General features: G+C 56.8%; 100 protein-coding genes, 6 tRNA genes, 1 other RNA gene and 1 riboswitch (2 of these 108 cut by a window edge). Of the genes, 81 read left to right on the top strand and 26 right to left on the bottom strand.

Annotation, left to right across the window (positions count from 1 at the left end):
• Nucleotides 1–234, top strand: partial view of a DUF4192 family protein gene (locus L6966_RS00995; RefSeq protein ID WP_237232710.1) — the 3' end only. 1,215 nt of this gene lie to the left of the window's left edge; 234 of the gene's 1,449 nt are visible here — the last part of the coding sequence; its start codon lies off the left edge, out of view; the stop codon is at nucleotides 232–234.
• 170 nt (nucleotides 235–404) lie between these two features.
• The gene (locus tag L6966_RS00990) at nucleotides 405–1,799 is read left to right on the top strand and encodes an RNA polymerase sigma factor (RefSeq protein ID WP_272878775.1); all 1,395 of its coding nucleotides are present in this window, start codon (nucleotides 405–407) and stop codon (nucleotides 1,797–1,799) included.
• Nucleotides 1,800–1,906: 107 nt separating this feature from the next.
• Here the strand turns inward: L6966_RS00990 and L6966_RS00985 are convergent, their stop codons facing one another.
• Complete coding sequence (locus tag L6966_RS00985) at nucleotides 1,907–2,407, bottom strand: Rv3235 family protein (protein WP_083091726.1); 501 nt, start codon at nucleotides 2,405–2,407, stop codon at nucleotides 1,907–1,909.
• A 16-nt stretch (nucleotides 2,408–2,423) separates the two neighbouring features.
• Entirely contained in the window at nucleotides 2,424–3,011 is a 588-nt protein-coding gene (locus L6966_RS00980) for a LysM peptidoglycan-binding domain-containing protein (protein ID WP_180377837.1), read from the bottom strand.
• Between the two features lie 423 nt (nucleotides 3,012–3,434).
• Here L6966_RS00980 and L6966_RS00975 point away from each other — a divergent pair, with 423 nt between their 5' ends.
• On the top strand, nucleotides 3,435–4,016 hold the full coding sequence (locus L6966_RS00975; RefSeq protein WP_237232708.1) for a hypothetical protein: 582 nt from the start codon (nucleotides 3,435–3,437) through the stop codon (nucleotides 4,014–4,016).
• On the opposite strand, the gene L6966_RS00970 is transcribed toward L6966_RS00975, so the two are convergent.
• Nucleotides 4,013–4,231 (bottom strand): helix-turn-helix domain-containing protein, encoded by a 219-nt coding sequence (locus tag L6966_RS00970; RefSeq protein WP_083091723.1) that lies wholly within the window; start codon nucleotides 4,229–4,231, stop codon nucleotides 4,013–4,015. The two genes, L6966_RS00975 and L6966_RS00970, sit on opposite strands and share 4 nt — an antisense overlap.
• Nucleotides 4,232–4,457: 226 nt before the next feature.
• Here L6966_RS00970 and L6966_RS00965 point away from each other — a divergent pair, with 226 nt between their 5' ends.
• Genes L6966_RS00965 through L6966_RS00955 form a run of 3 tightly spaced genes read left to right on the top strand, consistent with a single transcriptional unit; the run spans nucleotide 4,458 to nucleotide 8,113 of the window.
• A complete protein-coding gene (locus L6966_RS00965; RefSeq protein WP_237223753.1) occupies nucleotides 4,458–5,102 on the top strand; it encodes an SAF domain-containing protein in 645 nt (214 codons plus the stop codon).
• Nucleotides 5,102–6,541 (top strand): CpaE/TadZ family protein, encoded by a 1,440-nt coding sequence (locus L6966_RS00960; protein WP_237232707.1) that lies wholly within the window; start codon nucleotides 5,102–5,104, stop codon nucleotides 6,539–6,541. The genes L6966_RS00965 and L6966_RS00960 overlap by 1 nt, the downstream gene beginning before the upstream one ends.
• A gap of 30 nt (nucleotides 6,542–6,571) precedes the next feature.
• Nucleotides 6,572–8,113 (top strand): sensor histidine kinase, encoded by a 1,542-nt coding sequence (locus tag L6966_RS00955; RefSeq protein ID WP_237232706.1) that lies wholly within the window; start codon nucleotides 6,572–6,574, stop codon nucleotides 8,111–8,113.
• Between the two features lie 67 nt (nucleotides 8,114–8,180).
• On the opposite strand, the gene L6966_RS00950 is transcribed toward L6966_RS00955, so the two are convergent.
• Nucleotides 8,181–8,429 carry a WhiB family transcriptional regulator gene (locus L6966_RS00950; protein ID WP_083091719.1) on the bottom strand — a complete coding sequence of 83 codons (249 nt, stop codon included), beginning with the start codon at nucleotides 8,427–8,429 and terminating at the stop codon, nucleotides 8,181–8,183.
• 286 nt (nucleotides 8,430–8,715) lie between these two features.
• Here L6966_RS00950 and L6966_RS00945 point away from each other — a divergent pair, with 286 nt between their 5' ends.
• Nucleotides 8,716–9,084 carry a hypothetical protein gene (locus tag L6966_RS00945; protein WP_237232705.1) on the top strand — a complete coding sequence of 123 codons (369 nt, stop codon included), beginning with the start codon at nucleotides 8,716–8,718 and terminating at the stop codon, nucleotides 9,082–9,084.
• Here L6966_RS00945 and L6966_RS00940 read toward each other — a convergent pair.
• Nucleotides 9,077–12,319 carry an FtsK/SpoIIIE domain-containing protein gene (locus tag L6966_RS00940; RefSeq protein WP_237232704.1) on the bottom strand — a complete coding sequence of 1,081 codons (3,243 nt, stop codon included), beginning with the start codon at nucleotides 12,317–12,319 and terminating at the stop codon, nucleotides 9,077–9,079. The two genes, L6966_RS00945 and L6966_RS00940, sit on opposite strands and share 8 nt — an antisense overlap.
• A gap of 798 nt (nucleotides 12,320–13,117) precedes the next feature.
• Between L6966_RS00940 and glf the strand changes: the two genes are divergently transcribed.
• The 18 genes from glf (at nucleotide 13,118) to L6966_RS00850 (ending at nucleotide 27,182) form a co-directional block, all read left to right on the top strand.
• Nucleotides 13,118–14,305, top strand: a complete 1,188-nt coding sequence (gene glf, locus L6966_RS00935; protein ID WP_083091716.1) for a UDP-galactopyranose mutase — start codon at nucleotides 13,118–13,120, stop codon at nucleotides 14,303–14,305.
• Nucleotides 14,306–14,313: 8 nt separating this feature from the next.
• A complete protein-coding gene (locus L6966_RS00930; protein ID WP_083091715.1) occupies nucleotides 14,314–16,332 on the top strand; it encodes a glycosyltransferase in 2,019 nt (672 codons plus the stop codon).
• Nucleotides 16,329–17,210, top strand: coding sequence for an ABC transporter permease (locus L6966_RS00925; protein ID WP_083091714.1), 882 nt, complete (start codon nucleotides 16,329–16,331; stop codon nucleotides 17,208–17,210). The genes L6966_RS00930 and L6966_RS00925 overlap by 4 nt, the downstream gene beginning before the upstream one ends.
• A 6-nt stretch (nucleotides 17,211–17,216) precedes the next feature.
• Nucleotides 17,217–17,990, top strand: coding sequence for an ABC transporter ATP-binding protein (locus L6966_RS00920; RefSeq protein WP_083091713.1), 774 nt, complete (start codon nucleotides 17,217–17,219; stop codon nucleotides 17,988–17,990).
• A gap of 328 nt (nucleotides 17,991–18,318) precedes the next feature.
• The gene (locus L6966_RS00915) at nucleotides 18,319–19,551 is read left to right on the top strand and encodes a TadA family conjugal transfer-associated ATPase (protein WP_083091816.1); all 1,233 of its coding nucleotides are present in this window, start codon (nucleotides 18,319–18,321) and stop codon (nucleotides 19,549–19,551) included.
• Nucleotides 19,551–20,402, top strand: a complete 852-nt coding sequence (locus L6966_RS00910) for a type II secretion system F family protein (protein ID WP_237232703.1) — start codon at nucleotides 19,551–19,553, stop codon at nucleotides 20,400–20,402. The genes L6966_RS00915 and L6966_RS00910 overlap by 1 nt, the downstream gene beginning before the upstream one ends.
• The gene (locus L6966_RS00905; RefSeq protein ID WP_237223758.1) at nucleotides 20,399–21,334 is read left to right on the top strand and encodes a type II secretion system F family protein; all 936 of its coding nucleotides are present in this window, start codon (nucleotides 20,399–20,401) and stop codon (nucleotides 21,332–21,334) included. Before L6966_RS00910 ends, L6966_RS00905 begins: the two co-directional genes overlap by 4 nt.
• A gap of 55 nt (nucleotides 21,335–21,389) precedes the next feature.
• Nucleotides 21,390–21,599 (top strand): hypothetical protein, encoded by a 210-nt coding sequence (locus L6966_RS00900; RefSeq protein ID WP_237223759.1) that lies wholly within the window; start codon nucleotides 21,390–21,392, stop codon nucleotides 21,597–21,599.
• Nucleotides 21,600–21,604: 5 nt separating this feature from the next.
• On the top strand, nucleotides 21,605–22,009 hold the full coding sequence (locus tag L6966_RS00895) for a TadE/TadG family type IV pilus assembly protein (protein WP_083091710.1): 405 nt from the start codon (nucleotides 21,605–21,607) through the stop codon (nucleotides 22,007–22,009).
• Nucleotides 21,993–22,463, top strand: a complete 471-nt coding sequence (locus L6966_RS00890) for a hypothetical protein (RefSeq protein WP_237223760.1) — start codon at nucleotides 21,993–21,995, stop codon at nucleotides 22,461–22,463. The genes L6966_RS00895 and L6966_RS00890 overlap by 17 nt, the downstream gene beginning before the upstream one ends.
• Entirely contained in the window at nucleotides 22,460–23,023 is a 564-nt protein-coding gene (locus tag L6966_RS00885; protein WP_083091708.1) for a pilus assembly protein TadG-related protein, read from the top strand. Before L6966_RS00890 ends, L6966_RS00885 begins: the two co-directional genes overlap by 4 nt.
• 85 nt (nucleotides 23,024–23,108) lie before the next feature.
• The gene (prfB, locus tag L6966_RS00880) at nucleotides 23,109–24,233 is read left to right on the top strand and encodes a peptide chain release factor 2 (protein ID WP_083091707.1); all 1,125 of its coding nucleotides are present in this window, start codon (nucleotides 23,109–23,111) and stop codon (nucleotides 24,231–24,233) included.
• Nucleotides 24,234–24,235: 2 nt separating this feature from the next.
• Entirely contained in the window at nucleotides 24,236–24,724 is a 489-nt protein-coding gene (gene smpB / locus L6966_RS00875; protein ID WP_372237686.1) for an SsrA-binding protein SmpB, read from the top strand.
• Nucleotides 24,725–24,748: 24 nt separating this feature from the next.
• Nucleotides 24,749–25,450, top strand: coding sequence for a DUF4190 domain-containing protein (locus L6966_RS00870; protein WP_237223762.1), 702 nt, complete (start codon nucleotides 24,749–24,751; stop codon nucleotides 25,448–25,450).
• Between the two features lie 16 nt (nucleotides 25,451–25,466).
• A complete protein-coding gene (locus L6966_RS00865; protein ID WP_180377835.1) occupies nucleotides 25,467–25,670 on the top strand; it encodes a hypothetical protein in 204 nt (67 codons plus the stop codon).
• Nucleotides 25,640–26,015: a transfer-messenger RNA gene (ssrA, locus tag L6966_RS00860) on the top strand. The genes L6966_RS00865 and ssrA overlap by 31 nt, the downstream gene beginning before the upstream one ends.
• A 17-nt stretch (nucleotides 26,016–26,032) precedes the next feature.
• The gene (locus L6966_RS00855) at nucleotides 26,033–26,248 is read left to right on the top strand and encodes a hypothetical protein (RefSeq protein WP_237232702.1); all 216 of its coding nucleotides are present in this window, start codon (nucleotides 26,033–26,035) and stop codon (nucleotides 26,246–26,248) included.
• A gap of 154 nt (nucleotides 26,249–26,402) precedes the next feature.
• Nucleotides 26,403–27,182: a HEAT repeat domain-containing protein gene (locus L6966_RS00850; RefSeq protein ID WP_237232701.1), complete on the top strand. Its 780-nt coding sequence runs from the start codon at nucleotides 26,403–26,405 to the stop codon at nucleotides 27,180–27,182.
• Between the two features lie 104 nt (nucleotides 27,183–27,286).
• Here L6966_RS00850 and L6966_RS00845 read toward each other — a convergent pair whose 3' ends face one another.
• Nucleotides 27,287–28,681 (bottom strand): MFS transporter, encoded by a 1,395-nt coding sequence (locus L6966_RS00845; protein WP_237232700.1) that lies wholly within the window; start codon nucleotides 28,679–28,681, stop codon nucleotides 27,287–27,289.
• 146 nt (nucleotides 28,682–28,827) lie between these two features.
• On the opposite strand from L6966_RS00845, the gene L6966_RS00840 reads away from it, so the two are divergent.
• From L6966_RS00840 to L6966_RS00815, 6 genes are all read left to right on the top strand, one after another.
• Entirely contained in the window at nucleotides 28,828–30,066 is a 1,239-nt protein-coding gene (locus tag L6966_RS00840; protein WP_237232699.1) for a PucR family transcriptional regulator, read from the top strand.
• Between the two features lie 152 nt (nucleotides 30,067–30,218).
• Nucleotides 30,219–30,707: an aromatic ring-opening dioxygenase LigA gene (locus tag L6966_RS00835; RefSeq protein ID WP_180377833.1), complete on the top strand. Its 489-nt coding sequence runs from the start codon at nucleotides 30,219–30,221 to the stop codon at nucleotides 30,705–30,707.
• A 640-nt stretch (nucleotides 30,708–31,347) separates the two neighbouring features.
• Nucleotides 31,348–31,863, top strand: coding sequence for a hypothetical protein (locus L6966_RS00830; protein ID WP_237223769.1), 516 nt, complete (start codon nucleotides 31,348–31,350; stop codon nucleotides 31,861–31,863).
• A gap of 131 nt (nucleotides 31,864–31,994) precedes the next feature.
• The gene (locus tag L6966_RS00825; RefSeq protein WP_307877394.1) at nucleotides 31,995–34,808 is read left to right on the top strand and encodes a bifunctional acetate--CoA ligase family protein/GNAT family N-acetyltransferase; all 2,814 of its coding nucleotides are present in this window, start codon (nucleotides 31,995–31,997) and stop codon (nucleotides 34,806–34,808) included.
• A gap of 105 nt (nucleotides 34,809–34,913) precedes the next feature.
• Nucleotides 34,914–35,507: a DUF5998 family protein gene (locus L6966_RS00820; RefSeq protein ID WP_237232698.1), complete on the top strand. Its 594-nt coding sequence runs from the start codon at nucleotides 34,914–34,916 to the stop codon at nucleotides 35,505–35,507.
• A 2-nt stretch (nucleotides 35,508–35,509) separates the two neighbouring features.
• Entirely contained in the window at nucleotides 35,510–36,742 is a 1,233-nt protein-coding gene (locus L6966_RS00815; protein ID WP_237232697.1) for an alkaline phosphatase family protein, read from the top strand.
• A gap of 27 nt (nucleotides 36,743–36,769) precedes the next feature.
• On the opposite strand, the gene L6966_RS00810 is transcribed toward L6966_RS00815, so the two are convergent.
• Both L6966_RS00810 and sepH read right to left on the bottom strand, forming a co-directional pair.
• Nucleotides 36,770–37,537 carry a hypothetical protein gene (locus tag L6966_RS00810; RefSeq protein WP_237232696.1) on the bottom strand — a complete coding sequence of 256 codons (768 nt, stop codon included), beginning with the start codon at nucleotides 37,535–37,537 and terminating at the stop codon, nucleotides 36,770–36,772.
• Between the two features lie 267 nt (nucleotides 37,538–37,804).
• Nucleotides 37,805–39,199: a septation protein SepH gene (gene sepH, locus L6966_RS00805; protein ID WP_237232695.1), complete on the bottom strand. Its 1,395-nt coding sequence runs from the start codon at nucleotides 39,197–39,199 to the stop codon at nucleotides 37,805–37,807.
• Nucleotides 39,200–39,634: 435 nt separating this feature from the next.
• Here sepH and L6966_RS00800 point away from each other — a divergent pair, with 435 nt between their 5' ends.
• Nucleotides 39,635–39,934 (top strand): DUF4193 domain-containing protein, encoded by a 300-nt coding sequence (locus tag L6966_RS00800; protein ID WP_083091691.1) that lies wholly within the window; start codon nucleotides 39,635–39,637, stop codon nucleotides 39,932–39,934.
• A gap of 92 nt (nucleotides 39,935–40,026) precedes the next feature.
• Here the strand turns inward: L6966_RS00800 and L6966_RS00795 are convergent, their stop codons facing one another.
• A complete protein-coding gene (locus L6966_RS00795) occupies nucleotides 40,027–40,500 on the bottom strand; it encodes a DUF3093 domain-containing protein (protein WP_237232694.1) in 474 nt (157 codons plus the stop codon).
• 205 nt (nucleotides 40,501–40,705) lie between these two features.
• Between L6966_RS00795 and dut the strand changes: the two genes are divergently transcribed.
• The 3 genes from dut to L6966_RS00780 are packed head-to-tail and all read left to right on the top strand — an operon-like array spanning nucleotide 40,706 to nucleotide 42,541.
• Nucleotides 40,706–41,149, top strand: coding sequence for a dUTP diphosphatase (gene dut, locus L6966_RS00790; RefSeq protein ID WP_372237684.1), 444 nt, complete (start codon nucleotides 40,706–40,708; stop codon nucleotides 41,147–41,149).
• 46 nt (nucleotides 41,150–41,195) lie between these two features.
• A complete protein-coding gene (locus L6966_RS00785) occupies nucleotides 41,196–42,011 on the top strand; it encodes a DUF3710 domain-containing protein (RefSeq protein WP_083091685.1) in 816 nt (271 codons plus the stop codon).
• A gap of 8 nt (nucleotides 42,012–42,019) precedes the next feature.
• Nucleotides 42,020–42,541 (top strand): hypothetical protein, encoded by a 522-nt coding sequence (locus tag L6966_RS00780; protein ID WP_083091683.1) that lies wholly within the window; start codon nucleotides 42,020–42,022, stop codon nucleotides 42,539–42,541.
• 116 nt (nucleotides 42,542–42,657) lie between these two features.
• Here the strand turns inward: L6966_RS00780 and L6966_RS00775 are convergent, their stop codons facing one another.
• Both L6966_RS00775 and L6966_RS00770 read right to left on the bottom strand, forming a co-directional pair.
• Nucleotides 42,658–43,311: a potassium channel family protein gene (locus L6966_RS00775; RefSeq protein ID WP_083091682.1), complete on the bottom strand. Its 654-nt coding sequence runs from the start codon at nucleotides 43,309–43,311 to the stop codon at nucleotides 42,658–42,660.
• Complete coding sequence (locus tag L6966_RS00770; RefSeq protein WP_083091681.1) at nucleotides 43,302–43,994, bottom strand: potassium channel family protein; 693 nt, start codon at nucleotides 43,992–43,994, stop codon at nucleotides 43,302–43,304. The genes L6966_RS00775 and L6966_RS00770 overlap by 10 nt, the downstream gene beginning before the upstream one ends.
• A 188-nt stretch (nucleotides 43,995–44,182) precedes the next feature.
• On the opposite strand from L6966_RS00770, the gene L6966_RS00765 reads away from it, so the two are divergent.
• Nucleotides 44,183–46,135, top strand: a complete 1,953-nt coding sequence (locus tag L6966_RS00765) for an APC family permease (RefSeq protein ID WP_237232693.1) — start codon at nucleotides 44,183–44,185, stop codon at nucleotides 46,133–46,135.
• Nucleotides 46,136–46,168: 33 nt separating this feature from the next.
• On the top strand, nucleotides 46,169–47,629 hold the full coding sequence (locus L6966_RS00760; RefSeq protein ID WP_237232692.1) for a class I SAM-dependent RNA methyltransferase: 1,461 nt from the start codon (nucleotides 46,169–46,171) through the stop codon (nucleotides 47,627–47,629).
• Nucleotides 47,630–47,755: 126 nt separating this feature from the next.
• On the opposite strand, the gene L6966_RS00755 is transcribed toward L6966_RS00760, so the two are convergent.
• Nucleotides 47,756–47,950 carry a DUF7455 domain-containing protein gene (locus L6966_RS00755; RefSeq protein ID WP_237232691.1) on the bottom strand — a complete coding sequence of 65 codons (195 nt, stop codon included), beginning with the start codon at nucleotides 47,948–47,950 and terminating at the stop codon, nucleotides 47,756–47,758.
• Between the two features lie 198 nt (nucleotides 47,951–48,148).
• Here L6966_RS00755 and L6966_RS00750 point away from each other — a divergent pair, with 198 nt between their 5' ends.
• The 6 genes from L6966_RS00750 (at nucleotide 48,149) to L6966_RS00725 (ending at nucleotide 58,761) form a co-directional block, all read left to right on the top strand.
• Nucleotides 48,149–50,242 carry a DNA gyrase/topoisomerase IV subunit B gene (locus L6966_RS00750; protein WP_237232690.1) on the top strand — a complete coding sequence of 698 codons (2,094 nt, stop codon included), beginning with the start codon at nucleotides 48,149–48,151 and terminating at the stop codon, nucleotides 50,240–50,242.
• Nucleotides 50,243–50,278: 36 nt separating this feature from the next.
• The gene (locus tag L6966_RS00745; protein ID WP_083091666.1) at nucleotides 50,279–51,295 is read left to right on the top strand and encodes a malate dehydrogenase; all 1,017 of its coding nucleotides are present in this window, start codon (nucleotides 50,279–50,281) and stop codon (nucleotides 51,293–51,295) included.
• Between the two features lie 233 nt (nucleotides 51,296–51,528).
• Nucleotides 51,529–53,100 carry a cytochrome ubiquinol oxidase subunit I gene (locus L6966_RS00740; RefSeq protein WP_237232689.1) on the top strand — a complete coding sequence of 524 codons (1,572 nt, stop codon included), beginning with the start codon at nucleotides 51,529–51,531 and terminating at the stop codon, nucleotides 53,098–53,100.
• Nucleotides 53,101–53,117: 17 nt separating this feature from the next.
• Nucleotides 53,118–54,206 carry a cytochrome d ubiquinol oxidase subunit II gene (gene cydB, locus L6966_RS00735; RefSeq protein WP_083091662.1) on the top strand — a complete coding sequence of 363 codons (1,089 nt, stop codon included), beginning with the start codon at nucleotides 53,118–53,120 and terminating at the stop codon, nucleotides 54,204–54,206.
• A 192-nt stretch (nucleotides 54,207–54,398) separates the two neighbouring features.
• The gene (gene cydC, locus L6966_RS00730) at nucleotides 54,399–58,100 is read left to right on the top strand and encodes a thiol reductant ABC exporter subunit CydC (RefSeq protein WP_237232688.1); all 3,702 of its coding nucleotides are present in this window, start codon (nucleotides 54,399–54,401) and stop codon (nucleotides 58,098–58,100) included.
• A 172-nt stretch (nucleotides 58,101–58,272) separates the two neighbouring features.
• Entirely contained in the window at nucleotides 58,273–58,761 is a 489-nt protein-coding gene (locus L6966_RS00725) for a hypothetical protein (RefSeq protein ID WP_237232687.1), read from the top strand.
• Nucleotides 58,762–58,977: 216 nt separating this feature from the next.
• Here L6966_RS00725 and L6966_RS00720 read toward each other — a convergent pair whose 3' ends face one another.
• Nucleotides 58,978–61,569 carry a DNA gyrase/topoisomerase IV subunit A gene (locus tag L6966_RS00720; protein ID WP_237232686.1) on the bottom strand — a complete coding sequence of 864 codons (2,592 nt, stop codon included), beginning with the start codon at nucleotides 61,567–61,569 and terminating at the stop codon, nucleotides 58,978–58,980.
• A gap of 82 nt (nucleotides 61,570–61,651) precedes the next feature.
• Nucleotides 61,652–62,230: a hypothetical protein gene (locus tag L6966_RS00715; protein WP_237232685.1), complete on the bottom strand. Its 579-nt coding sequence runs from the start codon at nucleotides 62,228–62,230 to the stop codon at nucleotides 61,652–61,654.
• 476 nt (nucleotides 62,231–62,706) lie between these two features.
• Here L6966_RS00715 and acnA point away from each other — a divergent pair, with 476 nt between their 5' ends.
• Nucleotides 62,707–65,391, top strand: a complete 2,685-nt coding sequence (gene acnA / locus L6966_RS00710; RefSeq protein ID WP_237232684.1) for an aconitate hydratase AcnA — start codon at nucleotides 62,707–62,709, stop codon at nucleotides 65,389–65,391.
• 63 nt (nucleotides 65,392–65,454) lie between these two features.
• On the opposite strand, the gene L6966_RS00705 is transcribed toward acnA, so the two are convergent.
• On the bottom strand, nucleotides 65,455–66,090 hold the full coding sequence (locus tag L6966_RS00705; RefSeq protein ID WP_237223789.1) for a mismatch-specific DNA-glycosylase: 636 nt from the start codon (nucleotides 66,088–66,090) through the stop codon (nucleotides 65,455–65,457).
• 79 nt (nucleotides 66,091–66,169) lie between these two features.
• Nucleotides 66,170–67,702 (bottom strand): alanine/glycine:cation symporter family protein, encoded by a 1,533-nt coding sequence (locus L6966_RS00700; protein WP_083091656.1) that lies wholly within the window; start codon nucleotides 67,700–67,702, stop codon nucleotides 66,170–66,172.
• A 330-nt stretch (nucleotides 67,703–68,032) separates the two neighbouring features.
• Between L6966_RS00700 and dxs the strand changes: the two genes are divergently transcribed.
• Nucleotides 68,033–70,009, top strand: coding sequence for a 1-deoxy-D-xylulose-5-phosphate synthase (gene dxs, locus L6966_RS00695; protein ID WP_083091654.1), 1,977 nt, complete (start codon nucleotides 68,033–68,035; stop codon nucleotides 70,007–70,009).
• Nucleotides 70,010–70,056: 47 nt separating this feature from the next.
• Here dxs and L6966_RS00690 read toward each other — a convergent pair whose 3' ends face one another.
• The 3 genes from L6966_RS00690 to msrB form a co-directional block, all read right to left on the bottom strand.
• The gene (locus tag L6966_RS00690; protein WP_237223791.1) at nucleotides 70,057–70,482 is read right to left on the bottom strand and encodes a Rieske (2Fe-2S) protein; all 426 of its coding nucleotides are present in this window, start codon (nucleotides 70,480–70,482) and stop codon (nucleotides 70,057–70,059) included.
• Nucleotides 70,483–70,634: 152 nt separating this feature from the next.
• Nucleotides 70,635–71,912 carry an HRDC domain-containing protein gene (locus L6966_RS00685; RefSeq protein ID WP_237223792.1) on the bottom strand — a complete coding sequence of 426 codons (1,278 nt, stop codon included), beginning with the start codon at nucleotides 71,910–71,912 and terminating at the stop codon, nucleotides 70,635–70,637.
• Between the two features lie 196 nt (nucleotides 71,913–72,108).
• Nucleotides 72,109–72,531, bottom strand: a complete 423-nt coding sequence (gene msrB, locus L6966_RS00680) for a peptide-methionine (R)-S-oxide reductase MsrB (RefSeq protein WP_083091648.1) — start codon at nucleotides 72,529–72,531, stop codon at nucleotides 72,109–72,111.
• Nucleotides 72,532–72,648: 117 nt separating this feature from the next.
• Between msrB and L6966_RS00675 the strand changes: the two genes are divergently transcribed.
• On the top strand, nucleotides 72,649–73,947 hold the full coding sequence (locus L6966_RS00675) for an alpha/beta hydrolase family protein (protein WP_083091646.1): 1,299 nt from the start codon (nucleotides 72,649–72,651) through the stop codon (nucleotides 73,945–73,947).
• Nucleotides 73,948–73,976: 29 nt separating this feature from the next.
• On the opposite strand, the gene ybaK is transcribed toward L6966_RS00675, so the two are convergent.
• Nucleotides 73,977–74,474 carry a Cys-tRNA(Pro) deacylase gene (gene ybaK / locus L6966_RS00670; protein WP_237232683.1) on the bottom strand — a complete coding sequence of 166 codons (498 nt, stop codon included), beginning with the start codon at nucleotides 74,472–74,474 and terminating at the stop codon, nucleotides 73,977–73,979.
• 133 nt (nucleotides 74,475–74,607) lie between these two features.
• Between ybaK and zapE the strand changes: the two genes are divergently transcribed.
• Nucleotides 74,608–75,666: a cell division protein ZapE gene (zapE, locus tag L6966_RS00665; protein WP_237232682.1), complete on the top strand. Its 1,059-nt coding sequence runs from the start codon at nucleotides 74,608–74,610 to the stop codon at nucleotides 75,664–75,666.
• 274 nt (nucleotides 75,667–75,940) lie between these two features.
• On the opposite strand, the gene L6966_RS00660 is transcribed toward zapE, so the two are convergent.
• A complete protein-coding gene (locus L6966_RS00660; RefSeq protein ID WP_083091639.1) occupies nucleotides 75,941–76,510 on the bottom strand; it encodes a GNAT family N-acetyltransferase in 570 nt (189 codons plus the stop codon).
• A 248-nt stretch (nucleotides 76,511–76,758) separates the two neighbouring features.
• Here L6966_RS00660 and L6966_RS00655 point away from each other — a divergent pair.
• The 13 genes from L6966_RS00655 to L6966_RS00595 all read left to right on the top strand — a co-directional run bounded on the left by L6966_RS00655 (nucleotide 76,759) and on the right by L6966_RS00595 (nucleotide 86,564).
• Nucleotides 76,759–76,831, top strand: a tRNA-Gly gene (locus L6966_RS00655).
• A gap of 25 nt (nucleotides 76,832–76,856) precedes the next feature.
• Nucleotides 76,857–76,928, top strand: a tRNA-Val gene (locus L6966_RS00650).
• 269 nt (nucleotides 76,929–77,197) lie between these two features.
• A tRNA-Gly gene (locus L6966_RS00645) sits at nucleotides 77,198–77,273 on the top strand.
• A 675-nt stretch (nucleotides 77,274–77,948) separates the two neighbouring features.
• Nucleotides 77,949–78,857 (top strand): DUF559 domain-containing protein, encoded by a 909-nt coding sequence (locus L6966_RS00640; protein ID WP_083091637.1) that lies wholly within the window; start codon nucleotides 77,949–77,951, stop codon nucleotides 78,855–78,857.
• A gap of 270 nt (nucleotides 78,858–79,127) precedes the next feature.
• Nucleotides 79,128–79,200: transfer RNA gene (locus L6966_RS00635), tRNA-Gly, on the top strand.
• Nucleotides 79,201–79,248: 48 nt separating this feature from the next.
• Nucleotides 79,249–79,322, top strand: a tRNA-Cys gene (locus L6966_RS00630).
• Nucleotide 79,323: 1 nt separating this feature from the next.
• Nucleotides 79,324–79,395 (top strand) — tRNA-Val (locus L6966_RS00625).
• Nucleotides 79,396–79,791: 396 nt separating this feature from the next.
• Complete coding sequence (locus L6966_RS00620) at nucleotides 79,792–80,592, top strand: MOSC N-terminal beta barrel domain-containing protein (RefSeq protein ID WP_237232681.1); 801 nt, start codon at nucleotides 79,792–79,794, stop codon at nucleotides 80,590–80,592.
• A 244-nt stretch (nucleotides 80,593–80,836) separates the two neighbouring features.
• Nucleotides 80,837–82,057, top strand: a complete 1,221-nt coding sequence (locus L6966_RS00615; RefSeq protein ID WP_237232680.1) for a CapA family protein — start codon at nucleotides 80,837–80,839, stop codon at nucleotides 82,055–82,057.
• Nucleotides 82,058–82,183: 126 nt separating this feature from the next.
• Complete coding sequence (locus L6966_RS00610) at nucleotides 82,184–83,065, top strand: PD-(D/E)XK nuclease family protein (protein WP_083091629.1); 882 nt, start codon at nucleotides 82,184–82,186, stop codon at nucleotides 83,063–83,065.
• A gap of 23 nt (nucleotides 83,066–83,088) precedes the next feature.
• Nucleotides 83,089–83,739: a peptide deformylase gene (gene def / locus L6966_RS00605; RefSeq protein WP_237223796.1), complete on the top strand. Its 651-nt coding sequence runs from the start codon at nucleotides 83,089–83,091 to the stop codon at nucleotides 83,737–83,739.
• Nucleotides 83,740–83,787: 48 nt separating this feature from the next.
• Nucleotides 83,788–84,714 (top strand): methionyl-tRNA formyltransferase, encoded by a 927-nt coding sequence (locus tag L6966_RS00600; RefSeq protein WP_237232679.1) that lies wholly within the window; start codon nucleotides 83,788–83,790, stop codon nucleotides 84,712–84,714.
• Complete coding sequence (locus tag L6966_RS00595; RefSeq protein ID WP_237232678.1) at nucleotides 84,711–86,564, top strand: RsmB/NOP family class I SAM-dependent RNA methyltransferase; 1,854 nt, start codon at nucleotides 84,711–84,713, stop codon at nucleotides 86,562–86,564. The genes L6966_RS00600 and L6966_RS00595 overlap by 4 nt, the downstream gene beginning before the upstream one ends.
• Before the next feature lie 86 nt (nucleotides 86,565–86,650).
• Here L6966_RS00595 and L6966_RS00590 read toward each other — a convergent pair whose 3' ends face one another.
• Nucleotides 86,651–88,003 (bottom strand): Na+/H+ antiporter family protein, encoded by a 1,353-nt coding sequence (locus L6966_RS00590; protein ID WP_237232677.1) that lies wholly within the window; start codon nucleotides 88,001–88,003, stop codon nucleotides 86,651–86,653.
• Nucleotides 88,004–88,179: 176 nt separating this feature from the next.
• Here L6966_RS00590 and rpe point away from each other — a divergent pair, with 176 nt between their 5' ends.
• Nucleotides 88,180–88,845 (top strand): ribulose-phosphate 3-epimerase, encoded by a 666-nt coding sequence (rpe, locus tag L6966_RS00585; protein WP_237223799.1) that lies wholly within the window; start codon nucleotides 88,180–88,182, stop codon nucleotides 88,843–88,845.
• A gap of 307 nt (nucleotides 88,846–89,152) precedes the next feature.
• Here rpe and L6966_RS00580 read toward each other — a convergent pair whose 3' ends face one another.
• Together L6966_RS00580 and L6966_RS00575 are read right to left on the bottom strand one after the other, a co-directional pair.
• The gene (locus tag L6966_RS00580) at nucleotides 89,153–89,461 is read right to left on the bottom strand and encodes a hypothetical protein (protein ID WP_237232676.1); all 309 of its coding nucleotides are present in this window, start codon (nucleotides 89,459–89,461) and stop codon (nucleotides 89,153–89,155) included.
• Between the two features lie 66 nt (nucleotides 89,462–89,527).
• A complete protein-coding gene (locus tag L6966_RS00575; protein WP_237232675.1) occupies nucleotides 89,528–90,964 on the bottom strand; it encodes an MFS transporter in 1,437 nt (478 codons plus the stop codon).
• A gap of 153 nt (nucleotides 90,965–91,117) precedes the next feature.
• A riboswitch (FMN riboswitch) is annotated at nucleotides 91,118–91,251 on the top strand.
• A gap of 140 nt (nucleotides 91,252–91,391) precedes the next feature.
• Between L6966_RS00575 and pnuC the strand changes: the two genes are divergently transcribed.
• The 12 genes from pnuC to L6966_RS00520 all read left to right on the top strand — a co-directional run bounded on the left by pnuC (nucleotide 91,392) and on the right by L6966_RS00520 (nucleotide 101,999).
• Nucleotides 91,392–92,105 carry a nicotinamide riboside transporter PnuC gene (pnuC, locus tag L6966_RS00570; protein ID WP_083093078.1) on the top strand — a complete coding sequence of 238 codons (714 nt, stop codon included), beginning with the start codon at nucleotides 91,392–91,394 and terminating at the stop codon, nucleotides 92,103–92,105.
• A 2-nt stretch (nucleotides 92,106–92,107) separates the two neighbouring features.
• Nucleotides 92,108–93,166 carry a bifunctional diaminohydroxyphosphoribosylaminopyrimidine deaminase/5-amino-6-(5-phosphoribosylamino)uracil reductase RibD gene (gene ribD / locus L6966_RS00565; RefSeq protein WP_237232674.1) on the top strand — a complete coding sequence of 353 codons (1,059 nt, stop codon included), beginning with the start codon at nucleotides 92,108–92,110 and terminating at the stop codon, nucleotides 93,164–93,166.
• Nucleotide 93,167: 1 nt separating this feature from the next.
• The gene (ribB, locus tag L6966_RS00560; protein ID WP_237232673.1) at nucleotides 93,168–94,478 is read left to right on the top strand and encodes a 3,4-dihydroxy-2-butanone-4-phosphate synthase; all 1,311 of its coding nucleotides are present in this window, start codon (nucleotides 93,168–93,170) and stop codon (nucleotides 94,476–94,478) included.
• Complete coding sequence (gene ribA / locus L6966_RS00555; RefSeq protein ID WP_237232672.1) at nucleotides 94,471–95,097, top strand: GTP cyclohydrolase II RibA; 627 nt, start codon at nucleotides 94,471–94,473, stop codon at nucleotides 95,095–95,097. The genes ribB and ribA overlap by 8 nt, the downstream gene beginning before the upstream one ends.
• Nucleotides 95,098–95,208: 111 nt before the next feature.
• Complete coding sequence (ribH, locus tag L6966_RS00550) at nucleotides 95,209–95,679, top strand: 6,7-dimethyl-8-ribityllumazine synthase (RefSeq protein WP_237232671.1); 471 nt, start codon at nucleotides 95,209–95,211, stop codon at nucleotides 95,677–95,679.
• A 130-nt stretch (nucleotides 95,680–95,809) separates the two neighbouring features.
• On the top strand, nucleotides 95,810–96,133 hold the full coding sequence (locus tag L6966_RS12145; RefSeq protein ID WP_419721870.1) for a type II toxin-antitoxin system RelE/ParE family toxin: 324 nt from the start codon (nucleotides 95,810–95,812) through the stop codon (nucleotides 96,131–96,133).
• 9 nt (nucleotides 96,134–96,142) lie between these two features.
• Nucleotides 96,143–96,457 (top strand): helix-turn-helix domain-containing protein, encoded by a 315-nt coding sequence (locus L6966_RS00545; RefSeq protein ID WP_237232670.1) that lies wholly within the window; start codon nucleotides 96,143–96,145, stop codon nucleotides 96,455–96,457.
• Between the two features lie 272 nt (nucleotides 96,458–96,729).
• Nucleotides 96,730–97,854 (top strand): thermonuclease family protein, encoded by a 1,125-nt coding sequence (locus L6966_RS00540; protein ID WP_237232669.1) that lies wholly within the window; start codon nucleotides 96,730–96,732, stop codon nucleotides 97,852–97,854.
• 150 nt (nucleotides 97,855–98,004) lie between these two features.
• The gene (locus L6966_RS00535) at nucleotides 98,005–98,268 is read left to right on the top strand and encodes a phosphoribosyl-ATP diphosphatase (RefSeq protein WP_083093058.1); all 264 of its coding nucleotides are present in this window, start codon (nucleotides 98,005–98,007) and stop codon (nucleotides 98,266–98,268) included.
• A 26-nt stretch (nucleotides 98,269–98,294) separates the two neighbouring features.
• Nucleotides 98,295–99,140 carry an ATP phosphoribosyltransferase gene (gene hisG, locus L6966_RS00530; RefSeq protein ID WP_237232668.1) on the top strand — a complete coding sequence of 282 codons (846 nt, stop codon included), beginning with the start codon at nucleotides 98,295–98,297 and terminating at the stop codon, nucleotides 99,138–99,140.
• An 81-nt stretch (nucleotides 99,141–99,221) separates the two neighbouring features.
• Nucleotides 99,222–99,983, top strand: coding sequence for an imidazole glycerol phosphate synthase subunit HisF (gene hisF, locus L6966_RS00525; RefSeq protein WP_237232667.1), 762 nt, complete (start codon nucleotides 99,222–99,224; stop codon nucleotides 99,981–99,983).
• 228 nt (nucleotides 99,984–100,211) lie between these two features.
• Nucleotides 100,212–101,999 carry an ATP-binding protein gene (locus tag L6966_RS00520; RefSeq protein WP_237232666.1) on the top strand — a complete coding sequence of 596 codons (1,788 nt, stop codon included), beginning with the start codon at nucleotides 100,212–100,214 and terminating at the stop codon, nucleotides 101,997–101,999.
• 165 nt (nucleotides 102,000–102,164) lie between these two features.
• On the opposite strand, the gene L6966_RS00515 is transcribed toward L6966_RS00520, so the two are convergent.
• The gene (locus L6966_RS00515) at nucleotides 102,165–102,710 is read right to left on the bottom strand and encodes a GNAT family N-acetyltransferase (RefSeq protein WP_237232665.1); all 546 of its coding nucleotides are present in this window, start codon (nucleotides 102,708–102,710) and stop codon (nucleotides 102,165–102,167) included.
• A gap of 667 nt (nucleotides 102,711–103,377) precedes the next feature.
• Here L6966_RS00515 and L6966_RS00510 point away from each other — a divergent pair.
• From L6966_RS00510 to L6966_RS00490, 5 genes are all read left to right on the top strand, one after another.
• Nucleotides 103,378–108,225 carry a DEAD/DEAH box helicase gene (locus L6966_RS00510; protein ID WP_237232664.1) on the top strand — a complete coding sequence of 1,616 codons (4,848 nt, stop codon included), beginning with the start codon at nucleotides 103,378–103,380 and terminating at the stop codon, nucleotides 108,223–108,225.
• Nucleotides 108,226–108,367: 142 nt separating this feature from the next.
• Nucleotides 108,368–109,906: an SIR2 family protein gene (locus L6966_RS00505; RefSeq protein ID WP_237232663.1), complete on the top strand. Its 1,539-nt coding sequence runs from the start codon at nucleotides 108,368–108,370 to the stop codon at nucleotides 109,904–109,906.
• A 267-nt stretch (nucleotides 109,907–110,173) separates the two neighbouring features.
• Nucleotides 110,174–111,031 (top strand): PhzF family phenazine biosynthesis protein, encoded by an 858-nt coding sequence (locus L6966_RS00500; RefSeq protein WP_237232662.1) that lies wholly within the window; start codon nucleotides 110,174–110,176, stop codon nucleotides 111,029–111,031.
• Nucleotides 111,032–111,239: 208 nt separating this feature from the next.
• Entirely contained in the window at nucleotides 111,240–111,722 is a 483-nt protein-coding gene (locus L6966_RS00495) for a DUF2087 domain-containing protein (RefSeq protein WP_237232661.1), read from the top strand.
• Between the two features lie 15 nt (nucleotides 111,723–111,737).
• Nucleotides 111,738–112,931 carry an MFS transporter gene (locus tag L6966_RS00490; RefSeq protein WP_237232660.1) on the top strand — a complete coding sequence of 398 codons (1,194 nt, stop codon included), beginning with the start codon at nucleotides 111,738–111,740 and terminating at the stop codon, nucleotides 112,929–112,931.
• Between the two features lie 104 nt (nucleotides 112,932–113,035).
• Here L6966_RS00490 and L6966_RS00485 read toward each other — a convergent pair whose 3' ends face one another.
• Entirely contained in the window at nucleotides 113,036–113,674 is a 639-nt protein-coding gene (locus L6966_RS00485; protein WP_237232659.1) for a TIGR03085 family metal-binding protein, read from the bottom strand.
• Between the two features lie 151 nt (nucleotides 113,675–113,825).
• On the opposite strand from L6966_RS00485, the gene L6966_RS00480 reads away from it, so the two are divergent.
• The 3 genes in view from L6966_RS00480 to L6966_RS00470 are tightly spaced (at most 54 nt apart) and all read left to right on the top strand, a layout consistent with a single transcriptional unit that may run on beyond the window.
• Nucleotides 113,826–114,641 (top strand): lytic transglycosylase domain-containing protein, encoded by an 816-nt coding sequence (locus L6966_RS00480; protein ID WP_237232658.1) that lies wholly within the window; start codon nucleotides 113,826–113,828, stop codon nucleotides 114,639–114,641.
• A gap of 54 nt (nucleotides 114,642–114,695) precedes the next feature.
• Nucleotides 114,696–115,091, top strand: a complete 396-nt coding sequence (gene hisI / locus L6966_RS00475; RefSeq protein ID WP_237232657.1) for a phosphoribosyl-AMP cyclohydrolase — start codon at nucleotides 114,696–114,698, stop codon at nucleotides 115,089–115,091.
• Nucleotides 115,092–115,122: 31 nt separating this feature from the next.
• Nucleotides 115,123–115,343, top strand: partial view of an anthranilate synthase component I gene (locus L6966_RS00470; protein ID WP_237232656.1) — the 5' end (the start) only. Its footprint extends 1,348 nt past the window's final position; only the first 221 of its 1,569 coding nucleotides appear in the window; it begins with the start codon at nucleotides 115,123–115,125; its stop codon lies off the right edge, out of view.

Raw genomic sequence — 115,343 nt, 5'->3', positions numbered from 1 at the left:
AAACCCGCAGCTCTGCTCTTGGCCATCCTTTCCTGGGCTAAGTGGCTTCGTGGTCGTTCCACCGAAGCACACTACCTCCTGGAACAGGCAGACCCACGGGTCTTCGAACGTAGCCCTATCATGCTCCACTCCCTGCTTGATAGCGGGTCTTTCCCTGCCTGGGTCAGCCAGCCAGGGGGCGTTCCTTCTTACACCGTGACTAAGAACAGCTCACCTATTCACCGAGCCTCTTAGCCTGAACGCCTAAAACATGTCATACTTGACTACTGACCCCGCTCAAGGTTTGGTTATCATCAAGATGAACACACCGGGAATAAACCTCTTAGGTATAGTTGTTTGCTACCTGAAAGGCCCGGTGCACTATCCATGATAAGACCAGCACACTTGACAGGGTCTTAGGTGTTTTGACCGCGAACACCGCAACACACTCGCTACGGTCAACTAGCTCAGAAAGGTTTTCTGTGTCACCAGCCGCACGCAAGAAAGCAACCAGCGAAACCGCTGCCACTAAAGCATCTGCCCAAAAGACCTCCATCCGCGCCAAGGCTAAGAAAGCTGACCAAGCAGCAGAGCCCGTAGAAGTAGACGACGAAGAAACCGTAGCCCCCCAGCAGGCAGCCAAGAAAACCGCGACGAAAAAAGCTGCGCCCAAGAAAACTCGTAAGGCTAAGAGCGCCGATGAAGATTTCGAAGACGACGACATCAGCCTCGACGATGAAGTCTTAGATGACGAAGACATCGAAGATCTCGATGAGGACGGCGACGAAACCGAGTCGGTGACGCAGGAGGAAAAAAAAGAAGCGGAAGCCGTAGCGGCTAAAGGCTCCGGCTTTGTGCTAACCAACAACGACGAGGACGACGCACCAGCCGTCCGCGTTGTGACCCCCGGTGCCACAGCTGACCCGGTCAAGGACTACCTCAAGCAGATCGGTAAAGTTGCCCTGCTGAATGCTGAGCAGGAAGTTGATTTGGCTATGCGTATCGAGGCTGGCCTCTACGCTGAGCACAAGCTCAAAGAAAATCCAGACATGGATCCCCAGCTCAAGAAAGAGCTACGCTGGGTGATTCACGACGGGCGCCGCGCGAAGAACCACCTGCTCGAAGCCAACCTCCGCCTCGTTGTATCACTGGCCAAACGCTACACCGGCCGCGGTATGCTCTTTCTTGACCTGATTCAGGAAGGCAACCTAGGCCTGATTCGTGCTGTTGAAAAGTTCGACTACTCCAAGGGCTTTAAGTTCTCCACCTACGCCACCTGGTGGATTCGCCAGGCCATTACACGAGCAATGGCTGACCAGGCCCGCACCATCCGCATTCCCGTCCACATGGTTGAAGTTATTAACAAGCTAGCTCGTGTACAGCGTCAGATGCTTCAAGACCTCGGCCGCGAACCCACCCCAGAAGAGCTGGCTAAAGAACTAGACATGACCCCTGAAAAGGTCATCGAGGTCCAAAAGTATGGTCGTGAACCCATCTCATTGCACACCCCCCTGGGTGAGGACGGTGACTCTGAGTTCGGCGATTTGATTGAGGACTCTGAGGCAGTCGTTCCTGCCGACGCAGTATCTTTCACTCTGCTTCAGGAGCAGTTACACTCGGTTCTCGATACCCTCTCGGAACGTGAAGCCGGTGTAGTTGCCATGCGCTTTGGTATGACCGATGGCCAGCCCAAGACCCTTGATGAAATCGGCAAGGTCTACGGTGTTACCCGTGAGCGTATCCGCCAGATTGAGTCCAAGACCATGTCTAAACTCCGTCACCCCTCCCGCTCCCAGGTTTTGCGGGACTACCTGGACTAGGCCCTGCTCACTAGAGCAGGTACCCATTTTGATAACACGATGCTCTCGAGCTGACACCAGCTTGGGAGCGTCGTGAGTATACAAAAGAATACTGACACAACAGGTAGCTAGGCGATAGCCAAGGTAACAATCTTCCACCGCTTCCTCTTCTTCTCTGCGCGAAGAGCGATAGCCCGAGTGCGAAAACCGTCTGTGACAAGTAAACTCATCTCATAAGCAGTTGGTGCAACCCTCTGCACAATGATGCGGCGAGGTCTAATCTGCCGAGGCTTTCGATGAGGATCAACTCGTGGGTAATGATAGTGATACTCCGCGATGGCAATTTGCGCTCGCTCAAGTTTCTGGCCAACTGCCCTCAGGCACCCGGGAGTCATCCATGCTGAGAGATGGTGTAGAGGGCGCCTACCCATAAACACCTCAATTGTAGCTACGCCGATTCTAACGCCCAGCTGTTCCACCGCGCGTTCCTCATGAGTTACACGGGAATGCATATGAATAGGAGTGGGGTGGTAGCTAGTGGCCTTCTGCGCTGCGACATATTGTGCATAGTCATCTGCGTTGACGATGATAAAGCGCTTACGGTTCCACTCTGGGTAAGAGGTTTTCATAATAGGCTCCTCGTGATCAAACAGTGGGGAGAAAAACAATCTGCCCCGGGAAAATGAGGGAATCTAGGCTGGGAATATCTGTACTGTTCAGTCCCTGAATAGTCATGACTAAGGTGAGAACTTCAGCTCCGCTGGCTTCAGGCGGCAACAGGTTCTCTGCAATAGACCAGAGAGAGTCGCCGGAACTAACGGTGTAGGTGGTCAGTGACTCCGAAGATTGAGATGGTGCAGTCGGAGTGTATTCTTCCCGTTGCCCTTGAGAGGGCGTTTCCGTCTGACCGGCAGAGGGTAAAGCACCGAAAAGCGGTGACAGTGGTTGATGAGAAACCTGGGAGACCGGCACGAGAAGGCGCTGGTCAACCGGTGTGGGCTGTAAGAAAAGAGGCGAGGGCTTTCTCGTCCTCTCATCAGATGAAGCCTCAGTGCTATCCATGTGGGTCTTCGAAAAGAAACCTGAAACCGGTAACTCTTCCTGAATCTCAGCAACAGGCAACTGGATAGGTACTTCACTGGCACCAGCAGCTGTTGGTGTCAGCGCCCCAAACCCTAAGGTTGCTGTAGCAAGAACTTTGACTGCCCTAGGGGCCCAAGAGGGTATAGACAAATGTGCTGCTCCACCTTGGTGGGTGGCTGTGCGAACTGCGAGGTGATACCACAGAAGAGCCAGTCCCCACCACAGCGTGATGGCTGCGCAGACAAGAGCGGCGCAGAGACACATAAACAGGTCAGCCCAAGCTGAAGCTGCAACAGGGGTGTTTGTCTGGGTGACTGCGTTCAAGAGCGGCAGGGCAAGAGCAGTAGCGAACCCCCACCCAACAGCCGAAAGGGCTGGGATCGAGTGCACCAGAACACTTCTTCTCATCCTAAGCTTCATCGCTTCACCTCAAATCATGTCATTTGATGTAGTTTGATGATGTATGCATGATTTTACAGTCTAAAGAAGCTCTTGTGTGATGTTTGACTAAAAATATTTATATTTTTCTTAGTTCGCTCAGCACGCTATTCTCAGTACATGAAAACTTTGGACTTGCTGTTTAGAGATTACGAAGTTCAGATCGAGGCCCTGCGTCAGCGCGACTACGAGGCGAGTTCACAGGAGCAACGTCTGCTTGAGCAGTCAAGAATTGTCGTAGCTGACAGGCTCTCGGCCCAGCTGGGTGCTTATCTTGCCGTGCATAGCGTGACTGGTGGGGTGTGGAGGGGCACGCTGGCCAACCTGGGGCTAGGGTGGTTACAACTCGATACAGATTCGGGAGAGCTACTTATACCCCTGCACCAGGTTGTGTGGTGGGAAGGTGGCAGCTACCGTGCTGCCCAAGATGCAGGCTCAGTAGCCCGTAAACTTTCTTTCGGTGCTGCTTTGCGTGCTGTAGCGGCAGGGTTGAGGGACGTTCAAATTCTTCATATCGGCGCTGATGGTGTGATGAGCGAGGGGCGAATCTGCGGAGTCGGCGCTGACTACTGTGAGCTTAAAGTTGCAGGTTCAACTACACCGCAGGGGGCAGGCCGTGTGCGCTCACTACCTTTTACGGCTATTGCTGCAGTTCGGGTACTAGGGGGAGTGCGCGAGAGGGCCACACCGCATCATCCAAAGAGTCAGAGTCGTTAGGCCTTAACCTGCTCGGATTTGATCACTTCTTGAGTGATGGCATACCGCTCAGCGATGTACTCTTCGAGCATAGCTTTCTCGACACGCCACTGATTGCGCCCGCCAATCTGTATAGCCTTCAGTTCGCCTGAGCGTACTAGGGCTCGGGTTTGGCTGGGTGAAATGTTGAGAATTTCACCCACATCGGTCAGGGTGAGGAACCGTTGTTCTACCATACTGCTAGACCTTGCCTTCTTTGGGGGATTATATGGGGGATATCTGTACCCTTTGGTACAGTTTAGAGCATTTTGAGCTACTTTGGTAAAAAAATCAAGGGCTGTGGATAACTTCTGTCTTAGATACGTAACTTGATGAAAAGTCATCGCCTCAACTTTGAAAAATGCGTTTGATTAGGGAGACTACTGTCAAAGACAGTTTCTGCTGACTCACTGAGGTGTCACTATGGTTCAAGAACAGGTAGCTCCCCGCTTTAAGAAGCCAGGTCTTCGCGATCCCAAGCTTCTCGCTGGCGTCCTCATCATCATCTTTTCCCTGCTGGGTGTAATTGGCCTGATCCGAGTGACCAATCAAACCGAGCCATACTACGTAGCCAGCCGCGATATACAGCTGGGTGAAAAAGTAACCACCGACAACGTCCAGGTTGTAGAAGTTAAGCTAGGCGACTCTGCCAACCAGTACATATCGGTAGACCAAGGTCTTGCGGAAGGCAGTGTGGCAGCACGGCCTATGGTTGCCGGTGAAATTATTGCGTCCCAAGCGCTTACCACTGACACTGGTGATGGTAGACGGTTAGTGACTCTACTTCTTGATCACTATGCCGTGTCGGCTTTTGAGGCAGGAGACCGTGTCGATATATGGGTATCCCGCAAGGCTGAAGTCGCAAATACCTACCAGGACCCTGAAGTTATCGCTGAGGGCGCTGAGATTCATTCTGTGACTGCGCAAGAGTCAATTATCGGAGGAACGGGCATGTCGGCCGTTGAACTCTGGGTAGCTCCTGAGGCCATGCCGGCCGTACTAGGTGCAGCTAACAATGGTTCTGTGATGAACCTGGTTCCCTCAAGCCATTCAGAAGGAGCCAGATAATGCAGATACCCATCATCGTTGTGGGTGACTCCGGTGGCCGCTTTATCACGGCCATTGAGTCACAACGCGGGCCGGTGAGCGTTGTACGGCATGTAGACGACCTTGGTGAAATGCTTGGGGTTGCACAGAGCGGGCTGGCACGCGCCGTATTGGTGGTTACCCAGCGAGAAGACCTCACTCATTCACTGATTAATGCCTTGCATCAGCTCGATATCGCAGTTTGTGTAGTTGCAGATCAAGGAGAGGATCTTTCACTTACCGGAGTGAGCACCATTGATTCACTGGCTGATACGCGTCAGCTTGTTGAAGCTATTGAACAGGCAGTGCACAACCCGGCGCCGAGACATCCCCACTCGGCGTTAGAGAATAACTCAAGCCCTACTACACAACCACAGCAATCTGTTGAACAGGGTTCCACTGGGTCTGATTACACCAGGAAAGGTACCGATAGCGAAGAACCAGACTCTCATGCTAATCTCAACAGAACCTCTGACCACACAAGTCAGCCAGAAAGATTAGGGAGCATCGTCGCTGTCTGGGGTCCGCTCGGTTCACCCGGACGCACCACCTGTGCAGTGAATCTGGCAGGTGCATACGCGGAGTCTGGCTACCAGGTTTGTCTGCTTGATGCAGATACCTACGGCTCTTCTGTCAGTGCTGTACTGGGGCTAACCGATGACTACTCCAGCCTGGCCCAGCTCTGCCATCACGCTGACCGAGGGGAAATTACCCCACAGACACTAGCTGACCTTACCCATACAGTCCGCCATAAGAGCAACTACTTCGATGTCATCACTGGTATCAACAGACCAGATCGCTGGGCGGAAATTCGCTCACTGGCACTCACCAGTATTCTGGCAACCCTGCGTGAAAACTACGACCTCATCGTGATCGACACCTCTTTCAACCTTGAAGATGACGAGACCCTTAGCTTTGATGGAGCGGCTCCCCAACGTAACGACGCAACGCTAACCAGCCTACGCGAGGCCGACCACATTGTACTCGTCGGTCTTGCAGATGTTGTAGGGGTGCCGCGTCTCATCAAGGCCTATGACCAACTTACTCACAGCCTTCAAACAAAAGCTGACTTTTCGCCCACGATAGTACTCAATAGGGTGCGTTCCGAGGCAGTCGGGCCTTCCCCCCAGTTAGCTCTCGAGCACTCCTGGCAACGATTTGGTCCGTCGAAACCCATCAGCCACTATCTGCCTGAAGATAGTCCGAGTAGCGACAAAGCCCGACTCAACGGTAAAACTATACTGGAAACATCCCCTGAGAGTGCGCTAGCTGAAGGCCTCACTCAGCTAAGCCAAACAGTCGAAGCAGCTCTCTCACTTCAAGGCCCTGATAACCAGGGCCAGGGCAGCTCACGTCTGCCTGCCGTGGTAGAAAAGAAGAAAGCATCGAAACGTTTCTTACGCCGCCGAGCGAAAGTCTAAAGATAAATCAAGGGAAGAGAGAGCAGGCTGGTGTCACTGATCGAAAACCTCAATCGCCTGGGGGTACACGGGCCAGGAGATATTGAATGGCTCCATCTGCTCACCAACGAATGGCAAATCATTGCAGATACCGGTTACTGCGATTTGCTTCTTTGGGTACCTAACAGCGGTACCATTGAGGGATACTTCTCACTTTCTCAGGCGCTACCGCCCACTGCGGGTTTCGTCAGTATCGCTCAGATTAGGCCTTCGACTACCCATACGGTCTTCCATACAGACTGGGTGGGTAAGGAACTTAACCCACAGCTCTGCGAACGAGCAATCGCTAGCTGGAACAGCCAAACCCCTAAAAGCCTTGTTGATGAACAAAACCTGACAGACATCGTCCTAGACACTGAATTTATCCCTCTCAGCCGCAACGACCGGCCGGTTGCTCTTCTAAGTGTGCATCGCGAAAGCATCGGAACCCGCAAACGTCAAAAGGCTGAGCGCGTGTACAGGGACGTCTCTCACCATCTATTGCAGATGGCTTCTCGCGGTGCCTGGCCCGAGTTTTCAGCTCCGGTGGGCACTGCCCACGGTAACCCCCGCGTGAGCGATGGGCTCTTGATGCTCGATACTGACGGGCGTGTCACCTACGCCTCTCCCAATGCCCTATCGATTTACAAACGCATTAACTACTCGGACGATATGATTGGGCTGAGCTTGCTCGATATAACCCGAGGTTTGCTCCCGGCGGGGGAGAAGGCTGATGAGACTCTTCCGTTGGTGCTGACCGGGCGCATGCCCTGGCGCGCCGAAATTAGAGCTGCCCACAAAAACATTACTTTCCGTTCTATACCCCTCCGCCACTTCTCGCGTCTGGGTGAAGAACGCTATGGGGCTGTTTTACTGTGCCGTGACGTGACTGAACTGCGCCGTCGCGAGCAGGAGATGATGTCTAAAGACGCAACGATTCGAGAAATCCATCATCGCGTCAAAAACAATCTGCAGACTGTGTCTGCCTTGCTGCGCTTACAGGCCCGCCGCATGACCACGCCGGAGGCCAAAGAGGGTATGGAGCAGGCCATGCGTCGCGTAGCAACTATCGCCTTGGTGCACGAAGCACTCTCACAGGGGCTCACCCAGGATGTTGACTTTGATGATCTGGTGGGCCGTCAGTTTCATTTAGTGGCAGAGCTGGCCTCTCCGGGGCAGCACGTTGACACGAGGGTGGAGGGCTCCTTCGGGAGACTTCCCAGCCAAATTGCAACACCACTGGCTCTGGTCATCAATGAGGTAGTTGCCAACGCTGTTGAGCACGGGCTGGCAGGCGAAACCGGTACCGTCACACTCAGTTGCTCTCACCACTACACTGAAAAACAGGAACACAGCATGGAAGTAACCATCACTGACAGTGGTGAGGGGATAAGTGCCGACAGAATCCGTGACCTTGAAAGCGGGAGAGGCTCTACCGGTCTGGGAACACAAATCATTAGAACCCTTGTAGCCAGTGAATTAAACGGAAGAATTCACTGGTCACTTGCTGATGGTGGCGGTACCCGGGTGACCATTCAGGTGGCTATTCTCTAATGAATAGAAAGATGGGCACCTGCTTAGAGCAGGTGCCCCTGGTGCGTAGATATTCTGGAACAGAACCCTAGGACGCGCGGCGAGCTCGGGCAGCACGTCGCTTCATAGCGCGACGTTCATCTTCGCTCATACCACCCCAGACACCAGAATCCTGACCAGTTTCGATAGCCCACTGTAGACAGGTATCCATAACGGCGCAGCTACGGCACACGTTCTTTGCTTCTTCAATTTGAAGGAGTGCAGGCCCGGTGTTTCCTACTGGGAAAAAGAGTTCAGGGTCTTTCTCGAGACAAGCAGCACGGCTTCGCCAATCCATTAGCATGCTCTCCTATAGGTGTACCGGGTACAGCTGATTGAAACATCAGCAACTAACAATAGATCTGGCCCCTTGTGAAGAAGGGGCCATACTTGAACCTCAATAACTTTCCCACGATATGGAGTCTCAGACAAGAGGTTTAATGATGAAAATTCATGCTAACCCTGAGGTAATTATCACAGGTGGGTAGTAAGTGGTGTTGCGGCGTGAGCGCAGACACTCTGGGGTGCTTATTCTAGAGTGGAATCAGAGCAGTATTGAAGAGAAAGTACCGAGGTGATTGAGCGTGACCCAAGCACGTGTAACCCCTATCAGCGTCAAGGTTCTGGCGTGTATCTGCTGTGTGCAGATTGTCTACCTTGTTGCGGTTGCTGTTTGGGGGATAAGTGCTTCAGCTCAACCCGGTCAGGCCACCGTTATCGCTTCTTTTTACTTTCTCGTTGCTGCTGCCCTCGGGGTGGGTGCTGGTGCTGTATGGCGCGGTCAGCGCTTTGGGCAGCCACTGGTTCTGGTCTGGCAACTCTTTGCTGTCATCATCGGTGTTCAGACAGCATTGGGCGGCGCGATTCTTGAGGGGCTAGTCGCACTGGTGTTGAGCGCTACTGCTCTGCTCCTTCTCTTCAGCCGTTCGACACTAAGTCATGTGACTAGGTAACAGGGGTTGCTACGTGCGCTGGTTGGGCTACCATCCGGTCAATAATGAGAGCCCGCCCCTCGGGTACTCGACCCCTAGTTTTGAGATCCAACGGAATGCTGACTCCTGGAAAGAAGGAGAGGTCTGAGGTAGCCTCGGGCCTCAGAACGATGCCGGTTGAGGTTCCGTTGAGCGCCGCCAGTATAGGTGAAGAAGGCCAACGCGGCCAGGGCGTGTAGGCTACGACTATCAACGAGAAAGCATCTTTTGATGCTAGAACCCATTCTTGAACACTCACATCAAGTTGATCTAGGTCATCAAGAAGCAGTATTGGTAGCTGGCTTGAAGTACCTGGTGAGCCGGACTGTGCTTTGCTGAGTGCAGTTTCAAGATGGGGCACAGTTGTGGCCGTGGGATCAGAAGCAAAGATAAACGACCTGTGGCTATTAGCCTGAATCAGGGTTGTGAGCAGGGTCGTTTTTCCTGACTCTCGCGGCCCGTATACCCCCAAAAAACCTCCGCGCACCTGGGGCGTCAAAGCCGGGCGTCCATCTCGGAGTACCCCGAACACCAGTTGCTGGCCGTGTTGCTCACCCTCTGAGTTAAGACTCGAGATAGGAACAGAGTCCGGCAGCTGTTGCCACCTGTAGCTGGGGTGTTGGGGAACTGTGTTACCTTGATTCGCGTGGGTGTGCTGAGGCCAAGAGGTGAGGGTATGGGCAGGTATCGTGGCCCAAACCAACAAGGCTGCCTCAACCCTACCTTGGGTCAGCCGGTCTACGAGCGCACCTTCAAAGGCAGCGTGGGGTTCGGTGGGACGGTCGTAATGTTTATTATGCGACCGCACCGGGTCAGCTTCGATAGCCCGCCGTGACAGTGCTATTCCCGGGAAAATATGGTGGAATTTGCCCCTGGGCTGTTGGGCACCGGTACAAAATATCTGCAAAGAACTTGAAGGTGTAGCTAAGAGTAAATCGAGAAGATTGGCTTCTGCCTGCGGGTAGCGCGGTAGCACCTCCAAGAGCAAATCTAAACCGTCAAGCACCAGGAGAGTGGGGCAATCGACTCCCTGTGCCAGCTGCGAGAGTATCTCTTGAATGAAATCAAAATCTTTGAGGGTGTATAGGTGCAAGGTGCCCGGGAGTTGAAGCTGCTGAGTGAGTCTTTGCTCTGTCTGCTCGGATGCCATGCAACAGATAATTTCGAAGCCTGCCATTAATGCTTGGTGCAGAACCATTAGTAGTGGGTCGTAACGGTCTTTGCCTGTAGCTAGTAGCAAGACCGGGCCGTCATCTGGCCCCCATCTCAGGGGGTGCTGAATGCCGCTGTCAGGGACTTCGAGCTGGCCTAAAAGCAAGCTGCCATGGCTTGTAGGCGGGGTATCAGCTGGAACTGTGACGAGCGGTGCCTGCGGGATGGGCGGTACCGGTAAATAGGTAGACGGGTTGCTCACCTGCTCTAGAGCTTGAGAAATTGACGCGTTATAGGAGTCGAGCTGGCTATCTGACTGCGCCCGACTTTCGGGTGCAAGTGCGTCACTGTGGATCCCCAGAAATCGAACAGAGCACGCTGGCTCCGCATCAGACTCGCAGATACCTGTAATGAGAGGGGCTTGAAATTCTAGTAGCTGGATATCTGAGGTCTTGACAAACCCCCGTCCGGGCGCATGAGCGGGGAGGGAAGCCGCGCTATCGGTCCCCAAGACATTAAAGGAGTCTTGTGAGGAGCTGACCCGCAGACAGACTGACGTTGCGATATTTGTGCGGATATCCTGTGATATGGCGCCTTGCGGTCGCTGGGTTGCCAACAGTAGATGGTAACCTAAGGAACGCCCAACCGTGGCGATGCGCATTACCTCCTGCATGATGTCTGGGTAATCCTCTACCAACATACGAAACTCATCGATGCAAAGCACAAACTGAGGGTAGGCAGGCGCTTCACACCGCTGGGCGCAGAGGGCTATATAGTCGGCGTAGGAGCTGATGCCAAGACGCACAAACAACTCCTTTCTGCGGTTGAGGTCAGCTCTTAGGTATTTCATGGCGCGGGTGAGCAGCGATGCATCGAGGTCAGTTATGGCTGCAACCGTGTGAGGCAGTTGCATAAGAGGGCCAAGGCCAGCACCTCCTTTAAAATCAATAAGCATCATGGCTAACCGCTGAGGTGGATAGCGAAGGGCCAGTGACCATAAAAGAGATCTAAGTAGCTGAGATTTGCCTGAGCCTGTGGTCCCAGCGCAAAGAAAATGAGGGCCGTGAGAATTGAGGCCCAGCTTAATTTCCTTATTCCGCTCTAAATCCACCCCTAGGTGCATCGAAAGCTCCGATGACCACAGTGAAGGATGCGGAGCGCGAGCGAGATATTCTGGCGCTCGGAAAGCATCTATTAGATGAGTTGCATGGGCTTTGGGCTGCTGCCTCGAATTCGCAAGATCACTGCCGCCTCGAGAACCGAGAAGATGGATAAAGGTTTCGGCTGAAATCTGATCGAAAGCTCCTTCACAGGCTGTTCCCTGATCTGAGAGGTCGGTGTTCCGCCTGTGAGCATCTAGTACGAACAGAACCCGTTCGATGTTCTCCTGCCCCTGGGGTCGGAAAGCAACAGCTAACCCCTCAAAATCAGCGGGTAGTTGGCGGTGGAACAACTGAACACCAGGGACGGCAAGTAGCGGTTCTACCAGGCGCAGGTAGTCAGCTGAGTCATCAACAGTGAGGAGTACCGAGAGCGGAACCCAATCGAAAACCAGTTGCGCGAGTGCCAGTCTCTGTGAGCCCCTGGGCAGCAAAGGGAAAATTTCTACAAGTTGAGCAACATTTACCGCACACGGAGTCTGGCTTATGTAGGGCAGATGCTCGAGTGGACGCTGACGCCCCTGAATACGAGCCTCTTTCGTCGTAACCCCCACCACGACGCCCACCTCGGCCTTTTTAAAGCAGATGCCCCGATATTGCTGAACTAACTCTGACTCCGCTTGCGCCAAGTCTGCTATCTGTCTGCGTGTCTTACCGCCCTCCCTGCCTTGAACCAGTAGATGAATAGCCATTAGCACGGAAGACCCCACAGCCATTGCTACAACAAACCACAGCTTGGTGAACCAGGCAATCACAAGGCCAAGAAGGAGGGGCAGAATCATCATGCATAGTAGCAAAAGCTTTGAGCGAGGTGCCGGAACATCAATCGTCACCCATTCAGGTTCGGCGTAGATACTTGGCCTATAGTCCACTGAATCCAGCACAAGGACACTGGAGCCCAGCACAAGTCTCTGCCCGGGGACCAGGGGAGTTATCTGCCCCTGGCTTTCGTATAAGATACCCTCGTGCCCCACCACTATATGGCCCTCTACTGCTTCAAGAGCGGGGTCATTGATACGAAGAACGGGGGCCTGCCGCCCGATTTCCCACCTACCTCTCGTCAGCGGGAACACAGTCTGTGAATCTGGCCCGTGAAGTACTCGGAGTACAAAGAGAGCGCGTTCCTCCGAAACGGGAGAGTGAGAAGGGGCGTTCGCGGGCCTCGCCGTCAAGGTTGCACCGGCAGTGAAGGGCTCAGAGCCAGGTGTCAGCGTCCTGATATCCCTCCCCCCAATCGTCCACGAAAAGTCATGTGAACCCCATAGATTACAGAGCTGCTCCCAGCAGTGTTCACCGGTGACTGCACCAGAGAGCGCTACTGTCACCGCGTGAAAATCCCCGCTCGGGGGCTGCTGGATCCGAATGAGAATATTCATACAACAATCAAAAACCTGGAAAACAGCCATAGCAAGGGCGCAAATCGAAAAAACAACCTCAAAGAGTGGTTTTCTTGGGCTTCCGTTCATCATTTTGCCCACGGGCGCCCACCCATGCCTCACAGCTACTCAAAGAAAAGGGGATAATCACACACGCTTCTCAGCCTGTTTGAGGGCATGAAAACCTAGAATCCGGTACGTTTGTTATTGACTGTGTATACCTCGGGCTCCGAGGCCACTTGTAACAAGTTTATGCTTCTACGCTGTGGGAGCGAAGCGCGGTTCCACTGCCAAGAGGCAGTGCAGCCCCTAACAAGGAGTAAGTAAGTGAACGCTGATCTTGTAGTTGTAGGTTCAGGCCTTTTCGGCCTAACAGTCGCAGAGCGGGCTGCCACCGAACTCGGCCTCAAAGTGGCTCTTTTGGACCGCCGCCACCACATTGGTGGTAACGCATACAGTGAAAACGAAGAGAAAACCGGCATTGAGGTACACCGCTACGGCGCCCACCTTTTCCACACCTCCAACGAACGTGTCTGGGAATATGTCAATCGCTTCACTGCCTTCACCAACTACACCCACCGCGTCTACACCAACCACAACGGCATTGTATATCCTATGCCCATCAACCTGGGTACTATTAACCAGTTCTTCAATGCCGCCTACTCACCGGCTGAAGCCAAAGCACTCATCCATGAACAGGCCGGCGAATTGGCAGGCACTGACCCCAAGAACCTCAACGATAAGGGCATCTCCCTCATCGGGCGTCCGCTCTACGAAGCTTTCATCAAGCACTACACCGCCAAGCAGTGGCAAACCGACCCAGCCGACCTACCCGCATCCATCATCTCCCGCCTTCCTGTGCGCTACAACTACGACAACCGCTACTTCAACGACAAGTACGAGGGTCTGCCCGTTGACGGTTACACTGCCTGGCTTGAGCGCATGGCAGCTCACCCCAACATCGAAGTACACCTTAATACCGACTTCTTTGAAGAGGGGCACGAATATTCACGCTCCAAGGTCCTTGGTCAGGTTCCCGTAGTCTACACCGGCCCCGTAGACCGCTACTTCGACTACTCTGAAGGTGACCTCTCCTGGCGCACCATCGATCTTAAAGAAGAAGTCCTTGACATCGAGGACTTCCAGGGGTGCTCAGTCATGAACTACCCTGATGCCTCCTACCCCTTCACCCGCATCCACGAATTCCGCCACTTCCACCCCGAACGCGACTACACCAAGGATGCTACCGTCATCCACCGTGAATACTCACGCTTCGCTGAAAAAGGCGATGAACCCTACTACCCCGTCAACACCAGCGCAGACCGTGAAATGCTCCTGAAGTACCGCGAACTAGCCAGCGGTGAACAGAACGTGCTCTTCGGCGGCCGCCTAGGTACATACAAGTACCTCGACATGCACATGGCCATCGGCGCAGCACTCTCCATGTTCGACAACAAGCTTCGCCCCCACTTCGAAAAGGGCGAGAAGCTCGTATCCGGCGGTATCGAGGAATAAATATAAATATGACTGAAAAGAACACCCCAACTGTGAAGACTCTCCAACGCATCATTTTGCCCGAAGCGGTACAAACCGACGTCATCCCTCTCTATATTGACAGCGGAAGTGCATCCGGGGTTCAGCTACCCACCCGTCTTGACGGTGATGCAGCCCAGACCATTGCGCAAGCTACTGCGCAACAGGAGCTCAAAAACGAAAGCACCGTTGCGCTCGTAGGGGCCGGGCCAGATGTCCTGGGGCGACGTTCAGCTCATATCGCCTCAGGTAAAACCGTCTCATTTGGCACCTACTTCAATGCCTTCCCTGCCTCCTACTGGCGCCGCTGGACCAATCTGAAGTCAGTCACGCTACAGCTCACCACTGACGGTGAAGGCATGGTCGTGGTATACAAGTCAAACGCCCGCGGTGTCATCCAGCGCGTGGATGCTAGGGTTCTTGACGGAACCGAAACCACAACTTTTGACTTGACCCTCGACCCCTTTGGCGACGGTGGCTGGTACTGGTTTGACCTCACTGCAACCAAGAGCGACCTGACCCTGATTGAGGCTGAGTGGCTCGGAGCTAACACTCCGCGGCTGGGTGAGGCTGGTGGTAGGGCTACCGTCCAAATCACCACAATGAACAAGGTGCAGTATTGCATCGATAATATTCGCTCACTGGGCAACAACCTCGATGCTCTTGAGACAGTTAAGGAAATCTTGATTGTCGATCAAGGCACCGACAAGGTGCAGGACCACCCTGATTTCGAGGAGGTCGTTGCACCCCTGGCAGGTAAGTTCCGGATTATCAATCAGGCCAACCTGGGCGGCTCCGGTGGCTTTGCTCGCGGTATGTTTGAAGCCGTCAACAACGGTTCAGACTATGTGTTGCTTCTTGACGATGACGTAGTTGTTGAGCCCGAATCCATTTTGCGCCTCATTACCTTTGCTGACTACTGTAAAAACCCCACTATTGTGGGTGGCCATATGTTTGATATGTATGACCGTTCGGTCTTACACGCGTTTGGCGAAGTTGTTAACCCCTGGCGTACCTTCTACGATAAGCCTTATGACGACATGTCTCTTGGGCATGACTTAGGAAAATCCAACTTACGTAGCACCCACTGGATGCACCGCCGTGTGGACGTTGACTATAACGGCTGGTGGATGTGCCTCATCCCCACTGAAGTCATCAACCGCATAGGTCTTTCTCTTCCGCTCTTCCTTAAGTGGGATGACGCTGAATACGGTCTGCGGGCTAAGGAAGCTGGGGTTGCAACTGTTTCCTTCCCAGGTGCCGGTCTCTGGCATGTTTCCTGGCAAGATAAGGACGACTCTGTGGGGTGGCAGGCCTACTTTCATGAGCGTAACCGGCTTATTACTGCCTTGATTCACTCGCCTTTTAACAAGGGTGGGTCAGTCTTGCGTGAGTCACTATTCCTTGATGTCAAGCACGCCCTGTCGATGCAGTACTACACCGAAGAAGGCCGCCTGATGGCAGTCGAAGATTTGCTGTCAGGGCCCGAACATCTGCACCCGTCCCTGAGCGAACGGTTGCCAGTAATTCGTGGCAAAATCAAGGAGTTTCAGGACGCTCAGCTTAAGCCTGATGTGGACGAATACCCTCAGCCAAAGACTCACAAACCCCCCTTTAAGGGGCGTCGAAATTTCAAATCCCCCGGTTATCAAAAGCTGATTCCCTGGGCTGTATCTACTCTTGGTCGTCAGTTGTTCAAACCGGTAGATGAGCTGGCTAAGACTCACCCGCAGGTTCAGCTGAATTATTCGGAGAACCGTTGGTGGACTGTCTCCAAATTTGACTCTCTTCTCGTGACAAACGCTGAGGGTACAGGTGTATTTTGGTATCAGCGTGATCCGAAAAAACTTCGGGAGAATCTGGCACGAGCTACTAAACTACACGCCAAACTGTTTGCCGACTGGTCTGCTTTGCGGGACCAGTATCGTACTGCAGCTGCTGAGGTAGCATCTTATGATGCCTGGGCAAAAACCTTTGAAAAGCATACGGAGTCTGAGCTAATTCGATGAGTACTCAAAGAACTGTTCCCCTTGCCCCCCCAGGGCGTGGAAGGGGTCTGCGGGATGTCCTCCAAAACCGTTATCTGCTGAAGCTACTGGTCGACAAAGAGATTCAGGTGCGCTATCGCGGATCGGTTTTGGGTATTCTCTGGTCTTATATCAAGCCTGGTGTACAGTTTGGTGTCTTCTATGTTGCTATGGGCCTATTCCTGGGTCTTGAACGCGGCATGCAGAATTACGCTATCTACCTGTTCTCAGGCATGATTGTGATTAACTTTTTTTCTGAGGGGTTCAGCAATGGTGCCAAGGCCATGGTGGTGAACGGGGCCCTGATTAAAAAGATTTACTTACCGCGCGAGCTGTTTTCGGTATCGACTATCTGGGTTGCTCTCATCCACTTTGTACCCCAGATTCTGGTTCTGCTGGTTGCCTGTTTTTTTGCTGGCTGGAGCCCCGATCTTAAGCAGCTGGGTGCTGCCCTGGTCGGTATGGTGATCATCATGGTCTTTTCTGCGGGCTTGGGGCTTGTCTTTGGAGTGGCTAACGTATTTTTCAGGGACTCTGAGAATATTGTTGATATGTTGCTCATGGTGGCCACATGGTTCTCGCCCGTACTTTATTCTTGGACGATGGTACGTGACACTCTGTATCAGTGGGTCCTGACCGTCTATCTCATAAACCCGTTGACCGTGGCTGTAGAACTGTTTCACTATGCCTTCTGGATTCCGACGCTCTCTGAGGAGGCACTGCTACTGCCGACTTCTCAAATTCCGCCCCATTTGCTGACGCTGTGGGTTCCGGTGGCGTTGGGTATTTCACTGTTCACGCTATTCCTCGGTGACTTGCTCTTCCGCAAGCTCGAGGGTAACTTCGCCCAGGAGCTCTGATTAGTTGTGGATATACAGAAATTTGATGTGCCCCCGGTAGCCGCAGATGCCCCTGTAGTCATCAGGGTTGAATCTTTGGTCAAACGGTTCGTGTTGCGTCATACCCGTTCTATGAAGGAAGCCTTCATCTGGCTGATTAAGGGCCGTAAAGGGGACTTGAACGAGAAGTTCAATGCTTTGAACGGGGTATCGCTGGACGTTCGTGAGGGCGAGCGTGTGGCTCTTTTGGGCTATAACGGGTCGGGTAAATCTACTCTCCTGAAACTTATCTCTGGTGTGATGCACCCCGATGGGGGGAGCGTGTTGGCAGGTGGGCGAATCGCGGGTTTGATTGAGGTGGGGGCAGGCTTTCACCCTGATTTGACTGGCCGCGATAACGTCTACCTGAACGCTGCTATTCTTGGTATGAGTAAGGAGAAGATTGAGGCTAAATTTGACGATATCGTTGAGTTTTCTGAGATAGGTAACTTTATTGATACCGAGGTCAAGTTTTACTCATCAGGCATGTACCTGCGCCTGGCTTTTGCCGTGGCAGTGCATACTGATCCAGAAATCTTTCTGGTGGACGAGATTTTGGCGGTGGGGGATGAGCCCTTCCAGAAGAAGTGCATCGCTAAGATTCGTGATTTGAGTGCTGAGGGTAAAACCTTGGTTGTGGTGAGTCACGACCTTGATCTTGTTGCCAAGATTTGCGAACGAGGCGTTGTGTTAGATCACGGTACTAAGGAATTTGATGGCCCGATTGATGAGGCTGTTAGCTTTATGCGTGCCAAGGCTTAATAGCTTGCTCGCGTGAGCTATAGGAAGACCACAAGCTACTACAGCTTGTGGTCTTTTTTGTTGCTTAGGCCCGGAGGGTGTGTTGTGTGTCATAACATTACGCGACCTCTCATGGTGAAAACCGGACCTGTGGATAAGTGAAAATTTCAATATTTTTACTAGTCACACTGATTTAATGAGGTGTTGGGCTTGTGGGTGGGGAACCGATTGTGGATGGGTTTTCCACAGAATAGGCGCGCATGTTGAATGTTTAGGCTCATCATCTGTATCTTGATGGATGAAAGTACTAGTCAACGCGATGGAGCGAATGGGGGCTGGAATGTCTGTTATTGAAGCCGAGCGACTCATCGAATCTGATGTCCGTGATTTGATTCGCCGCTCCAATATCGACCCTCTTGCTCAGCAGAGCGAGGCGAAGGAACTCATCCAACAGGCTCTCATCGAGTATGAGCGGCAGATGCTTCGCGGGCTAGTTCCGCGCATTGAAAATACTGATGAGATGGTCACTGTACTGTTTGATAAGGTGTGCGGCTTTGGTGAGATTCAACGGTACTTAGACGATCCAACCATCGAGGAGATTTGGATTAACTCTCCCACTGAGATTTTTGTAGCTCGGTCAGGGGAGTCAGAGCTGACAGGGCTTTCTCTGACCGAGGAACAGATTCGTGCTCTGGTAGAACGTATGCTCAAGACCTCCGGGCGCCGGTTAGATTTGAGTACACCTTTCGTTGATGCATCGCTTCCTGATGGAAGTCGGCTTCATGTAGCTATTCCTGATGTGACTCGACGTCATTGGGCTATCAATATCCGTAAATTCATTGCTCGAGCAACACGTCTTAATGATTTGGTCAAGTTGGGCTCGATGTCTCAAGACGCGGCTTCTTTTCTTGATGCTGCAATTGCTAGTGGCCTCAATGTTCTGATTTCAGGGGCAACACAAGCTGGAAAGTCTACGCTGTTGAATTGCCTCTCAGCATCAATCGGTATGCGCGAGCGAGTTGTTACCTGCGAAGAAATTTTTGAGTTGAAAATTCCTCTACGTGATGTGGTGAATCTTCAATGCCGCCAGCCCAACCTGGAGGGCCAGGGAGAGATTCCGTTACGTCGCTTGGTCAAAGAAGCCTTGCGTATGAGGCCAGACCGCCTCATTATCGGCGAGGTTCGCGAGGCTGAGGCTCTTGATATGCTGATCGCTCTCAACTCAGGCCTGCCGGGAATGTGCACCATACACGCCAACTCAGCGAGAGACGCTATCACTAAAATGTGCACCCTGCCTCTGCTGGCAGGTGAAAACATTTCATCGGCTTTCGTTGTTCCCACCGTCGCCTCCTGTTTTGACCTCGTGGTGCACTGCGACCGCGATACACGAGGACGTCGCCGTGTTCAGGAAGTCGTATCTCTGGGCAATCGTGTGGAGAATGGCGTAATTGAAACAACCACCATTTTTAGACGCGAAGGGGACCGATTGGTTTGTTGCGCTTCAGAAGCACCGGCATCTGAGAAATTCCGTCAGGCAGGGTTCGCACCCGAAACCCTGTTGAGCTTTGACGAGGTGATGTGATGAGTTTCGTACTTGGTTTGACCCTGGGCTTTGGAGGGTTGCTCGTTTTCCTTTCCTGTTGGGATGTTCCTAAGAAACCGAAACACAAAGGTGAACCGGCGCTTCAACAACTACTACGCCAGGCAGAGCTCGAAAAATTTTCGGTGGGCATGTTTTATGCCCTGTCAGTTGTCTTGGGTTGTATAGCCCTTGTCTTCGTTTTTGCTCTGACGTCGCTGGTTCCTCTTGCCCTGCTATCAGCCGGTGTGGGCTTATGTCTACCCAGGCTCTACGTAAAGCGCCGAGCTGCTAAACGCCAGGCCCAGCTACGCGATGTGTGGCCTGATGCTGTTGACCACCTCCGTTCAGCTATTCGAGCAGGGATGTCTCTACCGGATGCTTTGATGCAACTTCAGTACCGAGGACCGGAAGCGCTCCGCCCTGCATTCGCTACTTTTGCTTCAGACTACCGGGCAAGCGGCGAATTCATCCCTGCCCTCAATCGACTCAAAGATCGACTCAGTAACGCAACTGCCGATAACATCATCGAAGCTCTCAAGGTTACTCGAGAGGTAGGAGGAACTGACCTCGGCCGTCTGTTGGGCACCCTCAGCAATTTCTTGCGAGAACACAGCCGAACGAGGTCAGAGCTTGAAGCAAGACAGTCATGGACCATCAATGCAGCCAGGCTTGCTTGCGTTGCTCCCTGGGTCGTCCTCGGGCTTATGGCTACTCAACCTAGCACCATCCGTATCTATAACAGCCTGGCAGGTTTTATCGTTCTAGCTGCGGGCTTGACCCTGACCATCATTGCCTACCGGCTTATGATGCGTATTGGTGCTCTCCCCGAAGAGAAGAGGGTGTTGCTATGAGATTTGCTCTTCTGCTCAGCCTAACGCTCAGTGCAGGAATTTGGCTGATCACAACCAGTCTTATGACTCAAAGAACACAAAGTTTCGCTGATCGAATCGCGCCACAGCTTCGGGCCGCTGAATTTAAAAGACAGGCAGGGGACGCGACCTACACTACCCTTCCAGAAGGTTTGTACGGCGCCTTACTAGCCGTTGTTGAACCCTGGAGTGACAAACTATTCAAAACCTGGGGTGCCTCTAGCTTTGATTCAACTGCTCTCAACCGAAGACTTGAACAGTTGGGTGGTTCCCTCTCCTCCGGTGAGTACAGAATCCAACAACTCCTGTGGTCTATCGCTGGGCTCGGTCTGGCTGTTGTGTTTGTTGCGCTGGGGGCGGCCCAAGGAAAGATAAGTATTGTTTCAGGTATTTTACTCATGAGTCTGGGTGGATTCATAGGATTTCTGGGGAGGGACTATTGGCTGACACACGAAATCAAGAAACGAGAGAAAGCGATGCTGGCAGAGTTTCCAGCACTGGCTGAGCTTATGGCTCTTTCTGTTACAGCTGGTGAATCCGCTGTCGGTGCCCTTGAACGGGTTGTGAGAAGTTCTCGGGGTGAACTCTCGAAGGAGTTTCGCTCAATACTTTCAATGACCCGTTCGGGAGAGCCCCTGGTATCCGCTCTACAGAGTTTTTCGCAACGCACATCGGTAGCGGCTCTATCCCGTTTTGTTGATGGTTTGGTTGTTGCGATTGAACGCGGTACACCTCTGGCAGACGTGCTTCGCGCCCAAGCCCAAGATGTACGCGATAACGCCAAGCGAGAACTCATGGAAACAGCTGGCAAGAAAGAAATTGGCATGATGGCCCCCGTGGTCTTTCTGATTCTTCCACTCACTGTGCTCTTTGCAATGTTCCCGGGTATCTCACTGCTTAACCTCAATTTTTAGAGCCCATTCAACACAATCTGCCTCTCAGGGCAGTACCTTTCAAAGGAGAATAAAGATGAAGAAGCTGATAACTGAGACCTACATCAAGGTTCTGCTCACACTCATTGCGCCCTCACACCTTGCCGATAATAGGGAACGCGGCGATGTTCCTGGCTGGGTTATGGTGACTATGATGACTGCTATCTTGGTAGCCGCTATTTTGGTGGTCGCCCAGGACGCCCTCATCGCCATGTTCAACAATGCTATGTCTATGCTCAACCAGTAGGCACCGTGACCAGGCCACAGGTGAAGCCTCCTGCCCGTCGCCTCCATGATGACGCTGGCAATGCCACCGCTGAATTTGTGATGGTTTCAGCGCTGGTGCTCCTGATGTTCTTGGGAGTATTGCAGATTTCTTTTGCAATGTATGCCAAGAACGTTGTTCAGGATGCCGCGTCGCAGGGGGCGCGGTACGGGGCGATGCGTGACCGCACCCCGCAGGACGGCGAAGAACGCACGCAAGAGCTACTGTATTCGGTTCTTCCGCAGAGCTATCAGACCCAAGTCTCTAGTGCTGTGGTGGACTGGCACGGCGCACAGGCGTTACAAATCACGGTGAACGCGCCTGTGCCGCTACTCGGCCCGTTCGGGCTAACTGCCGAGTGGGAGGTGACAGGTCATGCGATCAAACAGTAAATTCTTACACCGAAAAAATAACTCTCAAGTCTCCCAAGTAGATCGGGGTGAAGACCGTGAAGCCGGTAGCGCGCTCGTGGAGTTTATAGCCTTATCTGCCATGCTCATGGTGCCCACAGTGTACTTTTTGCTCTCTGTCTTTGCAATGCAGTCAGCCGCGTTCGCAGCTTCTAACTCAAGCGCCCAGGCTATCCAGGTTCTGACCTTGCTACCGGCTGAGCAACGTTCTAGTTCTGTTGCTCAGAACATCGCCGCTTTAGCTGCTAGTGACTTTGGGATACGGCCCGACCAGGTCAGTACGTCGTTGGCTTGTGAGGCCACCTGCGCCCCCGGTGAAAAAATTGTGATAGAAGTATCCGTTACAACTGACCTCCCCTTAGTGCCCTGGGCTGATGCACCCAGCATGGCCACCATGACCTCTTCGGCAACCAGTTGGGGAGGGAACTACTCATGAGATGCATAAAACTCGGTCGCCGCTTCTTCGCCCTAAACTCGTTAATTCACAGGGCGTTGGGGCAGCAAGCCCCGAAACAGGCCGACTCAAGCGTAGGCTGTAAACACCCCCACCGGTCACTAAAGGACGATGGGCGAGAAGGGGGTAGCGTCCTACTTCTCATCGTCGGCCTATGCCTGGTGCTACTCCTGGTAGCCACGGTGGTGGTTGCAGTGAGCGCCATCTATTTAGAGAGGCATAAGCTACAGTCCTTGGCAGATCAAACCGCTAGCTCAACAGCACAGAGAGTTGAGGGACTGGCTGGTTCGGCCACCAGCGACGCCCAACTAGTGCTTACCCCAGCTACCGTGACAGCTAACAGTCAGACCTTTCTGGCAGAGACAGGGGCCAGTTCTGACTTTGAAGGGCTGACCCTCAACCCAGCAACTGGTGTCGCAGAAAACAACACAGCGGAGGTGGTGCTCTCAGCTGTTGCCCGCCCACCCATCGTATCTCTCGTGCTCCCTGACGGCATCACCATCACCGCAACCGGTAAAGCTCGTGTGAACGCTGCCCAATAACTACTCAGGTTCCGCCCACCGGCCAAGGAATCGGTACCCTCCGAAACTGGTAGCCTAGCACTGCTTTCAGCTAGGGTTAATAACCATGGCTACTTTAGATTTTTCCGCCCAGATTAAGACACTCCGGTCAACGTACACCTCCATCGAAGAGGTCAGTGACGTTGAACAGTTGCGTGCGTCCATCGCGGAACTCTCCGAAGCAGCAGGTGCTCCTGACCTGTGGGACGACCCCGAGGCAGCTCAAAAAGTGACCTCCCAGCTCTCCCACAAACAGGCTGAACTCGATAAACTCCTCAAACTCAAACAAGCCATTGAAGACCTTGAAATTATGGTAGAGCTTGCCGAAGAAGAAGCAGATTCGGCGGCTCTCTCAGAGGCGGAAAACGAACTCACCGCCATCAAAAAGCGACTGGCTAATCTCGAAGTCATCACCCTTCTCTCTGGGGAGTATGATCAGCGTGATGCGGTTGTCACCATCCGCGCGGGCGCCGGTGGTGTGGACGCAGCAGACTTCGCCGAGATGTTACTGCGCATGTACCTGCGCTGGGCCGAGAAACACGATTTCGACACCACGGTCATGGATACCTCCTACGCCGAAGAGGCCGGTCTCAAATCAGCAACATTCGAGGTCAAGGCACCCTATGCTTTTGGCCGCCTCTCCATCGAAGCGGGCACCCACCGACTCGTCCGAATCTCACCCTTTAACAGTCAGGGTAAGCGCATGACTTCCTTCGCCGCTGTGGAAGTTGTTCCCCTTATCGAACAGACAGACCACATCGAGATTCCTGAGTCCGAGCTGAAAATCGATGTTTTCCGATCCTCAGGCCCTGGCGGTCAGTCAGTCAATACCACTGACTCTGCCGTGCGCATGACCCATATCCCCACCGGCATCGTCGTCTCCATGCAGAACGAGAAATCGCAGATTCAGAACCGAGCCGCAGCCCTGCGCGTCCTACAATCCCGCCTGCTACTGTTACGCAAAGAGCAAGAAGACACCAAAAAGAAGGAACTGGCAGGTGACGTCAAAGCCTCATGGGGTGATCAGATGCGCTCCTACGTGCTCAACCCCTACCAGATGGTCAAAGACCTACGAACCAATTATGAAGAGGGCAACCCCTCAGCTGTTTTTGACGGGGCCCTCGAGGGTTTCATCGACGCCGGGGTGCGCTGGCGCGCCGCTGAGCGACAGAAAAGAAAGAACGAAGAATAGACGTGGCTAAGAAAAAAGTAACCAAAGAGGACCCCAATAACCACACCATTGCATCCAACCGCAGGGCACGGCACAACTACAACATCATCGAGACGTGGGAAGCAGGGCTGGTTCTGATGGGCACCGAGGTCAAGTCACTCCGTGACGGGGGGGCCTCCATCACCGACGGTTTCTGCCAGATGTACGGTAACGAGCTTTGGCTCGAAGGTATCCATATTGCTGAGTACGGGCGCGGCTCGTGGACCAATCATGCAGCCCGCCGTCGACGTAAACTGCTTATGCACCGCACCGAAATCAACAAAATTGCCCAGAAGCTAAAAGAGAGCGGATATACTGTAGTACCTCTTAAACTCTACTTCAGTAGGGGCCGAGCCAAGGTCGAAATTGCGCTGGCCACAGGTAAACGGGATTACGACAAACGTCAGGCTTTGCGCGAACGGCAGGATAATCTTGAAGCGCAACGCGCTATGCGTTACAGGAATTTAGGCTAGCGGGCACACAACCTAAGGAGAATCATGACTTCAAGTAACAACGAAAACCACTACGGCGGCTATGCATCCGGCCAGTACGGCCAGACCCCTAATCAGCCCCAGAACGGTTCCTTTGGGCAGGGCGTTGAGAAGGAGACAACTCCTTCTTACGAATCTGTAGCGCAGGCAGGCAGCGCTAATGGCTACGGCGCGGGTGAAGCCGCTCCTTCTCAGGCAAGCACATCCCCTGCCTACAATTCGACCAACTACGGTTCGCCGGACGGTTCTCAGCAGAGCCCAGGCCAGAGCTACAGCCAGCAGGGGTACAACCAACAGGGATACAGCGCTCCGAGCTACGGTCAGCCGAACCATTATGGCGGCCAGCCCGCTACCTACCAGCAGTACGACGCACCGTATATCGGTCGGACTGAGGGGCCCAAAGGTATGGCTATTGCCTCACTCGTCCTCGGTATTTTAGCTTTTATGACAGGTTGGACCGTTGTTGGCGGTGCCCTAGGCCTAGTTGGTCTGGTTCTTGGTATTGTTGCCCTACGCAACGTCAAGCACGGCGGCGGAGGTAAAGGACTGGCAATCGCAGGAATTATCCTCAGCGTGCTCGGCTTAATTTCAGCAATTATTTTAGGCGTCTTGTTTGGCTGGATATTTGCCGCTGGCTTTGAGTGCTCTAACGAGCCTACTCAGGCAGCTATAGACCGTTGTATGAATGAACGCTTGGGAATCGAGTAGTTACGGGAGCTCTTTGATGTCTGAAGCTGTTTTGGCACCGGCCACCGGTGCCAAAACAGCTTTACATGTTTTAACCCAGCTGGTAGAGTGTTCTCTCCAGGCTATTTGGGCTGACGTCTTTCAGATTGAGTTGCGACTCGGAAGGCGTATCGGAAAACGCTTAGCTTGGCGTTCTTTGATAAAAGAAGAGGGGATGATCGGTTTCGACGATGTGAGTTGAGATGGATGAAGCGTGCCGAGGACGCAGGGTTATCTCGTTAACGCCCTCTGCAAAAAAATAAGTGCAGAATCTAAGCGCACTGACTTCGCACTCGCTGCCTAATAATCCCAGCGATGCAGTCTGGTAGCCTGAGCTTGCCTTTGGCTCAGTCCCTACCATCAGTTTAAAAGGCCACTGCTGCCCGTCCTTGTCGTAGGGCCGGGTGGGACTTTTATACGGCTAGGTTAGGCCTTGTAAGTGTTTGCGCAAGCAAGGTAGCCGAAAACACCGCTTTCACAAACTGCGCACGGAGAAGACCCGTTGACGCCACATCGGACCGGGGTTCGATTCCCCGCATCTCCACCTGAGGGGAGGCCTTGAACATGGAGTTCAAGGCCTCCCCTCATTTTATTTGCCTCAGTGGGCTTCTTGAAGGTGGCCTTCGTCCGCCGACCTGTGTGGGGCAGTTCCTAATGGAAGGGCCGCATAATCTGATGGACGGCCATATCCCTGAGGCTGCTCGTGTGCCGCAAATGCCAACTGGAAGCAATGGTGGGTTGATTTTCATTGAGCAGGGTATGGTGTGTGATTTCTGGTAGCATGGCGGCACAGGTACGATGAAAGTGAACGTGCTAGTTATCTAGTTATATTGTTAGGTGACTAGCCGTACAGTGACTCAACGAGTAGGGTGATTGTTATCAAACAAGAGTCAGAATTTTTGCCACTCAGGCTCTGTAGCGATGAGGCTCTGCAGTGAGCTGGCGCCGTGCGCGTAGCAACACCGAGATTGACGCAACTCACTTGGAAGCGCTCAATACGGGCACCGCATCAGCACGGACGCTGGCTGAAGCCCTTGCCGTAGATCATACGATTCTGTTGCAAGCTGTCTTACCAAATGCAGACAAAGAAGTGAAAACTAGGGTTTCTGAAGCGCAGAAGCTTGGCATCCTAAAACGTATGACACGCATCGGTGCGACCCTAGCCGAGAACCTTGACGTAGCCGAGATCGAGCACTTAGCAGGTCAGACCTCTGACACTGTGCGCGGCTGGGTGTGCTTTCTCCACGCCTCACAGGTCAGAACCGGCCCAGCCGCCTTGCTGGAGAAACTGCGCCGATTCGCCGACGATGAACACTTTGCCGTTCGCGAGTGGGCCTGGATGGCGGCGCGCCCGGTGCTCGTCAGTGACCTTGATACCAGTATCGACATACTCGTTGGTTGGGCAAGCGATCCGTCCGAACGAGTGCGCCGATTCGCCAGCGAAGCACTCCGTCCACGCGGCGTCTGGGCGTCGCATATCCCCGTACTGAAACAGCAGCCTGAACTCGGTGAGCCGATTCTGCATCAGCTCCGTGCTGACCCATCGCAGTATGTGCAGGACTCTGTCTCCAACTGGATCAACGATGCCGCGAAGACACGCCCTGATTGGGCTATTGGACTGTGCAACCAATGGGCTGCTGAAAGTGATAGCGCCGCCACCGCCAGAATCGTAAAACGTGGCCTGCGATCCATTGACCGGAGCTCTGCAGGCTGATAGACCTGGAAATTCAGCATCCTATCTTTTATGCCTTAATCCGCTGTAGTTACTACCCACAACGGCAACAACTACAGCGGATTTTCTATATAGAAACTAAATTTTTATCGGTCGGTTTGAACCTCCGCAGCAGAGACTACCGGCGTGCTGGCGGTGTTGTTCACTTTCTCCATGAGAGCGGCGTCAGCATCGCGTACCCGCTGGTAGTGCTTGTGGCTGGTAAAGGTGGCAGCAAGGAAAGAGAAGGCTGCACAGGCTATGAAGAAGTACATGGGGCTGGTGATATCACCCGTGAGATTAACCAGGTAGGTCGCGATAAAAGGGGCAGAACCACCAAAAACCGCTACGGGGATGTTGTAACCCATTGAGATGCCTGTAGCGCGGATGCTGGTGGGAATCAGGTCACTCATCACCGCGTATGGGGTGGAAGAGTAGAGACCAAAAAGTACGCACAGCACCATGAAGGGTAAGAAAATCTCGGACGGAGTTGACCCCGGTGCAGTCGTGAAGAACCAGTAGAGGGCTGGGATGGTAAGTGCTGACGTGAGCATAAGAAACCAGCGACGCCCCAGCACGTCGGTGATGAGGCCACCCAGCGGCATCAGCGAAGCAGCCGTCAAACCGCCGATAGTAATAAACCAGAAACGGGTATTAGCTGAGAAACCGAGATCCTTGACAAAGTAGGTGGAGGAGTAAGTCAGAATCAGATAGAACATGCAGGCCAGCAAGGCGATGGAGCCTGCGACCAGGGTGATATTGACCTTCCACTGAAAGGTGGCGCGGATAGGGCGTTTCTCTTGGTGCCCAGATTCAGAGATGGCCTCGAACTGGGCGGTATCTTCAAGGCGAGAGCGAATAAAAGCTGCAATCAGGCCAAGGGGGCCTGCGATAAGGAAGGGAATACGCCAGCCGTATTCCTGCATGGATGTATCCCCCAAGATAGACGCAAGACCGTTAGCGACCAGTGAGCCCAGAATCAAACCGGATACAGCGATAGTCATGAGAAGTGAGGTTGCAAGACCACGGCGTTCGGGGCCGCCGTATTCTGCCACGTACGAAGTGACTGTTCCGATTTCACCGCCTGCTGAAAGCCCTTGTAGGCAGCGCGCCAGAATCAGCAGAGCTGGGGCAAGGACGCCGATGGTCTCGTAGGTGGGGAGCAAACCAATCATGAAGGTGGAACCTGACATGAGGAACATGACCAGGGCCATAGTGTTCTTTCGTCCGATGCGGTCACCGAGTGGACCGAAGACGAATCCGCCGAGCGGACGCATGAAAAAAGAGAGTGCAAACGTAGCAAACGAAGCTAGCAGTGCAACTGCGGGGGTTCCTGCGGAGAAGAAGGCGGCACCCACATAGACGGCTACAAAGCCGTAGACACCGTAGTCGTACCATTCAATAAGGTGCCCTGCGACGGCCCCGATGAAGGCCTTGCGCTTTTGTTTGGTGGTGCGTACCGGTTGCATCACCTTCTCTGCCTTGAAGATTGCTTCAGTCATGGGTGTGTGCCCCTCTGTGGTTGATGGTTTCGGAGTAGGCCTCAAGGTGAGGCATGCCACTAACAGTAAGTCTGTGGTGTGAGTCATGGCAATGTAGGTTTTTCCATTACATGTGGGGTTCCTGTGTAATTTTCTACAATGGAGGTATGAGTGATGCACGTTATATCTCGTTTGATATTCTTCTAACCCAGTTGGCTGAGGAGAAAGATGGGCTGGTGTCTTCTACAGTGGCAGCTATTCTCAAGGAAATACTGGACTATTCAGTGATTCCGCAGCGGGAAGTGCACCGAAGTGTGGGGTGTATGTTCGATGCTGTGCTCGAGGTGTTGAGGCAGTCTGTAATTGATACCGCAGACTCGAACCAGGCCCTGCTGTGTGAAGCGGTGGGGCACGATCAAGCTGCCATTTCGTCTCAGCTTGTAGAGCATTGTCTGGTTCAGAGGGTTTCCATTGGAGCTGTTTTGCGGGCGTACCGTATGGTGCTGACCGGTATTCAACAGTGGTGCGCGCGGTTGGCTCGGCGGCAAGGGCTACCGATGGAGCAAAACCTGCAGTTGGTGGAGTACCTATGGGTTGCCGGGGATCAGCTCATGATTCAGATAGCCCAGCTCTATGATGATGTGGCAGTAGAGGGCTCGGCTCGGCGTGGGGCCTTAAAGCAAGAATTCCTAGGTCAGCTGGTAGAGGGGAGGGCCACTCATGCTACCGAGCTGGCCCAAAGAGCTAGCTCTCTGGGGTTACCTGAGGGGGGTGAATGTGCCGTGATTCTGGGGCGGGCTTCGCAAGCTGAAGAGTGGATTCAATGGGTTGAGCATCATGTGGCTACAGGGGCAGCTCCCGCGCTCGCGGCACAGGTAGATGGGCAGCTTGTAGGTTTAGTTCCAGAGTGTAAGGACGTTGGTGTTCTGCCCGAAGCACCCGAGGGGGTCGTATGTGCAGTCGGTTCATGTGGCGGTGCTGACTCCTGGGGGAAGTCTTTTACCGAGGCTCGGTCGGTGCTAGTAGCTCTGCCGCCTGAGGCTACCGGGTGGCACAGTATAGAGTCATTGGGGTGGAAGGTGGCTGTGGGGCAACTCCCCGGCGTGGGGGAGGCTCTCACCCGGTCTTTGTATGACCCGTTAGGTCAGTCAAGGCCAGGGGAGATGCCTCTCTTTAAATGTATTGAGGTTTTTGTGGAGGCCGGCCGCAACTACCGTCTTGCTGCTGAGCAGCTTTATATTCATGAGAACACGCTGAGAAATAAAGTTGCTCGTTTTGAACGGCTAACGGGTCAAAGCCTTTCTGATATCAATGTGTGTCTCGGCGTGCTGTGGGTGTCGTACTATCTCAAGCTGCCCCGAGGCGATGATGAGAGCAGGAGCAAAGACCGATTGGTGAATACCTAAGCTAGGGGGCACAGTGTAACTTGGGCTGGTGTAGCCTGCCATGCGTCCTAGCTGGTGAACAGGTGAAAAGACAGGCACGGAATAGTATATGGTTATATAAACTTTGCTGAAGTGATATCTAAGTTATGCACCCGCTCAGAAAGAGGTTTACTATGGCACGTTTCGCTGGATTGGTTTCTATTTTTGTTGCACTCGTTATGGTGGTGGGAGGTTCCCTAGCGTGGATTACTGTGAGCGGGCAGCTGGCAGAGGAACGCATTACTGTTCCCGCTGACTCCCAGTTCATGGGTGGAGCCTTTGCTGGGGACGAAGTCAAAGGGCCCTTGACCGCCTACGCTCAGGCAGAGACCATCCGCCAACATGCAACTGCCGGTGCCGAAGGAACCGCCTATGAGGGCAAGACTTACGCTGAGTTAGGCTCCATGATCACTGATGCTGAGGATGCCGGTGATGATGCTCTCGTTGAAGAACTGCAGGCTCGCCGCACTGTGATGATGGACGCGTCCTTTCTGCGTGCTTCACTCTTCACCTCTGTGGTCTCCTTTGGTGTTTCTGCCCTGATGGTGGGGGTTGGTGTGGTGCTGGCTTGTGTGGGAGTAGCTCTTGTGAAGCTGGCTCCCCGGCAGGCGCGCACTGACTAGGAGGCTTATTCATAAGGGTAGGTGAAGCAGACTCGCAGCGAGGCTGCTGGCTCGGATGGAGTGAGCCGATGAGCACCAGTTTCCGCCCCCAGATGACAAAAGAAACTGGTGCGAATCATCTGAGCGAAGCGAAGATGCAACGCCCTCAGGGCACGGAATCCGCCGCAAGGCGGGGCACCAATCGCCTGGATAAGCAAGGATTTTTCGTGCAGCGAAAAAGAAAAAGAAAACCTTGCGCATCTGGCGAGCGTGCCAGCCAGGAGCGAACCAGGCGAGAGGGTCAGGCTTACGCCCATTGAAGCCCGCAGATTTACTTCCTCGCACGCTCAGATGGAGTCGGCAGCTTCCGAGCGCGCGAGGAAAGAAAGGCTGACGAGAAAATAGGTGAAGCCGCTGAGCTCCCTCGAGCGTGAGCCTGCGGAAGCCCTGATGAATAAGCTTCTAGATACACGCCAACCAACGCCTGTTGCTCCCCAATAAGATAGCGCGCAAAGCGCTGACGGGCGGATTTTGTTGCGCAGGTGGGATACCCTCAGCTGACCGCCGAAGCTCGTTGTCTTCTGCCAGAAGCGGGACCCTCACCTGATAAGCTAGATTGTGCAAGACTCAAGACCCCGTGTAAAAGCCTAAGGAGCCTGCTATGACCCAGCCGCTCTCACCTCAGCCTGCGGCACCCGCTGGGGGAGCAGGCGTCCTGATGCACCCACCCTATGATTTCATCACCGTGCCCGGCCCCCCGGAATATCAGGTGCCCGCAGCCTACCGGCGCCCCTACGGTCAGCTGGTTGGAGACAAGCGCGGGCGTGGCTACTACAGTGGGGTCATGGCTCTTACCTCGGGTGTAGTGAGCGCCCTGGTTGCGCTCATGGGTGGTGTGCTGGCACTGATTGCCCTAATACCCGCATCCGGCGCGCTGATCCTTGGCATCCGGGCCCTGGTTCTACGCTCTCGCTACCCGCGAACCGTATCGAGTGGCCAAACCGCTGGCTTAGCCTGGGGCGGTATAGCTATAGGCCTGGTTTGCCTACCACTGGCCATTGGCATGTTCTGGATGAACAGCTGGCTCCTCCATGAAGCAGAGAGTCTCAACTGTCAGTACATCTACGCCGGTGACGAAGAGGCTATCCAACGTTGCGTTGACGAAAACACTCAATAGTTCTTAACCCCGTCAAGCCCCATCAACGGGCGATTTACAGATACACACCTCTGTCATCTGTGTGATGGGCGCCTCGCACAGAGGTAGGATTGGGTGCAAAAGCAAGGACGCCCGCATGACAGGAGCACCGCGTGCCCAACGATAGCCGCTTTACCCCAGCTGACCCGAATCACCCGACTACCGATGAGATCCCTTTTATCTACCCGGCCCACTGGGAGGCCGACGTGGTACTCCGTGACGGTGCCACAGCCAATCTGCGGCCGGTCGTCCCCACCGACCGTGTGGCTCTAGAGAAGATGTATGCCGGGCAGTCCGAACGCACCATCTACCTGCGCTTTTTCACCCATAAGCCTACGCTCAGCGACAAAGAACTGACACGCTTCACCACCGTTGACCACAATAATCGGGTTGCCTTTGTCATCATGCTTGATGACGAAATGATTGGCATCGGCCGTTACGACCGCACCAACAACCCCACTGAAGCTGAAGTCGCTTTCATGATTTCCGATGCCCACCAGGGCCGCGGTATCGGCTCAATCCTCTTGGAGCATCTAGCCGCTGCCGCTAATGAACGAGGCATTGACCGGTTCAGCGCAGAAGTGCTCCCACAAAACCGCAAGATGCTCAACGTATTCACTGACGCTGGCTACGAAATTTCACGCGAGTTCGAAGACGGCATGGTCATGGTCCATTTCAATATCGACCCGACCGATCGCTCACGCGGAGTCATGGAGGCCCGTGAACACCGTGCAGAGGCCAAATCTATCGCGGAACTACTCGCGCCAGAAGTGGTCGCGGTCATCGGAACCTCAGACCGTTGGGAGGCTAACGGCCAGCGGGTCATCGATACCATCGTTGCGGGTGGTTTCACGGGAAAGCTGGTGGGAATCAACGAGGCAGGTTTGCCGGCAGGGGACGTGCCCATTTTTACCTCGGTAGCTGAGGTGCCCTACCCCATTGACTTGGGTATTATTGCGGTTCCCCTCGCAGACGTAGCAGCGGCTGTGGAAGCTAGCGGTGAAGCCGGCGTGCGGGGTGTGCTCATTTATACGGCGGGGTACGCGGACGACGGCGCCCGCGGGCGGGCCCGCCAGAAAGCTCTCGTCAAGTCGGCCCGCAGGCACGGTATGCGCGTTATCGGGCCAGCGTCTTTCGGGGTGTTGAACAATAATCCGACTATCAGACTTGATGCCACCATCAGCGCCCAAGACCCCAAGCCAGGCTCACTAGGCCTCTTTAGCCAGTCCAGCGCAATCGGTGCTATGTTCTCAAATACCGCTGTTAAGCGGAACATCGGTGTTTCTTCACTGGTGTCAGCCGGTAACCGGGCCGACGTCTCGGGTAACGATATTATGCAGTATTGGGAGGACGACGAAGCAACTCGGGTTTGTGCCCTCTACCTGGAGTCTATCGGCAACCCGCGCAAGTTCTCGCGTATCGCCCGCAGACTCTCCAGGGCAAAGCCGGTTCTGGTAGCCAAGAACGCCGTCACTGGCCAGCAGCTGCCACCGGGGCACTCTGGGCGAACTTCTATTGCCCCGCCCCAGGCTCTCGACTCCATGTTCCGCCAGTCTGGTGTGATCAGTGCAGAGACCTTTGACCGGGTACTCGATGTCGCCCAGATTCTTGTCTCTCAGCCCCTACCCGCAGGCCGCCGAGTGGCTATCCTCTCGAACGCTTCAGCCCTGGGGCAGATTATCGCTGATAAAGCGGAGGGGCTGAACATCGATGTGCGCGTTACTGAATCCATGCTCCGCCTGACAGACGACGGCGTCAACGGTCTTGAAATCCTAGAAGATGTAGCTACCACCGCCTTAGAGTCATCAGACATCGACGCCATGATCGGTGTGTTCCTGACCGGTGAGTCGATTGCTCCCCAGGACGTTGCCGCAGTACTTCACCGGGCTGGTCAGCGCACCGGCAAGCCCATTGTTACATCCTTTCCCGGAACACTGGGTCTTGATGCAGCTCTCTACGGTATTTGGGAGGATCCCAATCCGACCTCCCAGCGGGCAGCTCAAGAGACAGAAGCCCCGGGTGCAGGCGATGCTGATACAGGCAAACCCAGTATGACCGTCCAGCAGGGCCTGCCCTGCTACGAATCTCCGGGCGCTTCCATTCAAGCGCTCGCAGCTGTGATGGACTATGTTGAGTGGCGCGATCAAGAGACAGGGGCGCTGGCTGTACCCGAAGGTATCAGCCCCAAGAAGGCCGCCGCCCTGATTGCTGAACATCTCACCGGTGTGACCGGTGAAAATCTGCGAGACCTCAACGCTGTGGCTACCGAAGAGATTCTGGCTCACTATGGCATCACCTTGCTCCCAGAATTTGGTTTCGACACCCCTGAGCAGGCAGTCAAAGCGGTTGCAGAAGCCGGGGGCTACCCGGTCGTACTGAAAACTACTGATGACTTCTTACGCCACCGCATTGATTTGGGTGGTGTGCGCCTGGGCATTGAAAGCGATGACGAACTGACCAGCGAAATCGCCCAGATGCACCGTGTTCTCGAACCCTACGGGCGTTTTGACCTCACCGTGCAGAAGCAGGTGCCAGCCGGGCAAACTGCCGTGCTCACCGGTATCGAAGACCCACTGATCGGCCCCGTGGTCTCCTTCGGCATGGCAGGAGATGCCACCAGCCTGCTCGATGACTGGGCACACCGCATTCCGCCGCTGACTGAACGTGACGTCCACACCATGGTGCGCTCACCTAAGGCCGCATCTAAGCTCTTTGTCTCCAGTGATTTACCGCAGGTGCGCATTGACCTGATAGAGGATCTCTGCGCACGTGTTGCCCTGCTGAAAGACAACCACCCAGAAATCGCCTACCTGGAACTTAACCCCGTGCTGCTCTCCCAAGAGACTCTCACCGTGGTTGGCGCCAAGATACGCCTGGGTAACCCGCAACAACGCACTGACTCTGCCCGGCGCACCATGAGTAGCTAGGTGCGGTTTGCGGAAATTTTGCTGAATAAAAGCCGTGCCTGCTGGTCTGAATCCTCTAAACCGGCAGGGGCGATAGCATCACAGATAAAGGATTGACATACCACCATGACCCACAGAGCTACTGAGGCTTTAACAGACGATATTCATCAGGCAGGTTTTTACCCTGAGTTGGTGCTCGACACCGTCGAAGAGGCCCTTGCTGGGCTCACCCCCACTAGCCATCTGGTTCAGGTGGAAACTCACTTTGACCAGAATGAGGTTCACCGTCACATCACCGTTTTGGTTCTCGCCGAATCGGCCCTCCTGGTAGCCCATCTCGATGACCAAAACCTTGACGAGAGCGGTCAGCAGGTACTGGCCCATGTTTCAGTTGAAACCCTGCACGTGAGTCGAATTAGTACCCTAACCGTCAGCTATACCTACCCTCAGCCTCAGCACTACCGGAGCGGTTCTGAGGTGTCTGAGGTGTCTCTACTCATTGCCTGGACCGGCTCCCAGCGGCTTGATGTGCAACCGGCGGATTGCCCTGATCCAACCTGCGACGCTGATCACGGCTACGCAGGCCTAGCACCACGAGAAGACATGCTATTGCGCGTCTCGGCTCCCGCCGATGGGCCCGTAGCAACCGCCCAAGCCCGAACCTTTGCTAGGGCCCTGCGGGCAGCGCACATGGCAGCTATGGCCGGAGCTGGTGCCTAGCGATGGAACCCCTCACTGACTTTTGCGGCAGCGCCCTGCCCGCCCCGGCGTCCTATGGGAACAACAGCCTTGCAGACCTTTTTGAAGCCTGCGGGACTTTAGCTGCCCAGAGCTCTCTCACCCCGGACCCGCACCCCCTTCACGGGCCCGGGCGCCACGATTTGCTCCACTTAGCTAATCGAATCAGCGAGGCAGGTGCCGACCCCTCACGCTACCGAAGTGTCTGCCTGGTGATGGTAGACGGCCTGGGGCAGGCCCTACTCAACCGTTACGGTTCATATGCGCCCTTCCTCAAGAAAGCCACCTCGCTGGGGCCACTAGACGCGGCCATGCCCTCCACCACGGTAGCTTCACTAACCAGCCTGGGCACGGCCACAGCACCTGGCTACCACGGCATGGCTGGGTACGAAGTGCGCAACCCCGATAGTGGAGAGGTCATGAACCAGCTCTCGGGGTGGGACAAACATGTTGATCCCCGCTCTTGGCAACCAATCCCCACCGTCTTTGAACGTTTTGAGAACCACCTCGATGTGGTGACCGTATCGCTAGGTAAGTACGCAGGTACAGGGCTAAGTGAGGCAAGCCTGCGCGGTGGCCGATTCGTTCATGCCTCCACATATGCTGCGCGCACTACTTTGGCCGCCAGTCTTCTCAACTCGCGTAAGCCTTCACTGGTCTACCTCTACTGGGGTGAATTAGACCAGGCTGGGCACAAGTACGGTGCAGGCTCGAAGCAGTGGCTGTGGCAGCTCGAAGAGCTTGACCTGGCGCTTAAATCGCTCGTTAGGCGCCTGCCACCCCATGTACTTCTTCTGGTTACAGCCGACCACGGCATGGTTAACATCGCCGCCGAGAACCGTATTGACTATTCAGGTGACCGCACGCTGTTAGAGAATGTTGAACTCACGGCCGGTGAACCGCGTATGGTGCAGCTCTACCTGAAAGATTGCGGGCAGGGCGCTAAAGAGGACGCGCTGGGCCGCTGGGGCGAGACATGGGGGGAGCAAGCCTGGGTGATTGATACTGAGTATCTCTACGAGAACGGATATTTTGGGCCGGTCATTTCTGATACTGCACGAGCCCGTATCGGCGACATAATTGTGGCAACGCGTGAACCCATAGCTCTTTACGATATGCGCCACTATAAGCCTCAAGCCCTCAACATGGTGGGTCAGCACGGATCCCTCACCAGTGAAGAAACTCAGGTGCCTCTGCTGATGTTACCCACTGGTTAGGGCCCGAACCCATAAACCGGGGGCATATCAGGGAGCTGGGGGAGCTTCGTTTGTGGGATCGGTAGCAGGTGCAGCCGCATCGTCGCCGACAGCGTCGGCGGATGGAACAACGGTCTCAGCGGGGCTGTCAGGCTCCTGAGTAGGGGAGCTGTCAGTAGGAGCGATGCTTTCTGACGGTACCGGGTCGATGGGAGCGGGCGCCGTCTCTTCTACCGTTAGCGGGCTCTCAATCACCGCACCAGTTTCGGTAGGTGCCGGTGCTTCTTCATAGGTCGTCTGGGTCTGGAAGCTCTGCTCAGTGGGAGCATACTGCACCGTTCCTGGTGGTATCACAGCGCCCTCGGTTTCTTCGCTACGCTCGGTCACGGTCGGTGATTTCGTGTTGAAACTGGGGGTGGGCGTGGACGTATCGCTCTCTGGGGAGGCTTCTGCCGGGGCCGTTGCAACTTCGGTGGGGCTAGAGCTACCGTTGACAGGCTGTTCGGCTGAATCATTCAGGGGCAGAAGGAAGGTCGCGGCAGCAACAATCACGCCTCCAGCAAGAAGTGCAGATCCGATAAAGAAAACCTTAGAACCGATACCATCTCCCTGATGGTGTTCAGTGCTTTGAGAGGCTATCTTGTCACCTTCTGAAGCGCTCGCTACAGCGGTAGGTGCCAGGATTTCGGTGGCATCGGGGTCAGGGTCAGATCCCGCTGAACCGCCTACTGGCTCGCGAAGGGGAGAGAAGGCCTCGGTAGGGTCATCAAGGTAGGTCTTCTTGGAATCTGAACCTTGGGGGGTGGGTGCGTCCACGGCGTCCTCGTCAAGTGTGATGCTGGGCTGATTCGATGTCTACCTATGGTAGCTGAGCCTGCTGCAAAGTGATACTAAACGGTGAGTAATCATATCAGTTTGCCACCCCCAAGCGTACCCAGCTATAACTCCTTTTACTGTTTGACCTACCGAAGAAGAAACCTCCCTGCCCGTTCTCAGTATTGCGAGGCAGGGAGTACAGGCGAGAGCATAGGGACGCCGAGCCCCAGGCCCGATACCTAAAGACATCGGTTGCTCAGCTAAACCTTAACGCCGTTGGCTACCGAAAATGATGTCATCCCAACTGGGTACGCTTGTTCGCTTGGCGCGCGCTGGGCGGGCGGTCTGTGGCTTAGCTGTCTCCTCAGCTTCCTCAATGACTTCGGCCTGCTCAGCGACTTGGGCCTGCTCAGCGGCTTCGGCTGGGCGCTGATGGTCACTAGACGATAGGTGTTCGCCCTGGCTAATCGGTTCGTTGTCGGTTATCTGCTGACTCTGTACTGGTTGCGTATGCACCCTGTCTGTCGCTTCAGGTTCGGCTTCAGCGGTGTTTTCGTGATTGCCTGTTGTGGTGTGCGGCTGGGAGTCAGGGGCCGTTGTAGCTTCCTCTGCATCAGCGTGAAGTGATGGGTCTGCATGCCGGGGTGCGTCGTCAACCCGGGCCAGCTGGGGAGAATCCTTAACCTGAGCGGTTTCAGGTAGGGGCTTCTCAACAGAGCCTGCATCGGCCGGTTCATGTTCGCCGGGGCGTGCTGCTGAAACCAGGGGCACAGTGCGGGAGCTGCGCCGAGCACGCTCTAGCAAATCAGCTAGCTTACGCTCACTGGCGGGGTCAAAGGAAGGCACACCGCGGCGGGCAGTGAGCTCATCGAGGAGTTCGTTCTGTTCCTTGTGCGCGGGGATACGAACACGGGTAATACTGGGCTCGCCAACCTGCACGCCCACATGCCGGGACTCAATACTTTCAGCAGGGGGAGCAGAGGAGCCTGAGGCTGCTACCTCAGTGCCCGCTGCGGGGGGTGAACCAGGAATCGGTGAATCGGGGATGGGGGAGTCCTGGGAATGGTCACGGCCCATGAGGAAGTAGGCTGCCTCGTTGGACGCGTAAATGCTCTGGTTCGCGGGGTTGAAGTTCCAACGGGCAGGAAACATGACGGTACGAGGTAGCCCACGGGTAACGTCCTCGTCCAGTTTGACTTCCAGCGAAATTGTCCACTGACCTGACTCTTGTTGCCAGGTTGTCCAGTTCATTGGAGACTGGTCGAAGCCGTAGCGGTGGGATACGGCTTCAATGTGCTCGTTGAGGCTTTGTGCAGAGCCAGATTGGCCGGGGGCTGGGGCAATGACGACGGTGCGAGCCGTATGGATAATATTGGCGCGCTCAGCCACAATGGGCCACTCGTAGCGGCGCACGCGCTCGGGCTCCCACCCTGACTCAGCGGCAATTTCTTCAACCGTGGCCCCCTGTCGGAAGCGAGCCTGAATATCGCGGGGGCCAAATGTTCCAGACGAGCCGCCACGCAGGGGGTGAATGCGGCGGGCGCGAGCGATGCTCTGGCGAAGATTCTGATCAATAGGAAGGAGGTAGGTGGTGCCGTCAGCAGCCTCAAGTATGAGGTTCTCACCGTCGTCGTGAATTCCAGCTAGGCGCAGTTCATGCACTGCTTGGTCTCCATTTCTTGGGGTTTGGGCTTCAGAAGTCTGTGAGTTCTAAAGCTTTCACTCTTTGCTCTTATCTGAAAGCCTACCGTCTCAATCTTTGCTTGAAGCCGAAAGTGGGCACAGCTTCGCTTGAAGTTTAGGAAAACCCCGATTTTCAAAGGAAAAAATTAACCTTCAAGTTTATGTTTAGATAATGTTTGTTCTTAATTAACTCTGCGCCTATCTGTTTGTGACTTGGCCAGAGGCTGAAGATGTCATCCCTACTTGCATTCTTGTAAGCAATCGTGAACAATTCTACCCGTCACCTCATCACATCGAGCGGGACCCCACCGGAGCAAACCCGGGCTGGGCGGGACCTGAACGACCGGCCCAGAGGTGCAGTTGCTCTCCGTGCTGAGAGCACCTCAACCCGTCTCAGACCTAATGGAGAAAACCATGGCAACCGATTACGATGCACCTCGCAAGCAGGATGAAGAGAGCAAGGACCAGTCCTTTGAAGAACTCCGCTCACGGCCATCTGAAATGCAGTCAGGTGCGGTAGACGAGGACGAGAACGCAGCAGCCGAAAGTTTTGAGCTCCCCGGTGCTGACCTCTCCAACGAAGAACTGAATGTAGTTGTACTACCGGCCCAAGATGACGAATTCACCTGCGCTTCCTGCTTCCTGGTGCGTCACCGTTCACAGATTGCCCGTGAAGAAGGAGATCTGAAATTCTGCATTGAGTGCGAGAGCTAGAACACCAGGTTTATATGTTTGGGGCTGGGCCGGGTCTATCATCCGGCCCAGCCCCTATTCGTGAGACCTCACTGCACAGTGGCTTTTTCTACCTACTCGTCTTCTTCATCAGGGAGGCTAACGTTGAGAATCTCCACAATTTTTTCGGGATGGCGTGATGAAGCTATCCAGTACGGTGTGGGGTCAGCTGGGTCGATAATCTGAACGCGGACGACAGCGGGGATCCAGCCGCGAAAGCACATATAGGCACGGCCGTCGAGGGCAGGACCCGCAGCAATACGGGCATTTTCACCCCGGAAAGCATGGGCACGACCCACGTACTCACGTTCAATACGAGCTCGACCGAAACGTACAGTAGTATCGGTAATTTCGAGGGTGGGCGAGGTGCCATAAAGTAGCCCGACTAGGAGTAAAAACATGAGAATACCGGCGATAACACCCGCACTAATGCTGATGGGCGCGCCCACCAAAAAGGTTGCAAGACCTGCCCCTACACACGCAATCCACAGCCCGATGCCGGGTGCAAGACGTTCTTGGTAGAGGGGCGTTGAAGAGGCAGTTGACATAACTTCCTTCATGCAGGTGAGGTCGGTTACAGAAACGGCTTCAGCGTGAATCGTACAGCTCAGCCTCCATCTAGTGTACGGGCTTTCACCGAACACAGGGAACCAATGATGATGCCTTCGAGTAGGCCTACTGAGTGCACTCAACGCGCGGCCTGCCCCGGTTGAAGGCGAGTGGAAGTATGAAGCGGGTACAGTAATGAGAGTGATGAATCAGCTAGACATTGACATCAAGTTGTTGGATGAAGGAATAGAGCCCCCCTGCTATGCGCAGGCGGGTGATGCCGGTGCAGACTTGCGCTCCCGGGTGAACCTGACTTTGGCCCCCGGTGAGCGTGCCCTGGTGCCTACAGGCGTTGCAATTGCCTTGCCACAGGGCTATGTGGGGCTGGTCCACCCTCGGTCAGGGCTTGCAGTCAAGCACGGAATTACGCTCGTGAACGCGCCGGGCACCGTTGATTCGGGTTATCGCGGAGAGCTGATGGTCTGTCTGCTCAACACCGACAGTGAGAAACCTTTCGATATTGAACGCGGTGACCGCATTGCCCAACTGGTGATTCAGCGGTTCGAGACAGCGCGTTTTCGTGTGGTTGAGGAGCTTGCTGAGACCGATCGCGGTGCGGCTGGCTTTGGTTCTACCGGTGTTCGGTAGGCTCTATTGTAGCGTTGTTGATTAGCCCCCAATCCAAGGAGAGACTGTGAAATTTGGTTTGAGTAAAAAGAAGGACGCCCGTAGGCAAACTGAGTCTGCCGAGCGTACAGAACAGGAGCCCAAGGAGGCACCTGAGCTGACCGACGAGACGTTAGAGAACGTCAAGTCCCGTAGACAAGCTCGAGAAACCCCGGCTGAGAACGTGCAGACATTCCTTGAGTTCACCCGTGACAACGGACCCTGGGACGTGACGGAACAACGGACCGGCTCACAGTACATTGACCTGGGTGGGTTGCTGGTCAAGAGTCAGCCCGGTTTGAGTTTGCGCCTTGAAGCCGACCAGAAAACCCAGCAGGTCATTGCGGTTACCTTGCAGCTGGGCGAGGGGACACTGCAGGTGCAGGGATTCGCGGCCCCTAAGAGCCAGGGTATCTGGGACGAGATTCGCAGGGAGCTTTCCGCATCTGTACGCCGCCAGGGCGGCCAGGTTGATATTAACGATGGCCCCTTTGGCCGCCAGCTAATTTCACGTGTGCCCACCCAGTTGCCCAATGGCCGTCAGGGATTCCGCGTCGCCCGTTTTGTGGGTGTGGACGGCCCCCGTTGGTTCGTGCGCGGTGTTTTCTCTGGTAAGGCTGTGCTCCCCGGTGAGGCCGCCACCGCCATGGAAGAGGTCTTCCGTAATATTGTGGTTAACCGCGGTTCTGAGCCCATGCCCCCGCGTGACTTGCTCCCAATGCGAGTTCCTCAGAATATTCAAGATGCTGCAGCTCAGGCCTCTGCAACGCCCACCGAAGCCGAGCAACAGCGTCCCTCTCTCGAAGTGCCCCGCCGCGGGCCCGAAATCACCGAAATCGGCTAGGGAATCTCATGCCCGATGCTGCTGATACGTCAGTGCACGTGACCCGGCTTGAGACCTACCCCGAGCGGTTTAGGGCCCGCCTGGCCGGTCGCGTGCAGCGGGTGAAGATGTCACACCGGGGCTCCAATCCCCGGTTCGAGGTGAGCCTACTGGTTGAGCGGTCTAAGCCGCTACCGCCAGCTAAAACCCACCCCATGACCGGTATGCCCATCGCTGAGACCGGTGAGGACCTGGACGATACCGCTGATGTGAGCACTACGGAAGACACGTCTACCGGTGAGATTTCGGTACTGGACGCTGAGACAGGATTTACTACCCGGTTTAGCGTCAACCGGCCCACTCACCGGGTGCTCTACCCCGACTTTCCGCCCTTAGCGGCCGGAAGCTACCTGACCCTCATCTGGCAGGGTCAACGGCAGGTTCCCGGAATTGAGGCAGGAGGCTACCTGCGGGTTTCGGGGATGCTGAGCACCCGAGAACAACAACCAGTGATGTATAACCCTCGCTATGAGATTGTTCCCGCCCTCTAGCGGGTGACTCTGCGCCCCTTCACAAGAAGCCAATGCGCCCCGGGCTCGCAACGAAACTGCTGTTGCGGTAGCAAGCACGAGCCGGGGCGTCAAGAACTATGTTCAGGAGGTGCGCCCTAGCTAAAGAGCGCGCGGATGTCGTCCTCACCTGCAGGTGTGGTGACGAAGAAGAGCTCGTCGCCGCCCTCAATCACATCGTCACCGCCGGGGGTAATTGGCACACCGTCGCGCAAAATCGCGGTCAAAGTGGTCTCAAAGGGCCACTGCACCTGGTTGACCGTATGACCAATCACGGGGTGATCTGCTGGTACCGTGTACTCCACCAAAGTGGCGCTACCGGCCTTGAGAGTCAGCAGCCGCACCACGTCACCGACCTCAACGGCCTCCTCAACCAGGGAGGTCATCAGCCGAGGGGTAGAGACAGCCACATCAACGCCCCAGGCATCGTCAAAAAGCCACTCATTTTTGGGGTTATTGACTCGGGCAACCGTTCTAGGAACCCCGAATTCACTACGCGCTAGCAAAGAGACAACCAGGTTGGTCTTATCGTCGCCAGAAGCTGCCACGATGACGTCCGCGTTCTCAGGCTTAGCCTGCCGCAAAACGGCAAGCTCACAGGCATCACCAATCACCCAGTGAGCATGCTGAATATCGCTGCGGGAGATAGCTTCAGGCTTGATATCGATAATGGTGACAGTGTGGCCGTGAGAGAGTAGCTCGCGCGCGCTGGAAGAGCCCACAGAACCTGCGCCGATAACGATTACTTCCACTCTAAATCTCCCTCGGTTTCTCGTGCCGGGGCGGTGCCGAGCACCCGAGCGATTTCGTTGATATCTTCGGTTCGCATCATGGCATGTACTGTATCGCCCTGCTGGTAGGAGGTGTCCTTGGTGGGCAACATACCCTCCCCAAAACGGGTCAGGTAGGCTACGCGAACACCCGCTGCCTGCTCAATCTCGGTCAGGGCATGGCCAGCCCACGCCTCGTGTAGCTGCAACTCACCGAGCATCAGGCGGCCAGAGGCCTCGCGAAAGTCACCGGCCATAGCCTGCTCCGGCAAAATACGGCGTAGCACCTGGTCGGTGGACCAGCGGACGGCCGCGACCGTGGGAATACCCAGCCGCTGGTAGAACTCGGCCCGGTTGGGGTCATAGATACGGGCCACAACATGCTGAACCCCGAAGGTCTCACGGGCCACACGAGAAGCGATGATATTGGAGTTGTCACCCGATGAGACCGCAGCGAAAGCGTAAGCATGTTCAATACCGGCCCGTTTGAGCGTCTCACGGTCAAAACCCATACCGGTCACTTTCTTACCGGCAAATTCCTTACGCAACCGCCGAAAGGAGCGGTCATCTTGATCAATGACCGCAACAGAATGACCTGCGTCCTCAAGCGTATGGGCCAGCATGACGCCCACACGACCGGCACCCATAATCACAAAATGGGGCACTTAGCACCTCACGAAACCACAGCGACAACAAACATCAACCCCGCAGGGCAGGGCTGTCTCTAGTCTACGCCCGGTAGCCCAACCACCCAACCTGCGCGCCACAGCTGCGCGGGGGCGTCCTGACCCACAGCCAAAATGTGGTGTGTGTAGCTGTGTTTTCTGTGCATCAGCGACTACGGTTAGAGCCTGTGAGAAGTATTAGGAGCGCGGTCACCCGCCTGATTTTTGGTGCCCCCGTCACCAGCAGGCATGCCAAGAAGGGCAACCTGCCCAAGCGCCGTGCCCTGCCCCTCTTTGGGGCCGACGGGTTCTCGTCGGTGGCCTACGCTCCCGATGAAATTCTGCTGACCCTGCTTCTTGCCGGCCACGGGGCCCTGGCCTACTCGCCCCTGGTGGGGCTGGGCATCGCCCTAATTCTGCTGATTGTGGTGGGTGCCTACCGCTATAACATTCATCATGTGGGCGAGCGCGGTGACTTCGCTCTGGTACACCAGAACCTGGGGATTACCGCCGCTATCGTGCTGGGTGCCGCCTTGATGGTGGACTTTATGCTCACCGTGTCGGTGTCTTTGTCGTCTGCTGCCCAGTACCTGGAGTCGATTACCCCGGTGCTGCTGGGGCATCAGAGACTCATTGCCTGTTCACTCATTGGCCTGGTGACCTTTATCTGCCTGCGCGGTCTGAAAGTGATGCTGCGGGTCTCTCACCTGCCCTCCTACGTTTTTTTGGTGCTGCTGGCCGCTACCGTGGTGTGCGGGCTGATTGCGGACGCCACCGGGCAGCTGGGGCGGGCGGTATCGGCTGACTACACGGTGCTGGTGCCGGATGGAGCAACCGAGGTGCTGACCACCCAGTTAGGCGTTGGCCTGCTCCTGGTGAGGGCTTTTGCTTCTGGCTCTGTGGCCCTGACAGGTGTTAATACCGTCAGTAACGCGGTCAAGGCTTTCGCCCCGCCGCGTCAGCGCAATGCGGCCACCAGTCTGATGGTGATTGGCGGTCTCTCTGCGCTCTCCCTGCTGGGGGTGCTTTATCTTGCCCGGCAAACCGGGGTGGTCAGCGTCCTTGACCCGGCCCAGGGGCTACTCGTCAACGGTCAGCCGGTGGGGGAGGACTTCCACCAGGTACCCGTGCTCCTACAAATTACTGATGCTATCTTTGGCCTGCCCTTAGCCAGTGTGCTGCTGGGTGCTGCCACCATCGGAGTGCTGATTGTCGCGGCCATGACGGCCTTCACCGGCTTCCCCATGCTGGCTACCACCATTGCCGCCAAACAGTACCTGCCCGTACACCTGTCGGCCCGAAGCTCAGCCTCCCTCTACGCCAACGGTGTGCTGGCCCTGGGCGTTAGCTCCATGCTGCTAGTTGCTATCGTCGGGCCCAACGTACACGCCCTGGTACAGATGTATATCGTGGGCGTCTTTACCGCCATGACCCTTACCCAGTATGCGGTGCTCCGCAACCGCTGGCGAGCCCAGCGCATCACCCTCGACACTAAAAAACGCCGCACCCTCTGGCGCGATATTGGCATCAGCGCCATCGGCACCGGGGCCTCCGTCACCGTGCTCGTTGTTGTTATCCTTACCAAATTCACCCACGGTGCCTGGTTCACCGTGCTGCTCATATTTCTTCTGACTTGGCTTATGATAAAAACCAACAAACACTACAGTGCTATCGACCGGCAGCTGGCTCTCTCTGCCGAGCCCGACCAGCTGGCTGCGGACCGGGCCCTGCCCTCCCGCGTCCACGCCCTCATCTATGTCGAGCGGGTGCGCAAACCCGTGCTCCGTGCCCTGGCCTACGCGCGAGCCTCCCGCCCTTCCTCTATCGAAGCTCTGGTGGTCAATGTGGATGAAGCCCGCACCCGTGAAAACATCGACACCTGGGAAGCCCTCGAACTGCCCGTCGACCTGACCGTGCTCGACTCGCCCTACCGCAACCCGTCCGCCAGCGTGCTGGACTATGTGCAGCAAATGCGCCAAAAATCCCCCCGTGATGTGCTGGTGGTCTACCTGCCCGAATATGTGGTCTCACGCTGGTGGCAGGGCATCTTCCACCGCCGCACCGTGCACAAGCTCAAAGCACGACTGCGCCACGAACCCGGTGTGGTCGTTGCCTCCGTGCCCTGGCAAATTGACCGCTAACGCCCACCAAGCCCTACACCAAGCGAGAATCACATGACCACTACCCCCACTTCATCCGAGCCCGCTATCGGTGACCTCCTAGAAGTCACCCCCGAACGCCCCGCCCACGGTGGTGCCATGGTCGCCCGGGCGGGGGAGCGGGTCATCTTCGTCCGCCACGGCCTCGTGGGGGAGCGGGCCACCGCCCGCATTACCGGACGCGGACCCAAAGGCCGCTTCTTCTTTGCGGATGTCGTCTCAGTGGATGCCCCCTCACCGCAGCGCCGCCCCCACCCCTGGGCACCTGCGGACGCACTGGCGTCCGCTCAACCTGTGGGCGGTATGGAATACGGCCACCTGGCTCCTACCACCCAGCGAGCCTATAAGCAGCAGATTGTGGCCGAACAGCTGGTACGCCTGGGCGGGGTGCCCGCTGACCACCCGCTACTGGTTAACCTGCCGGTCCATTCCCTGCCCGGCGACGAGCAGGGGCTGCACTGGCGCACCCGAGTGCATTTTGCGGTGGAGCGCGAGAGCCAGCAGATCGCCATGTTCCCGCACTCTAGCTCGGTGCCTGTACCCGTTGCGGGTTTCCCCCTGGCAGATAAGCGCATTGAGACTTTAGAGCTGCACCGGCTCAAGCTAGCCGGTATTACCCGGGTTGATGTGGCGGTCTCTGCCACCGATATGGTGGCTCTGGTCTTTACCGTATCTGCCCGCACCACACCTGCCGAGGTCGCCGCGGACATTGAGGCCCAGGCCCGAACCTTGTGGGGTTCTCTGGAAGAGCGCATGATTACCCTGGTCTTTACCCCCGAGAAAAAGGGCGGACGCCGCCGCGGCACCAAACCCGCTGACATCATCGCCGGGGCCGCTAACCCCAACCTGTTAGAGACAGCCACCGTCTATGCCCAGGACTTCTTTTGGAACGTGGGCGCTACCAGCTTCTGGCAGATTCACCGAGCCGCCCCCGAGGTGCTGGGTAACGCTGTGCTTGAGGCTGCCCGCTTGAAAAAGGGCATGACGGCCTATGACCTCTACGCAGGCGCGGGCTTCTTCACCGCGCTCGCGGCGGACGCCGTGGGGGATAGGGGCACGGTGCTGTCAGTTGAGGGGTCCCCGGTGACCAGCCGCAATGCCTCCGAAAACTTTGGTGACGAGGGGCCCTCCCGCACCCACAGGTCTGAGAGGACGCGCGTGCGCGTGGAACGCGGGGACGTGGGGCAGGTGCTTGAAAAGATTTCTGCAGAAGTCTCTGCGGGGCGCTTTGCCGCCCCGGACGTCGTCATCTGCGACCCCTCTCGTGAGGGCGCTGGCCGTGCCGTGATGGAGCAGGTTTCTGCCCTGGCCCCCCAGCGGATTGTATATGTGGCCTGCGACCCGGCCGCCTTGGGGCGCGATACCGGCTACCTGCGGGCAGCAGGCTGGCGACTCGATACGGTTGAAGCTTTTGATATGTACCCCAACACCCACCATGTAGAAGCGGTGGCGGTCTTCAGCCGCTACGGGGTATAGCGGTTTCCCGGAAAAGACCAGAAAACTCAGAAAAGACCATTTAAATCAGAAAAACCCACCTAGTTCGTGGGTTTTTCTGATGTAGATGGTACCTACCCGGCGGGAGGGGGTAGGGTGGAGCAGGCGCTAGCTGAGGCGGTCGGTCTGGTCGTCCCACTCGACAGCTACAGCCCGCAGGGCCTCCTCCTTAGCACGAGCGTGGTGGCCGCAGAAAAGCAGGTCCAAACCTGACTCCATTACCACACGCACATAGGCCTGGGCGCCGCAAGCATCACAGCGGTCGGCGGTGGTTAGTTCGCGGGCTTCAAGAGTTGCACTCATGGCATGAGCTCCCTTCCATACAAAAATCTTCTTACACTCCATACAATCACCCCGCAGGCTTCGGTATGCCCCCTTTCGCCCAGAGCGCTAAACCCACACGTAACACCGCCGGGCCGCGTCCTAGCCAGGTGCCCCCACCAACCGAACACCTGTACTAAACTAGTGAGGCAACCTCACCCGACTCCCAGGAGAGCTCCCGTGGCCGCCAATAACTACACTGCCCGCAACCTTTCAGTGCTTGAAGGGCTCGAAGCCGTGCGTAAACGCCCGGGCATGTACATTGGCTCCACCGATTCGCGCGGCCTCATGCACTGCCTCTGGGAAATCATCGACAACTCGGTTGACGAAGCCCTGGCAGGGTTCGGCCAGTCCATCCAGGTCATTCTCTACAAGGACGGCTCAGTTGAGGTGCAAGACGACGGCCGCGGCGTGCCCACCGACATCGAACCCCGCACCGGCCTCTCCGGCGTTGAGGTGGTCTACACCAAGCTGCACGCCGGAGGTAAGTTCGGCGGTGGCTCCTACAACGCTTCGGGCGGTCTTCACGGTGTGGGTGCCTCGGTTGTTAACGCCCTGTCTTCCCGCCTAGACGTGCAGGTCGACAGAGGCGGCAAGACCTACCAGATGAGCTTTCGCCACGGTATTCCCGGCATCTTTAAAGACGGACGAACCCCGCGCCCCGATGCCCCTTTCACCGCCTCACATGAGGCCCTCCAGGTGGTAGGTAAGGCCAAACGCGGGGTGACCGGCACCCGCGTGCGCTACTGGGCTGACCCCATGATTTTCACGCCGGACGCCCGGTTCAGCTACACGGACCTGGCAACCCGCGCCCGTCAAACGGCCTTCCTCATTCCCGGCCTGCGCATTGCCGTTCGCGATGAGCGCCGCCTAGAAGGAACCCCCGGTGAACACGAGACCGTTGAGGAGGTCTTCCAGCACGACGGTGGTATCTCTGAGTTCGTCGACTACCTGGCCCACGACCAGGCCGTGACCGACATCTGGCGCTTCACGGGCACCGACACCTTCACCGAGACCGTCCCCGTGCTTGATGCCGAGGGCCACTCCCAGCTCACAGAAGTTGAGCGCGAGTGCGAGGTGGATGTTGCCCTGCGCTGGGGTACCGGCTATGAAACCAAGCTGCGTACCTTCGTCAATATCATTTCCACCCCCAAGGGCGGCACCCATCAGACCGGCTTTGAGCAGGGCCTGCTCAAGACCTTCCGCAAGCACATTGCCGATAATGCGCGTAAGTTTAAGGCCGGTACTGACAAGATTGAAAAGGACGACGTGCTGGCGGGTCTGACCGCCGTGTTGACCGTGCGCCTGGCTGAGCCCCAGTTCGAGGGCCAAACCAAGGAGATTCTGGGTACGCCGGCGGTGCGTCAGATTGTCTCTAAGGTGGTTGCCAAGCAGCTTGCGGCCAAGCTGAAATCCACGGCCCGGGGGGAGAAGACCCAGGCGGTAGCAGTTTCTGAGAAGGTTGTGGCCGAGATGAAGTCCCGCATCTCAGCCCGCGTGCACAAGGAGACCCAGCGGCGCAAGAACGCCCTAGAAACCTCGTCTATGCCCACCAAGCTGGTGGACTGCCGCTCTACAGATGTTGAGAAGTCTGAACTCTTTATCGTGGAGGGCGATTCGGCCTTGGGCACCGCCCGCCTGGCCCGTTCATCTACATACCAGGCCCTTCTGCCCATTCGCGGCAAGATTCTGAACGTACAGAAGGCCTCTCTGACCGACATGCTGGCTAACGCCGAGTGCGCCGCCATCATTCAGGTTATCGGTGCGGGCTCTGGCCGCACTTTTGACTTAGAGAGCAAGCGCTATAACAAGATCATTATGATGACGGACGCGGACGTAGACGGCGCCCACATCCGCACCCTGCTACTGACCCTCTTCTACCGCTACATGCGCCCGCTGGTAGAAGCTGGTCACGTCTACGCAGCCGTGCCGCCCCTGCACCGGGTTGAGGTGGTCAACCGGGGTAGGGCTAATGAGATGGTCTACACCTACTCTGAGAAAGAACTGCACGAGCTACTGGATAGGCTTGAAGCTGAAGGTAAGGGCTATAAGGAACCTATCCAACGCTATAAGGGCCTGGGTGAGATGGACGCTGACCAGCTAGCCGAGACCACTATGGATCCCCGCCACCGGATGTTGCGCCGGGTGCGTGTGGAGGATGCCGAGGCAGCAGAGCGTGCTTTTACCCTCCTGATGGGGTCTGAGGTCGCACCTCGAAAGGATTTTATTATTCGAGGGGCCAGCAAACTGGATCACACCACTATCGACGCTTAGGGCTTTTTGTCTCGATGACGCGGTAAAGTGTTGTGCATGACACATGCAAAGAAGCACCCTGTTACCGTGACCGTTACTGGCGCAGCTGGCCAGATTGGTTATGCCAGCCTCTTCCGTATAGCAGCGGGAGAGATGCTGGGCCCCGATACTCCTGTGCGGCTGCGTCTGCTGGAGATTCCGGCCGCCCTAAAAGCCGCTGAGGGAACAGCCTTAGAACTGACCGACTGCGCCTTTCCTCTACTGGAATCGGTGGATATGACCGATGACCCCGCAGTGGGCTTTAGCGGCGCTAACATTGCCCTGCTCATTGGTTCGCGTCCGCGCACCAAGGGTATGGAACGCGCAGACCTACTTGAAGCTAACGGGGGTATCTTTTCAGTCCAGGGCCGTGCCATCAACGACCACGCCGACGACGATGTTAGGGTTGCGGTGGTGGGCAATCCAGCCAATACCAACGCGCTGATTGCTTCCTCGCACGCGCCGGACGTCCCACTAGAGCGCTTCACTGCACTCACCCGACTCGACCATCACCGAGCGGTTGGCCAACTGGCTGCAGCCACGGGCTGTGCTGTCTCTGACGTTGAGGGCCTGGCTATCTGGGGTAACCACTCGGCCAGCCAGTACCCCGATATTTTCCAGGCCTCGGTAGCTGGCCGCCCGGCCCTTGAAATGCTGGGAGAGAAGGGCCTGGGGCAGACGTGGATTGAGGAGACCTTTATTCCCACCGTTGCCAACCGAGGTGCTGAGATTATCGCAGTACGCGGGGGCTCTTCAGTGGCTTCAGCAGCCCACGCGGCACTGAGCCACGTGCATGACTGGGTTCTGGGAACCAGTGGAAAAATCACCTCTATGGCTGTGCCGTCAGACGGCTCCTACGGGGTTGCCAAAGGCCTCATTTCCTCTTTCCCGGTGCGCTGTTCAGAAGGCAGGTATGAGATTGTTCACGGGCTGGAGCACTCAGATTTTGCCACAGCGCGTATCGCTGCCTCGGTTGCTGAGCTGGCAGCAGAGAAGGACGCTGTGGCTCAGCTAAATCTGCTGGGGCCGCGCTAAATTGAGTGGCCCCCGCGTGACTAGACAAAGTGTCAGCAAGCTGGGTGGTGGGTGAGCAAAACACGGTAGGCCCCGGTTCATTCGCAGAAGAGAACCGGGGCCTTAGCGTTTAAATGACCTTTTCAGAGGGGTCAAGTTAGCAGGTGAATCGGTCAAAACTACCCTAACTGCCTACTCACGCGAGCCAGCTATGCTTGAGCAAACACTTTTACTTCTGACGAAGGATCTCACGCATGGACCCCCTCGAAATAGCGAGGTGGCAATTCGGTATCACCACCGTCTACCACTTCATGATGGTTCCGCTGACCCTGGGCCTGGGCGCCGTCGTATCTGGCTTCTACATCGCCTACGTGCGAACCAAGAAGCACGAATACAAGCGCATGACCAAGTTCTGGGGCAAGCTCTACCTGATTAACTTCATCATGGGCGTTGCAACCGGTCTCGTCCAAGAATTCCAGTTCGGCATGGCCTGGAGCGAATACTCCCGCTTCGTCGGCGACGTCTTCGGTGCCCCCCTGGCTATGGAAGGTCTGTTGGCCTTCTTCGTTGAGTCCACCTTCCTTGGCCTCTTCATCTTCGGCTGGGACAAGCTGGCCCCCAAGGTACACGCAGCCTGCCTGGTCATCGCCGTTGCAGCCTCCTGGCTTTCGGCCTACTTCATCATCGTGGCCAACTCCTGGATGCAGCACCCCGTAGGCGTTGAAATGATAGACGGCCGCCCCGTTATGACCGACGTTTGGGCTGTACTCACCAACAATACCGCCCTGGTCGCCTACCCCCACGCTATCTTTGGTGCCCTCCAGGTTGCTGGTGGCTTCCTCGTCGGTATTGCCTGGTACAAGCTCTGGAAACGCCGCCGCGATGGAATTGATACCATCGGCGTTCACGGCAAGGTCATTGTGGGCGAATCCCCTCAAGGCGCTCGGGATAAGACCGACTTCAAGGTCTGGTTTAAATCCCTGCGTATCGGCGCTATCGTAGGTTTTGCAGCCTTCATCGGCACCGCCTTTACTGGCCACCATCAGGCCCAGCTGATGATTGAGCAGCAGCCCATGAAGATGGCCGCAGCAGAAGCGGCCTGCCACGATGGTACCGGCTTTTCCCTCTTCTCCCTGTCTTCTCCCGGTGCCCAGAACTGTGACCAGGTGCAGGCCATTATTGAAATTCCTGGCCTGCTCTCCTTTCTGGCCTACAACAATTTCACCACCGACGTCGCCGGTATTAACACCCTGCTACCCCAGTACGAGGAAACCTATGGCAGCACCCTGCCTGATAACGAGGAACTCTATGGTGAGCGCGCAGGTAGCGATATCAACTACCTACCCCTGATGGAAGTCACCTACTACGGTTTCCGCGGCATGATTACCCTGGGCGGCATGAGTGCCCTCTCCTTCCTCTACGTCCTGTGGGTCACCCGCAAGAAGGGCCAAGGTACCGTGCCCGAAGCCAAATGGATTTCTTACCTGGCAATTGCCGGTATCCTGGCTCCCTTCGGCGCCAACGCTGCCGGCTGGATCTTCACCGAGATGGGCCGCCAGCCCTTTGTAGTTGCTCCCAACCCCGAGGGTAACCCCGCCATCATGATGTTTACCGCCGCGGCTGTCTCCCCGGGCGTCTCGGGGTATGAAGTGCTCTTTTCTCTGATTTCACTTGGCTTGATTTATGGGGTCCTCATGTTTGTTGAGGTCTACCTCCTAGCCAAATATGTCAGGGCCGGTGTGGTAGCTGCCATGCCCGAACTGGTTGAAGACCCTCACATGGCCGACGGCGCGGACGATCGCGACGTTCTGGCCTTTGCCTACTAAGAAAGGGCCCACCTGCCATGTTTGAACTTTTCTCTGACCACCCCCTTCTCCCCACCATCTGGTTTGCCTTCATCTGCGTCTTCTGGGTGGGCTATATCATCTTGGACGGTTTCGACCTGGGTGTTGGTATGCTCATGAGCCGCGTCTTCTGCAAGGACGAACGAGAGCGCCGCCTCCTTCTGAACACCATTGGCCCGGTATGGGACGGCAATGAGGTGTGGGTGGTTACCTCCATTGCAGCCACCTTTGCTGCCTTCCCTCTCTGGTACGCGTCTTTGCTCTCAGCCCTCTACCTCCCGCTTACCTTAACCCTGCTGGCCCTCATCTTCCGTGCTGTTGCTATTGAATACCGCGGCAAGAGGGACTCCGAGCGCTGGGTGACCAGCTGGACTGTGGCAATTTCACTGGGGTCTTTCTTCATCGCCTTCTGGGTGGGTGCCCTGTTGGCACTGACCTCCACCGGGTTGCCGCTGAACGCTAACGGCGACCGTGTGGGAGGGGCCTTTGCTTGGGTGACTCCGGCCGCCCTGTTGGGTGGTCTGGGCATGGTTGGCCTTTCCCTGGTCATGGGTTTAGCCTTTGTTGCTCTCAAAACCGATGGGGACGTGCGCTACCGCGCCGGGAACTACCTGGTCAAGCTCTCGCCCCTGCTTGTGTTACCCCTTGTCACCTGGGTGGTTTATATGCAGGTGACAACGGGCAACGGTATCTCATACACCCTGGCCGGTATATCGATTATTGCCCTAACGGCGGGGTGGTTCTTTGCCTCCCGCCGTCTAGAGGGCAGGGCTTTCGCTGGCTTTGCCGCCTTCACAGCCTTCGGGGTGCTAGCTATCTTTCTAGCTCTCTACCCGAACGTGCTACCTTCCACTCTCGACCGGGCCTACGACCTGACCGTCTCTAACGCCTCCAGCTCCGAGTACACGCTGAAGGTCATGACCTGGGTTGGTGCCTTTGGCGTCCCGATTCTGCTGGTCTACCAAAGCTGGACCTACTGGGTCTTCCGCAAACGCCTGACGGTGGAGCACATCCCCTCACCCCATGATGCTACGAAGCTGGCTACCCGCCCTACTCGCGCTCAAACCCACTCCGCATCATCAATATAAGGGGTAGCCGGTTAGCCTTTAGCTCACAGAGCCGCCACCTGCCAACCAGGTGGCGTCCCTGTGCTGTGAGAACATCCCGGTGTGCTCACGGCCACTAACTGTCAGAGAATAACCTAGTCTTGCGGGCCAAAACTTGCTATTAGAATAGTGAACATATCACTCGCGGCACCCTAAGGAACTCCGTCACGCACCATGTCTGATACCACCAGCAAAAGGCCCCCGTTAGGGCCCAAAGCCAAGCGAAACCTCACGGTTTTTGCCGTGCTTACCGCCCTCAAAACCCTCGCCCTCATCGTCTTTGCGGCGGTACTGGGCACAGCGATTACCCTGCTAGCTCACATGACCTACGCGGTTCTTCACGAGGGCGCCACCTACGAGAGTGCTCAGGCTGAACAGCTCGCTCTTTTTGCCGGTAATGGGCAGGCTCAGCTCACTGGTATGTTCTTTGCGACGCCGTGGATAGAGCCGGGCCTCCTTTCACTGACCGTCATCGGCGTGCTGGCGCTCCTGACGCGCGCAGTAGCCGACTGGGCGCTCAACTTTTATGCGCAGCGGGCCGCTTCTGGGGCTAAAACTGAGATTCGGCGCCGCCTGATTCGCCGCGTGCTAGCGACCGGCGGCACCGACACTCCGGACGGCACCGGCGCCACAGCCGTCCTGCTCTCACGCGGTCTGGGTGCCCTTGACGACTACTACACCAAAACTCTCACCGCCTTTGTATCAACGGCCGTTGTTCCGGTGTTCTTGCTGATCTGTATCGCTGTGTACGACTGGGTATCAGCCCTGGTGATTCTCTGCACCCTGCCGCTCATCCCGCTTTTTATGGTCTTGATTGGCCGCACCACGGCGGACGACACGGCCCGCGCCCAGCGTGACCTACTTCGTCTCTCAGACCACATTGTTGAACTGGTCAAGGGGCTACCCGTACTTGTAGGCTTGGGGCGCTCACGCGCCCAGTCGCAAGCCCTCAGCGATCTGGGGGAGCGCTACCGTAAGGCCACCATGTACACCCTGCGTTCGGCCTTCCTCTCATCACTGGCCTTGGAGCTTATTACCACCATCTCTGTTGCCCTTGTGGCCGTGCTCATCGGTCTGCGCCTGGTGGAAGGATCAATGGGGCTGGACGTTGCTCTCTTTGCCCTCTTACTGGCCCCCGAGTGCTACCAGCCACTACGTGATGTGGGCACGGCCTACCATAAATCCGAGGAGGGTATCGCTGCCCTACGCCGGGCTCAAGCTATCATCGACCACCCCATCCCGGTCCCCACGGTAGCTCCCGCAGGCGACCGCGTCTCGGTGCGGCAGCTCTCGGTTGCCTACCCCGGGCGTCCCCGTACCCTCACCAGTGTCAGTTTCACCTTGCGCCATGGAACTACCACCGCAGTTACAGGCCCCTCCGGCTGCGGCAAAACAACCTTGCTTTCCGTTCTCGGCGGTGCCCTGCGCAACAACCTAGTGCCCACCGGCACCACCGAACCCGTGCACGTGTCGGGCCTGGTTTCTGGCACCGGCTCAACTGTCTGGATCAGCCAGTCACCCACCTTTATCGCACCCACCGCACTGGCTGAGGTCGCTCTCTACGCCACCGTAACTCGCGGTGAAGGAGCCCTCGACGGCATCAACTACGCAGCCACGCTACTCGATGACTCTGTGCGTTTCGCTGACGAAGACCGTGACTACTTCAGCTCCTTCTTACATTCCGTTGGTTTACGTGATTTGGCCGATCTGCCCCCTGAGGCCCTCTCAGCCGGCCAGATGCGCCGCCTGGCTATCGCCCGAGCACTGGCCCGCGTCGCTACCCTACAGGCCTCCAATGAGCGCGTCACCGTGCTCATTGACGAGCCCACCGCCCACCTCGACTCGGTCTCTGCGGCCAAGGTCAATGTGGCTCTGGCGGCTCTGCAAGAAACCGGTGCCACCCTGATTATCGTCACCCACGACACCGCTCTGGCCGCCGCTGCGAATAACCGGCTCGATGCCGTGGTCAAGCTCCACGATGTCGTCTGGGAACTGACATCTCAAAACACCGGCGGGCTGGGCGACTATGCACTGAGCACGCTTGCGGACGCCGTTGACTCGGGTCAGCTCGAAGACTCAGCTCCCGTGGTGACACAGGGCGAAAGCGACCAGTCCGAGGATGGTAAGAAGCTCACACTCGGCATTTTCTCGACCCTACGAACTCTGGGATCCATGACCGGTATTCGTGCTCGGAACCTGGCGCTACCGATTTTTCTCTCGGTGCTGACGGTCGTCTTTGCCGTCAGCCTGACCGCCCTATCGGGCTGGTTAATCGTCAGAGCCGCCGAGCAGCCAGCCATGATGTACCTCCTTGTGGCTGTAACCGGAGTCCGCTTCTTCGGGCTGGGGCGTGCCACCGCCCGCTACGCAGAGCGCCTGCGCACCCACAATCTGGTACTTGAAGCCGCTAACACCCTGCGCGTACGTGCATGGGATGCCGCTGGTCGCACCGTACTCTCGGTGCGCTCTCTACTCCGAGGCGATAAAATCCTTGACCGTCTGGTCGGTGACGTTGACGAACTACGCGACGCTATTCCGCGTGTTCTCCTGCCCATTGCCTCGCATCTGGTGGTCATGCTCCTAGTGCTGGGCGTCACGGCCTGGGCCACTCCGCAGGCCCTACTACCGGTTCTGATTGCGGTACTGATTGCCACTGCCCTGATTCCTGCCCTTGTGCTTCGCGCGGATGCCCATGCCGATGCCGTGGCCCGCAGCGAAACCTCCGCTATGTTGCGACTTAGTGTCTCTGCCCTTGATGCCGCCAGCGACCTACACAATAACGGTCTTGACCAGACCGTCGCCCTGGCAGTTTCGCGTCAGGACGGCTCTGCCCAGGCCTCGTCAATTCGTAGCTCTCGTGCTATTGGCCTAGGGCAGGGTCTGATGGTTGCTACCTGGTGGGGTGCCGCCCTGGCCGTAGTTGCCACCGTGTGGCCCGCTGTAGAAGCTGGTGATGTGACAACACCGACTGCTGCTGTGGTGATTCTGATGATGACCGGTCTCTTTGAGACCACCGCCGCCCACCTGGAGGCCGTGCGTAGCTGGCCAGCTTTTGCAGCCCTGGTGAAGCGTACCCACGACAACCTCAAGACCGTTGATGCCGATGCGGGGCTTGATGCTGAGGACGCTGGCAGTAGCGAAATTCGCGACATTCTAGGAGACCCCGGTTTTGGTGCTAGGAATCGAGCCACCCACCAATCTGTCACCTTAGAGTTGGATTCACTGGCAACCCGCTGGCCTGACATGGATCAACCGGTCTTTACCGGGCTTTCAGCTTCGGTCTCATCGGGGCAATGGCTGGGTATTACCGGCCCCTCAGGCTCCGGTAAAACCACCGCGCTGGCTACACTGTTGGGCTTCCTCCCTGTAGAAGAGGGGCAGATTCGTGTGAATGGCCGTGCCTTTGATGCGCAGTCGCTGCGTGGCTATGCGGCCTGGTGCCCCCAGTCTGCCTATATTTTTGAGTCGACTATTGCCAACAACCTGGCGATTGCCCGTGCTGCTGATGAGCGACCGAGTGATGAGGAGATGTACGAGGTGCTTGACCGCGTGGGCTTAGGCGATTTTATACGTAGCCTGCCTGCCGGTTTGCAGACTCCGGTGGGAGCCGGCGGGTCCTATGTGTCAGGTGGCCAGCGCCAGCGCATCGCTATCGCCCGCACCCTGCTGGTGGATTCGCCCCTGCTACTCATGGACGAACCGACCGCCCACCTTGACGCACCCGCAGCTGTTGCCCTGATCAATGAGGTAGCCCGCGGTACCAAACGCGCCCCGGGCCAGAAGGTCAAGGGCAAGACCAAGCTGCCGGCGGTCGTCCTGGTCTCCCACCGCGCCGAGGATATCGCAGCCTGCGATACCGTGGTCAAGCTTCGATAGAAGGCAGAAGACCCCTCCCAACCTACCTATGAAAGGACGAGGCGGGAGGGGCTTTCTGTATCTAGAGTGGCAGTGGAAATGTATCTGCTGTCTGGAAATTTACTATGGGGGGTAAAGTGTGTTCTAGGTAATAAATTTCTAGAGCTCGAGCGACAGATAGTGAGTGAATCCCATGCCTACTCTTCAAGAGCACAGCTATGTTGCGCCCCTGACTAAGAAGTTCAAACTATTCCTCTGCGGAGTATTAGCTTTTGTGCTGGTGAGTGTCACCCTGCCGATTCTGATTTTTGGCCCCCTCGACAAGGACGGTACCAACCAGGGGATCCTCATTTCAGCGCTTGTAGGAGCTGCCGTAGCGCTGGTTATTATTCCGATGATTTTCAGCAGTACCCGCATTGACCTGCTGGATACGTCGGTCAAGATCACCACCATGAAGTTCTTCTCGAAGGAGCTGGCCTATAGCGAGATTGAGAAGGCGGAGGTGGGCCCAGTAACCGGTCTAGTACAGGGAGCTGGTCTGAGAATCTTGGGTGGCGGCAACACCGGCTACCTAACAGGCGGCCCCTCCGTCACCTTTACCCTGACGACCGGTAGTCGGGTGACGGCGTCCGCTAGCAACCCCGAGCAGGTCCTTGCTGAGATTAACTCCCGGCTGAACTAGACGCTGAGCTAAGAGGTTTAATTTGAAAAAAGGAGCTGGCGCGCCCGTAACTGATTGCTGGGGAGGGAGTGTTGGTGTGCCTGCTGGCTCGGGGCTGGCGTGAATTGGGCGAGCGCCCCAGCGCGAGCCCAAGAGGGTCGGCAGGCACACCAAGACTCCCTTTCCCGGTGCCCCCTGGTGCTATTTAGGTAAAGGCTCGCCCGCTCCTTTGGCTATTTAGAAGAGGGCATCCTCTTCGGCCTCTACCGGCCCGTCGACCGCTACCTGAGCTTTAGTCTGGTCGGTGGGTTCTTCTGACGCCGCTGATACAGGAGCGGGGGAGGTCAGCGCCCGATAGTTGGGGCCGATAGCGTCGATGCTCTGGGCAAGCAGGACGCCGGAGCCGTCGCGGGGGCCGAACTCGGTGGGTAGGGTGCGGGCAACACCAGCGGATGAGACTGCCTTGGCCGGGCCAACACCCACCCAGGCGAGAGCCAGAGCGGTTTCGCCTTTGAGGAAGCGGTGGGCGCGCATACCGCCGGTGGCTCGGCCCTTTTGGGGGAATTCGGTCAGTTCGGTGACCTTTGCGGTGGCACCGTCATCGCCGCCGTCTGTAACAGTGACGACCTGGGCGTCAGCCCCCGGTGCGGTCACACCAAAGGCGATGACCCTATCGCCATCGGCTACCTTCATGCCAGCCATGCCGCCCCCGGTGCGGCCCTGGGGGCGTACCTTTGCGGCGTCAAAGGTGAGGAGCTTTGCCTGTTCGGTGATGAAGGTCAGTATCGCATCGTTGGAGTCGCAGACCGCCACGCCCACCACGGCGTCCTTGGGCTTGAGCTTCATAATCTCAAACTCTGTGGAATTCAGCGGGTAGTCAGGGTTCACCCGCTTGACCACACCCCGTTCGGTCGCCAGCGCAACAATGGCATTGAGCGGAATTAGGCCCACCAGCTTTTCACCCCGGGCCAGGCTAATAGCTTCGGTAGCCTTTACACCCGATGCGGGCTGCGGTGCACCAGCTGCCTCTTCAAGCACGGGCAGATCAATCACGGGCACACGAATGAGACGGCCTGCGGACGTGACCGCACCGATTTCGCTGCGGGCGCTAGCGGGCACTAGCGAGAGGTAGGCATCGTGCTTGATGCGTTTGCCCGAATCATGCAGGGGAGCGCGCTGACCAGCTGAACCCGCGGTGCGGCCCAGCATGCCACTGGTAGTCAAAAGAACCCAACAGGGGTCGTCCGCAATTTCCAGTGACAACCCGGCCTCTTTCTTGGCCTTAGAAGCGGACGCCGATAGGGCGGCAACCGCATCAGCCAGCTCGTCCTTGGTCACAATCTTGGTGCGGCGATTAGTTCCATACTCATCAGCAACCTGCTGTAACTCCTCAGAAACCAGGGCGCGCAACCTGGCATCTGACTCCAGAACCTGCTCAAGGGCGGCAATCTCAGCGAGCAGCTCCTCCCGCTCAGCTTCAAGCTCGATGCGGGAGTACTTGGTCAGCTGGCGTAGGCGTAGCTCCAAAATATAGTTGGCCTGAGGCTCACTCAGATCGTAAATTTGCATGAGGCGCTCGCGGGCCTGTGAGGTTTCGTCTGAGGAACGAATAATCTGGATGACCTCGTCAATATCAACGATAGCTATCAGCAGCCCCTCGACCAGGTGCAGGCGGTCACGGTGTTTGCCCAGCCTGAAGGTGGTGCGGCGGCGCACTACATCCAGTCGGTGGTTGACGTAGACATGCAGCAGATCGAGCAGGCCCAGGGTTTGTGGCTGGCCGTCCACCAGGGCAACATTATTGATGCCGAAGGAGTCTTCAAGCGGGGTGTGCTTGTAGAGGGCAGCTAGAACAGCCTTAGGATTGAAACCGTTTTTGATTTCAATGACCATGCGCAGGCCGTTTTTGCGGTCGGTCAAATCGATGACGTCTGAGATTCCCTGTAGTTTCTTGGAATTGACGCCGTCCTTGATTTTTTCGATGACCTTTTCGGGGCCTACCAGGTAGGGGAGTTCGGTCACCACGATGCCCTGTCTGCGGGGGGAGACCTGTTCGATGGATACCTTGGCGCGGGTCTTGAAGATGCCCCGCCCCTTCTCGTAGGCGTCCTTAATGCCGGAGGTGCCCACGATGGTGCCCCCGGAGGGCAGATCGGGGCCGGGCACGAACTTCATGATGTCTTTGAGGGTGGCCTCGGGGTTTTCGAGCAGGTGGCGGGCGGCGGCAATGACCTCGCGCAGGTTGTGGGGGGCCATGTTGGTGGCCATGCCTACGGCGATACCTGCTGAGCCGTTGACCAGCAGGTGGGGGTAAGCAGAAGGCAGCACAGCGGGCTGCATGAACTGGTTGTCGTAGTTGGGTATGAAATCAACGACATCTTCGTCGAGGTTGGCGGTCATAGCGAGGGCTGCCGGGGCCATACGGACCTCGGTGTAGCGGGAGGCGGCCGGGCCGTCGTCTAGGGAGCCAAAGTTGCCGTGGCCGTCAACCACGGGTAGGCGCATGGAGAAGGGCTGGGCTAAGCGCACCATGGCGTCGTAGATAGCGCCGTCACCGTGAGGGTGTAGCTTGCCCATGACTTCGCCGATCACGCGGGCAGACTTCACATGGCCTTTATCAGGGCGTAGGCCCATCTGCTGCATCATGTAGAGGATTCGACGCTGCACGGGTTTGAGGCCGTCACGGGCATCTGGCAGGGCGCGGGAGTAGATGACCGAGTAGGAGTATTCCAGGAAGCTGGTTTCCATCTCGCTGGTCACGTCGATATCGACGATATTTTCGACGACGTCGGTGGGGTAGTCATCGTGCGCGGTGGTGCGGCGAGCCATCGAGACCTCTTCCTGGGGATTCGAACATAGGTTCGTTTATTCTACCGCGTCTAGGGGGTCTCTGGCAGATTGGGGCGAGGGGCTACCGGGCGCGAGCAGGCACAAAGAGCCCGAAGATGCCCATCGCCCCGAGAGCTAGGACGGCCACACCGAATGGAACAGCTGTGGGTGAGTGGTCAGCACCGCTGGTCATAAATGTATCAGCCAGACCCATACCCATATGCCAGCCCCAGCCCATAAAGAGTAGAAAGCAGGTGGCGGCTATTGCAAGAGAACAGAAGCCGATAGCTCGCGTGGTGCTGTAAGAGACCATGCCCCGTAACCACTCGTGCACATTCGGTAGAGCTGCTAAAAGAAGCGCAACGATAAAGCCCCACACAATCACGACAGGGAGGCTAAACTGGTTGGTCTCCTTCATCAGGCTGTACATCTCGCTGAGGGTGTAGCCTGGGGCTGTTGCTAGGGGGTTCCACCAAAAGACATGTAAACCGTAGTAGGTAGCTAACACCAGCCCCAGCCCGCAAAAGGCAAGAGGCAGGCGGACGCCCGGGGTCGGCTTTTCTGGCGACCTGCTGGTTTTCGCTTCAGCGGGTGAACTGCGAAAAATCTCGGTGATGCCCACTCCCAGTAGGGAAATGGAACCTGCGAGGAAAGAAAGCACTGCTGCCCAGTTGATTATCGACGCAAGCTGAACTGAGGTCGGGTGGGGGAGTGTTATTGCTACCGAGGTGACCAGCGCAAAAACCGCAGCACTACCGATCAGAAGCCACCGAAAGGCTACATTGAGTGTGGCGGTTACAGGCCTAGGGTGTGCCCTGTGCAGGTGTCCAGGAGAAACCATCATGCCCCTATTCTGGCACGAGAGCGCAATATATTAACGGCACATTTTCCTTGCCGAACTTGAGATTCTGCGCCTCACCGAGCCGTAGCGTCCCAGCCTCAAAGCATGACAGCGAAACATTTGCTTACGAACCGTCTTCAAAATATGTGAACAACGTGATACCGGGTACACTAGGGAACAGTGAGCTCGTGCCCGCCGTCTTACCCACAATCACACCCCGCCCGCACAGTAGCGGCGGCGAAACGGCCGAAGCGCGCGAGCCAATATGCTAAACAGTGTCGAGAGGAGTCCCACACATGAGCACTGTGGACAGTTTCGGATCAAAGGGCGTACTCAACGTCAACGGAACCGACTACGAAATTTTCCGTCTCAAGGCAGTAGAAGGCTCGCAGAAGCTGCCCTACTCACTTAAGGTCCTCCTTGAGAACCTACTGCGCACCGAAGATGGCGCCAACATCACCGAAGGCCACATCAAGGCCCTCGCCAACTGGGATCCCACCGCAGAGCCCGACACCGAAATCCAGTTCACCCCCGCCCGCGTCATCATGCAGGACTTCACCGGCGTACCCTGCGTCGTCGACCTCGCCACCATGCGCGAAGCCGTGAAAGAACTTGGCGGCGACCCCTCAAAGATTAACCCCCTGGCACCTGCCGAACTGGTCATCGACCACTCCGTACAGATTGATACCTTCGGCACCGCCGACGCTATCACCCGCAACATGGACATCGAATACCAGCGCAACGGCGAACGCTACAAGTTCCTGCGCTGGGGCCAGACCGCCTTCGACGACTTCAAGGTCGTTCCCCCCGGCATGGGCATCGTGCACCAGGTCAACATTGAATACCTGGCCCGCACCATTATGGCCCGCGAAATCGGCGGCGTACTGCGCGCCTACCCCGACACCGTCGTAGGCACCGACTCCCACACCACCATGGTCAACGGCCTGGGTGTGCTCGGCTGGGGCGTTGGCGGTATCGAAGCCGAAGCAGCCATGCTCGGCCAGCCCGTCTCCATGCTCATTCCCCGCGTGGTCGGCTTCAAGCTCACCGGCTCCATCCCCTCCGGCGCAACCGCAACCGACGTCGTCCTCACCATCACCGAAATGCTGCGCGAACACGGCGTGGTCGGCAAGTTCGTTGAATTCTACGGTGAAGGCGTAGGCCAGGTGCCCCTGGCCAACCGTGCAACCATCGGTAACATGAGCCCCGAATTCGGCTCCACCGCCGCCATGTTTCCCATCGACGAGAAGACTCTCGAATACCTGCGCCTGACCGGCCGTAGCGAAGAGCAGGTCGCTCTGGTTGAGGCCTACACCAAGGAACAGGGCCTCTGGCACGATCCCTCCGTCGACGTCGAGTACTCCGAGTACCTGGAACTGGACCTCTCCACCGTGGTCCCCTCTATTGCAGGCCCCAAGCGACCCCAGGACCGCATCCTGCTCTCAGAGTCCAAGAGCCAGTTCGAATCAGACATCAAGAACTACGCCAAGGACGGCGAGACCGACAAGTCAGCCCAGGTTTCCATGGCAGACGGCCGCGAGTTCGAACTCAAGAACGGTGCGGTGTCTATCGCCTCGATTACCTCCTGCACCAACACCTCTAACCCCTCCGTCATGATGGCCGCAGGTGTGCTTGCCCGCAACGCCGCCGCCAAGGGCCTGACTGCCAAGCCCTGGGTCAAGACCTCCATCGCCCCCGGCTCAAAGGTCGTCACCGACTACTACGAGAAGGCAGGCCTGCTGCCCGACCTGGAGAAGCTGGGCTTCTACGTTGTTGGCTACGGTTGCGCCACCTGCATCGGTAACTCCGGCCCCCTAGAGCCTGAAATTTCAGAGGCTATCCAGAGCGAAGACCTCTCCGTCACTGCGGTTCTCTCGGGTAATCGTAACTTCGAAGGCCGTATCTCCCCGGACGTTAAGATGAACTACCTGGCTTCTCCGCCGCTTGTCATCGCCTACGCCCTGGCCGGTACCATGGACTTCGACTTCGAGAAGGACGCCCTGGGCACCGACGCTGACGGCAACGAGGTCTATCTCAAGGACATCTGGCCCGACCCCGAGGAAGTCCAGAAGATTATTGACGAATCTGTTGATACCGAGATGTACACCAAGGAATACGGCACCATCTTCGACGGTGACGAGCGCTGGCAGGCCCTGGAGACCCCCACCGGCTCCACCTTCGAGTGGGACGAAGCCTCCACCTATGTGCGTAAGCCCCCCTACTTCGAGGGTATGACCATGGAAACCAGCCCCGTTGAGGACATCAAGGGTGCCCGCGTGCTACTCAAGCTGGGCGACTCGGTCACCACCGACCACATCTCACCGGCTGGTTCCTTCAAGTCAGACACCCCCGCAGGTAAGTACCTGATCGAAAACGGTGTTGAACGCAAGGACTTCAACTCCTACGGCTCCCGCCGTGGTAACCACGAGGTCATGATTCGCGGTACCTTCGCCAACATCCGCATCAAGAACCAGCTTCTGGACGGCGTTGAAGGCGGCTTCACCCGCGACTTCACTCAGGGCGGCGAACAGTCCACCGTCTACGATGCCTCCATGAACTACCAGGCTGCAGGCATTCCGCTGGTTGTTCTGGGCGGTAAGGAATACGGCACCGGTTCATCTCGTGACTGGGCTGCTAAGGGCACCACCCTGCTGGGCGTCAAGGCAGTTATCGCAGAGTCCTTCGAGCGTATCCACCGTTCAAACCTGATCGGTATGGGTGTTGTACCCCTGCAGTTCCCCGCCGGTGAATCCCACGAATCACTCGGCCTGACCGGTACCGAAACCTTCGATATCACCGGTCTGACCGAACTGAACGAAGGCACCACCCCCAAGACCCTCAAGGTCACCGCCACCGCAGAAGACGGCAAGGTCACCGAGTTTGACGCAATAGTTCGCATCGATACCCCCGGTGAAGCCGACTACTACCGCAACGGCGGCATCCTGCAGTACGTACTGCGTAACCTGGTCCGCGGCTCCTAAGCTCTAAGAGCGTTCACAGGTCCACGGTCTGTGGCCCCCACTGTCGAGTGGGGGCCACAGGTTTTAAGAGAGTACTTGGAGTCGCGGCTGCGTGGAGTCCCAGACCTGCCGCCACTTATCTGCCAGAGAATCAATATTTTCGTGCGCATTCAAACCGCTGGGCTGAGGCACTACCCAGAGCTGACTAGCCGGGTTCCACCCCTCGACCTGGGAGCTGTCTTGTCGCCCCAGCTTAGCCTTCCTATCGCCGAATGCTGCCCGATAGGCTGTAATGCCAGCAATCGCTACAGCCTGAGGGCGGTAAGTGTGGGTGAGGCCAACCAGCCGTGGGAGGGAGTCCTGCAGCTCCTGGGTCGTGAGCTCGTCAGCCCGTGCAGTTGCCCGGCCTACCAGATTGGTAATACCGATGCCCAGGCGGGCCAGCTGTTCCTCAACTTCATCGCTCAAGCCGCGTGAGGCGTCCACCCTGGGAGTGACTATCCCGGCACGATCAAGAGAAGGCCAGAAGCGGTTGCCGGGAAAAGCGAAAGGGGCGTTGACGGCGGACGTCCAGAGCCCGGGATTGATGCCCACAATCAGCAGGCGTAAAGGAGTGCCAGCCTCAGGAAGCCTGTCGTCAAGGGTTCCATTGACAAAGTTTTGAAGCTGCTCCCGGGTGGGGCGCTGGCCGCCCAGGGGTGAGGGGTGAAGAGTGCTCATGCTCCCTACCCTACACGCACGAGCGCCCTACACAATCTAGACTGTGCAGGGCGCATGCGAAGCTAAATCTGAGGGCGTCTTACTTGGCGTCTTGAACCGGGATAGCACCGGTCTTGATGTCGTAGTAGGTCTCCCAGAAGTCAGCGTTCTTAATGCCTAGGGGGCGCGGATCAAACATGGGATCCAGCCCCTGCTTCTTCTGCTGCTCGAAGTCGCGCAGAACCTGTAAGGCAGGCTTCTGGATGACCAGAATACCCACGATATTCAGCCAGGCCATCAGACCCACACCGATGTCGCCCAGAGCCCAGGCGGCACCTGCGGTGTTGACACAGCCAAGGACGGTAGCAACCAGAATGAGCAGCTGAAGCAGGCGCAGCAGGACGTTGCCTACAGCCTTATTTTTCAGATTACGGGTCAGGTAGCGCAGGTTGGTCTCTGCCATGTAGTAGTAGGCCACGATAGTGGTGAAGGCGAAGAAACCGAGTGATACAGCGATGAAGATAGGGCCAGCACCGGGGATGAAAGTATCGAAAGCTGACTGGGCAAAAGCCGGGCCAACAGTGACACCCTCAGCTAGATTGCCGGAGCCCTCTGCCAGTACGGGGGTATCGGCTGACCCGCCCTCGTAGACGCGGTACATGCCGGTTGAAAGAATCAAGAAGGCGGTAGCGGAGCAGACGAAGAGGGTGTCGATGTAAACAGCCATAGCCTGCACAAAGCCCTGGGCGGCGGGGTGCTTAACCTCAGCAGCTGCCGCAGCGTGAGGGCCGGTGCCCTGGCCTGCTTCGTTGGAGTAGATGCCGCGCTTGACACCCCACTCAACGGCGGTACCGATGATAGCGCCGAAGGTAGCGTGCAGACCGAAAGCTGATGAGAAGATCAGGTTGATAACATCACCGAGCATGTTGATGTTGATGAAGGCAACGATCATGGCCAGCACAATGTAGATGATGGCCATGAAAGGAACTACTACAGAGGCAAAGGTAGCGATACGCTTGACGCCACCAACGACGATGAAGGCCAGCAGGATGGTGACACCGGTAGCGGTCATCCAGGGGTGTACCGCTGGGAAAGCCCCCTGCATAGAGGTTGCAATACCGTTAGCCTGAACGCCGGGCAGGAAGAAGCCACAGGCGAGTACGGTAGCAAAAGCAAAGATGGAGGCGTAGACCTTGAAAAGCCCGGAGTACTTGGTGTGGCGGTAGGCCTTTTCAAAGTAGTAGGCCGGGCCGCCGCGGTACTCGCCGGTCACCTTATCGCGTTCCTTATAAATCTGGCCCAGGGTGGACTCAATGAAGGAGGTAGACGAGCCTAGGAAGGCTACAGTCCACATCCAGAAAACTGCGCCAGGGCCACCGAAGGCGATTGCGGTAGCAACACCTGCGATGTTACCGGTGCCCACGCGACCAGCGAGTGACATGGCCAGGGCCTGGAAGGAGGAGACACCGTCCTTAGATGACTCGCCCTTGAAAGTCGCGCGAATCATGGTGGGAATCTGACGAATCTGAAGCAGACGGGTACGAATAGTGAAGTAGATACCCACTAGCAGGCAGAGATAGACCAAAACGGGCGACCAAATAATTTTGTTCGCCCATTCGATGACTTCGGTCATAAGAACTTCCAATCGTGCGGGGCCGGTACGGGCCGGCCGAGTAATGATGAGCTACACCCGCCACCCCTGTTGTGTGTTGGTGCACAGTGTGAGCTGTTGAACAACGATACTAAACCCTTGAATATACATTTGGAAGTAGCCACACACCAGGAAACCTAACCGAAACAGAAGGGTAGCATCGCTTCTCGCTCTGTGAATCGCTTCTGATCTAGCAACCAGGTAAAGTTACTTAACTGCAACACAAAAGATGCTGACCGAGTTCACGCTGACCTCAGCCCGTTACAAGGACGCCGGGGAGGGGCATCGGGGCTCGGTTGAGAGGAAGACACTGTGGGACTACTCGAAACCATTCACGAGCCAGGCGATCTGCGAGGTCTTAACCAGGAGCAGATGGGTGAGCTCGCTTCAGAGATTCGTGATTATCTCGTGCACACCGTCTCGCAAACCGGCGGCCATCTAGGCCCTAACCTCGGCGTTGTGGAACTAACCCTCGGTATTCACCGCGTCTTTACATCCCCCCACGACTCCATCGTTTTTGACACTGGCCATCAGTCCTACGTGCACAAGCTGGTCACCGGCCGTCAGAATCTAGAAACCCTGCGCCAGAAGGGCGGTATAGCGGGGTACCCCGAACGCGCAGAATCTGAGCACGACATCGTCGAGTCATCCCATGCGTCCTCGTCTCTCTCTTGGGCAGACGGCATCTCTCGCGCCTACCAGCTCACCGGCCAAATCGACCGCTACACTGTGGCCCTTATCGGTGACGGGGCGCTCACCGGAGGTATGGCCTGGGAAGCCGTCAACAACATCGCAGCCGACAAAAACCGCAAGGTCGTCATTGTGGTCAACGACAACGGCCGCTCCTATGCACCCACCATCGGCGGCTTCGCCAACCACCTGGCCGCCCTACAGCACGAACTGCAAAACAGGGTTGACCAGATGCGCCTGGACTCCCGCTACGAACGCACCCTCGCTGCCGCCCGGACCACACTGCAAAACAGCGGTTCCCTAGGGCAGATGATCTACCGTGGACTGCACGGCATGAAGGCAGGCATTAAAGACGTTATGGTCCCAGGCGGGATCTTCGAAGATCTCGGTATGAAGTATGTGGGCCCCATTGATGGTCATGACCTTGATGCTGTTGAAAAAGCCCTCGAATCCGCTAAGAACTTTGGCGGCCCCGTCATTGTGCACGCCATCACCGAAAAAGGTCACGGCTACGCACCAGCTGTCAGCAACAAGGACGACATGTTTCACGCCGTCGGCGTCATTGACCCCGACACCGGTGAAGCGCTCGCCAAGGCATCCGGCAAATCCTGGACCAGTGTCTTTGCCCAAGAAATTAAAGATATCGCCGATGAGCGCGACGACATCGTGGGCGTTACCGGTGCCATGCTTATCCCCGTTGGCCTCAAACCCATGGCGGCGGCCCACCCCGGCCGCGTCATTGACGTCGGTATCGCAGAACAGCACGCCATCGCTATGAGTGCGGGCCTGGCCTACGGCGGCCAGCACCCCGTCATTGCCCTCTACGCCACCTTCCTCAACCGCGGCTTCGACCAGCTCCTGATGGATGTAGCCCTCCACAGGGCCGGTGTGACTATCGTGCTTGACCGTTCAGGTATTACCGGCCCCGACGGTGCCTCTCACCACGGCATGTGGGATTTAGCTCTGCTCCAGTTCATCCCTGGCCTACACATGGCAGCACCCCGCGACGCTATTACACTGCGGGAAGAACTCCGTGAAGCCGTCGCTATCGACGATGCACCCACCGTTGTGCGCTACCCTAAAGGCTCCGTGGGCCCCGATATCCCAGCTGAAGAACGCCTTGCTGACGGGGTGGACGTCCTCACCCGCCTGGGCCAGCCCCACACCGAAACCGGTCAGCGGGACGTCCTGCTCATCGGTGTAGGAGCCTTCGCCCGACTCGCCCTCGACACCGCTAACCTGCTCCACGACCGGGGGGTTTCTGTGACCGTCATTGACCCTCGCTGGGTCATGCCTGTACCCGGCTCCGTCATTGACCTATCAGGGCAACACCGCATTGTGGTCTCCCTCGAAGACGGCGTACGCTCGGGCGGTGTTGGCTCTCGCATCCGCCAAGAAATGCGTGCCGCTGGCATTGATACAGCCCTCAATGAACTCGGCCTACCGGCAGAATTCATCAAGCACGCCGAGCGCAACGAAATTCTCGAAGAGGTCGGCCTTACCCCCGAAAAAATCAGTGCGGACATTTTGGCTCAACTCGCAGGAAATATGGTGCCTTTCGCCCGCACCGCAGGCGAAAAGCCCAAGCACGCGCACTAAAAATTAGGGCAAGGGCATACGCTCTCTGGCCGCTGCTACCGCTACACTTAAGACACCCAAATGCGCCCGTCTTTCACCTCAACAGTGAACTCGGGGAGCGGTGTTTCAGCGGGCCCTCCCTGCACCGAACCGTCCTCCAAAGAAAAGACCGAAGCGTGGCAGGGGCAGGATATAGTCTGTTCTTTCTGAGCGTTCAGCTGGCACCCCTGGTGGGTGCAAACCGACGAAAACGCGTGGAAGGTGCCCTCTACCGGCTGGGTGATCATGGCGGTTACCCCGTCCTTATTTGCTTGGATAACACCGCCCACGGGCACATCGGCCGCCGCAGCCATATCGGTGGGCTGTGCGGGGCGGCCGTCGTTCTCGGTCAGAGTTTGCGAGGACGAGCCAGAGTCACTCGAACCACAGGCGGCCAACAGAACCGCACCGGCACCCAGGCCAGCGGTACCGGCAACGGCCCGCCGCCGGCTCATAGCACCAGAGGCGCTCCCTGGGTGGTCTATCGACTCCGTAGCCGCCAGCCTCTCAGCATAGGCCGGCGCGGGGGCGTCCTTGGCTTGCTTCTGGCAACCACACCTGGTGCACATACTCTTCACGTCCTTATCAGTGATAACGGTAGAAAATATCAGCCACCGCGCACCTGCTCTAAAACAGCGGCGAGACGGTGTGACACACGTTCAATCTGCCAGTTTCGGGCACCAAGTTCAAGCAGGGCAACCCTAACCTCACCTTCAGAGGAACCTGCGGGTGGCTCCCAGCACAGGCGGCGCAGTATATCGGGGGCCAGCACGTTCTCCTGGGGCATGCCCAGCTCCTCACCAATTTCAAAAATGAGGGGCTTGGCAACGGCAATGAGCCTGGCTGACTCTGGCCGCTTGGCCTCCCAGGCCTTAATCGGGGGAGGGCCGGATGCCGGAGTAGTGAAAGGGACGAGCTCTTCTGCCCTCTTTGCCTCGGCGACAGCCCGAACCCAGCGAGGCGCTTCACGCTTAAGCGCCCGGGTCTGGAAGCCGGGAATCTGTAGCACAGCGGGCACAGAACGAGGCATGAGACGGGCAGCCGTAATCAAAGCGGAGTCTGGCAGCAGACGCTTGGGGGCAACATCCTTAGCCCTAGCCAGGTGGTCGCGCTCGTACCAGAGATTACGTAAGGTGGTGAGCTGGCGGCGGGTTTTCAGGTCACGGATACCCTTGGTCTTGCGCCAGGGATCGGGTTTCTCCTCACGCTCGGGGTGCTCAGCCACGAACCGAAACTCTTCAAGGGCATACTCAAGCTTGCCCTGGGTGCGTAGCTCCTCTTCAACAGCATCGCGCAGATCAAGCAGAATATCGACGTCAAGAGCAGCGTAATTAAGCCAGTCAGTGGGCAGGGGGCGGTGCGACCAGTCCACCGCAGAATGCTCCTTGGCTAGACGGTAGCCCAACAGGTTCTCCACCATAAAGCCCAGACCAACACGCTCAAAACCAGCTAACCGGCCGCCTAACTCCGTATCGAAAAGAGCGTCAGGGTACATGCCAAGGTCAGCCAGGCAGGGAAGATCTTGGGTAGCAGCGTGTAAGACCCACTCGGCACCGGCCAGCGCTCGGTTAATCAGACTCAAGTCGTCAAAAGCCTCGGGATCAATCAGAACTACCCCTGACTCTCCGCGTTTAAGCTGCACCAAAAAGGCTCGCTGGCCGTAACGAATACCCGAGGCACGTTCGGTGTCGACTGCAACAGGCCCGTTCTGGGAGGCCAGCACATCAGCAACGCGGCGTAGTCCGCGCTCGGTGGTGATGACGCTGGGTGTACCCCCAGCTGGCTCATTCAACAGCACAACATCTGGAATGCTCACCCCGGCGGGCACATCGATTCCCAACGGCAGGCAGCTAGAACCTGCCCTTTCTACAGGCGGCTCCACCATATAACTCCTCCCCGGTGCGCAGTATGAGGTCTCGTGCGCACGGGAACAGCACCCAGTCATCGTGTGCAGCACCTCTCCATTATGCCAGCTTAGAAATAGCGACCGGGGGAGCGGACTATGTGACCCCTCACCGGGTGACAGGCGCCACACCACCGGCTGGACCCTGCCCCTGCAGGCCCCAGCCGTGGTGCTCTCCCTAGTCTTGGACAGGCTTTTCGTTCAGGGTTAAACAGATGGAATTGATGCAGTACCGCATATCGGTGGGGGTGTCATAGCCTTCACCCTCAAAGACATGACCCAGGTGAGAATCGCAGGCTGCGCAACGCACCTCAACGCGCACCATACCAAGAGTGCGATCTTCAAGATAGCGAACCCGGTCGGCAGCCAGCGGCTCAAAGAAAGAAGGCCAGCCGCAATGACTCTCGAATTTCTCGGTCGAACGGAAAAGTTCAGTGCCACACGCCCTACAAGAATAGACACCCTCGGTGGTGGTATCCCAATACTCGCCGCTGAAAGCCCGCTCAGTGCCGCCCTCGCGGAGCACAGCGTACTCCTGCGGGTCGAGAACCTCTTTCCAGTTTTTAACAACCTGGCCAACTCCGGGTAGACGCTCGCTCATCGCTCTCCTCACATAAACACTTAGAACCCGCTACGGGGCTACACGGTATACAAGCCCCAACCTCCCCATTTTATTCCGGTTTCTTGTCTCGGTATCACACTCCCTTACACTGGTTCTATGGCTCAAGAGAACCACACACCGCCCACCGCCCGTACCCTCACCCTGGCCACCGTCGCAGGCGTCGCCGGTGCAGCTGGTGCTACCCTGGCCATTGCAGGGGCTCTCGGAACCGCTGGCCTAGCCACCCACCTCGCCCGCAAAATTGTGGTGCCCCCTAAAGCCCCAGCCGAGGACGTCCGTGTGCACGCGCTAGGCTACTCCACCGCCCAGGTTCACACAGGCCAGCAGCCCACCAGCCTCCGCCTCGATGCCACCGATGGCACCCTGGCCCCCGGCCGCTACGGCTTTTCTTTCTCCGGTGGCGCCGGGTTCGCCCTCCTCGGCGAGGTCACCTCATACCAGCCAGCCGACGGCACCGTGGTGCGTAGTGTGGAACAGGTCTACACCGGAGATATGACCGGCATCAAGCGGGGGCGCATGAGCGGTGTTGTCGCCACTGACCCGGCCATGGCAGGCTACGCCTACAAGGACGTTGAACTGAACCTACCCGTCGGCCCAGCACCTGCCTGGCTCGTCCACCCCGATGCATCCCTCCACCCGAGTAAAAACCAGGGTGCTAGCGCGAGCCCCCCTGCAACTCATCAGACTAACGCCACCTGGGCCATCATGGTACACGGAATGGGCGCCACCCGTGCCGAAACCCTACGGGCACTCGAAAGCGCCCAGACTCTTGGGCTGACCAGCCTGCACATGAGCTACCGCAACGACCGCGAAGCCCCCGCCAGTGAGGACGGCCGTTACGGCCTCGGCTTCACCGAATGGAAAGACGTAGAAGTTGCTATCGACTACGCACTCTCCCACGGTGCGCACGATGTGGTGCTCTTTGGCTGGTCCATGGGCGGCTCAATCTGCATGCAGACCGCAGACCTGGCCCGCAACCGCAGAGCCATCCGCGCACTGGTCCTCGACGGCCCGGCCCTCGACTGGCTTGAACTCATCCGCTACCACACCCACCTCAACAAGATACCCCTGCGTATCGGCCAGCTCGGCGTCCAGATGATTACCCACCCAGCCCTCACCGCCTTCACCGGACTCAAAGAACCCATCAGCCTCGACCAAATATCCTGGACTCACCGCGTAACTGACATCACCCTCCCCACCCTCATCCTGCACTCCGTTGACGACACCTACGTACCCTACGGGCCTTCCGCAGCGCTCGCTGAGGCTTCTCCACTGGTCGACTTTGTGCCCTTCCACAAGGCCCCACATACTCGCGAGTGGAATGTGGATCCGCAACTCTGGTACAGCACCGTCACCACCTGGCTAGGAGGCACACTGGGCCTAACCGGCGCATAGCTACGAGGACGGCACTGCGGGCAGGGAAACTAAGAAGCCGCGATATCGGCGTATATGCCGGAGGTAAGGGAAACAAGAGCATCGGGCGCTAACTCGATATCCAGGCCACGGCGGCCCGCAGAAACTAAAATCGTGTCAAAAAGCTGTGCGGTCTCATCAACCAGGGTTGGGTGAACCATTTTCTGCCCCAGCGGCGAGATACCACCAACCACGTAACCGGTGCGCCTCTCGGCAACGTCCGGAGCAGCCATCTTGGCGCTCTTCCACCCCAGAGCAGCCGCCGCAGCTTTCACATTCAGCCTGCCACCCACCGGCACCACGCAGACAGCATAGTCATTATCATGCGTAATCATCAGGGTCTTGAATACTTGCTCAGGGGAACGACCCAACTTTTGAGCAGCCTCGGCACCAAAATTGGTCTCACCTTCGGTGTGCTCATACTCGCATACCCTAAAAGAGGTTCCAGCCCCCTGGAGCAATGCAATTGCAGCAGTCGCCGCACCGGCCTTCTTCTTCGCCCTGGCCACAAACTCATCCTTTCAAACGCGCAGGTAACTCACACCAGCCTAAACCGCAACAGTGCGTAACGCACGCCCGGTACGACTACACTGGGCATGTACGAATCACCCGCGCACCGCAGCGCCCGTTACAAGGACCACCGTGGCAACCTACACCCACCTCATCGACCGCACCCCCCAGGTATCAGCCGACGAACTACTCTCAGGTTTCAGGCCCTCCGAACGATTCGGTGAGGTATCTTTCGCTACCTACCGGCCCGACCCAGCCCAGCCCTCCCAGCAGCAGGCCGTTGACGCTCTCAAGGCCTTCGGTGCCTCTATCAACGGAGGCGGTGCCGCAGGCGGCAACTTCTTTTCCAAGCTCTTTGGCGGGGGCAAAAAGAGGGGCACCACCAAGGCAGGCCTCTACCTGGACGGCGGTTTCGGTGTGGGCAAAACCCACCTGCTCGCCTCATTGTGGCACTCCGTTGAAGGACCCAAAGCCTTCGGCACCTTCGTCGAGTACACCAACTTGGTCGGAGCACTCACCTTCCGCAAAACCGTCGAAGCACTCTCAAACTACAAGCTGGTCTGTATCGACGAATTCGAGCTCGATGACCCCGGCGACACCGTGCTCATGTCCCGCCTCATGCGCGAACTAGCAGAAGCCGGCGTCAAACTCGTGGCCACCTCCAACACCCTGCCCGGAGCCCTTGGCGAAGGCCGTTTCGCTGCCGCCGACTTCAAACGTGAAATCCAGGTGCTGGCCGACCAGTTCGACGTTTTGCGTGTGGACGGCGAAGACTTCCGTCACCGCGGCCTCCCCGCCGCCCCCGCACCCGTCAACGACACAGAATTTGACACAACCGTCGAATCACGGTTCGGCGGGCTAGGGACCGTGGCCATCGACGACTTCGAGGCCCTCATCGACCACCTCTCCCGCGTACATCCCTCCCGCTACCGCCAGTTCATTGACGGTCTCGACGGTGTTGCCTGGCGCAACGTCACCCCCATCACCCAGCAAGCCGTCGCCCTCCGATTCGTTGTACTAGCCGACCGTCTCTACGACAAAGACCTGCCCATCATCGCCTCCGGCGTGCCCTTCGACCGAGTCTTCACCGAAGAAATGATGACCGGCGGGTACCAGAAAAAATACTTCCGTGCGGTTTCACGCCTCACCGCCCTAGCCCGTGAAGGCATGCTAGGAGAACAAGCTTCCTAGCGGTATTCAAGGAAGTTTATTCATAAGGGGGTTCCGCAGGCTCACGCTCGATGGAGCCCAGCGGCTCCGCCTATTTTCTCGTCAGCCTTTCTTTTGTCGTCTGGGGGCGGGAACCGGTGCTCATGGCTCATTTGATCCGGCCCAGCAGCTTCGCTGTGAGCCTGGGTTCGCCTGATTACTTTTGAACAAGCCTCAAGAGCAAGGACGCCAGCGCCTCACCTACCCGCCGTGAGCCAGGAGAGACGGGGGCGGCGTCCCCACCCGTACAAAGCCTTCACCCTGGAAAACCACGTTGCGCCCAAAGCTCACGAGTCAACTCAGCGACTCGCATATCAAGCAGAGAAGTAGAGCCATCAGGGTGAGGGCGCCCCGGCTCTACTTTCTCAAGCGTACGAAAACCGGTAAAACCAGCCTTAGCCGCTACACGTTCAGATGCCGTGTTACCCACCAAAGCCCGCCAGCTCACCCGGTCAAGGCCTAACCCCTGCGGATCAAACGCAAAACCAAGCACCATACCCAGCGCCTCAGACAGCAAACCCCGGTTACGGCTCTCCGGAGCCATCCAGTAGCCAACTTCAGCCTCAGGGCTATCAGCATTCTTTAGGCTCACCACCCCGGCCAGCACGCCGCTGGCGTCAATACCCCACACCAGCTCGTCCCCGCACTCGGCAGCCACCCGTGTATAAGCAATAAAATCGCGAGCCGTCTGCTCGGTATAGCCCAGCGGCACCGACAAACAGTACCTAAGAATCTCGGGATCCTGGCAGGCAGCCGTGAGCGCGGGGGCATCAGCCTCCCGCAAGGGGCGAAGTGTAAAACGTTCGGTCAAAAGTTGGGGGAGCACGCTGAATCCACCTCACTGATACGTCACCAAAAATCTAGTAGGTAAAACCCTACATCTAGTACGTAACACCCTACACCGGGTGCGGTAAGCCTCATAGAACAAGAACTAGGCTTGCCCCAGGCCAGCCGTCACTCGAATGCTGCAAAAACTCTGGACCCCATAGGCAGGGGACGATTTGGCAAGTTCACCAAAAGTGTGTAAAGTATTTACTCGTTGGTTCGGAACCCACAAGGGGCCCGAGCAAGCACGCGGTTGTAGCTCAGTTGGTAGAGCACCACCTTGCCAAGGTGGATGTCGCGAGTTCAAGTCTCGTCAACCGCTCGCAACACTCATCAGCGAGTGTCAGGCGCGATTGGCGCAGCGGTAGCGCACTTCCTTGACATGGAAGGGGTCACTGGTTCGATCCCAGTATCGCGCACGCATGATATGCGGGCATCCGGTTGCAGGCGAAAGCCAGTGACCACTCCAGGAAATTTTTGTTTCCTCGCCCGCTCGGAAAATTTCCTTCCGTCTGGTTCGATCCCAGTATCGCGCACGCATGATATGCGGGCATCCGGTTGCAGGCGAAAGCCAGTGACCACTCCAGGAAATTTTTGTTTCCTCGCCCGCTCGGAAAATTTCCTTCCGTCTGGTTTGATCCCAGTATCGCGCACAAGACTTTTGAGTCCACTGCAAACAGTTGCATATGCGGTTGTAGCTCAGTTGGTAGAGCACCACCTTGCCAAGGTGGATGTCGCGAGTTCAAGTCTCGTCAACCGCTCCACACAAGCCCCAGTTCAATGAACCGGGGCATTTTTGCATCGCCCACCACACAAGCGCCAGCAGTGAGCGGGCTGGGGGCCTGGACTAAGTTCAAACACAAACTTTCCTACAACCCCCACTTGGCGAGCGTGCGTTAACTCGCCGAGCGTGCACCCGTCTGCCGCACGCTCGGCGATTTAACGCACGCTCGCTTATTTAAGAGGGGCCGGTTACTTACACTTCCAGTATTACCGGTTGGGGCTTTTACTGAGCGCTCTTAAAAGGTAACGGGACTCGAAACGGTAAAGGCATACTCAAAAGTCTCTACAACAACTTCGGGCGCGGCAACGGCGAACTCACCTTCTTGTCTGATTCGCTGACTGGCTCGCAAGCTCGCCAGATACGAGCCGAGATTTATTTTCCTCGCTCGGAATCTCGACGCTCATCACCAGCAAATCATGCCAGACTCAGCCAGTTCACCTTTCAGCCGCGCACCTTCCGCTACCAGACTTTTGAATAAGTTTCGGTGAACACTCGCCTTTGAGTAGGGCGAGAAGATGCGGCTACACGCAACTAGCCTGTGGAAAACCACCGGTTAAATCATTAAATAGCCACAGGAAAACACGAGTTATCCACAGTGTCGCCGAAATCTTAAGAAATAAACCGTACCAGCCGCGCGGCGTTCCACAATAGCGCTATGGAAGAACTCAGCAACCGAATCAAAACCTCGCAAGAACTTGCCGCGAGAGGAATCTCGCACCAGCGCGTCCGTACCTACTGCGCACAAGGGGTCTACACCAAAATTGCCCCCAACAGCTACTGCCTGACACGCGACTGGAACACCTTCAACCCAGAACAAAAACTAAAAATTAGACACTACGCATTTGCTAAAAACCACCCAGGGTATGTTTTAAGCCATGCATCAGCTGCGCTCTTCTGGGGCGCTCCTTTTCTGAGCCTCCCCGGCCACATCTGGGCCAGTGTGCCCTCCGCACACATTAGAGCGCGAACACCCCAGCATAAAATATTCTCTAGCCGACCAGCAGAATGCGAACGGGCACTGCTCCATCAAGGAATCTACCTCACCGATCCGCTCCAGACCGCAGTTGACTGTGCCCGTACCCTACCTCTCATCGAGGCACTGTGCATCGTAGACTACATGCTCAACAGTAAACTCTGCTCGCCAGCCGCTCTAAAGCCACAGCTGATGACTGTGAAGGGACGGGGTGCAGCCCGGGCCCGACAAATCGCACAAAGAATGAGTAGGCACGCCGCATCCCCGGCCGAAACTATCGCCAGAAACCATATGCTTGAGTGGAAATTTCCCCAGCCACAAGAGCAAGCCAAACTGGTGATCAAAGGCAGAGTCTACCGGCCAGATTTTCTCTGGGAGGAACTGATGCTCATTTTAGAGGTTGATGGCGCAATAAAATACGACGGAACCTACGGCGAACCGGTTGAGGTGATACAGCAGGAACACCTGCGGCAAAGAGAACTTGAACAGCTCGGATATGTCGTAGTGCGTGTGAGATGGGACGACCTTACCCAGCATCCCGAGAACCTTAAAGATCTGCTGATGCGTCACGGACTGAAGCCGGTTCGCTAGTGACAGGGGCAAGTTTTTCAGCGAGCGTGCGTTAAATCGCCGAGCGTGCGGCAGACGGGTGCACGCTCGGCGATTTGACGCACGCTCGGGGTGTAGGGATGGGATGCGCGGGTTAGCTCTGAGTTGGGAAAAAAACTACGGGTGGTGGGGCCTAAACTGGTTTCGCGGCTAAATCTCCATATATCAGGTGCGGCAGCAATCATATAAGCGTCAGCTAGACTAGTCACCCGGTTGAAAGCTCACTAAACTTCGTGTATAGTAATGCGAGTTGCGGTTGTAGCTCAGTTGGTAGAGCACCACCTTGCCAAGGTGGATGTCGCGAGTTCAAGTCTCGTCAACCGCTCTCCCGAAAACACCAGTTTTCGCAACTCAAACCACGGTTTGAGCGTGTGGTGGGGTGGTCGAGTGGTTAGGCAACGGTCTGCAAAACCGTGTACGCGGGTTCGAATCCCGTCCTCACCTCCACGCGCGATTGGCGCAGCGGTAGCGCACTTCCTTGACATGGAAGGGGTCACTGGTTCGATCCCAGTATCGCGCACACAAAGATAGCAAAATAAAGGTTACTCACCAGCGACCACTCCAGGAAATTTTTGTTTCCTCGCCCGCTCGGAAAATTTCCTTCCGTCTGGTTCGATCCCAGTATCGCGCACACAAAGATAGCAAAATAAAGGTTACTCACCAGCGACCACTCCAGGAAATTTTCGCTTCCTCGCCCGCTCGGAAAATTTCCTTCCGTCTGGTTCGATCCCAGTATCGCGCACACAAAGATAGCAAAATAAAGGTTACTCACCAGCGACCACTCCAGGAAATTTTCGCTTCCTCGCCCGCTCGGAAAATTTCCTTCCGTCTGGTTCGATCCCAGTATCGCGCACACAGCAATGCTCACTGGCTCAGGCCGGGGAGCCTTTTTCATGCACTGTGCAACACTAGAACCATGCCCCTGACCGTCACGCACTTCGGGTACAGTCCCCTCAAAGGCGCCCGCCACCAAGCACACAACACAGCCGAGCTCACCGCGTCCGGCCCCCTCTATAACCGCCGCTGGGCCCTCGTCTCACCCGCCGACCACACCGTGCTACGCACCGTTGCCCACCCTGCCCTAATGGGCATCACCACCGACCTCACCGTCCGCCAGGGCGAAGCAGACCTCACCCTACACATCCCCGGAGCAGGAAACTACACCGTCCCCACCCTCAACAAAGCTACCACCCGTACCTTCACCTCCTGGGGCACAGAGAAACAGTTGGCACTCTACGAGCACCCGGTCAATGATGCTCTGAGTACCTACCTGGGAGAGCCCGTGGCCCTGGCCTTCGCACCCCGGCAAAACCTGGTGTACGCCGGCGCGCTATCCCTAATCGGCAGTGCCTCCCTGGGAGAGATTGCCCGACAGCTCAACCCGGTGCAACCGCTGAACCCAGATCAGATAGCGGCAAGGCTACGATGCAACCTGGTGGTAGAAACTTCAACGCCCCACATCGAAGATAACTGGCAGGGCAAAACTCTTACCCTGCAGGCAGGACGCGGTGTGCCAGCTGAACTGCACGGTCTTACGCTGGTTGCCGGGGAAGGCGTCGGCAGATGCGCCGTCATCGACTACCAGCCAGAAACCGGCCAGCGCACGGCTCGGCTACTCAAACTTCTGGCCTCTTACCGGCCCCGCAATCTGCGCGGTGAGCCGATAGCGGGTATTTACGCGAGCCTCAAAACTGCCAAGCCTGCCTTCCGGCGCTGAAAAGAATGATAATAAAGGGTAGGGTAAAGACCCTCAACGAAGAAGGTGCCCCGTGACCGTCCGCCGTAAATTCCCTGCCGCCCCTGCCCACTGCACAGTCGAGAAGTGTGTGGCCTGAGGTCAACTGAGCTGGAGGGCAATCAACCTACGTTCTGGCTGGTATGGACATCTGGTAACAATGTGTGCCCTGGGGCACTTTAGGGTAGGGTCGTGATGGTACTGCCTTCACCGAAAGGACCCCACCGTGCGCCGTAGCCTTCTAGCCTTCCTCTCCCTAAGCGCCCTGGCCCTGGCAGGCTGTAGCTCGCAGACTACGGAAAGTAGCGGGGCGGACGTCGCCGTACAGCAGAGCGGGCAGGGGCAGGTAGCCCCCGGGGAAGCAGGGCAGACGAGCGAATCGGGTACCCTGACTGCGTCGGCAGCAGGTGGAGCCTGCGGCGAGGCAGACTGCGTCTCCCTGCTCTTCACCGGTGATTTTCTCATGCACAACATGCTCTGGGCCCAGGCTGAAGCTGATGCAGCCGCAGCCGGGGCCAATGGATTAGATTTTAGGCCCCTCATCAGTGAGCAGAAACCCTACCTGGATCGCGCAGATCTAGCGGTCTGCCAGATGGAAACAGTAGTTGCCCATGAAGACGGCCCCTTTTCTGGCTACCCCAACTTCAATGTGCCGCCCCAGATTCTGACGGCCGCAGCGGACACCGGGTGGGATGTCTGCATGACGGCCTCTAACCATTCTTTCGACCACGGCACCGAGGGGTTAGAGCGAACCTATCGGGCGGTTGAGGCAGCCGGTATGGGTGTTACCGGCACATCGCTGACCGAGGAAGAAGCTGAACAACCCGATATTTTCACCACCGCCAACGGGGCGCGGGTGGCGATGATTACCGGTACCTACGGGCTCAACGGAAATGTGCCCGAACACTCCTGGCAGGTTGATATGCTCGACCCCCAAGCCATGATTGCTAAGGCAACCCGTGCTCGGGAAGAGGGGGCTGACCTGGTTATTGCCAATATGCACGCCGGTGATGAGTACGTGCATGAACCCTCAGCCCAGCAGGTCGAGGTGGCCCATGAACTGGTTGATTCAGGGCAGTTTGACCTGATTGTCGGGCAGCATGCCCACGCCGTCCAGCCTATCGAACACTACAAGGACACCTGGATTGTCTACGGTATGGGGAACAACCTCACCGAACTCTCACCCAGCTACCTAGCCAATAACGAGGGCATCATGGTCAACCCCATCTTTGAGAGGGCAGCGGACGGCAGGTGGCAGGTGCGTGACCTGCGCTGGGTCTCTAGCACCATGGTTGACTCCCCGTCCTACCGCTACTGCATCACCTCACCTAGCCGACCCGCTAGCGACTGCGTTGATGAAGCCTACGCCCAGCAGTCCAACGCTCGTGTTCAGCAGATTGTTGAGTCCATGGGGGCGGCTGAAGCTGGCGCTCGCCAGTATAGCTAGGGTAAGCGGTCTAACCTGCTGACACCCTCGTGCTCAAGGAGCCTGGTGCGTATAATTGGTAGAGCGCCTGGGAACCCTAGACCCAGACTCTCTTACCTCACCCAGCCACGTCAGGAACAGCGACTTTTGACTACTCCCATGCTCGCACAGGCCACCGACTATGGTCGCATGTACGCGCGCACCAGGGGCGGGGAGCTGTTGGTTCCCTCTATCACCACGGTCATTGGGCAGCAGGCTAGCGACCTCTCGGGCTGGCACGGTTACATGGCGGCCAAGGCCGCCCTAGAGGACCAGCGATCCTACCGGGCTTCTAATTCCGCAGGCCTCAAATTCGCGGTGATTCGGGACGCTGCCGCTGCCTCCGAGCGCTACCGGGACGCCGCAGCGGCCAGGGGCGACCGCGTCCATAACTACGCAGAGCAGGTGGCCCTGCGTGCTATGGGGCTACCCCACGAGGTGGAGGGCTACCGGGAAAACCTGATTGCCCACGGCGAGCAGGCCTACGCTGATCGCTTTGACGAGTGGTGGGAGCGCTACAGGCCTAAACCGCTAGCTACCGAAGTAACTATCTGGAACGAAACCGTAGGCTATGCGGGTACCCTCGATTTGGTGGCTGAAATAGCCGGGCACACCTGCATCATTGACTATAAGACCAAGGGAACCGACCGCAAGGGGCGGGTTAAACCCCTTGATGACAAGGTGGTCATGCAACTGGTAGCTGGCGTCAAGGCTGAAGAGGCCTTGGTAGATGCCGAGCAGGGGGACTGGGAACCTTGGAAACATGGGGGCGCGAGCATCCTCATGGGTGTGGCACTGGGAGAGACCCAGGTGGTGCCTCAACAAGCTAACCCCCAGGTGTTAGAGCGCAACTGGTACAGATTCTGCGCCCTTAAACGGGTCTGGGATCTTAGCCGCGACCTCTCAGAAACCAGCGAAGACTCCCTGATGCCGGTGGTTCCTCCGCCGGTGGTAAATAGTGCAGAGCACCCAGATGCGGCGGCGTCCTAAACTCACCGACGAGAAAGAGAAGCATGACTATTTTGCCCATACGCACCGTAGGCGACCCTGTGTTGCGCACCGAGTGCGAGCCCATCACCGTATTCGACGCCGACCTGGAAAAACTGGTGGCCGACATGCTCGAAACCATGTACGACGTTGAGGGCGTAGGTTTAGCTGGGCCCCAGGTGGGCATCTCCAAGCGAATCTTTACCTTCGGCAATATTGACGGCCGCGAGGGGCACATTATCAACCCTCTACTTGAGGTGGGCGACGAACCCCAGGAGGGCGGCGAGGGCTGCCTGTCTGTACCCGGTTTGTCTGCTGCTACCCCGCGCAAGAACTGGGCTCGCGTGACCGGCGTGAACTGCAAGGGTGAACCGGTGGTCTACGAGGGCGAGGGACTCTTTGCCCGCATGCTCCAGCATGAGACTGACCACCTCTACGGCACCATGTTCATCGACCGGGTCGAGGGGGAGGACAAGAAAAATATCTGGCGTAAGATTCGCCAGGCCGACTACAACCAGGTTGCCGCGGCCGTTCAGGGCGAACGAGCTGCCAAGACGTCATCGGGCTTTGGTGCCCTGGGCGGTTCTTTTGGTTCTGTGGCTATTCGGTCGGGTGCGGCTCAGCAGGGTAGCGCCCGGCAGTCTGCCCGTATCGAGCCCGGCGCTTTTGGTATCTAGGCCAGCTGACTCTTGAGCTGATTCTTGAATTCGAGTGGAAAGGTAAGCATGAAGGTTCTCTATGCCGGCACTCCAGAGGTCGCCGTCGCACCCCTGAACGGCCTGCTCGAAGCGGGCTATGAGGTAGTCGGGGTGCTCACCCGCGAGGACGCCCCCGTGGGGCGCAAGCGGGTACTGACCCCGTCCCCGGTGGCCGCCCGCGCTCAGGAGCTGAGTCTGCCCATCATCAAGGCCAACCGCTGGTCCGATGAGGTTGCGGACGCTGTCACTCACCTGGGTGCAGACCTTGCGGCGGTGGTGGCCTTCGGCGTCCTGCTACCGCAAAGCGCACTCAACCTGCTACCTCAGGGCTGGATCAACCTGCACTTCTCCCAGCTGCCTGCCTGGCGCGGGGCGGCCCCCGTACAGCGGGCCCTGATGGCGGGGGAGACCGAAATTTTCTCTAACACCTTCCGTATCGATGCTGGTCTGGATACCGGCCCGGTCTTCCGCTCTGAATCTGCCACGGTGGGGGAGCTGGATACCGCAGGGGATATGCTGAAACGCCTGGCTTCGACAGGCGGTGCCCTGCTGGCTGCGACCTTTGACGATATTGCTGCCGGGGCCACCGGTACCCCGCAGACCGGCGACGCCACCCATGCAGCCAAGCTCACCATTGCCGATGGCAAGGTGGACTTTACCCGCCCGTGCGCTGAGATTATCGCGCAGGTGCGCGGGGTGACCCCTGAGCCCGGGGCCTGGGCAGAACTAGGCGGGGCCCGCTTCAAACTCGGCATGGTCAAGCCCCTCGACGTGCCGGCTGTAGGGGAGCCCGGCACCCTCTTCTGGGCCGGTAAAAGAGTAGCCGTCACCTGCTCCGACGGAGCTCTTGAACTGACCCAGGTGCAACCTGCGGGCAAGAAAATGATGAATGCCGCTGACTGGGCGCGCGGTCAGGGTACCGCCCTGGCAGAAGGGAAAGTGGTGCTGGTATGAGCATAAATTCAGGCGGACGCGGCTCAAGCGGCCGATCCAACGGTGGCAAGGGCCGGGCTGGATCTAACCGATCCGGCGCTAACCGAGCTGGCCGGGCCGGGGCCCGTAAACGCGATGAACGCACCCGGCAGGGGCAGTCCGGGGGCACCCCCAACCCCCGTGGTTGGCGTGGCAACCGTTCGGGTGGGGCAGGTGCGTCCTCCCACCAGAATAAACAGGGCGGTAAGCCACCTCGGGGCCAGCGCTTCCGTAGCGAAGAACCGCAGACCAAACAGGGCGGCGGGGGAGAGACCCGCCGGAACGCTAAGGGGCATGAGCGCAACCGCAAGGCGGTCAAGGATCGCTCTTTCTCGGCATCCGCTCCCTCCCAGCGCGCCCGTACAGCCGATGCAGCCCGCGCCGTAGCCTTTGAGGTGCTGAGCGCTGTTGCCCTGGACGACTCCTACGCCAACCTGGTGCTACCCAAGGCCATTCGGTCTGCCCGGCTTGACGCCCGCGACGCAGGTTTCGCCACTGAACTGACCTACGGAACCCTACGTAACCAGGGCACCTACGACGCGATTCTGGCCCACTGCGTAGACCGGCCGGTAGAAAAAATTGGCACCAAGATTCTGCTGGTGCTGCGCCTGGGAGCACACCAGCTTCTGGCCATGCGCGTGCCCGACCACGCCGCCCTCAACCAGACCGTTGCCCTGGCACGGGCTAAGATTGGCACCGGCCCGGCCAACTTCGTGAACGCTGTGCTCCGCAGGGTCTCTGAACGCACCCCGGAGGACTGGTACGTTCTGATTGCCGAAGAAGCTCCCGATGAGCTGACCCGCCTGGCCCTTGAGAAGTCTCACCCTGTTTGGGTCGTCCGTGCTTTCCGTCAGGCCCTGGCAGCCCACGGGCGTAACCCCAAAGAGGTGCAGGCCCTGCTGGACGCCGACAACGTCTCACCCGTGGTTAACCTGGTTGAGCTTCCCGGTCTGGGGTCTTTGGACGAGGCCCGTGCCGCCGGCGCTGAGGACGGCCCCCTGGTGGAGGGCTCAGCCCTCTACTCTGCTGGGGATTTGGCCCGGCTCGAGTCTGTGCGTGAGGGTACTGTACGAGCTCAGGACGCCGGCTCCCAGCTGGTTGCCCGAGCCCTGGCTGACGCTCCCCTTGGGGGCAGCGACAGCAACTGGCTTGACCTCTGCGCTGGCCCCGGCGGTAAGGCCGCCCTGCTCGGTGCCCTGGGGGCCAAACGCGGTGCCCGCCTGCTGGCTAACGAGGTCGCCGAGCACCGGGCCGAACTGGTGAGCCGCTCCCTAGCTCCGCTGCCGTCCTCCTCCTATTCGGTGGTTGTCGGCGACGGCCGCCAAATCGCCCGAACCGTAGATGAGGGCAAGAACCTGCCCGAGGGCATGCCTGCCGATGTGCTCTTTGACCGGGTCATGGTCGATGTGCCCTGCTCCGGCCTAGGTGCTCTGCGCCGCCGCCCCGAAGCCCGCTGGCGTAAGAGCCCCCGCGATATTGCTGAGCTTCTACCTCTGCAGCTTGATCTCTTTAGGGCAGCGGCCTCGGTGACCCGCCCCGGCGGCCTCATCGCCTATGTGACCTGCTCACCCCACACGGCTGAAACCCAGAGCATTGTGTACGATATTCTGCGCAAGGTCGATGTGACCCTGCTGGACTCCGGTGCGGCCCTCCGCGCCGTTGCCCGCACGGACGAGGTGGGGGCGTCCGCCCTATCTGGCGAAAAGGATCCGGCCTTCACACCGGATGCCCCCAAGGGAGCGCCCCTAGCTGAGGGTGCTAGCACCGCCCAGCTCTGGCCGCACATCCACGGCACCGACGCCATGTTCTTCGCCCTCTTCCGCAAGAACTAGACACCCCCAAACCTAGAAATCAGGAAAACTCAAAAAGACCACAAACCACGTGGTCTTTTTGAGTTTTCCTGGTTCCTAGTGGAATGCTAGAGCACCATAGCCGCAACCCAGCCTGATGCCAGCAGGGGCAGGTTGTAATGCAAGAAGGTGGGGATAACCGAGTCCCGGATGTGGTCGTGTTGCCCGTCTACGTTGAGACCGGACGTTGGGCCCAGGGTTGAATCGGAGGCCGGTGACCCTGCATCACCCAGGGCACCTGCGGTGCCGATAATGGCGACGGTCGCCAGGGGAGAGAAACCCAGGGCCAAGCAGAGAGGCACGTATATGGCGGTGATGATGGGCAGGGTGGAGAAGGAAGAGCCGATGCCCATGGTCACAATCAGGCCTACCAGGAGCATGGCGAAGGCGGCTGCTCCCTTATGATCGGCAAAGAAGTCAGAGACGACTGTAACCAGCGAATCAACGTCACCGGTTGCGGTCATAACAGCCGCGAAACCCTGCGCTGAAATCATGATGAATCCGATGAGCGCCATCATGCGCATGCCCGCCGTGAAGACGTCATCGGCTTGACGCCACTTGACTGCGCCGGTCACCATGAAAATGGTCAAACCGGTGAGGGCACCCACCAGCAGGGGGTTGGCTTCGGTGCCGATGGCCTGCATCACGACCTGCACGATGAAGGTGGCCAGGATGGCGATAACCGCTACGATGACGTTGAATTTCTTGACCGGCTCGTGCTCGTCACCAACGGGTGCCAGCTCAACAGTCTGGTAGACGCGGGGCTTGCGGTAGGTGAAGAAAACCGCAACAAGTAGGCCAAAGACCATGCCGAGGGCTGGGATAGACATGGCCTGCATGACATTGATACCGTCGGTGTTCATGCCCGCAGTACGGATATTGCCTAACAGAATGTCATTGAGAAAGATCGCGCCAAAGCCGACGGGTAGGAACATGTAAGTGGTCACCAGGCCAAAAGTTAGTACACAGGCCAGCAGGCGGCGATCAATCTGGAGGCGGTTAAAGACGGCCAGTAGGGGCGGGATAATCAGGGGGATGAAGGCGATGTGTACAGGAATCATGTTCTGCGACATGATAGACATCGCCAAAATACCCGCCAGCAGAAACCACTTGACCGTGAATTCGACCCGGTTTTTGCCGTTTTCGCTCTCAACACCGACCTTGGAGATGATGCCGTCGGCCAGAAGTTTGGGTAGGCCTGAGCTTGAGACAGCCATGGCGAAGGCACCGAGCAGGGCGTAGGAGAGGGCCAGCATGGCACCGCCTGCCAGGCCCTCCTGGTAGGCGACCATAGTGCCATCAAGTCCCAAGCCCCCGGCCAGGCCACCGACCAGCGCCCCGATAAAGAGTGCAAGGACCACGTGCACTCGGGCGGCTGAGAGGGCGAGCATGACTAACACCGCGAGCAGAACCGAATTCATGAAAACCTTACCTTCGAATACCTATGAATTAGCCTCAAGTCTGTATAAAGCTTAACTCTCGAGGTGCGGTGATGAACTCGTCAACCCGTCGAATGCACTGTGAGAGAGCTTGCTTTTCAGCTGCTCTCTCTTTCAGGGCTACGATGGGTAGTAACCCGTCAGTTGAAAGGACTCGCATGACCTGCCTGATTAACCCCTCTATCCTGAGCGCTGACTTCTCCCGGCTGGGAGAAGAACTAGCCGCTATCTCGACCGCTGACGCCGCCCATATCGACGTGATGGATGGCCATTTTGTTCCCAACCTGACCTGGGGGCTGCCCGTGGTCAAGCGTCTCAAAGAGGTCTCGCCCATTCCTTTCGACGTGCACTTGATGATTGAGGACGCCGACCGTTGGGCCCCTGCCTACGCTGAGGTGGGCTGCGAGTCGGTGACCTTCCACGCCGAGGCCGCTATTGCTCCCATCAAACTGGCCCGCACCCTGCGTGAGAGCGGCGCTAAGGCGGGCATGGCCCTGCGCCCGGCCACCGGCGTTGAACCCTACCTGGATATGCTCAGCGAGCTCGACATGCTCCTGGTGATGACTGTGGAACCGGGCTTTGGCGGCCAGGCCTTCCTTGATGTCACCCTGCCCAAGATCAAGCGGGCAGCCGCCGCAATTGAGGGCTCAGGGGCCGAGGTCATTCTGCAGGTGGACGGCGGCATCACCGAAGAAACCATTGTGCGCGCAGCAGAAGCCGGTGCTACCTGCTTTGTCGCCGGTTCCTCCGTCTATGGGGCGGACGACCTCGAAGCCGCTATCGCGGGCCTGCGGCGGGCTGCTGCGTCCGCCCACCACCACTAGGACGCCATGACCTAGAACCTGACTCCCCTCGAAGAAGCCGGCCGTGAACTGGCCCGCGCCCAGGCCCTACTGGCTGACGCTAAGCCCGATGCGGAGCAATTGCCTGACTTTGCTACCGAGGTGGGCTCCCTGCATGCAGAGCTGGGCGACTTTGAGCGCTCCAAGACCTGGTATACCCAGGGCTACGCGGTTATGAAGCCCAGGCCCAGGGCTACCTGGTGCGTTCAGCAGAGCACTACGCTGTAGCTGGAGATGCCGATAATGAGGCCTTTGTGAAGGAGCTGTTGAAACGACTCTCCGGAGAAAGCTAGCGTGAGGCCAGGTTATTTTCGGCTCGCTCGGCTGCCTGCTCATTACCCATAGAGCGGTGGATGGTGGCAAGCATGGTGTAGTAGGCGGTGGCGTCCTCTGACCCTGCAACCAGCACGGGCTTGGCAAGGGTCAGCACGTTCAGGGCCTGTTTACCCCGGCCCTCATCCAGCAGTTTCTGGGCGCCTTTGACCGCGCGGGCGACAGCCTGCTGAGGCTTACGCTTGACCAGGTGCGCCACGGCACCGTGCTCCTGCTTGAAGGTGGTATCACGTTTTTGAATGTTGGCTGGTTTCGCGTCAGACACAGCTCACCTTAGGGTCAAAAAATGGTTGCATTCTCTCAAGTGTAACGACTCCTTACAGGGTCGGGGCTAGGTGAGCTGCCTTCCACGGGTTTCAGGTAGCAGGAAGGCTGCGCCAGCTGCCGTGCAGAAGGCTAGAGCGAAGAGTACAAACAGCCCCGATACACCAACCAGCGGGAGCAGGGCGGGCACCAGCAGGGGAGCAGTAATGGAGGCCAACCGCCCGAACCCGGCAGCTGCGCCTGTGCCAGAACCCCGCAGGTGGCCGGGGTAAAGTTCTGGCCCAATGGCGTAGAGGGCACCCCAGGCACCCAGATTGAAGAAAGAAAGCAGGCAGCCGCTAGCTACCAGCGCCCAGACCTCGTGGGATAGGCCGTAGGCTACCGCTGCCAGCGCTGAGCCCAGCAAAAAAGTAGCCAGGGTGGAGCGCCTGCCCCAGCGTTCAATCAGCCAGGCGCTCACCGCATAGCCCGGTAGCTGGGCCAGAGTCATAATCAGAGTGAAGGTAAAGGAGCTGACCAGGTTAAAACCCTGCTGAATCAGCAGCGAGGGAATCCAGATAAAAGCCCCGTAGTAGGCAAGGTTGATGCAAAACCAGATGACCCAGAAGGCAAGGGTGCGGCGGCGTAGCGCCGCCGACCAGATTGATGATGCCTGAGCCAGGTGGGCTGGAACCTGCTCGGCAGCTGGGGGTGCGGACGGCGTCCGTGCAGCTTCTGCCCGCAAGGGCGGGGAGGCAGCGAGACTGGCAACCACTGAGCGGGCGCGAGCGAGGTCGCCGTGCCGGGTAAGAAAACGTACCGATTCGGGGAGCCCCCACCGAACCACCAGGGCGTAGAGGGCAGGGACGCAGCCAATGGCGAGGGCCCAGCGCCAGCCGTCCTCGGATCGGCTGACAATGAAGGTGCCGATAAGGGCGGCAAGAATCCAGCCGACCGCCCAGAAGGCTTCGAGAACAACGACCATTCGCCCGCGCACTGCCCGGGGGGCAAACTCAGAAATATAGGTCGAGGCTACCGGCAGTTCAGCGCCCAGCCCCAGGCCCACAATAAAACGCAGCACCAGCAGAACGGTGAAGGTCGTAGAGAGAGCAGAAAAACCGGTGGCTAGCCCGTAGACCAGAAGCGTGCCCGCAAAGATTGCGCGGCGACCAAAGCGGTCAGAAAGCCGCCCGCCCAGGGTCGCCCCGATAGCCATGCCCAAAAACCCGATGGACCCCAGCACAGAAGCCTGCCCCGATGTAATACCCCAGTGGGCAATGAGGGCGGCCATGACGAAAGAAATCAGTCCGATATCCATGGCATCCAGGGCCCAGCCGATACCTGTTACTCCCAGCAGACGGGCGTGGCGGCGGGTTACAGGGAGCTGGTCGAGTGTAGCGGTGAGCTGATCAGCACTGAGGATATCGGTTTCGAGGGAATCGGTGCTGAGGGCGCCGGCAGTAGGGGTGATAGTGGGCTGACCGGGTGCGGCCGCCCGGGGCTGGTTCTGGTGCGGGGAAGTCATGTGGCTCAGAAGGGAAAGAGAACAAGGTCAAACTGACGTTATCAGCAGGGGCTTCGGAGAAGGCCCCTTGCCCGACCAGATAGCGGGAATAAGTCACAATATGACGGTTACAGTCCCCTACCGTGCTATAACTTGAAGAGTAAATATAAAAATATCGTGCTCCGGGACCCGGTGAAAATCCGAACCTGCGGTGACAGCCCGCTAATTGACGGCACATCCACGTGCCCGATACCTGCAAGGTGAAATTCCTTGGCAGACAGTACAGTCTGGATGGAAGGTAGCACGAGCAAACCGTAAGGTACCCCACCGGCACCTGCCGTACCCGCCTCCCTGGCCCACCGGCGTCCTCATCGACGCGCACCAGAGCCAGCGAACGCCGGGTACCCTCGTTTTGTTCTCCCGGAGCCACTCGCTTTGGGAGTTTTTTATGGATTTCTTGCGGTGGCTCTTCGACGCTCAAATTGCGATTGGCAATAACCAATCCCTCTTGGTGCGCGAAGTCCTCGGTAACGTTTTTGGCCTACTATCAGCCCTCGGCGGTATGCGCCGCAAAGTCTGGGCCTGGCCCGTGGGTATTGCAGGCAACCTGCTTCTACTCACCGTCTTTTTGGGCACCCTCTTCGGATCCACCTACGGCACCGCTAACCTGCTGGGTCAGGCCGGGCGACAAATCATGTTCATCGCCGTCTCAATCTGGGGCTGGTACCGCTGGAACCAGACTCGCAAGAGCGGTGCCGGCCAATCGCAAGTCGCCGTCATCCCGGCCTGGGCCTCCTGGAAGGAACGAGCCTTCATGGTTGCCTTCATGCTGGTCGGAACCGGCCTGCTCACCCCCATCTTCCGCGCTCTGGGCTCTTACGAGCCGGTCTGGTCAGACGCCTGGATTTTCACCGGCTCCCTGCTGGCTACCTACGGCATGGCCAAAGGCTGGGTAGAATTCTGGCTGGTCTGGGTCGCCGTAGACGTGGTCGGCGTGCCCCTGCTCTGGTCCGCAGGCTACTACGCCAGCGCCTTCATGTACCTCTTCTACGGGGCCTTCACCCTCACCGGCTTCTTCGTCTGGTGGCGCACCCGCAACCGCGAAGCGGGAAAGGTCGAAATCGAAACAGCCTTCCCTGACCCCACCGTCGACGTGCGCTAACCATGGAAGCTCTCACCGACACCCAGGCCATGCAACTTGCCCTCTCCGCCGCCCGCAAAGGCGTGCGAGGGGCTAACCCCCTGGTGGGTGCCGTGATTGCGGACGCCACCGGGAAGCTCCTTGCCACCGGCTGGCACCGCGGCGCCGGCAGCCCCCACGCTGAAGCCGACGCCCTCGCCCAAGCTCGGGCCGCCGGCATCGACGTGCGCGGGGCCCGCATGTTCGTCACCTTAGAGCCCTGCAACCACACCGGCCGCACCGGACCCTGCTCGGTCGCCATCGCCCAAGCTGGCATCGCTGAGGTTACCTACGCCTACGCCGACACCACCGAAAGCGCCGCCGGGGGAGCCGCCTACCTGCGCTCGCAGGGGGTGGCAACCTCATCAGGTTTGCTGGCAGAAGAAGCCCGGGCCCTCAACGCCCGCTGGTTCACCGCAGCTGCCGGGCGGCGTCCTTTCGTCACCGCCAAAATCGCCTCATCACTCGACGGGTACATTGCCGCCGCCGACGGAAGCAGCCAGTGGATTACCGGGAAAGAATCCCGGGACCACGGGCACACCCTGCGCACTCGCGTTGACGCGATTGCCGTCGGAACCGGAACCGTTGTTGCCGACAACCCCCAGTTGACAGCAAGGACGCCCGCCGGGCAGCTGGCTGAAAACCAGCCCCTGCGCGTGGTTATTGGCCTAAGCCAGCTACCAACAGGGAACCTGGCGGGTAACGTCGCGGCAGGAAAAGCGATTCACCTGGCAACGCGCAACCTCGACTTCGCCCTCACCAATCTCTATGAGAGGGGAGTGCGCCACCTGCTTGTAGAAGGCGGCCCCACTCTCATCACCGCCTTTGCCCGCGCCAACCTTCTCGATGAACTCTACTGGTACCGTGCGCCCCTGCTCCTTGGCGCAGGAAAACCAGCCCTTGCAGATCTAGGAGTTAGTAGCCTGGAGCAGGCAGCCCACTGGCAACTTGATGACCTGGGGCAAATACCTGCGGTCAGCGTCCTGGGGGAAGACACCCTCACCCACCTGACGCCCGCCCCTACACATGACGAAAAGAAATAAGATGTTTACCGGAATCATTGCCGCAACCGGCACCGTAGAGACCATGGAACCCGTGCTTGACTCGGCAGGCCTGGCTGAATCAGCCGTCGTTACCATCAAGGCCGGCCCGCTCATTGACGACCTAGAACACGGCGGCTCCCTGGCCGTCAACGGTGTCTGCCTGACCGCCACCCGCACCCGCCAACTGGCCGAGGGCTACTTCGCCGCTGACATGATGGGCGAAACCCTGCGCCGCACCAACCTGGGCCAGCTAGCGCCTGGCGATCGGGTGAACCTGGAACGCTGCATGCCAGCTGGCGGCCGCTTTGACGGGCACGTGGTGCAGGGGCACGTGGACGGCCTGGGAACAGTGGTCAAGGTTGAAGACCACGAGTCTTGGCGTACCGTGCGCGTGCGCGTACCGCGAGATATGGCCCCCCACCTGACCGAAAAGGGCTCCATTACTGTCTCGGGTGCATCGCTGACCGTCACCGCCGTCTCCCACCCCCAGGCCGACACCCACTGGTTTGAGGTGGGGCTCATCCCCGCTACCCTTGAAGCCACCACCCTAGGCGAGCTGACCGTGGGCGATACCGTCAACCTCGAAACCGACGCCCTGGCTAAGTACGTGCAGCGTATTCTGGCTGTCTCGGGTTCTGTGGCGGGTCTTGGCGTTACCCCGCGCAGCGCCGGCGGTGGAACCCAGCACCGGCCCGCAGCACTTGACACCGTAGGGAGAGCCATCGCCGAAATTGCCCGCGGCGGGGCCGTCGTTGTGGTCGATGATGAAGACCGCGAAAACGAAGGCGACATCATCTTCGCCGCCGAACATGCCACCGCTGAACTCATGGGCTTCACCATCCGCTATACCTCCGGCGTCATTTGCGCCCCCATGAGTGCCGCCCGGGCAGATGCCCTGAACCTGCCGCCCATGGTTGCGGTCAACGAGGACGCCAAGGGCACCGCCTACACCGTCACCTGCGACGCCCGCGAAGGCGTGACCACCGGCATCTCAGCGGCAGACCGGGCGCGAACTGTTCAGGTCCTTGCCGACCCGGCGTCCTCTGCTGGCGACCTGACCCGCCCCGGCCACGTACTGCCCCTGCGGGCGGTCGACGGGGGAGTGCAAGCCCGCCCCGGTCACACCGAAGCCGCCGTCGAGCTGTCTCTGCTGGCAGGTCTATCGGGCGTTGGTGTTATCTCAGAAATCGTGAATGACGACGGCACCATGATGCGCTTTGACGCCCTGCGCGCCTTTGCCACCGCCCACAACATGCCCATGATTTCCATCGCCGACCTGGTTGTCTACTTACAGGAGCGCGACGGTGAGTGATAAATACTTCTTGGTTGCTAGCTCGGAGCCGGTGCTGGTTCCCACACCCCACGGCCTGTTCGCGGTATCAGCTTTTGAGTTCGGTGACGGCACCGAGCACCTGCTGGCTACAGCCGTCGGTGCGGACGGGCGCCCCCTCCCCGCCGGTGAGCACGGCCAGGCCCACCTGGTTCGGTTGCACTCTGAGTGCGCCACCGGGGACCTGTTGGGTTCCTACCGCTGTGACTGCGGCCCCCAGCTAGAAAAAGCCCTGGCCACCGTGCAGGAGCTGGGCGGCTCGGTGCTGTACCTGCGCGGGCAGGAGGGCCGTGGCATCGGCCTGGTCAATAAGCTCCGCGCCTACGCCCTGCAAGATTCCGGGGCTGATACCCTGGATGCCAACCTGCAGCTGGGCTTTCCGGCAGATGCTAGAGACTATACCCAGGCGGCTCTCATCTTGAAAGCAGCCGGGCTCACCCGCGTCCGGCTACTAACCAACAACCCGGCTAAGGCTGAGGCCCTGACCGAGCTGGGGGTGCAGGTCACCGGGCTGGTGCCCGACGTGATTGCGCCCCGGCCCGAAAACGAGCGCTACCTGGCGACCAAGCGTGACCGTATGCGCCATATTCTTGACCACTAGGTACCATCTAATTCAGATTTACCCAGCTAAGTAAGAAAAACCCACCTGGTTCGTGGTCATTTCTGATTTAGCTGGTACCTACCCTTGAAACCCAACCCTAAGGAGAAACCCATGAGCGGAGCAGGAGCACCCGCCCCCAAACTCAACCCCTCAGAGACCGCAGGTCTGAAGGTCGCTGTCATCGCAGCGTCCTGGCACGCCCAGATCATGGACGGCCTGCTGGGCGGCACCCAGCGCGCCGCAGCGGACACCGGTATCGAACCGACCATCGTGCGAGTGCCCGGCACCTTTGAGCTACCTGTTGCAGCTGCTACCCTGGCTGAAAAGTACGACGCCCTGGTCGCCCTGGGCGTGGTGATTCGCGGCGGCACACCCCATTTTGATTACGTCTGTGACGCCGCTACCAGCGGCCTAACTAAGGTCTCTGTTGAAACCAAAACACCCGTGGGCTTTGGCGTGCTGACCTGCGACACCGAAGAACAGGGCCTGGACCGGGCAGGCCTACCCGGCTCCACCGAAGACAAGGGCTACGAAGCAATGGCCGCGGCGCTGGAAACCGTGGTGGCACTGCGCGGACTCTAAAACTTGCATGCCCGCCCCCGAACATTGTGAGCGGACGCCCGCCCTCCTGTCTTTACCGAAGATAGAAGGGCAAATATTTTTTTCATCTACGCAATAGAACTTATTTATAGTATTCTGGCCTTATGCAAGGGTGGACGGTCGAAGTAGGTTTCATTCAAGACTGGCTCATGGAACTACCAGCCAGGAGTACCTTCATGTGCTTGCGGCGCTTGAATACCTTGGGTCTGTAGGTCCTCATGGAGGTAGGCCCTTTATTGATCGCATTACTGGCTCGTCTTTACATAACCTCAAAGAACTGAGACCCCGAGGCCATGCAAAAAATATTAGAATCCTATTCATCTTTGATCCAGAACAACAGGCGATTCTGTTGGTAGCTGGTGACAAAACCGGCCAATGGAACAAATGGTACAAACAAAATATCCCCTTGCTGAGAAACGTTACGAAGAGTACCTAAGGAAGCGCCATGACAACTCTTGAAGAACTGAAGCAAATGCGCCCGGTCGATTCTCAGGAGCTACAGCGTCTTGTGAACGAAATGCATGCTGAAGCTCGTGTCTTTCAGCTACAGGAGCTCCGCAAAGACTTAGGCCTGACACAAACCGATTTGGCTGAAAAGATTGGTGTCTCCCAAAAAAGAATTTCCCAGCTGGAAAAAGGAGATATCGAGAGCGTCAGCATCAAAACTCTCCGCAAATATCTCGCTGCGCTTGGTGCAGACCTCACCGTCACGGCTAATTTTCCGGTAGGTGCGCGCCAGAAGATTTACAGCACCTTGTAAGACAGAGCGGCGCTGGAAACCGTGGTGGCACTGCGCGGATTCTAAAAACCTAGATTGCAAACCTGTCTGAAACTCCTTCGCTCAAGTCCTATGACCTTGGGTGAAGGAGTTTTTGACATCATCTCGACATAAAGACCTGAAAACTTCATAGCGGTGACCTTACTTCACATCTTGTCATACAGGGCGATTTTCAGCAGACAACCCTACGATTTTTATAAGCTAATCGGGTCAGAGTCGACATCAGCTGAAAAGCTCAGATTTGAAAGACATACATGAAGGCACATTTTGCACGCACCGTAGGGATGGTGCTTCTTGCTTCACTTGCCCTTACCTCCTGTGGAGGTGGCGACACCGCTACCGTCAAAAGGGTTATCGACGGCGATACCATTGAGGTTGAATACCAGGGGAAGGACGCCACCGTCCGCCTCCTTAATATCGATACCCCGGAAACCAAACACCCCAATCAAGTTGTAGAGTGTTTAGGCCCAGAAGCTAGCCAGTTCCTCACTGATATGCTTCCCGAAGGTACGCCCGTCACCCTTGAATTCGACCAAGAAAAGACAGACAAATATGACCGCCTACTAGCCGGGGTTTTCACAGAAGATGGAACCTTCGTCAATGAGGCCATCGCCCGCGAGGGGCTGGGGAATGCGATCAAAATAGCCCCCAACGAGAAGTTCTATCCCCAAATCCTCAAGGCCCAAGAAGAAGCTGAAGCTCAGAATCGAGGCCTCTTTGAGCTGGGCAATGACTGCTCAATCCAAAGTACGGTCCTCACAGTTGTAGATGCCATCGAAAACCCAGCCTCCCCGGAAGCCCTGATTGAGGCCTTCGAGGTAGCCGAAGAACTTCTCAATAATATTAACAACCCTGTTGAATTCACTGATACGGACTACGTCGCTAACCTGGTAGCCTCTGCCGGGTTTATCAAGCTGAAGAACCTCCTTTCAGACACCATTGAAAAGCACCGGGAAACCTACAATTCTTCGCTGGAAGAAGTCGCGGCCAAGAAAGCAGAAGAAGAACGCAAAGCTGAAGCTGAACGCAAGGCTGAAGAAGAGCGCCAGGCCGCTGAAGCTGCAGAAGCCCAAAGGGTAGAAGCTGAACGCCTAGCGGCTGAGCAGGCTGAAGTAGAGCGAGTTGCCGCTGAACAAGCAGCTGCGGCCCAGGCTGAAGCTGACCGGCTAGCTGCCGAACAAGCGGCCGAAGCAGAACGGCAGCGACAAGCTCAAGTAAATCAGCCAGATCCGGCTCCAAACCCGGCACCCGATTTGAATCAACAAGCTCCGGCTCCGGACTCTGCACCAGCACCAGACACTAACCCTTACCCCGGGTACACAGGGCCTCGTTGCTACGCACCTGGCGGTAAGAGCTGGACTCCCTGCCCGAATCACTGATTTTTTCCGGTAAGACTTAGCTGCCCTCCTTCCCCGCCGTGGGTAGGGGGGCGGGCGTCCGTACAGCTCACCCCTGCGCGTGTGACCGAAAGATGAAATCTAGACCTGCCCGGTAACGCCCCCGCTTCAAAGAACGGTAGGCTAGAGACCGTGAAGAACTTTGAAACCCTATTCGCAGAACTGGCCGAGAAGGCCCAAACCCGCCCCGAGGGCTCCGGCACCGTCGCTGAACTCGACAAGGGTGTGCACTTTATCGGCAAGAAAATTGTTGAAGAAGCAGCCGAGGTCTGGATGGCCGCTGAATTCCAGTCTGATGCCGAGTTCGCCGAAGAGGCTTCACAGCTGATTTACCATTTGCAGTGCATGATGATCGCCAAGGGACTGACTCCCGAAGATATCTACAAGTACCTCTAAACCACCACTGCAAAGGAAAAAATCTTATGCTGCGCGTTGCAGTTCCTAACAAGGGCATGCTGTCTCAGGCTGCTATCACCATGCTGACCGAAGCGGGCTACCTTCAGCGCCGCGACTCCCGTGAGCTGGTGCTCGTTGACCAGGAGAACGAGGTCGAGTTCTTCTACCTGCGCCCCCGCGATATTGCCGTTTATGTAGGCGAAGGTACCCTGGACGTCGGCATCACCGGCCGGGACCTGCTGCTGGATTCTGGCACCCACGCAGAAGAAGCCCTTAGGCTCGATTTTGCCCGCTCCACCTTCCGACTGGCTGGCCCTGCCGGTACCTACGCTGACCCGTCCGAACTTGAGGGCAAGCGCATTGCCACCAGCTACAAGCGTCTGCTGACCGACTACCTGGAACGCTCCGGTATTAAGGCTTCGGTGGTTCGGCTTGATGGGGCTATCGAGTCCTCGATTCGCCTGGGCGTTGCCGACGCCATTGCCGACGTGGTAGAAACCGGCAACACCATGCGCGCTGCCGGCCTTGAACCCTTCGGCGACCCGATTATGCGCTCTGAGGCCCTGCTCATTAAGCGCCCCGGCGTTGAGGACCACGCAGGGCTTGAGCGCCTGCGGCGCCGCTTGCAGGGTGTGCTGATTGCCCGCCAGTACGTGATGATTGACTACAACATCGAAGAGGCTAACCTGGGCGCGGCTAAGGAACTGACGCCCGGCCTGGAGGCCCCCACTATTTCACCGCTCTCGCGTGAGGGCTGGGTTGCTGTGCGTTCTATGGTGCCGCGTAAGGCTGCTAATAAGGTCATGGATTCCCTTTATGACATTGGGGGCCGTGGCATTCTCGTGACCGCAATTCAGGCCGCCCGCCTGTAGTCTTGCCCGGCGGCGTCCTTGCCCTTGATATGGGCGGACGCCGCCGCTTTAGTTTTTGATTCAAGGAAAGGGGGCGCGCCCGTGGGTGTTGCCATTCGTGTTATTCCGTGTCTTGATGTGGACGCCGGCCGCGTGGTCAAGGGCGTCAAGTTCGAGGGCCTGCGCGATGCAGGGGATCCGGTGGAACTGGCTAAGCGCTACAACGCTGAGGGCGCTGACGAGCTGACTTTTCTTGACGTGACGGCCTCGTCCTCTGACCGTCAGACTACTTTTGATGTGGTCTCTTCCACCGCTGAGCAGGTCTTTATTCCCCTGACCGTGGGCGGGGGAGTGCGCACCCCTGAGGACGTTGACCGTCTGTTGCGTACCGGGGCTGATAAGGCTTCAATCAACACCGCCGCAATTGCCCGGCCCGAGGTGATCAACGAGATTACCGAGCGCTTTGGATCCCAGGTTCTGGTGCTCTCAGCCGACGCCAAGAAGTCGGACGCTACTCCTTCAGGCTATGAGGTGACCACCCACGGCGGGCGTACGTCCACCGGCCTTGACCTGCTGGAGTGGGTTGCTGAGGCCCAGGAGCGCGGGGTGGGCGAGATTCTGCTGAACTCCATTGACGCCGACGGCACCAAAGCCGGTTTTGACCTGCCCATGATTCGGGCGGTGCGCTCCGTTGTCTCTGTGCCCCTGATTGCTTCGGGTGGCGCGGGCGCAGCCGAGCACTTCCCTCCCGCTATCGAGGCAGGGGCGGACGCGGTGCTGGCCGCTTCTATCTTCCACTTCGGCGAGGTCAGCATTGGGGAAGTCAAGGACGCAATCCGGGCGGCTGGGTACGAGGTGCGGTAGGAAAGCGTCTTGATGATGACTACTGAAGATGATTGGTTAGCAACTCAGGAAACTCTTTACCTTAGTTCTATCCCTGAAGTACGTGAGAGTATTGTGCAGGCTCGGCTAGAACCTTTAGACGAAGGCAGCGCAGAGCTTCCGTGGTGAACTAGCTAAACCACCGAGTGCTTTTAACAACTTGTACATTCTATGTGCAAAATTTTGTACATAGAATGTACAATTTGACCTATGACCTTCTATCCCAGATTCCTTGAGCCCAAGATACTTGACCTACTTGCTGTTGCGCCTGTCGTGATTATTGAGGGTGCTCGTGCGGTGGGGAAGACAAGCTTGGTGAACAAGCTGGCTCATGAGGGGTATCTGAAGGCAGTTTATTCGATGGCTGATACCGGTCTGCGAGCAGTGGTTGAGGCTGATACAGTGGGTTGGCTCCGTGGTTTAGAGTGGCCCTGCGCAATTGATGAAGCTCAGTTGGTTCCTGAGCTACCGGTTGCTTTGAAACAGGTTCTAGATGAGAACCAGGACTCAATTCGTCTGGTTCTTACTGGTTCTTCAAGCATTGGGCAAAGCGGCTTTGGTGGCACTGACCCCCTGGCACGCAGGGCTTTACGAGTGTCGTTAGAGCCTTTGAGTGAGGCAGAAATCAGCTCTCCCCATCAGCAGCCGTGGTCTGTGGTAGATGCTCTATTTGATGCAAATCCAGTTACAGGGGAACAAGTACAACCTCTGGATATTGAATCTGACGCGATTGTTTTAGGGGGTATGCCCCAGTATCGTCGGTTTGCTGGTAATTCAGTAACCTCTACTTTAGGGCTGGCTATTGACGAGGGTATAAGAAGCATCCTAACTCAGCGGGTGAGGCCTGGTGAGTCGTTTGATCAGGTGCGTGCACACGAGATTTTGGCTTATGTTTTAAGGCACCCTGCTTCGGAGCTAAATATTTCTGAAATGGGTAGGGAACTCTCAATGGACCGCCGTACAGTTGACTCATACCTCGACGCTCTCGAAAAACGCTTCTTGATATATGAGGTTCCTAATCTACATCGGGCTCCAAAGAGGTCTTTACGGTCTTCAGCTAAGTTTTTCCCTGCAGACGTGGCTTTATCCGCCCGGTCTTTGGTCAGTACGAGTGACGCACAGTTAGTTGATGCAGATGTACGAGGGCGTCTGGTCGAGACGCTGGTGATGCAGCAGATACGTTCCCATGCTGGTTGGGCTGAGCGTAGCGTGGAGATATTCCATTGGCGACAGCGGATTAAGAACAAGGACGTTGAGGTCGATGTAGTCTTGCGTGATTCTGCGGGTTCTCTCATTGCTGTGGAAGTGAAAGCTTCTGCGCGTGTAAAGCCTGAATTCTTGAAGGGGTTAAAGAGCTTTCAAGAATTGTATGGTGACCGGGTTGCTCGGGGGTTCGTTGTTTGTAATGTGACTCGGCCTGTGCCGTTAGGTGAGAATCTTTGGGCACTCCCCTTGGCTGCCTTGTGGGACGCTAGTTTGTGGCAGGGGCTGATGAACAGAGCGCGCGTAACTGCGATTGAGTCCCGTGAAGAGCTTGAGTCCTCTCAGAAGTCTGGCGATGTTGATGTGCGTGTAGTTGCTAGTTTCGCTGCGGCTGATGAGGGTTCTGTGTTGGCAGGGAATATTCGTGGCTTTGCTGAAGACGTTGCTGATGCTATTGAGGGTCTGTCTGGGTTGGGCGTTGAGCTTGTTTTTGATGATGATCCGGCACATTTTGCTTATGCGCTGGATGCGGACGCTGACGAGCAGGTGCCCCTTGTTAGCTTGGCTTTGGTGACGCCTCGTTGGGTGAAGCAGATAAGTGACTTGTCTGTGTTAGACGGTAAGAATGTTGTGCCGGTTCTATGGATTGCTAACTCTAAGATTCCAGAGGAACAGAGTAGGGCTGTTCTTGATTTATCGGATGTGCGTCGTGCAGATCGTGATTCCGCACAGTACCGCCTGGGTGTGGAGCAGGTGGCGGAGAGCTTGCTCTCTAAGATGTCCCACAATATCTAGTGGCTCAGCTCCTCCACCTTCTCGCCCCGCAGCAGTTCGTAGAGTCCCATTTCGAGCATGAACTCCACGAACTGCTCTGCGGGCATCTTCCACTTCGGCGAAGTAAGCATCGGCGAAGTGAAGGACGCAAACCGGGCGGCCGGGTACGAAGTTCAGTAGGGGTTGCTATAGCTGGTCAGATAAAGGTACCTGATAAATAAAGGTCTGGATTTCTTCACGGCTTGTGGTCACAGCCCCTGCCAATCTAAACCCAAATGCATGGAGTGCAGATATTGATGCTTTATTACGGGAATCAATCTCACAGTAGAACCTAACGGCGTTGTTACCCTGCGTCACTGTGTCTGAGAAATAGGTGCTCTGAACTGCACCTACACAAGCATTGAGCAAATGCTGAGATAACCCGTACCCTTGGTGGTCTATGCGAACTGACAAGTAGGCAATATGAAATGCCTTGCGCGAAGAGTTGTAATCAATGTAGGCAATTGCAAGAAGATGACCTTCAGCAACAAGCCCAACAAGTATTTCATGGGGAGTTCTAGCAACTTTTGAAATGCGAGTAGTCCTGACGAGTGACTGTACCGCTAGCTCCCATGGCGCGGGATGGAATCTACCTCTACCCGGCAGATAAGCCTGTTTTTCTGGCTGAGTGCAGACCCATTCTTCTATCTGCTGTTGATAGCTTGATGGCAGAGGGAACTCTACCGTACTCATAGCTTCCCTCACTGAGATAGACGGGCGAAAGCTTTTTCTAGGTCTTCTGCAGGCAGACTATTGTGGATGGATTTTGCCCGTTGTGCATAGACAACACGCTCTGCGTCTGTCAGCCCATCTGTGCCACGCGTATGTTCGGTGTGTGAGCTACGAGTTGTAGTTTTGCTACTGGTCTTTAGTACCTTTTTAGCTTTTCTGGCTGCTCTATACATCGCAGAAATCACAGCGCTGATAGTCATTTCCTACCCTACTATCCTAGATATGACATATTTGTTCTCTAACGTAGAGCCTATCGTTCTTACTCTATTTCTGGGAAGAGGGCTAGTAGTCATGGACCATGTCGAGAACTGCCTTGGCCTGGTACTTCCCGCCCGCCATTCAGATCGGCGCGGAAGCCTAGTTTGCAGCTATAATTTTCCACTTCGGCGAAGTCAGCATTGGGGAAGTCAAGGACGCAATCCAAGCGGCGGGGCACGAAGTTCGGTAGGAATATATCATTATGATTACGGGTTGCTCGTTCAACCTTCTATAGCCCTTTTGGGACTACTAGTAATAATTTTCCTTCAGATGGTGAGAACCTAATTAACACCTCAAAAAATTAAAGTGCGGTGGCTTGCTAAGGGTAGGATTGCGGTAGTTGCTCATTCCACACACAAGGGGGAACATCATGTCTACCACGCTCGAAAATTTACTGGACCATTACCGTAACAGCTCGACTAGCCCTCGCGACCTCGGTGACTGCTTGGAACTTTTATTTCGTCAGTACCTAGTCAATGATGGTGTTCAATCCCAACAGTACTCTAAAGTTTGGCTCTGGAACGAATGGCCTGAACGTAAAAACTTCGGCGACATCGGTATCGACCTAGTAGCACAACGACTGGACGGCGGACTCTCTGCAATCCAGTGCAAGTTCTACAAAGAAGACCACACCATTGTCAAGGGCGACATCGACTCCTTCCTCTCTGCATCATCGCGCCGCCCCTTCACCCACCGCGTTCTTGTCTCTACCACGTCGAAGTGGTCTAAGAACGCAGAGGAAATGCTGGATTCCCAGCTGATGCCTGTTCAGCGTATCGGTCTAAGCCAGATGGAAGAATCCAACATCGACTGGTCTACTTTCAACTTCGACCGCCCTGAACAAGATGTTGAAACCGTGCAGAAGAAGTCTCTGCTTCCGCACCAGCACAAGGCAGTCAAAGAAACTATCGAAGGTTTTGAAGAAGCAGACCGCGGCAAGCTCATCATGGCATGTGGTACCGGTAAGACATTTACCGCACTCAAGATCGCTGAAAAGTTTGCAGAGAAGAACGACGGCCGTGCCCGAGTCCTCTTCATGGTTCCTTCACTAGCTCTTATGTCGCAGTCTATTAAGGCTTTCTCTGACGATACCGAGCTACCCCTGCACGCTTACGCGGTCTGCTCCGATACTAAGGTGGGGCAAGGACGCCGCGCCACCGCCAACGACACCGGAGACACCAAGATTGAGGACCTCCAGATCCCAGCAACCACAGACGGTCTGACCCTTGCAGCAGCTATGGAAAACAACGAACTTGATGAAGGACTCACCGTTGTTTTCTCTACCTACCAATCTGTTGATGCGGTGACCGCTGCTCAAAACGCTGGTGTTCCTGACTTCGACCTCATTATCTGCGATGAAGCACACCGCACCACGGGCGTTACTCTAGCTGGTGAAGATCAGTCTCATTTCGTTAAGATTCATGATAACGACTTGGTGCGCGGTGATAAGCGCCTCTACATGACAGCAACCCCACGTCTCTTCAATGACAATGTGAAGAACAAGGCAAAAGAAGCAGACGCTGTTCTGACCTCAATGGACGATGAAGCGATGTTCGGCCCGGTTTTCCACCGAATTGGTTTTGGTGAAGCTGTAGAGCAGAAGCTATTGACTGATTACAAAGTTCTGGTTCTCGGTGTTGATGAAAACCAGGTTACGTCGTCATTCCAAGGCATTCTTGCTGATGAAGATAATGAGCTAAACATTGATGATGTTGCGAAACTTATTGGTTGCTGGAATGGTCTGGCTAAGCGTCGTGGTGGAGCCTTCGAAACCAGTTTCGGTGATGATTTAGCACCTATGAAGCGTGCGGTTGCCTTTAACAAATCCATCAAGGCTTCGCAGAACATTGCCAATGAGTTTGAAGAACTTGTCCGCGTGCACCTGCGTAACCTCGATAATGAAGACCCGACCGATGATCTCAGTGTCCAGGTTCAGCATATTGATGGTGGCTTCAATGCTCAGGCTCGTGCTGAGCGTTTGAACTGGCTGAAAGAAGATATTGAGTCTGAGAATCCGGTCTGCCGTATTCTGACTAACGCTCGCTGTCTGACCGAGGGCGTGGATGTTCCCAACCTTGATGCGGTTCTCTTCTTGAACCCGCGTAATTCTATGGTTGATGTGATTCAGGCTGTCGGTCGCGTGATGCGTAAGGCTGAGGGCAAAAAGTACGGTTACATTATTCTGCCCATAGCTATCCCTGAAGGCGTGTCCACGGCTGAGGCTCTTTCTGATAACAAGCGTTACAAGGTGGTCTGGCAGGTTCTTCAAGCTTTGCGTGCTCACGATGAGCGTATGGATGCAGCTATTAACCAGATTCTGCTCAATGATAAGAATCCTGAGTCTATTGTGGTTGAGATGGTTGACCTGCGTAAGAACACCGGTTCTTCTGAGGGCATTGGCTCTGCTGATGCTTCAGATGCTGGCGATTCTGATTTTCCGACTAGCAGTAGCCCCCAGGGTACTCAGGGTTTGTTGAACTTTCCTGCTGAGGAGTGGAAGGACGGCGTTTACGCCAAGATTGTTGATAAGGTCGGCACCCGTGAATACTGGGACGACTGGTCGAACGATATTGCTTCTATCGCGGGCAAGCATATCTCCCTGATTAACAGCCTGCTAGAAAATGCTGATGCTGAACTCGAGAGGGGTTTCTCTGAGTTTGTTGAGGGCTTGCAGACTATTCTAAACCCGGCCATTGACCGGGCCCAGGCGGTTGAGATGCTGGCTCAGCACTTGATTACTAAGCCTGTCTTTGACGCGATGTTCGCTGGTCATAAGTTCACCGAGATGAACCCTGTGTCCATGTCTATGCAGAATGTGGTGGATTATCTGGGTTCTAACGCTGCTTTTGAGCGTGAGCGTCAGTCCCTGGAGCCTTTCTACGAGTCGGTACAGAAGCGTGTTGCTGGTCTTGATAGTGCTGCCGGTAAGCAGGAGACCATTAAGTATCTCTATGACCGTTTCTTCCAGAATGCCTTCCCGCGAGTTGCTGACCGCTTGGGTATTGTCTTTACGCCGGTTCCTGTGGTGGACTACATCTTGCGTTCGGCTGATGCTGTCTTGCAGGATACCTTTGGTAAGTCCCTGTCTGATGAGGGCGTTTCGATTATTGAGCCCTTTGTGGGTACGGGTACTTTTGTGACTCGTCTCTTCCAGCTGGGTTTGATTCGCCCGGAGGATATGCAGCGTAAGTACACTCGTGAGCTCTACGCCAATGAATTGGTTTTGCTGTCGTACTATATTGCGGCGATTAATATTGAGACTGCTTATGCTGAGGCGGCTGATGCAGCTGGTGTTGGCGGCGAGTACCTACCTTTTGAGGGTATGGTTCTGACTGATACTTTCCAGCTGTCGGAGTCTGCGCGTCATTTGGATGTGCCTGGTTTTAAGGCGAATAGTGAGCGTGCGGCTCGTGAGTTGGAGCAGGATATTCAGGTGGTGGTGATGAACCCGCCTTATTCGGTTGGCCAAAGTAGCGCTAACGACGACAATAAAAATAATAAGTACCCAGCTCTGGATGCTACTATCGCGAATTCGTACGTTAAATTATCGACAGCAACTAACAAAAATGGTCTCTATGATTCCTATGTTCGTGGTATCCGTTGGGCTTCAAACCGTATTAACGGTAATGGTGTCATTGGGTTCATCTCCAATGGTTCCTTTATCGATGGCAATACTGCTGATGGTATTCGTAAGACTTTTGTGAATGAGTTTTCGAAGATTTACGTCTATAACTTGCGAGGCGGAATTCGGGGTCGATCTGGTGAAAATGCTAAGCGGGAGGGACAGAATATTTTCAATATTATGACCCCAGTAGCGATTTGTGTTTTGGTCAAGGACTCTTCGCATACAGGGGCAGCTAAATTGAACTATGCTGATATTGGAGAGTATCTTTCTCGCGAAGAAAAGCTTGACATTATCACGAGTGAGGAATCGATTCGCGGTACGAGCTGGGAGACTGTTGTCCCCAACGAAGCTGGCGACTGGATTAATCAGCGTGATGAGAAGTATGACTCTTATCAGCCAATTGGTGATAAGGCAACCAAGGGTAAGAAAGATACACCAGCCGTATTCCAGCTGTACTCTAGCGGTCTAAAAACTAACCGTGATGCTTGGGCATATAACTTTTCTAAGAACAAACTCGAATCAAATATGCGAAGCATGATTGATTTCTATGCAAGCCAGATTGGACTAGCCGAGCCTGTACTAGATTCAACACAGATTAGCTGGAACAGATCACTGCTTAAGTATCGTGAGCAAGGGAAAGAGCTCGCTTTCGAACAGGATTCCGTCAGAGCATCGTACTATCGTCCGTTCTGTAAGCAAACCGCATATTTCAATCGTGAACTCAACGATATGATTTATCAGCTTCCAAAGCTGTTTCCCACCTCGAAACATAAAAATATAGCGATTGGTGTTAGCGGAGAAAGGCGTAAAAACTGGTCTTGCTTGGTAACCAGCACCTTGCCAGACCTGGAAATGATTTCAAAGGCTCAGTGGATGAGCCTATACACTTATGAACCAGTATTAGCTTCAGACGGTGGTTTTAACCTAGAAGTCGCTGATGGCAAAGTGATTGGTGACTATGTTCGTAAAGATAACATCACTGACGCGACGTTGAAGAAGTATCAGGAACACTACGAAGATTCTTCTATTGCTAAGGAAGATATTTTCTACTATATCTATGCTCTTTTGCACCACTCTGACTACCGCGAAAAATACGAAGCTGATTTGAAGAAAATGTTGCCTCGTATTCCTTTGGCACGGGGTTTCTCAGAGTATGTAAAAGTCGGTCAAGATCTGACTGACTTACACCTGAATTATGAGTCTGCTGCACTTTACCCTCTGAAGGTTGTTTATAAGAAGGATGTTCCTACTTCCGAAGATGCGCAGTATGACTTCTTCAGGGTGAAGAAGATGAGCTTCGGCAAGGGCAAGGACCAGAGCAAGATTATCTATAACGAGAACATCACTTTTGAGGGTATTCCAGATGAGGCTTATGGATATGAGGTGAATGGTCGTTCTGCTCTTGCGTGGATTATAGAGAGCTATCAGGTGAAGACTCATAAGGATTCTCAGATTACGAATGACCCGAACGATTACTCGCGTGAAGTAGGCAATCCCCGCTACATTGCAGACCTGCTGCAACGTATCATGACGGTCTCACTAGAGACTCAGAGGCTGGTCAATTCTCTGCCGAAGTTTGAGGTAACCGAATAAGAACAAGGGGTGGTGGCTAAGGAATTGCTTAGCCACCATAACTTTTGGGAGATGCTAAAATAGACTTGCTATTTTTCTATGATAATTAGGTCATAATAACCAGATATTTTCTTTAGTATAAAGGTGGAGAGGAACCCAAACTATGGAAAAATCCAAAAAGCGTATAGCTGTTTTATTTGGAGCTGGTGCGTCTGTCGACGCGGGTCTTCACCAAACACAAAAGTTAGCTCAAATGGTATTAGAAAGAGCGAACCAAAGTAGGACACATGCATCTGGCTTGCCTGCAGCTTGGGTTCAATCACTCAATTTTATATATGGTTCTATGGTTGATTTCGAATCAAGGGAAGGTGGAAATCCTCTAAAGGCAGTTGATTTTGAAAGATTGGTATCTGCAATTCGCCTTTTGCAGAATCCAGATAACCATGAATCGGCTCCCTTTATTATGAGCTGGAAGCCAGGTTCAGCTGGCTTTTCGTCGTCTACTAGGCCTGACACGTCCTCACACTCATTTGAAAGAGCTTTCAATAGCGCGATTGCAGGTTCCATCAGTAACAATCGACATGGAACTAGCGAGCTATATCAAGAAGTTCGTAACCTCATCGGATTTAGACCTGAGCTCAGAAAATCGTTTGAAGAAGCAGAATACAATGTGTTCGACCTAGTAAAAAATATCCTGAATGAGCTCAAGGACACGCAGTATTTACGTCCTCTTGCTAAACTTGCTGAAATTCAAGAAGAAGGACTGGACATTCTAACCCTTAACTATGATTTAGCCGTTGAATCAATGGCAGAGCAACTTGAGGTCAATGTAAATTATGGTTTTGATGAATGGCGCCCTGGAACTCAGCTTAAGTGGAATCACACGCCAGGAAATATCAACCTTATCAAAATGCACGGCTCTTTAAACTGGCACGAAACATCTCAACGTTATTTCCTTCCTCATGTTACAGCCGAAACTAATTTAGCTCCTGTCTCTGGTCGGCCTTGGATCGTTCTGGGTGACAAAGAAAAGCTATCGACGAAGGGTCCAACGTTAGACTTGCTGCGAGCTGGTGAAGAAGCTTTGGAACGTGCAGACCATCTTGTCGTTGCAGGTTACTCGTTTGCAGATGAACATATCAATAATCTTATTTTTGCCTGGTTGGAGGGCGACAAGTCCCGTTCTATTGCAGTAATCGACCCAGGCTTTCCGATGTATGCAAACGCTTGGGGTAAAGAAAAGTCTGCAAGGAATTATTTGATGGAAGCATATTCACTTCGTCTAAAGGTAATCCGTCAAGGAACCGCTTGCGCACTAGAATCAGCTTTGAATCTATCTTCAATTACAGTACCTCAACAATGGTTTTCAGTTGAGGAAGAAGAAACTGATGGTGATCAGCGAAGCGTAAAATTAACTCTTCTGGGGCCCCCGTTGGGTTATGTTAATTTTTATTCAAATTATTCATCTGGTAGAGGCTTCAGGGACCCGATAGAGACATATGTACTCCCGGGCGAGGCAGTGCAGGTTACTCCTGGTCAGGAATCTAATTTTCAAGGGTGGGATACCGAAGATACCAAAACATTTATTATTAACGCCCAAAAAGATGTGGATATCATATTTAATATTAATGCTTATACTCGGGAAAATGATGCCCCAGTTCGCTTTGATTATAGATTTGGTTCGGACAAGTTGGAAATATGAAAATTTTGAATCTTTGTAATATCTAATATAATTCAATCAATTTCAAGGTTGGACTAACCTACAAGGGGCGTGCGGTTTTTCTGACTTGCTGTTAGATTTTTGAATCCAATTTAATTTTCATTAATTAAAAGGTTTATTAAAATATGTCAAATACTACATTCCACGTATCTAATTTTTGGTTTAATTACTTGATAAAACGTTGAATTCTATATGGATTATATGTTAATGCTGAAAAATAAAACTTCACTAGAAGGAAGAAACCGCAAAGTGAAAACCCGCCCCTTCACCCAGGTCGATGTGTTCGGCTCGGCTCCGCTCAATGGCAACCCCCTCGCCGTGGTGCTCGACGGCAGCGGCCTCACCGATGTGCAAATGCAGGACTTTGCCCGCTGGACCAACCTCTCCGAAACCACCTTCATCACCCAACCGACTGACGCTCGGGCCGACTACGCCGTCCGCATCTTCACCCCCGGCGGAGAACTGCCCTTCGCCGGGCACCCCACCCTGGGCAGCGCCCACGCCTGGCTAGAAGCAGGTGGCGAGCCGCAGCGCCCCGACGTCATCGTGCAAGAATGTGCCGCCGGGCTCATCGACATCACCCGCAGCGGCCAAGAGCTCGCCTTCGCCGCCCCGGCAACCGTCCGCACCCGTGCCCTCGACGAGGCAACCCTTGCAGAAATCGCCACCGCCTTAGGGTTAGAGCGCAGCCAGATTCTCTCCCACCAGTGGGTCGACAACGGGCCCGGCTGGTCCGCCGTCGAAATCGCAGACCCCGACCGCCTGCTCGCCCTCACCCCGGACTTCGCCCGCGGCACAGACCTCAAACTCGGCGTCTTCGCCATGCACCCGGAAGGTTCAGATATCGCCTACGACATCCGTGCCTTCGCGCCCGGTATCGGTGTTTCTGAGGACCCGGTCACCGGCTCCCTCAACGCCTCCGTCGCCCAGTGGCTCGCCCGCGAAAACCGGGTCGCCGGAACCTACACCGTCCGCCAGGGCACCTGCCTGCACCGCGACGGCAGACTCACCATCACGGTAGGGCAGGACGCCGGCCCCACCGGCACACCCGACATTTGGGTTGGCGGGACAACCCACACTCTCATCAGGGGAGAGATTAGCCTCTAGGTCTTTTGGTTACATTCGGGAGCAACTGTGATATAAAGGTGTGTGGCGTCACCCACCGCCCAGCGCTTTGCCCCTGTGACTCTAGCAAGCAGGCCTCCAGTGCGAAGGGAAGAGAATTCTCGGGTTGCACCGGCATACCATGGCCGAGGCAGGCACCACCGAACCGTCGATTGATACCGCAGCTAGAGTGCGAAGAAAGTCGATACCCGTGACTGCCCAATCAAACTTCAAAAAGTTCGTGCGCGCCCGCATGGAAGAAACCGGCGAAAACTACACCACCGCCCGAGCAGCCCTGCTCAAGACCAGGCCGACGACCGACGTCCTAACCGATCCCCGCGAACAAGCCTACGCAGAGCACCGCACCGTCGTTGACCGTTTTCTGCAGGGCGGACGCCTGACCTCCTGGCCCTCCAAGCGCCGCACCCGCGCCCACCTGCTGCTGCATCGGGTGACCTATTTTGAGCCAGGGCGCACCTACACCGAGAAACAGGTTAACGAGATTCTGGCCGCCCTCTGGCAGGACTATGCTTTTATGCGTCGGGAAATGGTCGAGTACGGTTACCTGGTGCGAACCGCTGACGCCTCCGCGTATTGCCTGGCAACCCGGGCTCCCGACCGGGCAGGTACCGTGCTGGCTGCCGAGGCTCCGGCCTGGGAAGCTATGTGGCTGCCGGGTTACCTGACAAGCTAAGAAGGTGAGGCATCCATGTTTGGGCTGAAAACAACCGTGAAAACGGTTATCTTTCTCGATGCCTTTGCCAGTGCAACTATATATTTTCTGCTTCTTTTCCGCTTCGCCCAGGATTCAAGCCCTTGGGGGATGACAGCTGTAGCTTTAGTCAGCATGCTCACCGGCGCAGTCTGCGCTGCACCTTTGGGAGCATGGGTTGACCGGAGCAACCTAAGAACTTTGTGGATTGGCTCTACTAGCACGAGTGCCTTTTTGACCCTGGGGTTGCACCTAACTTCTACTCCGTGGTTTTGGCTAGTACTCCTAGCCTGTATAACTGCTGCTGAGGTGGTCAGTGGAACTGTTATTTTCAAGGCTCTTCCTAAGACTCCCGGTATGACACAGACTTCTGCAAGTTCATTCCTTGTGGGGATGGGAGCTGTGCTTGGTGTGGTCACTCCGGCCGGTGCGGCCTTGCTCTACGTAGTAGCACCCCACGCCTGTTTCTTGCTTGCCTTCGCCTTACAAGTCCCGGCAGTACTACTGTTACTTAAGGTTGCTCCGAAGGGTGAGGCTCCTCAACTTAAGAAACTCAGTTTCAAAGACGCTGCCCTCGGGCTGGGGGCTTTGAGCAAGAGTTTAGGGCTTCTAGCCTACCTTCCGGTGATGTACTTGGTTGTGATTGCAACGTCAGCAGAAGACCTCTCTGGCCTTATCTACCTCCAGCAGGTGGGTGGCGACTTTATCGACGGATCCTTCCCTGGCATGGTAGAAAACCCAGAGCCAGCAGGCTATGCTGCCCTAACCGCCTTCTGGTCGCTGGGGCTTCTACTTGGTTCGGCTATACCCAATCGGCGCTGGTTTTCACTGTCTACCTATCAAACTTTGATAGTAGGTGGTCTGGTTATATCCTTGGCTATTTTGGCGGAAGGAATGTTTCCCTATGCACCTGTGATTGCTGTGGCCTTTTTGATTGGGGGAATAGGTAATGCCGTGCATAATGTGGGGGTGCGTTCTTCTGTTTATGAGCAAGTTCCTGAAGAGCATACTGGCCAGGTATGGGCTATGGTGAGTGTGAGCTTTACACTTCTGGCCGGTTTAGGCAAGATGCTGGGAACCCCGTATCTCTTAGGCGAACCTCAGCAGGTGGTAATCGGCTGTGGGGCTATAGCCACAGGGGCAATAATGCTTTTCTTAGTTCTTCGGCTGATTCGTCAACGGATTCGCTAGTGATCAGGGTTCCCGACCAGGCAGGTACCGTGCTGGCTGCCGGGCTACCTGACCGCCGAGGATATTTAGCAACTAGGGGCCAGATTCCTCCCTTTATGAGGTCCTTAGCCCACCTCAACCCGGGCCGCAGCCTCGCGCCCGAAGAGGTAGAGCACCAGTTCGCCCGGATCGCCGGTTAGCACGGTTGCCACCCGGCCAGCAGGCGGGGCGAGCACGGTATGAACAGCGGGGGAGTAGCCCGGGGCTTCCAACACCAGCCCGTCAGTGTACTTCTTCCCAGCCATCATACGGGCCCGCGCCCGCAGCACCTGCCAGATCTTCTCCTGCACGCCCTCAGCCAGCGCGCGCGGGGCCAGCTCCTCGCCGTCAGCGGGGGAGGCGCGGCGGACGTCCTCGGTATGCACAAAATACTCAATCAGGTTCATGGCCTCATCCAGGCCGGGAAAGTGCGAGCGCATGTGCAGGTAGCCTGGCAGGGCCTCAAAGTCGCGCAGGGCCTTCTCGTAGCGGCGCTGGCCGGCCAGTTCATCGGCCAGCTGGTTGGTAGAGCGCTCGGTGCGGGCTCCTAGCGGGCCGCCCATAACCCCGGCTGCCAGGGTGGGCTTGGACTCGCGCAGCAGCAGGTGGGCTGCCAGGTGGCGGGTTTCCCAGCCCTCACAGAGGGTGGGGGCGGACGGCCCGGCGTCGGCAAGAGCCTGCACGAGAGCGGATCGTTCGGAGGTAACAAGGGCTGAAGAGGTCATAGCTCCCAGTCTAGTCCCGATGACAGGCCCGGGAGCAGGAGCCGCAGGGCTTGGGGCGCAGGTTACGACATGCAGGAAACATTCAGCTCTCACGCACCGGTTCTTGACCTGCGCCAGCTAGGCTCTTATCAGCCCCACCGTGAAAGGTTCTATGCCAGTTTCTACCAAAGCCCGCCTGAGCCCCCTGTTTGCCCTGGCTGCCCTTGCCGTCAGTGGCTGTTCGGCATCCTTCCAAGGAGCATCCCGGGAGGATCTGCCCACCACGCTGCCCGCCGCGCCTGAGCAGGTGCTGCCGGCGTCCGCGCAGGAAAGCCCCTCAGACCAGACCCCCATCATTGAACTGGCAGATAGCTCCTGGCTTGATGCCACCGCTGAGGCCACCGATATTCCCCGGCGGGTGCTGGCAGCCTACGCCGGGGCATCCTTGCGCGTGGCCCAAACCTACCCGGAATGTCAGCTGGGCTGGAACACCATCGCGGGTATCGGTGCGGTCGAAACCCTGCACGGCACCTACCGGGGTTCCAGCACTGACCACGATGGAAATGTAACCCCCAAGATTTTTGGGCCCTCCCTCGACGGCAGCCCCGGAGTCATGGCTATCGAAGACTCCGATCAGGGTCAACTTGATGACGACACCGAGTGGGACCGGGCGGTGGGGCCCCTGCAGTTTATCCCCTCCACCTGGGACTACATCGGGCAGGACGGCAACGCCGACAGTAAACGCGACCCCCACCACATCGACGACGCGGCCCTGACCACCGCCGTCTACCTCTGCCAGGGCCAACGCGATACCAGCACCGATGAGGGCTGGCAACGCGGAGTGCTAGCCTACAACCGGTCGGTAGCCTACGCCAACCAGGTAGCCCACCAGGCAGCAACCTACGGGCAGGCAGCCCCGACCGCAGAGAACACCAGCGCAGAGAACATCAGCGCGGACGCCACCACCGGCGCAGCTACCAGCTCGTAGCCAGATGCTGAGAGCCGCCCCAGCCCCGCTACCGCCATCAGCTAGGATGGAAAGGTGACTACACCAGCACCAAGCGCCACCGACGGCGCAACCCTGCCCGCCGATATTGCTGACCGCCTCAAGCGCGACGAGAACGGCCTTTTTGCTGCCATCATCCAGCAGTACGACACCCGCGACGTGCTCATGCTCGGCTGGATGAACGACGAAGCCCTGCGCCGCACCCTCACCGAAGGGCGGGTCACCTTCTGGTCCCGCTCCCGCCAGGAATACTGGCGCAAGGGAGACACCAGCGGCCACTACCAGTACGTCAAAAGCGTCAGCATCGACTGCGACGGCGACGCCCTCCTCATCGAAGCTGATCAGGTAGGGGCAGCCTGCCATACCGGCACCACCACCTGCTTCCACGCCGGAGGCGCCCTGCCAGCTGCCACCGGCGTCCGCCCCGAATAGCACCCCAGACACACCACAACCAGAGGACACCATGCACGACTTGGGAATCGTAGAACCGACCCTAGAAGAGTTCCGTGAACTAGCTGCCAGCCGCCGCGTCATCCCCGTGCGTGTCAAGGTTCTTGCAGACGCCATGACCCCCATCGGCATCTACCGTGCCCTGGTTGCTGCCGACGGGGTGCCCGCCCCCGGCACCTTCCTACTGGAATCAGCCAACGAACTCAAGCAGTGGTCTCGCTACTCCTTTATCGG

Source organism: Rothia nasisuis (assembly GCF_928381405.1).
Taxonomy (GTDB): domain Bacteria; phylum Actinomycetota; class Actinomycetes; order Actinomycetales; family Micrococcaceae; genus Rothia; species Rothia nasisuis.
Note: the sequence above shows the minus strand (reverse complement) of the source record. Positions and strands in the feature narration are given on the sequence as shown.

Bases quoted from the DNA above. Each gene is read 5' to 3' on its own strand.
- L6966_RS00985 (WP_083091726.1), bottom strand. From the start codon at position 2,407: ATGAAAACCTCTTACCCAGAGTGGAACCGTAAGCGCTTTATCATCGTC.
- L6966_RS00970 (WP_083091723.1), bottom strand. From the start codon at position 4,231: ATGGTAGAACAACGGTTCCTCACCCTGACCGATGTGGGTGAAATTCTC.
- L6966_RS00965 (WP_237223753.1), top strand. From the start codon at position 4,458: ATGGTTCAAGAACAGGTAGCTCCCCGCTTTAAGAAGCCAGGTCTTCGC.
- L6966_RS00960 (WP_237232707.1), top strand. From the start codon at position 5,102: ATGCAGATACCCATCATCGTTGTGGGTGACTCCGGTGGCCGCTTTATC.
- L6966_RS00950 (WP_083091719.1), bottom strand. From the start codon at position 8,429: ATGGATTGGCGAAGCCGTGCTGCTTGTCTCGAGAAAGACCCTGAACTC.
- L6966_RS00930 (WP_083091715.1), top strand. From the start codon at position 14,314: ATGACTGAAAAGAACACCCCAACTGTGAAGACTCTCCAACGCATCATT.
- L6966_RS00925 (WP_083091714.1), top strand. From the start codon at position 16,329: ATGAGTACTCAAAGAACTGTTCCCCTTGCCCCCCCAGGGCGTGGAAGG.
- L6966_RS00910 (WP_237232703.1), top strand. From the start codon at position 19,551: ATGAGTTTCGTACTTGGTTTGACCCTGGGCTTTGGAGGGTTGCTCGTT.
- L6966_RS00905 (WP_237223758.1), top strand. From the start codon at position 20,399: ATGAGATTTGCTCTTCTGCTCAGCCTAACGCTCAGTGCAGGAATTTGG.
- L6966_RS00900 (WP_237223759.1), top strand. From the start codon at position 21,390: ATGAAGAAGCTGATAACTGAGACCTACATCAAGGTTCTGCTCACACTC.
- L6966_RS00890 (WP_237223760.1), top strand. From the start codon at position 21,993: ATGCGATCAAACAGTAAATTCTTACACCGAAAAAATAACTCTCAAGTC.
- L6966_RS00885 (WP_083091708.1), top strand. From the start codon at position 22,460: ATGAGATGCATAAAACTCGGTCGCCGCTTCTTCGCCCTAAACTCGTTA.
- prfB (WP_083091707.1), top strand. From the start codon at position 23,109: ATGGCTACTTTAGATTTTTCCGCCCAGATTAAGACACTCCGGTCAACG.
- L6966_RS00870 (WP_237223762.1), top strand. From the start codon at position 24,749: ATGACTTCAAGTAACAACGAAAACCACTACGGCGGCTATGCATCCGGC.
- L6966_RS00865 (WP_180377835.1), top strand. From the start codon at position 25,467: ATGTCTGAAGCTGTTTTGGCACCGGCCACCGGTGCCAAAACAGCTTTA.
- L6966_RS00855 (WP_237232702.1), top strand. From the start codon at position 26,033: ATGGAGTTCAAGGCCTCCCCTCATTTTATTTGCCTCAGTGGGCTTCTT.
- L6966_RS00845 (WP_237232700.1), bottom strand. From the start codon at position 28,681: ATGACTGAAGCAATCTTCAAGGCAGAGAAGGTGATGCAACCGGTACGC.
- L6966_RS00840 (WP_237232699.1), top strand. From the start codon at position 28,828: ATGAGTGATGCACGTTATATCTCGTTTGATATTCTTCTAACCCAGTTG.
- L6966_RS00835 (WP_180377833.1), top strand. From the start codon at position 30,219: ATGGCACGTTTCGCTGGATTGGTTTCTATTTTTGTTGCACTCGTTATG.
- L6966_RS00830 (WP_237223769.1), top strand. From the start codon at position 31,348: ATGACCCAGCCGCTCTCACCTCAGCCTGCGGCACCCGCTGGGGGAGCA.
- L6966_RS00820 (WP_237232698.1), top strand. From the start codon at position 34,914: ATGACCCACAGAGCTACTGAGGCTTTAACAGACGATATTCATCAGGCA.
- L6966_RS00815 (WP_237232697.1), top strand. From the start codon at position 35,510: ATGGAACCCCTCACTGACTTTTGCGGCAGCGCCCTGCCCGCCCCGGCG.
- L6966_RS00800 (WP_083091691.1), top strand. From the start codon at position 39,635: ATGGCAACCGATTACGATGCACCTCGCAAGCAGGATGAAGAGAGCAAG.
- L6966_RS00795 (WP_237232694.1), bottom strand. From the start codon at position 40,500: ATGTCAACTGCCTCTTCAACGCCCCTCTACCAAGAACGTCTTGCACCC.
- dut (WP_372237684.1), top strand. From the start codon at position 40,706: ATGAATCAGCTAGACATTGACATCAAGTTGTTGGATGAAGGAATAGAG.
- L6966_RS00780 (WP_083091683.1), top strand. From the start codon at position 42,020: ATGCCCGATGCTGCTGATACGTCAGTGCACGTGACCCGGCTTGAGACC.
- L6966_RS00760 (WP_237232692.1), top strand. From the start codon at position 46,169: ATGACCACTACCCCCACTTCATCCGAGCCCGCTATCGGTGACCTCCTA.
- L6966_RS00755 (WP_237232691.1), bottom strand. From the start codon at position 47,950: ATGAGTGCAACTCTTGAAGCCCGCGAACTAACCACCGCCGACCGCTGT.
- L6966_RS00745 (WP_083091666.1), top strand. From the start codon at position 50,279: ATGACACATGCAAAGAAGCACCCTGTTACCGTGACCGTTACTGGCGCA.
- L6966_RS00740 (WP_237232689.1), top strand. From the start codon at position 51,529: ATGGACCCCCTCGAAATAGCGAGGTGGCAATTCGGTATCACCACCGTC.
- cydB (WP_083091662.1), top strand. From the start codon at position 53,118: ATGTTTGAACTTTTCTCTGACCACCCCCTTCTCCCCACCATCTGGTTT.
- cydC (WP_237232688.1), top strand. From the start codon at position 54,399: ATGTCTGATACCACCAGCAAAAGGCCCCCGTTAGGGCCCAAAGCCAAG.
- L6966_RS00725 (WP_237232687.1), top strand. From the start codon at position 58,273: ATGCCTACTCTTCAAGAGCACAGCTATGTTGCGCCCCTGACTAAGAAG.
- L6966_RS00720 (WP_237232686.1), bottom strand. From the start codon at position 61,569: ATGGCTCGCCGCACCACCGCGCACGATGACTACCCCACCGACGTCGTC.
- acnA (WP_237232684.1), top strand. From the start codon at position 62,707: ATGAGCACTGTGGACAGTTTCGGATCAAAGGGCGTACTCAACGTCAAC.
- L6966_RS00705 (WP_237223789.1), bottom strand. From the start codon at position 66,090: ATGAGCACTCTTCACCCCTCACCCCTGGGCGGCCAGCGCCCCACCCGG.
- L6966_RS00700 (WP_083091656.1), bottom strand. From the start codon at position 67,702: ATGACCGAAGTCATCGAATGGGCGAACAAAATTATTTGGTCGCCCGTT.
- L6966_RS00690 (WP_237223791.1), bottom strand. From the start codon at position 70,482: ATGAGCCGGCGGCGGGCCGTTGCCGGTACCGCTGGCCTGGGTGCCGGT.
- L6966_RS00685 (WP_237223792.1), bottom strand. From the start codon at position 71,912: ATGGTGGAGCCGCCTGTAGAAAGGGCAGGTTCTAGCTGCCTGCCGTTG.
- msrB (WP_083091648.1), bottom strand. From the start codon at position 72,531: ATGAGCGAGCGTCTACCCGGAGTTGGCCAGGTTGTTAAAAACTGGAAA.
- L6966_RS00675 (WP_083091646.1), top strand. From the start codon at position 72,649: ATGGCTCAAGAGAACCACACACCGCCCACCGCCCGTACCCTCACCCTG.
- L6966_RS00640 (WP_083091637.1), top strand. From the start codon at position 77,949: ATGGAAGAACTCAGCAACCGAATCAAAACCTCGCAAGAACTTGCCGCG.
- L6966_RS00620 (WP_237232681.1), top strand. From the start codon at position 79,792: ATGCCCCTGACCGTCACGCACTTCGGGTACAGTCCCCTCAAAGGCGCC.
- def (WP_237223796.1), top strand. From the start codon at position 83,089: ATGACTATTTTGCCCATACGCACCGTAGGCGACCCTGTGTTGCGCACC.
- L6966_RS00600 (WP_237232679.1), top strand. From the start codon at position 83,788: ATGAAGGTTCTCTATGCCGGCACTCCAGAGGTCGCCGTCGCACCCCTG.
- L6966_RS00595 (WP_237232678.1), top strand. From the start codon at position 84,711: ATGAGCATAAATTCAGGCGGACGCGGCTCAAGCGGCCGATCCAACGGT.
- L6966_RS00590 (WP_237232677.1), bottom strand. From the start codon at position 88,003: ATGAATTCGGTTCTGCTCGCGGTGTTAGTCATGCTCGCCCTCTCAGCC.
- rpe (WP_237223799.1), top strand. From the start codon at position 88,180: ATGACCTGCCTGATTAACCCCTCTATCCTGAGCGCTGACTTCTCCCGG.
- L6966_RS00575 (WP_237232675.1), bottom strand. From the start codon at position 90,964: ATGACTTCCCCGCACCAGAACCAGCCCCGGGCGGCCGCACCCGGTCAG.
- pnuC (WP_083093078.1), top strand. From the start codon at position 91,392: ATGGATTTCTTGCGGTGGCTCTTCGACGCTCAAATTGCGATTGGCAAT.
- ribD (WP_237232674.1), top strand. From the start codon at position 92,108: ATGGAAGCTCTCACCGACACCCAGGCCATGCAACTTGCCCTCTCCGCC.
- ribB (WP_237232673.1), top strand. From the start codon at position 93,168: ATGTTTACCGGAATCATTGCCGCAACCGGCACCGTAGAGACCATGGAA.
- ribH (WP_237232671.1), top strand. From the start codon at position 95,209: ATGAGCGGAGCAGGAGCACCCGCCCCCAAACTCAACCCCTCAGAGACC.
- L6966_RS00545 (WP_237232670.1), top strand. From the start codon at position 96,143: ATGACAACTCTTGAAGAACTGAAGCAAATGCGCCCGGTCGATTCTCAG.
- L6966_RS00540 (WP_237232669.1), top strand. From the start codon at position 96,730: ATGAAGGCACATTTTGCACGCACCGTAGGGATGGTGCTTCTTGCTTCA.
- hisG (WP_237232668.1), top strand. From the start codon at position 98,295: ATGCTGCGCGTTGCAGTTCCTAACAAGGGCATGCTGTCTCAGGCTGCT.
- L6966_RS00520 (WP_237232666.1), top strand. From the start codon at position 100,212: ATGACCTTCTATCCCAGATTCCTTGAGCCCAAGATACTTGACCTACTT.
- L6966_RS00515 (WP_237232665.1), bottom strand. From the start codon at position 102,710: ATGAGTACGGTAGAGTTCCCTCTGCCATCAAGCTATCAACAGCAGATA.
- L6966_RS00510 (WP_237232664.1), top strand. From the start codon at position 103,378: ATGTCTACCACGCTCGAAAATTTACTGGACCATTACCGTAACAGCTCG.
- L6966_RS00505 (WP_237232663.1), top strand. From the start codon at position 108,368: ATGGAAAAATCCAAAAAGCGTATAGCTGTTTTATTTGGAGCTGGTGCG.
- L6966_RS00490 (WP_237232660.1), top strand. From the start codon at position 111,738: ATGTTTGGGCTGAAAACAACCGTGAAAACGGTTATCTTTCTCGATGCC.
- L6966_RS00485 (WP_237232659.1), bottom strand. From the start codon at position 113,674: ATGACCTCTTCAGCCCTTGTTACCTCCGAACGATCCGCTCTCGTGCAG.
- L6966_RS00480 (WP_237232658.1), top strand. From the start codon at position 113,826: ATGCCAGTTTCTACCAAAGCCCGCCTGAGCCCCCTGTTTGCCCTGGCT.